Genomic DNA, 115,343 nt, shown 5'->3' with positions numbered 1-115,343 from the left:
GCCTTCGCCGGGACGGTCGCACCGGCCAGTTTAGCAGTCATGACGTGCTGACCGGCAGCTAGATGCGGTGGTCGCGATGTCGTCTTACGCGCGTCCCAGCTGAAGCGAATATCCTCGCGGTCTGTGACCCTAACCACGAGCCGGCCGACGTCCCGGTACCGCTGGGTTCCGGCGGCCGCCGGTTGGACCGTCGGCGTCATCGCCACCCTGTCACTGGTGGCGAGCGTGTCGCCGCTCGTCAGGTGGGTCATCAAGGTCCCGCGGGAGTTCATCAACGACTACGTCTTCAACTTTCCCGACACCAGCTTCGCGTGGTCGTTCATTCTGGCCTTGCTGGCCGGCGCGCTCACGGCGCGCAAGCGCATCGCCTGGTGGGTGTTGCTCGGCAACCTGATCATTGCCGCCGGGTTGAACGTCGCGGATCTGGCAGCGGGCGGAAACACGCCGCTGGAGACGTTCGGGGAAAGCTTCGGCTTCACGCTGCACGTTGCCGCGGTCGTCCTGCTTGTTTTGGCCTACCGAGAGTTCTGGGCCAAGGTTCGCCATGGCGCGCTCTACAAGTCGGCCGGCGTGCTGCTTGCCGGGTGGGCGGTCGGGATTCTGCTGTCTTGGGGACTGGTCGAACTGTTCCCCGGCTCGCTGGCGCGCCAGGATCGGTTGCCCTACGTGGTGAACCGAGTCGTCGGGTTCGCGCTGGCCGACCCCGATCTGTTCCAGGGCCGCCCGCACGTCATTCTCAACGACCTCTTCGGCCTGCTCGGCGCACTGGCGCTGATGGTCGCCGCGATCGTGCTGTTCCAATCTCAGCGCGCCGAGAACGCGCTGACCGGAGAGGACGAATCCGCCATCCGCGGTCTGCTCGAGTTGTACGGGAAAAACGACTCTCTCGGCTACTTCGCCACGCGCCGCGACAAGTCGGTGGTGTTCGCGCCTAACGGCCGCGCCGCCATCACCTACCGGGTCGAGGTCGGCGTGTGCCTTGCCAGCGGCGACCCGATCGGTGACCCCGCGGCTTGGCCGAAAGCCATCGACGTGTGGCTGCAGCTGTCCCAAACTTACGGTTGGACGCCCGGTGTCATGGGCGCTAGTTTGCAAGGCGCACAAGCGTTTCGTCGGGCAGGCTTGAACGCCCTGGAACTCGGCGACGAAGCCGTTTTGCACACCGCCGATTTCAAACTGTCCGGCCCGGACATGCGCGGGGTGCGCCAGGCGGTCACCCGGGCACGCCGCGCCGGGTTGACCGTGCGGATCCGCCGGCATCTGGAAATTGCCGCCGACGAGATGGCACACGTGATCGAACGTGCCGATGCCTGGCGGGACACCGAGACCGAGCGCGGGTTCTCCATGGCCCTCGGCCGGCTCGGTGACCCGGCCGACGGCGACTGCCTCCTGGTGGAGGCGCTGCGCCACGACCACGAGGTGGTGGCGATGCTCTCGCTGGTGCCGTGGGGGCACAACGGCGTGTCGCTGGACCTGATGCGCCGCTCCCCCCAATCCCCTAACGGCACCATCGAGCTCATGGTCAGTGAACTGGCCCTGCATGGCGAACGCCTTGGCATTGGCCGCATTTCGCTGAACTTCGCGATGTTCCGCTCTGCGTTCGCTCAGGGCGCGCAGCTCGGCGCCGGGCCGATCGCCCGGCTGTGGCGGGGACTGCTGGTGTTCTTCTCACGCTGGTGGCAGCTGGAGACGCTGTACCGCTCGAACGCGAAATATCAACCGGAATGGGTGCCGCGCTACGCCTGCTACGAGGACGCGCGGATGATTCCGCGGGTCGGCGTCGCTTCCGCCCTCGCCGAGGGCTTTCTGGTGTTCCCCTTCAGTCGCCGCACCAAGCAGCACACCGGTCACCATCCGTCGGTGCCGCCGACGCTGGTGGCGACCGGGCTCTTGCACCACGACGGAACCGCCCCCGATCTGAGTGATCTCCAGCGCGCCGAGCCTTCTGAGTGGGACGAGTCGCAGCGGCGGCTGCCCGAACAGGTACGGGTACGGCTGGCGAAGCTGAAGGCGTTGCAAGCCAACGGAGTTGACGCCTACCCGGTAGGTCACCCGCCCAGTCACAGCGTCGCCAGCGCTTTGGCGGCCGACGACCAGGCGAGCGTTTCGGTGTCCGGCCGCGTGCTGCGCATCCGCGACTTCGGCGGCGTGCTGTTCGCCCAGTTACGCGACTGGTCGGCGGAAATGCAGGTGCTGCTGGACAATTCGCAGCTCGAAGAGGGTTGCACCGCCGATTTCACCCACGCCATCGATCTGGGCGATCTGGTGGAAGTGACCGGGCACATGGGATTCAGCAAAAACGGGACGCGCTCGTTGCTGGTTCGCCGATGGCGGCTGATCGGCAAGTGCCTGCGTCCGCTTCCCAACAAGTGGAACGGGCTCACCGACGCCGAGGCTCGGGTGCGGACCCGCTACCTCGACCTGGCGGTCAACACTGAGTCGCGTGAACTGATCGCGGTGCGCAGCAAGGTGTTGCGTTCGCTGCGGGAGACGCTGTTCGCCAAGGGCTTCGTGGAAGTTGAGACGCCGGTCCTGCAGCAGATCCACGGCGGCGCCAGTGCTCGCCCGTTCATCACCCACATCAACAGCTACGACATGGACCTGTACCTGCGCATCGCGCCGGAGCTGTACCTGAAGCGGCTCTGCGTCGGCGGCGTGGAGCGGGTGTTCGAGCTGGGCCGGGCGTTTCGGAATGAAGGCGTCGACTCCAGTCATAACCCGGAGTTCACGCTGCTGGAGGCCTACCAGGCGCACGCCGACTATCGGACCTGGATGGACGGCTGTCGGGAGTTGATCCAGAACGCCGCCGAGGCGGCGCACGGCGAGCAGATCGTGCTGCGACCCTCAGATGAGCCGGCGGGCAAGGGCCTCAAACCGGTCGACATCTCCGGTGTTTGGCCGGTGAAGACGGTGCACGACGCGGTGTCCGAGGCACTCGGTGAATACGTCGACGCCGACACCGACGTGGCGACGCTGCGCAAGCTGGCCGACACCGCCAACGTCCCTTATCTGCGACGCTGGGATGCCGGCGCGGTGGTGCTCGAGCTCTATGAGCATCTGGTCGAGTCCCGCACCGAACAGCCGACGTTCTACATCGACTTTCCGACGTCGGTGTCGCCGCTGACCCGGCCGCATCGCAGTATATGCGGTGTGGCCGAACGCTGGGATCTGGTCGCTTGGGGCGTCGAGCTCGGCACTGCCTACACCGAACTCACCGACCCGGTCGAGCAGCGCCGCCGCCTGCAGGAGCAATCGTTGCTCGCCGCTGGCGGTGACCCCGAGGCCATGGAGCTCGACGAGGACTTCCTGCAGGCGATGGAATACGCGATGCCACCCACAGGCGGTCTCGGAATGGGTGTCGACCGCGTTGTCATGCTCATCACCGGCCGCGGCATCCGCGAGACCCTGCCCTTCCCGCTGGCCAAACCGCGGTAGCACACGAAATGCCCGCCAGCAACGTGACGGGTGGGTAGCAGTTCGTGAACCGCTCGTGAATGCGTTCACCGATGCATCACAATGGATGACAATGAATGACGTGGGGGCATCCTCTGTAACTGTCGCTGCGCCGCTGCTGGTCGGTCACCACACCTCGCTCATGCACGGGTGGGTGCCGATCACGGTCCAGGCGCTGACGGCGGTTGTGCTGGTGCTAGCGATTGGATGGCGATCACGCCGCTGGCGGGTGCTGGGGCTGCCGGTGGCGGCGGCCGTCGGCATCGTGGTCGCAGCCGGGACACGCTGGTTCATCGACACCGACGGGCTGGCCGACGAGCCGGCGCCGCTCACGCTGTGGCTGTGGATTGCGTTGACCGGCGCCGCCGCCGCGGTCCTGTTGCTGGGGTGGCGCAGCGCCCGCTGGTGGCGGCGTGCGACGTCGATCCTGGCTGTGCCCTTGTGCTTGGCTAGCGCAGGGCTGGCGCTCAACGGGTGGGTGGGCTATTTCCCCACGGTGCAGACGGCGTGGAACCAGGTGACCTCCGGCCCGTTGCCTGACCAGACCGACAAGACGACCGTGAACGCGATGGCCGGCAAGCGCGCGCTTCCCCCTCGCGGCAGCGTGGTGCCGGTCACGATTCCCGCCGACGCGTCACACTTCAAGCACCGTGGCGAGCTGGTGTACCTGCCGCCGGCATGGTTTGCCAGCACTCCGCCGCCACGGCTGCCTACCGTGATGATGATCGGCGGCGAGTTCAACACGCCCGCCGACTGGCTGCGCGCCGGCAATGCGGTGGCGACGATCGACGAGTTCGCTGCCGCGCACGGGGGCAACGCGCCGGTGTTCGTGTTCGCGGACTCGGGGGGCTCGTTCAACAACGACACCGAATGTGTGAACGGCGCCCGCGGCAATGCCGCCGACCACCTCACCAAGGACGTGCTGCCGTTCATGGTGTCGACCTTCGGGGTCAGCCCGGATCGGTCGAACTGGGGCATCGTGGGCTTTTCGATGGGCGGGACGTGCGCCGTCGATCTGACCGTCATGCACCCCGAGCTGTTCAGCGCTTTCGTTGACATCGCCGGTGATCTGGGCCCCAACACCGGGACCAAGGCGCAGACCATTGCCCGGCTGTTCGGCGGCAACGGCGCCGCATGGGCTGCATTCGACCCGACCACCGTCATCAAGCGACACGGGCCCTACACCGGAGTTGCCGGCTGGTTCGGGGTCAACTCCGACGGCGTGCCGGCGCAGCATCGCAGCGTGGCGGTCGCTGACGCCGGCACGGTCGCCGGCCGGTTGCTCACCGGTCACCCCAATGAGCAGGCGTTGGCCGCCCAGTCGCTGTGCACGCTGGGCCGGGCCAATGGCATCGACTGCGCGGTGATCACGCAGCAGGGCAAGCATGACTGGCCGTTCGCGGACCGGATGTTCACGGCAGCCTTGCCATGGCTGGCCGGCCAACTCGATACTCCCGGCGTGGCCCGGGTGCCACTGCCCACCCCGGCGAATCCACCCCCGCCGCCGGCCCCGGGCCCGGCGCCGCACGGCCACGCCGCGGCCAAGTAGCCCCTGACATCGGTCGCACGGGCTCACCGCGCGATATTCGCTCGTCACTGCAATCCGTGGAGTGCCTGGACACGCTGGGCCAGCACACCCGTGGTCCTGGTGCCGGTCTGGACGCGACGGTGGGATCAGGCGGCGTTGGTCGGCTTGTGGTTCACGGTCAATCCGGTCCTGTTCGGCAAGCCGGGCCACGAGCGGGGCTGGTCCACTCGGGCGATGCTGGGCGAAGAGCTGTGGATCACCCGCAGGCCCAAAGACGCCGCACTGGCCATCAGCGCCGCGACGTCCGTCGCGGCCGTCACTGCGATCGCCGCGGCGCGTCGGCGTCGACTCGGCATCGCGGCAGCGGCAACCGCGCAGATGGCGCTGACATTGGTGTACTGGCAACAGATGGTGCACTACCTCGATCCCCAGCGGCTCACTGAGGGCTAACTGCTTGATTTGCCGGCGGTTTCGCGCAGACCGGCGCGTTCCACGGTCAACAGGCTTTGTGCGCGGTGCTCGTTCCGGTAGGCGTCCGCGCCGCCGTTGAGGCCGAAGAGGTGTTTGCTCCATAGCAGCCACACCACCGCGACGACGTTGATCAGAAATGCGGTAATCCGCACAGCCGTGATTCTTTCGGTGAGCTCATAGACTTCCAGCGGCAGGAAGACGCTGGTTGCAACCACCGCGAAATATTCGCCCCACCGCTGTACCAGCCACAGCCCAACAGCCTCGATGAACTCGATCACCGCGTAGGCCGCGAACGCGAGGGCGATCCACAAAAACGTCGACGACGAAAGCGCGAACAGGTGCGCGATGTGACGGACGATTTTGGAGTTGTCGGGATTCCATCCGATCTGGTTGGCCAACGGCCGGATCAACGGAAGATCTTGCTCGAACGCCTGCTGCAACCGTTCCCGTGAGCCACGGACCTTGAGCACGCCGGCCGCCAGCAATAGAAAGACAACGCCCCGAATCGCGCGTTCAACCGCGAGCGCCCGCATCAACGTCCGGTCCCGCAACATCCGCCCCCGCGGGATCTCCGGTGCCGTGTCCGCCGGACCGCTCTGCCGGGGAGGGCCGACTACGAAGGTTTCGCACCGCAAGCAGCGCCACGCCTCGCCGGCCGGAGTGTCGACTTTCAGGCGTTCCCGTAGCGCCGGCTCGTCGGGGGCAAATGTCGCATGCCCGCGCAATCCACACGATCGCAGCGCGAAGTCCACCACCCTTAGCACGCTATGTCACTGTGGGCCGATCCGCAGCCAAGCGTCTGTTTCGCAACTAGCCGAGGTGACAGCAGGTCCCTGGGCGATAGCATGTCCAGATGCCTGACGCTGCGAAGCCTCCTCCTACTGAGCCTGGCGCCGGGTCCAACTCCGGAGCTGGGGACACCGAACCCGGCTACGACACCTCGGGCGTACCGACATTCGATTCGGTCCGTGAGAAGATCGAGACGCGATTCGAAACATCAATCGGCGCAGCCGAGTTGGACGCCGAAAGCCCAGAGGGACGCAGCATCGAGGAGCAGTACCAGGCCCGGCAAAAAGCGGCAGCAGAACGGCTGGCTGCCATCCGCGAATCGATGCGTGAGGACACCCGCTAAGCGGTGCGCCACCGAGTGCGCAACTTGTACGCGCGATTTCGCCGATTCGCCGAGCACAACCTACATACTCGGCGCGACAAGACCCGCTACGCGCTGACCCGTCGACGCCGGTTCGACCGTGGCGTCGCATTGACCGGCACACCGAGCGTCTCGGCCAGAAACTTGCCGGTGTAGCTTTCGGGTACCGCCGCGATGTCCTCTGGCGTGCCTTCCGCCACGATGGTTCCGCCTTCGGCGCCGCCCTCGGGTCCCATGTCGATGATCCAGTCCGATGTCTTGATCACGTCGAGGTTGTGCTCGATCACGATCACGGTATTGCCTTTGTCGACAAGGCCGTTCAGGACGTTGAGCAGCTTGCGGATGTCGTCGAAGTGCAGCCCGGTGGTGGGCTCGTCGAGGATGTAGACCGTACGCCCGGTGGAGCGCTTCTGCAGCTCGGAGGCCAGCTTCACCCGTTGTGCCTCACCGCCGGACAGTGTCGGCGCCGGCTGACCGAGCCGCACATAGCCGAGGCCGACGTCGACAAGCGTGCGCAGGTAGCGGTGGATGCCGGTGATCGGCGCGAAGAAGTCCTCGGCTTCCTCGATCGACATGTCGAGCACCTCGGAGATGGTCTTGCCCTTGTAGTGCACCTCGAGGGTTTCTCTGTTGTAGCGCGCCCCATGGCATACCTCGCAGGGCACATACACGTCCGGCAGGAAGTTCATCTCGATCTTGATGGTGCCGTCGCCCGAACATGCTTCGCAGCGGCCGCCTTTGACGTTGAACGAGAACCGGCCCGGTTGGTAGCCACGGACTTTCGCTTCGGTGGTGGCGGCGAACAGGGTGCGGATCTTGTCGAACACTCCGGTGTAGGTGGCGGGGTTGGACCGCGGGGTGCGTCCGATCGGCGACTGGTCGACCCGCACCAGCTTGTCGACGTGGTCCAGTCCGGTGACCCTGGTGTGCCGGCCCGGCACCTGGCGGGCGCCGTTGAGCTTGTTGGCGAGCACCGCGGCCAGGATGTCGTTGACCAGCGTCGACTTCCCGGAGCCGGACACCCCGGTGACCGAGGTGAGCACGCCGAGCGGAAACGACGCGTCGATCTCGCGCAAGTTGTGTTCTCGCGCCCCGACGACCGTGAGCCGGCGCCTTTTGTCGACGGGGCGCCGGATAGCCGGAACCTCAATGCTTTCCGCGCCTGATAGATAGGCGCCGGTGATCGAGTTCTTGTTCCGCAGCAGCTCGTCATACGTTCCGCTGTGCACGATTTGGCCGCCGTGCTCTCCGGCACCCGGTCCGATGTCGACGATCCAGTCCGCGTGCGCAATGGTGTCCAGATCGTGCTCGACGACGATCAGGGTGTTGCCCAAATCCCGTAGCCGAGTGAGGGTTTCGATGAGCCGACGGTTGTCACGCTGGTGCAGACCGATCGAGGGCTCGTCGAGCACGTAGAGCACGCCGACCAGGCCGGAGCCGATCTGGGTGGCCAGCCGGATGCGTTGCGCCTCTCCTCCGGACAGCGTTGCGGCGGCGCGCGACAGGCACAGGTAGTCCAGCCCGACGTCGAGCAGAAAGCCCAGCCGCGACTGGATTTCCTTGAGCACCTGCCCGGCGATGGCCTGTTCGCGCGGACCCAAAGTGAGCGCGTTGAGGAAATCTGAGCAGTCTGCTATCGACAGGTCGCATACCCCGGCGATGGACATCTTGCCCCGCTCCCCCGCGGCCAGCGTCACCGCCAAGATCTCGGGCTTGAGCCGCGTGCCCTGACACTCCGGGCATGGCACATCACGCATGAAGCCCTCGTAGCGCTCCTTCATCATGTCGGACTCGGTCTGAGCCATCTTGCGCTGCAGGAACGCCATCACGCCTTCGAAGTCGGCGTAATACGACCGGGTGCGGCCGTAGCGGTTGCGGTAGCGGACGTGCACCTGCTCGTCGCAGCCTTCCAGAATCGCCTTGCGCGCCTTGGCCGGAAGCTTGCGCCACGGGGTGTTCACGTCGAAGCCCATCGCCTCACCGAGGCCGGCCATCATCCGGGTGAAGTAGTCGGCGGTGTGGCCCATCGACCAGGGCGCCACCGCGCCCTGCGCCAGCGTCAGCTCCGGGTCGGGCACCACCAGGTCAGGATCGACCTCTTTGCGGATGCCCAGGCCGCTGCATTCCGGGCAGGCCCCGTAAGGCGAGTTGAACGAAAAGGACCGCGGCTCAAGGTCGTCCACGGCCAGCGAATGCCCGTTGGGGCACGCCAGCTTCTCGGAGAACCGCTGCTCACGGTTGTGGGCGTCGTGGGCGTGGTCGACAAACTCCAGTACGACTATCCCGTCGGCCAAACTCAGCGCGGTCTCCACCGACTCGGTGAGCCGCTGCTTGGCGCTGGGCTTAACAGTGAGGCGGTCAACAACCACCTCGATGTCGTGCTTCTCCTGCTTCTTCAGCTTCGGCGGATCGGTCAGCGGATGCACCACACCGTCGACCCGCACCCGGCTGTAGCCCTGGCTGTTGAGCTTCTCGAACAGGTCGACGAACTCGCCCTTGCGGGTGCGCACCACCGGAGCCAGCACTTGGAAGCGGGTGCCCTCAGGCATCGCCAAAACCTGGTCGACGATTTGCTGCGGTGTTTGCCGGGCGATCCGCTCGCCGCACACCGGGCAGTGCGGCGTGCCGGCGCGGGCGTACAGCAGCCGCAGATAGTCGTACACCTCGGTGATGGTCCCGACCGTCGACCGCGGGTTGCGGTTGGTCGACTTCTGGTCGATGGACACCGCCGGGGACAGGCCCTCGATGAAGTCGACGTCGGGCTTGTCCATCTGCCCCAGGAATTGGCGGGCGTACGCCGACAGCGATTCGACGTAGCGCCGCTGCCCCTCGGCGAAGATCGTGTCGAAGGCCAGCGAAGACTTTCCCGAGCCGGACAGCCCAGTGAAGACGATCAACGCGTCGCGCGGCAAATCAAGATCAACGCTGCGCAGGTTGTGCTCGCGCGCACCCTTGACGATCAGGCGCTCAGCCAACGGGTCCCTTTCCAGTCACCACGTTCCCCATGCTATGTGCCCGTACCGACATGCACGCCCGAGCAGTACCGTGACCGTATGCCTGTCCTGAACGACAACTACACCGGCCACGTCGACCCGGGGACCGCGGCACGCCGCACGCTGCCCGCCGTGACGATCGTGAAGGCGTCGGTAGGGCCTATGGACAACAATGCCTACCTGGTGACATGTTCCGAGACCGGCGAAACGCTTTTGATCGACGCCGCGAACGACGCCGAGGTGCTCATCGATCTGGTACGGCGCTACGCCCCGAAGCTGTCGCTGATCGTGACCAGTCACCAGCACTGGGATCACTGGCAGGCGCTGGAGGCCGTCGCTGAGGCCACCGGCGCGCCGACGGCAGCCAACGAAATCGACGCCGGCCCGCTCCCGGTCAAGCCGGATCGGCTGCTGGCCGACGGCGACACCGTGCAGATCGGCAAGCTGACCTTCGACGTCATCCACTTGCGCGGCCACACCCCCGGGTCGATCGCGCTCGCCCTCGACGGACCGGCCACCGGCGGCGTCACCCAGTTGTTCACCGGCGACTGCCTGTTCCCCGGCGGTGTCGGCAAGACGTGGAAGCCCGGTGATTTCACCCAGCTGCTCGACGACGTCATCACCCGGGTGTTCGACCGCTTCGACGACTCCACGGTGGTCTACCCCGGGCACGGCGACGACACCACGTTAGGTGCCGAGCGGCCCAAGCTCGGCGAGTGGCGCCAGCGCGGCTGGTAGGCCGCGGGAGCGACCTCCAAAAAAACCCAGCGGCGCGAGCGCGGCTGGTAAATGGCACGCGAAACGCCCTGCAGCGCCTAAGCTTTGCGGGGTGAGGGTCGGCATCGACTTCGGCACCACGCACACCGTCGTCGCCGCCGTCGACAGGGGCAACTACCCCGTCGCGTCGTTCGAAGGGATCGACGCCTGGCCGTCGGTGATCGCCGCGAATGACGCCGGCGAGCTGCGGTTCGGCTTGGACGCCGCCGCGCTGCGTCGCGAGCCGGGCTGGGCGGTGCTGCGGTCGTTCAAGCGGCTGCTCGGCGACGCCGGTCCGCGCACGACGGTCGAGCTGTCCGGGCGCTCTTACCGGTTGGCCGACCTTTTCGTGCGCTTCCTCGCCCAGCTCAAGAGCGACTTGCAGGAGCGGTCGAACGTCGACCTGTCGCTAGGCGAGCGGATCCAGGCCGCGATCAGCGTGCCAGCCAACGCGTCGAGCGCCCAACGGTTTTTGACGCTGGACGCCTTCACACAGGCCGGCTTCGACGTCGTCGCGCTGCTCAATGAGCCGTCGGCGGCGGGCTTCGAGTACGCCCACCGCTACCGCTCGACGATCACCGCGAAACGCGAATACGTGCTGATCTACGACCTCGGCGGCGGCACGTTCGACGCGTCGCTGCTCAAGATGACCGGGCGGCTCAACGAGGTGGTCACCAGCGAGGGCATCCAGCGCCTGGGCGGCGACGACTTCGACGAGGCGATCCTGCAGCTGGTCCGCAACCGCGCCAAGCTTCGCCGACTCGATGCCGCCGCCCGCGAACTGCTGCTCGAGGAGTGCGCCGCCCGCAAGGAAGCCGTGGGCCCCAACACGCGTCGCTTTCTGGTCGACCTCGACGCGGTCGGCAAACCACCGTTCTCCTGCCCGATCGACGACGTGTATGCCGTATGCGCGCCGCTCGTCGACAAGACGCTCGCGGTCCTCTCGCGCGTCCTGGCGGACGCAGCCGGCGACGAGGTGGACTGGTCGGAGGTCGCCGGCATCTACGTGGTGGGCGGGGCCGGAAGCTTTCCGCTGGTTGCCCGCAAGCTGCGCACCGTGCTCGACGAGAAGTTCGGCGAGAAGCGCGTCAAACGCTCACCGCATCCGTTTGCGGCGACGGCGATTGGGCTGGCCGTCTTCCTCGACAAGGAGGCCGGATTCGTGCTGTCCGACCGGCTTTCCCGGCATTTCGGGGTATTCCGCGAAGCGCACGCGGGAGAAGATGTCAGCTTCGACCCGATCGTGTCGAAGGGCATGCAGCTTCCTGCCGAAGGCCAGGCGCCGCTGGTCGTGACGCGCAGGTACCGGGCGGCGCACAACATCGGCCATTTCCGGTTCGTGGAGTGCAGCCGCCTGCGCGACGGCCACCCCGACGGCGACCTGACGCCCTATGAGCCGGTGTTCTTCCCGTTCGACCCCGACCTGCAGGATGCGGCGGATCTGGGGGGCCGACCGGTCGACCGCCGCGACGACGGGCCCGATGTCGAAGAGCGCTACGTCGTCACACCGGGCGGCGCGGTGGAGGTGACGCTGACGACGCGACCGGACCGCCTGACCCGCACCTTCCGGTTGACTCGCCACGACCTCGCGAGTGCGTGACCGCGCGGCGCCTGCCCGGTCGTGCGGCGGCGCTGATTGCCGGCGCGTTGCCCGCGTTGGCGTTTCCGGCGCCGTCTTGGTGGTGGCTGGCCTGGGTCGGCCTGGTCCCGCTGCTGCTGGTGGTGCGCGCAGCGTCGACGGCGTCCGATGCTGCGGTGCGGGCCTGGTGCGGTCTCGCCGGCTTCGTGCTGGCCACGCAGTACTGGCTGCTGCTCAGTGCCGGTCCCCTGCTGCTGGTCATGGCCGCGGTAATAGGCGCCCTATGGCTGCCGTGGGGGTGGTTCGCGCACCGACTGCTCTCGGGTGCGGTGACGACGCGTCGGCTGCTGGCGGCCGTCATCGTGTTGCCCAGTGCATGGGTCTCGGCTGAGGCGGTGCGGTCCTGGCCCGGTTTGGGTGGCCCGTGGGCCGCTGTGGGCGCCTCGCAGTGGAACCAGCCCGTCACACTTGCCTCGGCCGCGCTCGGCGGGGTCTGGCTGACCAGTTTCCTGATTGTCGCGGTGAACACGGCAATCGTCGGCGCGATGCTTTCCCGCGAGGCGGCCGCGCGGGTGAGCTGCGTGGTGATCGCTCTGGCCTGCGCAGGACTCGGACCCGCGTGGTTCGGCTGGGGGCCGGCGCCCGCAGCGGGATCGACCGTGCGGGTGGCGCTGGTCCAGCCAGGAGTCATCGACTACGCCGCGGCGCGCGAGGCCGCCGGGAAAGCGCTCACCGCCACATTGGCGGGACAACGGACAGACCTGGTCCTTTGGGGCGAGAGCAGCGTCGGGTTGGATCCGACCAGCCACCCCGACGACGTGCGGCAGTTGGCGAACCTTTCGAAAAAAGTCGGCGCGGACTTGCTGGTCAACGTCGATGCGCCCGCGGCGGACGGGGAGATCTACAAGTCGTCGGTGCTGATCGGACCCGATGGCCCCCGAGGCACATACCGCAAGACCCGGCTGGTGCCGTTCGGGGAATATGTGCCGCTGCGACCGCTGCTCGGCTGGCTGACCCGCCACACCAAGGCCGCCGGGCAGGACCGGGGCCGTGGGAGCGGACCAGCGGTGCTGCACGCCGGCTCGCTGGCCATTGGGCCGTTGATCAGTTTCGAGGCGGTTTTTCCCGATCTTCCCCGCCGGGCGGTGCAACGCGGCGCTCAGTTGCTGGCCTATCAGACGTCGACGTCGACTTTTCAGGGAAGTTGGGCCCAGCCGCAGCTGGCCGGCGCGATCGCCGTGCGCGCGGCCGAGGTCGGCCACCCGGCGGCGCATGCCGGATTATCGGGGGACAGCGCGGCATTCGATGCCCGCGGCCGCAAACTTGCCTGGTGTGCCTCGAATTACCGTGGCGTGCGCATCGTGGATGTCCCGTTGGGCGCGCAGGTCACGGTGTACCAGCGGCTGGGTGAATGGGTGCTCATGTTGGCGTTCTCGACTCTCGGTGCCGCTGCTATCTGGGTCGTGCGGTCGCGTCTGCGCTCGAATTACGGGGTGGTGTGAACGATCAATACGTCGGTCTTGGCTCGGCGTGAAACGTTGGCCGGCACTGAGCCCAGCAGGCGGCCGGCGATGGTGTTCAAGCCGACGTTGCCGACGACCAGGAGATCGGCGTCGACCTCCTCGGCGAGTCCGACCAGCGCGTCCACAGGTGCGCCGACGACCGCCCGTTCTTCGACGTTCTTCGCGCCGGCGGCCTTGGCGCGGTCCCGCGCTTCGCGCAAGATCGAGTAGATCGGGCCGGTTCCCGACACCTTGTAGCTCTCGTCCTTCAACGCGTCCGCGGCTCGAGGATCGTCTGGTTGGGGCAAGTACGCCGACGCGACGATCAACTTCGCGTTCGCCCCCGCGATGTGGCCTGCCCGGTCCACCGCGCGCAGCGACGAGTCCGAGCCGTCGGTTCCTACCACCACGGTCCGATAGGCGCTCATTTACCCTCCCAGGTGTCGGTTGCTACGCCAACCCAAGACAGTAACGCGTTGCCGGTTACGGGTGGGTCGGATTTGCGACACCGTCAGCACTGCCAGCCGCTCCGCTGATCCCCAACTCAGGGCGCCCGGCTCGCCGGCGCTGCCGTCGATCGATTCCGGCCATCACGGAAAGCGTTGTGCGGCAGGCTCTTAACGTCCTAACGGCAGGGGCAACCGGATCGTGCACTCGATATTGGACGATATGGGGTGATTGAGCCGCATCGGCGGTGGTAATCAGGTTCACCACATGAGCCCTACAGTGACAACCATCATGTCCGTGTCGACAGCCGAGCAGCCCGCACAGACAGCGGTCGCCGAGCCGCCCGTGCCTTCACGCCGTGGCGGCAGGCTGCTCGACCCCTTGCTGATCGCGGCACTGGCTGCTGTCATCAGCGCTGCGGGCGCAAGTCGGCCGTCGCTGTGGTTCGACGAGGGAGCCACCATCTCGGCGTCGGCGAGCCGTTCACTATCGGAACTGTGGCGGCTGCTGGGCCACATCGACGCCGTGCATGGCCTCTACTACCTGGTGATGCACGGCTGGTTCACCGTGTTTCCCCCGACCGAGTTCTGGTCGCGCGTACCCAGTTGCCTGGCCATCGGCGCCGCGGCGGCAGGTGTCGTCGTGTTTACCAAGCAGTTCTGTCCGCGCACGACTGCGGTGTGCGCAGGTGCGGTCTTCGCGATACTCCCCCGCGCGACTTGGGCCGGAATCGAGGCCCGCTCGTATGCGTTTTCCGCTGCCGCCGCGGTCTGGCTGACCGTGCTGCTGGTCGCTTGCGTGCGGCGGCACCGGCCGCGGCTGTGGCTCCTGTACGCGCTGGCGCTGGCACTGTCGGTGCTGCTCAACGTCTACCACGTACTTCTGGTGCTGGCTTACGCGGCGGTGATGCCGCTGATCGCCCGCAGGAGGTCTGCCGTCGTCTGGTGGGCGGTCTCGTCGGCCGTCGTGGTGGGTGCCTTGACACCGTTCATGCTGTTCGCCCACGGCCAGCGGTATCAGGTGTCCTGGATCTTTCCCATCAACTGGCACAACGTCATCGACGTCACCCAGCACCAATACTTCGACAACAGCGTCCCTTTCGCGGTGCTCTCGGCCGCGGTGATCGTCGCCGCGATCGCGCTTCGGGTGACCCAGAAGCGGCGCCCGGCCGGACAGACGCGGACGTTGTTGCTGTTGTGTGCGGCGTGGATGGCGATCCCCACCGCTGTCAGCCTGATCTATTCGGCGATCAGCGAACCGATGTATTACGCGCGCTATCTGTTCTTCACCGCGCCCGCGATGGCCGTCGTCTTGGCGGTGTGCGTTGTCACGATTACCACCAAGCCGTGGGCCGTCACCGGTGTGCTGATCGTGTTCGCGGCCACCGCTTTCCCGAATTACCTGCTGTCGCAACGGAGCCCGTATGCCAAAGAGGGCTGGGACTACAGCCAGGTGGCCGATGTCGTCAGCGCGCATGCAACCCCGGGCGACTGTCTGCTGGTCGACAACACGGTGTTTTGGGCACCCGGGCCGATCCGCGCACTGCTGGCCACCCGGCCGGCCGCGTTCAAACCGCTGATCGACGTGGAACGCGGCGCCCCCAAAGCCGACCGCGGCACGCTGTGGGACGGCCACGTCGCGGTGTGGCTCGTCACGGACAAGCTCAAGAAGTGCACCACGGTATGGACGATCACCAACCACGACACGACACTGCCCGACCATCAGATCGGGCGATCGCTGCCGCCGGGACCGGTTTTCGGGCGCGCGCCTGCGTATCAGTTTCCCCGCAAGCTCGGCTTCCGCATTGTCGAGCGCTGGCAACTCCACCGGACCCAGGTGCTCAAGTCGACGCACTGAGTTACCTTGCAGTGCCAACGTTTCTAGCGCTCAGCTGCATGCCGGATGGGTCAAGACCCTTGGGCCGCAACGGTCTCGCAGGGCTGCCCGCGGGTGGCCCGGTAGGACGCCGCGACCCCAACCGCGGCCAGCACCGTGAATACGGTGAACAGCCAACGAGCGGACATCACCGCACCGCCGTTGGCCTCGTTCACCAGAACACCGGCCAGCCCTGCGCCGACCGCGGCGGAGATCAGCTGCACGATGTTGATTCCGGCTGCTGCAGCACCGCTTTCAGCCGGGTCGTCGACGCAGCCCATCGCCCACGCCGACAGGTGCGGCCAGGCCACGCCGATCCCGGTTCCAGCGATCAGTAATCCCACTGCCCACACCGCGACGACACCGGCAGGTGCGTCATCGGACTGGGTGAGCGCACCCAGCGCCAAGCCGACCGCCATGATCCCCGGAGCCGCCGCCACCACCCGCGCGATAACGCGCGGATTGCTCAGCGACGCGCTGACCAGTTCGCTGACCGTCCAGCCGACGGCCAGCGCCGCTCCCAGGAAGCCGGCCACCACCGGTGACAAATGGGCCAGCCGCTGGCCGAACAGCGGCACATAGGTGTCGACCATCGCGGTAGCCAGCAGTAACGCCTGAGTCAGGTAGATCCATTTCAACGGCCCGGAACCAAAAGCGCTGGGCGGCAAGGCTGATGATGACAGCGGCCGGTCGACGAGCACAAAGACCACCACCAGGAGCACGCCGGCCGCCAGCAGCACTGCCGTTGCCGCGAGCTTATGCGGCAACTCAGCGACACTGACCGCCAACGCCGCAGTGCCCAACAGCAGCAACGGCAACACCGGAACCTTCGTCGCCGATACCCCGGTGTGGTCCACACGGCCCGCGGCCAGCACCACCGGTACCAGCACACCAATCGCGGCGGTCAGCAGCGCCACCGCGCCGAATGCCCATCGCCACAACCCGAATTGCGCGAACACACCGCCCATCGCGGGCCCGACCACCGTGGCGACCCCCCACATCACCGACACCAGCGCCGAGGCTCTGGTCCACAATGCTTGCGGCAACGAGGAATTGATGACCGCGTACCCAAGACCCGCGAGCAGGCCACCGGCCGCGCCCTGCAACGTGCGGCCTGCCAGCAGGACCTCCATGCTCGGTGCCGCCGCACACACCAGGCTGCCGAGACCGAAAACCGCCAGCCCGAGCAAGTACGACGACCGCGCCCCAATGCGAAGCAGCACCGCGTTGACCGTGGTGGCCGCAACCACTGAACCGACCAGATACAGCGTTGTCACCCAGGCGTACAGCCGCTCGCCGCCGATGTCGGCGACCGTGCTCGGTAGCAAGCTGATGGTCAGGAATTCGTTGATGGCATACAGCGCCACCCCGCCGGCCAGCAAGGTCGAGGTGCCCAGATAGCGGCGGCCCAGCAGCGCACGCCAACTGCCAGTGGTGGCGGTTGTGCTTGGTGAGCTCACTTGATGCCGGCGGCATCCATGGCGCGCAGTTCCTTCTTCAGGTCGGCGATCTCGTCGCGGAACCGCGCGGCCAGCTCGAACTGCAGATCCCGCGCCGCGGCCATCATCTGGTCGGTCAGATCCTTGATCAGGTCGGCCATTTCAGCCCGCGGCATATTGGCGGTGTCGCGGCCTTCGACGATGCCCGCGCTGACGGTCCGGCCCGGTTCGCCCTGCGCCCGCCGGCCGCGCGACACGCTGCGCCCGGATCCCAGCTCGACGGTCTCGCTGTCGTCGGCTTCGGTGTACACCCGGTCGAGGATGTCGGCGATCTTCTTGCGCAGCGGCTTGGGGTCGATGCCGTTGGCCTCGTTGTAGGCGATCTGCTTGGCGCGGCGCCGCTCGGTTTCGTCGATGGCTTCTTTCATCGAATCGGTGACCGTGTCGGCGTACAGGTGCACTTCACCGGACACGTTGCGGGCGGCGCGGCCGATGGTCTGGATCAGGCTGCGCGTCGAGCGCAGGAAGCCTTCCTTGTCGGCGTCGAGGATCGACACCAGCGACACCTCCGGCAGGTCAAGGCCTTCCCGCAGCAGGTTGATGCCGACCAGCACGTCGAACTCGCCGAGCCGCAGCTGGCGCAGCAGCTCCACCCGGCGCAGCGTGTCGACCTCAGAGTGCAGGTAGCGCACCCGGATGCCCATCTCGAGCAGGTAGTCGGTGAGGTCCTCGGCCATCTTCTTGGTCAGCGTGGTCACCAGTACCCGCTCGTCGGCGTCGGCGCGTTTGCGGATCTCTCCGATCAGGTCGTCGATTTGGCCCTTGGTCGGCTTGACGACCACCTTCGGGTCCACGAGCCCGGTGGGCCGGATCACCTGCTCGACGAACTCGCCGCCGGTCTGGCTGAGCTCATAGGGGCCCGGGGTCGCCGACAGGTACACCGTCTGCCCGATCCGCGAGGCGAACTCCTCCCAGGTCAACGGTCGGTTGTCGCACGCCGAGGGCAACCGGAACCCATACTCCACCAGGTTGCGCTTGCGGGACATGTCGCCCTCGTACATGCCGCCGATCTGCGGCACGGTGACATGCGACTCGTCGATGACGAGCAGGAAGTCCTCCGGAAAGTAGTCCAGCAGCGTGGCCGGCGGCGAGCCGGGGCCGCGACCGTCGATGTGCCGCGAGTAGTTCTCGATCCCGGAGCAGAACCCGACCTGGCGCATCATCTCGATGTCGTAGGTGGTGCGCATCCGCAGCCGCTGTGCCTCGAGCAGTTTGCCCTGGCTCTCGAGTTCGGCCAGCCGCTCGGCCAGCTCCTCCTCGATGGTCGCGATCGCGTGCGCCATCCGCTCCGGCCCGGCCACGTAATGGGTGGCGGGGAAGATCCGCAGCGAGTCGACCTTGCGAATCACCTCGCCCGTCAACGGGTGCAGGTAGTACAGCGCTTCGATCTCGTCACCGAAGTACTCGATGCGGACGGCCAACTCCTCGTATGAGGGGATGATCTCGACCGTGTCGCCGCGCACCCGGAACGAGCCGCGGGTGAACGACAGATCGTTGCGGGTGTACTGCACGTCCACCAGCAGCCGCAGCAGCGCATCCCGGGGCACTTCTTCGCCCACCTTCAACTCGACCGAACGGTCCAGATACGACTGCGGCGTGCCCAGGCCGTAGATGCACGACACCGAGGCCACCACCACGACGTCGCGCCGCGACAGCAGCGCCGAGGTCGCCGAGTGCCGCAGCCGCTCCACGTCGTCGTTGATCGAGCTGTCCTTTTCGATGTAGGTGTCGGTCTGGGCGATGTACGCCTCGGGCTGGTAATAGTCGTAGTACGACACGAAGTACTCAACAGCGTTGTGCGGCAACATCTCCCGCAGCTCGTTGGCCATCTGCGCGGCCAACGTCTTGTTCGGCTCCATCACCAGCGTGGGCCGCTGCAGACGTTCGATGAGCCAGGCGGTGGTGGCCGACTTGCCGGTGCCGGTGGCGCCCAGCAGCACCACATCCTTCTCCCCCGCCTTGATGCGGCGCTCCAGCTCGTCGATGGCGGCCGGCTGGTCACCGGCCGGCGCGTAGGGGCTGACCACCTCGAAGCGGCCGCCGGCGCGCACCAACCCTTCGACGGCCTCTCCGGCCGGGCGGTACTCCGAGTGCGCGACCACGGGGTGTTCGGTAGCGAAAGCCATGCTCACCAGGGTAGGCGGAGGCACCGACAAACCGTCGCGGGTGTTATCCGTGCTGGCGGCTCCACACCCGGGTAGTCGGGTCGCACTGGATCAGGTGACCGTCGTCGGACATCGACATCGCGAACACCGGTACGTCGGGCTCGTCGCAGGAGGTTCCGATGGGATGCACCCCCGTCGTCACTGGCGCCTTGTCCCATGTGTTGCCTTCACAGACAACTTGCTCGTTGGCGGCGGCGTCGTAGGCGATTTTGTCGACGTCGTTGCATGATCCGCCCAGCACGGGTGCCGGGGACGCCGCGGCCGACGGCACGGTGGTGGCGGTGACTTCGGCAGGGTCGGCCACGGGGACGTCGGGCGGCACATCGGCGATCCGGGTCGCGGTCACCGGAATCCGCAGGGTAGCCCCCTGTGCACCGCAGTCGGCGCTCTGCACGGTCTGGATCTGCACTCCGCGCAGTGTGCCGTCAGCCTGCGGTGTCAAAGACCAGACCACCGTCTCGTCCTGCCTGGATGTCAGCGTTTGGTGTGCTTGTCGGCACTGCACCTCAACTTGTCTGGGCTCGCCCTGCCAGTGTCCGTCGACGAAATGCAGAACCCCGGCATTGCCGGTTCCGGTGGTCTTGGCCACTTGGTGATTGCCGTTGTCCAGCTTGGTGCCGGTGGCGGCGCATCCACTCGCAGTGCATGACGACCGAAAGGCCCACCAGCTTGTTTGGGCTCCGTCGTTGGCGATCACGCCGCTGGACGTCTGCTTTGCCCGGTCGTAGTCCAGCCGATAGGTGCCGTCAAGCACCGGTTTGGCGATAGCCGCGCCTGCGGTTCCGGCCGAGTGGTTGGACGATGTCGCGTGCAACCGCGGCGGGGGCGCCGCGTTCGCTGACGGTTTGTCCTCCCAGAAGAGATACGAGGTGATCCAGGTGATCGCCAACGCGATAAGCGCCAGGAGAACGGCGGCTATGGCAATCTTGCCCTTCAGCGAAAATTCACCGGGGCGACGGCCACCGTTCGAGGTGCGCGCTACCTGTTCGCTGAATACGGCGGCGAAATCACGGCAGCTGTCGAAGCGCGACTCGGGATCCTTCGCCAGAGCCTTCACCAACACGTCGTCCAGGTGCGCCAAATCCGGACGGCGGTCGCTCAGCCGCGGCGGTGGGGCGTTGAGGTGCATGCTGATGGCCTCAACGGGGTTGGCATGCTGATACGGCGGCACACCGGTCAGCAGGTGAAATGCCGTGGCGGCCAACGCGTACTGGTCGGCCCGCCCATCCATTTTGCGACCCAGCAACTGTTCCGGCGCGGCATAGGCGACCGTCCCCACCGCCACATTGGTGGCGGTGATCCCACTGATGTCGGCGAGCTGACGGGCTACTCCGAAGTCCGCCAGCAGGATTCGTCGGTCCCCTGCTTCAGCGTGGGTGAGTAGGATGTTCGCCGGTTTGACATCGCGGTGCAGCAGCCCGCGCTGATGAGCGTAGTCGAGTGCGCCGGCGACAGCGGTGACGATTTCGCACACGTCCTGCTCTGACATGCCTTTGCGGTAGCGCTCTTTGATCAGCCGCGCAGCGTCGGTGCCCTCGACGTAGTCCATCGCGATCCACAGCTGGCCATCGAACTCCCCGCGGTCATGGACCGCCACAATATGCGGGTGCCAAAGCGTGGCCGCCAGGTCGGCTTCCCGGTTGAATCTCTCCCGAAATTCACTATCGGCCGTCATTTCCTTGGCGAGGACTTTGAGCGCGTCGCGACGCGGCAACCGGGGATGCTTGGCCAGGTAGACGTCGGCCATCCCACCAGAACCCAGTGGTCGTAGCACGGTGTAGCCGGCAAAAGCCGTAGGGCTCGAAACCATTGACCGGCGCGGCTTGCCCTTGCCGTGTGGCCCATCCGCGTCCCCGCTCGCGCCGGATCGGATCAGCGGCACGCGGTGGAGCAGCTGGGTGACCGCCATGTGCGGAAGCGACTGATAGCCGCGCCGCAGCGCCTCCCTGGCCTGCTGCGGGTCGGTGAGGAGTCGGCGGCTGACCTCCCAGCGCCGAGTAGCGCCCGTCGCCTCATCCATCTGCCGTTGCTCCCTTATTGCTCCGCAAGACCTGTGGTTGAGATGTGACGCAGATAACTGCCGCCAGGCGTCCGCAGCGGCGCGAGGCCGGTCGCTCCGTCGACGGCATGAAGGTGTGGTTCCTTTCGCGAGCAGTTATTCCGGCGGTGCATTCATACCGCGAGCCCCGCGGCGCATGCTTTTCGGGCATTTTCGGCCACCTCTTGGCATGATGCCTGCAGATGCCGCGGCCGTGGGCCGGTGGTGGTTATGAAACAGCTATGAATCACGGATCGGGGCAACCGACACGCCGGCTTCCGCGAAACATAGTGAAGACATAGGTAATTCACAGCTGCCTCGCTTGATTTCCTTGTGTGGCAACCGATACTGGACGTCGTGAGTCGACAAGTCCCGCCTGTGCTGACAATTCGCCACGACGGGACGCAACGGACTTTCGCACCCGGCCACGACGTCGTCATCGGACGAGACCTGCGTGCCGACATTCGCATCGCCGACCCGCGGATCTCCCGTGCACATCTGATCCTGCGCTTCGACCAGGACAGGTGGTTGGCCATCGACAACGGATCGGTGAACGGCACTTACGTCAACGGCTACCGGACCCCGGTGATCGACATCCGTGACGGCCAGAGCATCAACATCGGTAATGCCGGTGGCCCGCAGTTGACTTTTCAGCTCGAACACCAGCCGCAGCAGGTCGGCCGACCGCCGGGAACGGCGTCGCCGCGGGACAATCAGGCGCCCACCATCTCGTGGTCGACGCATCGAGAGCCCGCCCAGCCTGCCCAACCGCGGCGTCCGCCCGTGCAGGGCAGTTCCAGGCCCGGCCCGCCCCTACGACGGCATCCCCCGGCGTATCCGCGTAACGACTCACCGCCGCCGGCCCGGACACCCGGCTACCCGGGCAGCCTCCAGCGTCCATCGCCGGACTCCCCGCCACCCGACGAGCTGACCGTCGTCGACGCCGCCTGGGCGCCGTACCCCGACTCGCCGGCGCCCACGGAGATGACCGTCGTCGACGCCGGATCGGCCGACGTGACCAATCTCGCGACGAGGTTCGTCAAATTCCTGTCGCAGCGATCGGTCCCGGCCAAGCGGGCCGGCACGGTGACGATCGGCCGCGCCAACGACAACGACATCGTGATCCCCGACGTGCTGGCCTCACGGCATCACGCGACGCTGGTCCTCACACCGCTCGGCGCCGAGATCCAAGACCGCAGCGTCAACGGGACGTTCGTGAACGGCACCCGGGTCGGGTCGGCGATCTTGGCCGAAGACGACGTGGTCACCATCGGCAACGTCGACCTGGTGTTTCGCGGTGGCGTACTGGTGCGGCGCAGCGAAACCGAAGCCGCAACCAGCACCGGCGGTCTCGAGGTGCGCAACGTCAAGTTCACCGTCGACGGCGGCAAGCAACTGCTCGACGACATCTCGCTGATCGCGCGGCCCGGGACGCTCACCGCCATCATCGGCGGGTCGGGTGCGGGCAAGACCACCTTGGCCAGGCTGATCGCCGGCTACGCGCGGCCCAGCTCCGGCTCGGTCACCTTCGAGGGCCACGACATCCACGCCGAATACGCGTCGCTGCGCAGCAGGATCGGGATGGTGCCCCAAGACGACGTCGTGCACCGCCAGCTCACCGTGAACCAGGCGCTGGGCTACGCCGCCGAGCTGCGGTTGCCGCCCGACACCAGCAAAGCCGACCGGCAAAAGGTCGTCGCCCAGGTGCTCGAAGAACTCGATTTGACCAAGCACGCCGACACCCGCGTGGACAAGTTGTCCGGCGGCCAACGCAAACGCGCCTCGGTCGCGCTGGAACTGCTCACCGGACCGTCACTACTGCTGCTCGACGAGCCGACCTCCGGTCTTGACCCGGCGCTCGACTGCCAAGTGATGACGATGCTGCGCCAGCTCGCCGACGCGGGCCGCGTCGTCGTGGTGGTCACGCACATGCTGAGCTACCTGGATATCTGCGACCAGGTGCTGCTGGTGGCGCCCGGCGGCAAGACCGCATTCTGCGGTCCGCCCGCCCAGATCGGCGAGGCGATGGGAACCACCAACTGGGCCGAGATCTTCACCAAAGTGGGCGCCGATCCGGAGGCAGCCAACCGCCGCTTCCTCGAGCACCACCGCGAGCCACTACCTCCGCAGACCGACAAGCCGGCCGATCTCGGTGAACCGGTCCACACCAGCGTGTGGCGCCAGCTCTCCACGATCATGCGACGCCAGGTTCGCCTGGTCGTCGCCGATCGCGCCTACTTCATATTCCTGGCCCTGTTGCCGTTCATCCTCGGCGCGCTGTCATTGACCGTTCCCGGCTCGAACGGATTCCACGTCGCCGATCCGCGAAGCGACGCACCCGACGAGGCCGCGCAGATCTTGGTCCTGCTGAATATCGCTGCGGTATTCATGGGCACCGCGTTGACGATTCGTGACCTGATCGGTGAACGCGCCATCTTCCAGCGCGAGCAAGCGGTCGGTCTGTCGACCACTGCCTACTTGCTGGCAAAGACCGGGGTGTATTGCGCCTTCGCAATCGTGCAGTCGGTCATCGCCACCGCGATCGTCATCGCCGGCAAGGGCGCGCCCACCCGGGGTGCCGTGCTACTGGGCAATGCCACGCTCGAGCTGTTCGTGACCGTCGCGGCGACCTGTGTGGCCTCGGCCATCCTGGGCCTGGCACTCTCGGCGCTGGTGCGCTCCAGTGAGCAGATCATGCCGCTGCTGGTGGTATCGATCATGGCGCAGCTGGTGCTCTCCGGGGGGCTGGTGCCCGTCACCGGCCGGCTGCTGCTCGACCAGCTGTCCTTCGCGATGCCCTCGCGGTGGGGTTACGCCGCGGCGGCGTCGACCATCGACTTGCGGCATCTGGTCCCCGGTTCGCTCATCCCCAAGGACCGGTTCTGGCTGCACACCTCGAAGACATGGTTGTTCGATGTGGCCATGCTGGCAGGGCTGTCCGCCTTCTACGCCGGCTTTGTCCGCTGGAAGATCCGGTTGCACCGCTAGGTGCAGGTAAGCTGACGCCATCCATCACCCCAAGCACGAAACGTTCGATCTAGTCGCCCACACCAACACCGACCCCAAGGGCATCGTGCGGGCCGTCGATGAGTACACGCTGCGGCCCTGGGGACTCTACATGGCGCGCCCCACCCCGGGCCGAGCCCAATTCCATTACCTTGAGTCATGGCTCTTGCCATCGCTGGGCTTGCGCGCCAACATCTTTCACTTCAACCCCGGCCATGAACGCGACCACGACTACTACCTCGACATCGGTGAATACCTACCCGGCCCAACGGTGTGGCGTTCTGAAGACCATTACCTGGATCTCGAACTCTGCACGGGCCGCGACGTAAACCTGGCTGATGTCGGTGAGCTGCTGGACGCGGTTCGCTACGGACTGCTGACTCCGAAAACCGCCGAGCGGGCAGTGCACCGCGCCGTGGACACCGTCGACGGGCTGTCCCGGCACGGGTACGACCTGCAGCGCTGGCTGGCCGGCAAGGGGATCGAGCTCACTTGGCGCGGTACGTAGTACACGAAAAGACGGGTAACAGATGGTCATGGTGTCGAACATCGAGCTGCCCGGCCGGCTGCGCGCCGCTCTGCACGAGGAGCCCGTACCCGACTGGCGAGCTCCCATGCTGGCCACGCTGACCGAGCGGCGGTTTTCCGATCCGCGGTGGATATTCGAGCGCAAGTTCGACGGCGAGCGGTGTCTGGCGTATCGCACCGGTGAGCCGGTGCGCCTGTGGTCGCGCAACCGTCAGCCACTCGACGGAACCTACCCAGAGTTGGTCGACGCGCTTGCCGCACAGCCGGTTTCGCGGTTCGTCGTGGACGGCGAGGTGGTGGCGTTCGATGGGCGGCGCACCAGCTTCGCCCGTCTGCAAGGCCGGCTGGGCATCACCAACCCCAAACAGGCGAGAGCAACGGGCATCCCGGTCTTCTACTACGTCTTCGACCTGCTGCACCTGGACGGGCAATGCACCACCGGGCTGCCACTGCTCTGGCGCAAACGCCTGCTGCGCAGGTCGTTTCAATTCGGCGGTCCACTGCGCTACACGCCGCACCGGGTCGAGCAGGGCGAGGCGGCGTATCGCGCCGCCTGCGCCCGCGGTGACGAGGGCGTGATCGCCAAACTGGCCGACGCGCCGTACGAAGGCCGCCGATCGGGGAACTGGCTGAAGTTCAAATGCGTCCGCGACCAAGAGTTCGTCATCGGCGGCTACACCGCCCCGAAAGGTAGCCGGGTGGGCCTCGGTGCACTGCTGGTGGGCTACTACGACGGCCGCGACCTGGTCTACGCCGGCAAAGTGGGGACTGGGTTCGACGAGGCCACTCTGCGCGGCCTACACGCGCGACTATCGGGCATGGAACAAGATGCGTGCCCGTTTAGCCGCGGACGGGTCCGAGAGTCCGGAACTCGATGGGTGCGGCCGGAATTGGTCGCCCAGATCGGTTTCACGGAATGGACCCGCGACGGCAAACTGCGCCATCCGCGCTACACCGGGCTGCGGACCGACAAGAACCCCCGCGACGTCGTGCGTGAGACACGCTGATACCTCGAATCAAGGTGGCGGTCACCCATCCGGATCGGGTCGTGTTTCCCGGCCGCTCCTCGCGAAAAGGCATCACCAAGGGCGAGGTGGTGGATTACTACGCTGCGGTGGCCGACGCGATGTTGCCGCACCTCTACGGCCGGCCGCTGACCTTGCAGCGGTTCCCGCGCGGCATCGACGAGTCGGGGTTCATCCAGCAGGATTTCGGCGAAGCAATGCCTGACTGGATGGAGTCGGCCGAAGTCGCCAAGGAAGGCGGCACGGTCGTGCACCCGCTGGCCCAGCGCCCGGAGGCGCTGGTGTGGTTGGCCAACCAGAACTGCATCACGCTGCATGCCTGGCTGTCTCGGCGACGCCGGCTGAACACGCCAGATCGACTGGTGTTCGACCTCGACCCGTCCGGCGACGACTTCCCGGTGGTGCGGGCAACTGCGCACGCGGTCGCCGACGTGCTGGACGACATCGGCCTGGCACGCTACGTGAAGACGACGGGTTCGCGCGGGGTGCATGTGGTGGTGCCGTTGCGCGGCGACGCCGACTTCGACACGGTCCGCCAATTCGCGCGCGACGTCGCCGCCGTGGTGGTGGCCGACGACCCGGCACACCGTACGGCGGAAGCCCGCAAGGACAAGCGCGAGGGACGGGTGTATATCGATGTGATGCGAAACGCGTACGCGCAGACAGCGGTCGCGCCCTACTCGGTGAGGGCCCGCCCGGGCGCCCCGGTTGCCACCCCACTGGAATGGGACGAACTCGACAACCGAGGCATGCGCCCCGACCGGTTTACGCTGCGCGATATCCCGAAAAGACTTGCAGGCCAACCCGATCCATGGACTGATATGAACCGGCACGCCCGCTCACTGACCGGCCCGGCAGGGCGCCTGGCGAAACTGCATGCCGGAACTTCCTGACGTCGAGGGGTTCCGCCGGGCACTGGCCGACACGCTGCCCGGCCGTCGAGTGCGAGACGTCGACGTGCGCGACCCGGGCGTATTGCGTAACACCACCGCGCGAACATTGTCGCGCAACCTTATTGGCCATCGGTTCACCGCGCCGCGCCGGCACGGCAAGTGGCTGATCCTGCCGACCGACGGGCCGGTGCTTCTCGTGCACAGCGGCATGACCGGCCACCCGTACTACACGTGCCGTGGCGCAGAGACCCGGGGCTACGAACGGCTTGTGCTCACCCTCGACCGTGGCGAGTTGCGCTACGCCGACTTACGTAAGCTGCGCGGCGTATGGCTGGTCAGCGGCGACGACGAAATTGCCGCGATCACAGGACCACAGGGTCCCGACGCGCTGGATGTCGATCTGCCTAAATTTCGTGAGGTGCTGTCGGGCCGCCGTGGCGGGCTCAAGGCGACGCTGTTGGACCAGTCCGTAATCGCCGGCCTGGGCAACCTGCTCACCGACGAGATCTGCTGGCAGGCCGGCCTGCATCCATTCCGGCCGATCGCCGGCTTGGACGCCGACGAGGTGAAGCAGTTGCACACCACCATGAAGCGTGTGCTGCGCACCTCGGTGCGCCACGGCTGTGTACCCGGCCTGCCGCGGTGGCTCACCGGTGTGCGCGACGAGCCCGATCCGAGCTGTCCTCGCTGCGGCGCGCGGCTGTCCCGCGGTCGGGCCGGCGGCAGAACGTCGTTGTGGTGTCCGCGTTGCCAACCCGACCAACGGTAGCCCGCAATCGCCTGTTCTTCATCAGGCGCGGGGCGGTAATCTCAGAAGTCATGAACGCGACCACGCGAATGGGTTTGGTCACGACAGAAGTGGCGATGCTCATCGGTTGCGGCCAGTTAATTCCTGCCGCGGCGACGGCCGAACTGCACAACGTCACCTACATTGCGCGGATCGACGGGGTGGCCCCCGGCAGTCAGGCCACCTTCCTGATCAACGACACCCAGACCAACACCGCCCCACTGAGCTCGCTGCCCGGCAACGCATTACAAGTCAACACGGTGCTAGCCGATCCGGCCAAAGCCGGGATGAAAGTTGCGATCCGCTGGCCCTATTCGGCCAACGTGCACTGCGAGATCGACGTCGACGACAATGTCGCCGCGCAGGTCGACCAATTCGTCAGGCCGGCGCCGGGCAGCACTGACCCGATGAACGGCGTGCTGCCCTGCGGCGCACCGCTGCCCGCCAGCTAACGATTTACGGCCGCCAGCCCACAGTGTCGGCCCACTCCCAGGCACGCCGGTACGCTGCCCGAAACCAGGGCTCCTTCGCCTCGTTGTACTGCGCGAGGCCGCCATCGACGGGCACCGCGCTCGCGGCTTTCTGCTTGACACTCAAGTACTCCGCGCGCGCATCGGCGTCGGCCTTCATCCAGTCGACGAACAACAGCGCGAACTGTTGATTAGGACAGCCATCGACCCGCAGATGAACGTATGTCGGGCGACCCGGGTCGGCTGAGCCGTGAATCCGCTTGTGCCACAACGCCGGATCGGTGCTGTGGTCATGACGTTCGACAGTGCTTCGGGCGTCGGGTTTGGCGACGTCGGTGGTGATGTCGTCGATGCGGGGATATCCGGCGGACAGCAACGCGTCGGCGAGTTCGTCGGCCACCGCCAGCGACTCGACCGTGACCTGAATGTCGATGGCGTCCTTGGCATCCAACCCCTGAATCGCCGTGGACCCGATGTGGTCGACGCGCAGCGCCTTGCCCCCGCATGCAGTCGTGAGCCGGGCGACGATGCGGCGCGCCTGCTCCGGCCAGGTGGGATCTGCCGGCGTCAGCCGCACGGATTGCCGTACGGCCTGCCGGGCGGTCAGATTACGTGCGAACGGCGCGATCCGGTGATTCCACACGTCACAGGCCCGCTGCGCCAACGCCTCCAGGCTGCCGGAGTTGTCCAGCCAGATGTCGGCGACGGCGCGGCGCTGCTCGTCGCCGGCTTGCGCGGCGATCCGGGCGCGGGCGTCGTCTTCGGACATGCCGCGTTGTTCGACGAGCCGCCGCACCCGCAGTTCGGTGTCGGCGTGCACGACAACCACCAGCGGGAAAAGCGGCGCCATCCCGGATTCCACCAGCAACGGAATGTCTTCCACGATGACCGCGTCCTCGCGTACCGCCGCGATGATCTCGGCGCGACGCTTGCCCACCAGCGGATGAACGATCCCGTTCAGGGTCTTGCGCGCGTCATCGTTCTGGAAAGCCTTCGCCGCCAATGCAGGACGATCCAGCGCCCCGTCGGGCAGCAGGATGTCGTCACCGAACGCGTCGACTAGCGCCGCGAGCCCTTCGGTACCGGGCTCGACCACCTCGCGGGCGATCACGTCGGCATCGACGACCACCGCGCCGCATTGCTCGAACGTGGCGGTTACCGCCGACTTCCCGGCGCCGATGCCACCGGTCAGCCCGATACGAAGCATCGCCGGTTAGGCGCTGCCGGCGAGTTTCTCCCGGAGCGCGGCCAGTTGCGCGTCGCTGGCCAGCGAGCCGCCCTGCTGTTCTTCGGCCGGCGCACCCCCGTTGGCCTGCGGCTGCTCGGCACCCGCGGCAGCTTCGGCCGCGGCGAACTTCTCCATCTGCGCGGTGTGCATCTTGTGCCGGCGCTCGGCCTCGGCGTAGCGGGCCTCCCACTCGGCGCGCTGCTTCTCGTATCCCTCGAGCCACTCGTTGGTTTCGGCGTCGAAGCCCTCTGGGAAGATGTAGTTGCCCTGCTCGTCGTAGCTGTCGGCCATGCCGTACTTGGCGGGGTCGAACTCCTCGGTGTAGTCCTCGTTGGCCTGCTTGAGCGACAACGAAATTCGGCGGCGCTCCAGATCGATGTCGATGACCTTGACCATCACCTCGTCACCCACACCGACCACCTGGTCGGCCACCTCGATGTGACGCTCGGAGAGCTCGGAGATGTGCACCAAGCCCTCGATGCCCTCCTCGACGCGCACGAACGCACCGAACGGGACCAGCTTGGTGACCTTGCCGGGCACGATCTGCCCGATTGCGTGGGTGCGGGCGAAGTGGCGCCACGGGTCTTCCTGAGTCGCCTTGAGGGACAACGAAACCCGCTCGCGGTCCATGTCGACATCGAGCACCTCGACGGTGACCTCGTCGCCGACCTGCACCACCTCGGACGGATGGTCGATGTGCTTCCAGCTCAGCTCGGAGACGTGCACCAGACCGTCGACACCGCCGAGGTCGACGAACGCGCCGAAGTTGACGATCGACGACACCACGCCCTTGCGGATGGCGCCTTTCTGGAGCTGGTTGAGGAACTCGCTGCGCACCTCGGACTGGGTCTGCTCCAGCCAGGCCCGGCGGGAGAGCACCACGTTGTTGCGGTTCTTGTCCAGCTCGATGATCTTGGCTTCGAGCTCCTTGCCGATGTAGGGCTGCAGGTCACGCACCCGGCGCATCTCGACCAGCGACGCCGGCAGGAAGCCGCGCAGCCCGATGTCGAGGATCAGCCCGCCCTTGACGACCTCGATGACGGTGCCCTTGACCGCCTCGTCCTTCTCCTTGAGCGCTTCGATGGTGCCCCAGGCGCGCTCGTACTGCGCGCGCTTCTTCGACAGGATCAGCCGGCCTTCTTTGTCCTCCTTGGTGAGAACCAGGGCCTCGACCTTGTCGCCGACCTTGACGACCTCATGTGGGTCGACGTCGTGCTTGATGGACAGCTCGCGGGACGGAATGACGCCTTCGGTCTTGTAGCCGATATCGAGCAGGACCTCATCACGGTCAACCTTGACGATGGTCCCTTCCACGATGTCGCCATCGTTGAAGTATTTGATGGTCTTGTCGATGGCGGCGAGAAAGTCCTCGCTCGAGCCGATGTCGTTGACGGCTACTTGGGGCGAGGAGACGGTGGGACTCGGCATATTGTTGGGTTGCTCCGGACAGGTGTGGTCGTAGGGACAAATTGAGTTACCCGTCGAGGCTACTCGACTGTGCACATGCTGGCCAAACCGTGCCAATCTATGCCGAGCGTCCGCTCACGGCGAAAAAATAGCCCTTGGATTCACGCGGTCGCTGCAACAGATGCGGACGGGTCTGAGAGTAGCCGATCGAGTTCCTCGGCAGGGGTGCGCCAGTTGAAGCGTTTGCGGGGGCGGGCGTTGAGCTCGGCGGCGACGTTGTCGAGGATCCCGGGTCCGTGAAAGGACAGGTCGGTGCCTTTGGGGAAGTACTGGCGCAGCAAACCATTGGTGTTCTCATTGGTGCCGCGCTGCCAAGGGCTGTGCGGGTCGCAGAAGTAGATCGGCAACCCGGTGGCCTCGGTGATCTTGGTGTGCAAGGCCATCTCTTTGCCTTGGTCCCAGGTCAGCGAGCGACGCAAAACCTCGGGAATCTTCGGGATCGCCGCGCTCATCGCCTCAGCGACGGTGGCGGCGCTGCGGTCCTCGGATAGGTGCAGCAGCATCACGAACCCGGTGGTGCGTTCGACCAGGGTGCCGATTTGGGAGGCCTGGTTTTGGCCGATAATCAAGTCGCCCTCCCAATGCCCCGGGATCGCACGATCGTCGGCCTCAGCCGGGCGTTCACTGATGTTGATCATGTCCTTGATCCGGCCCCGAGTGTCGATTGTGCTGCGGCCCTGAGGTTTCCGTTGGGTCCGGCCGGTGCGCAGCGCGGCCTTGACCTGGCGGGCCAGTTCCCCCCGGGGCTGCACATACATGGCCTGATAGATCGTCTCGTGAGACACCCACATCTCCGGATCGTCGGGGAAATCTTCGCGCAGCCGGCCCGCGATCTGCTCGGGGCTGTGCCGCTGTTCCAAGCGTTGCACAACCTCGCCCAACAAGGCCGGGTTGGACTCCAGCTTGCGCGGCTTGGGCGAGCCGGGCCGCATCGACGACGTCTTGGCCGACCCGGGCCCGGTAGCCACAGCTGGTTGCTCCTCGAGCTTTTTCCCGGCTGATCGTCGAGGCGTCACGCTGTAACAGCCGCGCGATGTCGGCCTGGGGAAACCCGCCTCCAGCAACTCTTCGAGTCGGCACCGCTCGGTAAACGACAACAACCGCGACGCCGCGGCCGGCTCTAGATCAGCAACAACTGGTGTTCTGGGCACGTAGCCAGCCTGATCGACCCAGCGTCGCGCGGTGTGCTCCGACACGCAGGCACCCACCGCCGCCTGCGCCGGGGTCAACCCCGACCGCAGCGCCTCCCAAAATACGTCCCTGACCTGCTGCGAATACCGGATGCCGTGGTGCTTGCTATTGGTCTGATATCCCGCGGCCTTGGCCCATTTTCGGCCTGTGGTACCCGCCACCCCCGCCACCGTGGCGGCCGCCGTCGGCGACAACCCCGATCCAACAGCCCTCCAAAACTCCTCCCGCACCAAAGCCGCCGACTCGACGCTCAGATGAACACCATGACCCCGAAACCCCGTCTGATAACCCATTCGGCCCCAACACCTCCCGATAAGGTGTTGCAGCGATCACTTGAGCCTGACGCCAAAATTTCGCCATAGGTGCAGACTCGATGCGCTTGTGAGCTCAGTGCGCGGCGGCGTCCCAGCTGCGCCCGTAGCCCATCGACACCTCCAGCGGCACGTCGAGCGGGTAGGCGCCGCACATCTCGTCGCGCACCAGCGCCTCGAGTTGCTCCCGCTCACCGGGAGCGACTTCGAACAGCAGTTCGTCGTGAACCTGCAGCAGCATGCGGGACTTCAGGCCGGCCGCTTTGAGCGCCTTGTCGACCTCGATCATCGCGACCTTGATGATGTCGGCCGCGCTGCCCTGGATCGGGGCGTTGAGCGCGGCCCGCTCGGCGGCTTCGCGGACCTGGCGATTACTGCTATCCAGTTCGGGCAGGTAGCGCCGCCGGCCCAGCACGGTGGAGGTGTAGCCGTCCTTGCGGGCCTGTTCGACGACGGCATGCAGGTAGTCGCGCACTCCGCCGAAGCGAGCGAAGTAGGCGTCCATCTGCTCCTTGGCTTCCTCGGTGGAGATCTTCAGCTGCTGCGACAGGCCGTAGGCGCTCAGCCCGTAGGCCAGCCCGTACGACATGGCCTTGACCCGCCGCCGCAACTCGGATGTGACCTCGTCGATCGGCACCCCGAAGGCCCGGGAGGCCACGAACGAGTGCAGGTCCTCGCCGGTGTTGAACGCTTCGATCAGGCCGTCGTCCCGCGACAGGTGGGCCATGATCCGCATCTCGATCTGGCTGTAGTCGGCGGTCATCAGCTCGGCGTAACCCTTGCCCACCACGAACGCGTCGCGGATCTGGCGGCCCGCCTCGGTGCGGATCGGGATGTTCTGCAGGTTCGGCTCGGTCGACGACAACCGCCCGGTCGCGGCGATGGTCTGGTTGAACGTGGTGTGGATGCGCCCGTCGGCGGCCACCGAATTCAGCAGCCCGTCGACGGTGACTTTCAGCCGGGTGGCGTCCCGGTGGGCGAGCAGATGCTCCAGGAAGGGATGCCCGGTCTTGTCGAACAGCGACTGCAGCGCGTCGGCGTCGGTGGTGTATCCGGTTTTGGTGCGCTTGGTCTTCGGCATGCCGAGCTCGTCGAACAGCACGACCTGTAGCTGTTTGGGTGAGCCGAGGTTGATCTGCTTGCCGATCACCGCGTATGCGGCCTCCGCGGCGTCGCGGACCTGGTCGCCGAACTGGCTTTGCAGCGCGCCCAGCAGCTCGAGGTCGACGGCAATACCGGCGGCTTCCATGCCGGCCAGCACCCCTTGCACGGGCAATTCCATTTCGGCCAGCAACGACTGTGAGTCGATGCGGGCCAGCTCGGCGTCCAGCGCATCGGCGAGGTCGGCCACCGCGCGGGCCCGCAGGATGGTCGTCTGCACCGCCTGGTCGTCGACGCCGTCGGTATCATCCAGAAGCGAAAGTTGTTGCTGCTCAGGAGTTTCGGCGCGCAGCTCACGGCGCAGGTAACGCAGTGACAGGTCGTCGAGGGCGAAGCTGCGCTGCCCGGGCCGCACCAGGTAGGCGGCCAGCGCGGTGTCGGAGGTGACACCGCCCAGCGTCCATCCGCGCCCGGCCAGGTCGTGGATGGCCAGTTTGGCTTCGTGCAGCGCCTTGGGTTGGTCGGGGTCGGCGAGCCATGTCGCCAGCGCCGCGTCGTCGTCGGGGGTCAACGTGGCGGTGTCGATGTAGGCGCCGTCGCCGTCGGCTGCGGCGATGGCGAGCGCGGTGGCGTCGCCGTCGTAGGCCTGGTGTGTGCCGACCACCGCCAAGCCGGATCGCCGGCCGTCGCCGGCGTGTCCGGCCAGCCACTGCCCGACGGTGCCGGGCTCCAGCGCCCCGCCGCGGACGTCGAATCCCTCGTCGACCTCGGGTTCGACAGCTGCCAGCGTCTCGAACAGCCGGTCACGCAGCACCCGAAACTCCAACTGGTCGAAGAGCTGGTGAATCTGATCGCGGTCCCACGGCTGCAACCGCAAGGTGTCAGGGGTCTGGGCCAGCGGCACGTCACGGACAAGCTCGGTCAGTTCCCGGTTGCGCACCACGCCGGCCAGGTGGGCCCGCAGCGCGTCGCCGACCTTGCCTTTCACGGTGTCGACGTTGTCGACCAGCCCCTCCAGTGAGCCGTATTCGGCGACCCACTTGGCGGCGGTTTTCTCCCCCACGCCCGGGATACCGGGCAAGTTGTCGCTGGGGTCGCCGCGCAGCGCCGCGAAGTCCGGATACTGCTTGGAAGTCAGCCCGTATTTCTCGACGACTGCCTCCGGGGTGAAGCGGGTCAGATCGCTGACGCCTTTGCGGGGGTAGAGCACGGTCACGTCGTCGCTGACCAGCTGCAGGGCGTCGCGGTCGCCGGTGACCACCAGCACCCGGTAGCCCTCTTTTTCGGCCTGGGTGGCCAGCGTCGCGATGATGTCGTCGGCTTCGAAACCCGGTTCGGCGAGCACCGTGATGCCTAGTGCCGCAAGGACTTCCTTGGTGACGTCGATCTGACCGTGGAACTCGTCCGGGGCGGAGGTCCGGTTGGCCTTGTACTCAGGGTAGCGGTCGGAGCGAAACGTCTGACGGGACACGTCGAATGCCGCCGCGATGTGCGTCGGCTGTTCGTCGCGCAGCAGGTTGATCAGCATGGCGGTGAAGCCGTAGACCGCATTGGTGGTCAGACCGCCGGCGGTCTTGAAATTTTCCGCGGGCAGTGCGTAGAACGCACGGAACGCCAGCGAATTGCCGTCCAACAGCAGCAGAGTCGGCTTGTCGCCATCGGTGGTCGACGATCCCGCAGTCGCGGTGGCCGCGGCTTTGGCTGGGCTCACGGCCCTACTCTATGCACCCGGTCGGACAACAGAGTCAAACTGGAACACGTTTCAGTTTTGCCCCTGTTGTCGGTAGGCTGGCCGCGTGCCAGCAGCTACCCGCCAAGAGCCGGCGATCGAGGGATGGTTCGCCACCGACGAGGCCAGCGCCGCCCATCTGATCGGCAGCAAGTGTCCACGGTGCGGCACCTATGTGTTTCCGCCGCGGGCGAACAACTGCCCCAACCCCGCCTGCGACGGCGACCACCTCGAGTCGGTGCCGCTGTCGCGGCGCGGAACGCTGTGGAGCTACACCGAAAACCGCTACGCGCCGCCCCCGCCGTATCCGGCTACGGACCCGTTCGAGCCGTTCGCCGTCGCCGCGGTGCAATTGGCTGACGAAGGCTTGATCGTCCTGGGCAAGGTGGTCGACGGCACACTGGCCACCGACCTGAGGATCGGCATGGAGATGGAACTGACCACCATGCCGCTGTTCACCGACGACGGTGTGGAGCGAATCGTGTACGGCTGGAGAATCGCTTCATGAGTACCCCCGAACCTGTCTACATCCTTGGCGCGGGCATGCACCCGTGGGGCAAGTGGGGTCACGACTTCACCGAATACGGCGTGGTAGCCGCCCGAGCCGCGCTGGGCGAGGCAGGCCTGGACTGGCGTCAGATTCAGCTGGTGGCCGGCGCGGACACCATCCGCAACGGTTACCCCGGCTTCGTTGCCGGTGCGACGTTCGCGCAGAAGCTGGGCTGGAACGGCGTCCCAGTCAGCTCCAGCTATGCGGCATGCGCAAGCGGCTCACAGGCGCTGCAGAGCGCCCGCGCCCAGATCCTGGCCGGTTTCTGCGACGTGGCGCTGGTCATCGGCGCGGACACCACGCCCAAAGGCTTCTTCGCGCCAGTCGGCGGCGAGCGCAAAAACGATCCCGACTGGCAGCGCTTCCACCTCATCGGGGCGACGAACCCGGTGTACTTCGCGCTGCTGGCCCGTCGGCGGATGGACCTCTACGGCGCCACCGTCGAGGATTTCGCGCAGGTGAAGGTCAAGAACGCGCGCCATGGGCTGCAGAACCCGAACGCCCGTTACCGCAAAGAGGTAGCTCTTGAGGACATTCTGGCCAGCCCCGTGGTGGCCGACCCGTTGCGGCTGCTGGACATCTGCGCCACCTCCGACGGGGCGGCGGCGCTGGTGGTGGCCAGCGCGACGTTCGCCCGCGAGCACCTCGGCTCGCTTGACGGTGTGCCGTCGGTGCGCGCGGTCAGCACGGTGACCCCGCGTTATCCCCAACATCTGCCCGAATTACCTGATATCGCAACGGATTCCACTGCAGTAGTAGCGGCGCCGGAGCGGGTGTTCAAGGATCAAATCCTCGATGCCGCATACGAAGAAGCCGGTATCGGGCCCGAAGATCTGAGCCTGGCCGAGGTCTACGACCTGTCCACCGCTTTGGAACTCGATTGGTACGAGCATCTGGGCTTGTGCGCCAAGGGCGAAGCCGAGGCGCTGCTGCGCAGCGGCGCGACGACGATCGGCGGCAAGATCCCGGTCAACCCGTCGGGTGGGCTGGCGTGCTTCGGTGAGGCAATTCCGGCGCAGGCCATCGCGCAGGTCTGCGAGCTCAGCTGGCAGCTGCGCGGCCAGGCCACCGGACGGCAGGTCGAGGGCGCCACGGTCGGGATCACCGCCAACCAGGGCCTCTTCGGCCACGGCTCATCGGTAATCGTCGCCAAGTAAGGCCGAGCAGACGTAAAGGCCCCCGACACGCCGGTGTTTTGGTGGCTTTTACGTCTGCTCGCGCGGGGTGTCCAGCGTTTCCAGCACCACTTCGGCAACGTGTTTCATCGTGGTGCGCCGGTCCATGGCCGCACGCTGGATCCATTTGAACGCTTCCGGCTCGGTCATGCCCTGCTTGGTCTGCAGAAGACCTTTAGCCCGTTCGACCAGCTTGCGGGTCTCCAACCGGTCGGACAGCGTCGCCACTTCGCGCTCTAATGCGGTGATCTCGCTGAACCGGCTGACGGCCAGTTCGATCGCCGGAATGAGGTCGGTCACCGAAAACGGCTTCACCAGATACGCCATGGCACCGGCGTCGCGGGCTCGCTCGACCAGGTCGCGCTGGCTGAACGCGGTCAGCACGACGATCGGCGCGATCCGTTTGCTGGCAATCTCCGATGCGGCGTCGATGCCGTCGCGGCGCGGCATCTTCACGTCCATGATCACCAGGTCGGGTTTGAGCTGCTCGGCCAGCTCGACCGCTTCCTGCCCGTCACCGGCCTCACCGACGATGTCGTAGCCCTCTTCGCGGAGCATTTCGGCTAAGTCCATGCGGATGAGCGCCTCATCCTCGGCGATCAGAACGCGGCGGGCGCTGACAGCATCGACTTCGGTCGTAGAGCCGGTCATGACGACATTGTGTCGCGAACCGCAGTCCCCAGCGACCTCGGGGTTGTGACGCCGCAGCCTCGCACGCATCCTCTATGGTGGGAGGCCGTATACGGGTAAGCCCTCGTATCCCAACTGGCAGAGGAACTGGACTCAAAACCCAGACAGTGTGGGTTCGAATCCCACCGAGGGCACCAGAGGTTGCATGCCATCAGGCATTCCTGTGGTTCTTGGTTATCGCCTCAATGCCCGCCCGCCAGTGCTGCCGCGTTCCGCAATCGCCGAATACCAGCGCGATCGTGCCGAGTCCGCCGGCGGTGCGAAATTCGACAATTTCCCATATCCCCTTGTTTACGCCGGTCAATAATTAGCCATTCCTTCGCGGTCGTTACGCCAGACGGGCCGCGCTTAACCGGAGTCACATTAGGAACCACCCAAACCCCACCACTCAAAAGGAGTTCCGATGATCCGTCGACCTGTCGTGTGCGTGCTCGGTGCTTTAGCGGTGGCACTCATCGCCCCCACCCAGGCCCATGCCCAGCCGCCAACGCAATGTTTGAGCAACACTCCCGAAGGCAAGCAGGTCTACATTCCCTGCGACCTGATGAATGCCCGTGTCAACTACCCGCCAGGCCAGCGGTGTACTGGACCGCTCGACCAATACCCGCCCGATGTGCGCGACTGGTGCGGTTAAGAAAGCGCGAAATGCACTGCAGCGCAACGGTCGGAACCTGCATACTGACAGCGCGGCGATGACGGGATTAGTGCTGGCCTGATATATCCTGCAAGTCACCACGAATGGCTTGCAACTTACCTTGTATGGCTTGCAGAACATCAAAAGTATTTTGGAATGCCGGCGGCATCTCGCCGGGGCTTGTCGGTTCGTACTGGGGGCAGTACGAGACGATGGCGCCCGCAGCGAAGTCGGCGCTTTGATCGGCGTTCCATATCGACGTCCGCTGCACGAAGTTGACGGCATCTGCGAGGTTGGGTTGGTGTGCGAGGAAGTCGCAGACGGCGTGCCCCTGATTCGTCACGTAATCGTGGCTGGGAACTGGCAGGCCATCGTGTTTCAGCGCGTCGATGAAGGCGCTGTCGACGATGTCAAGCGGTGGCGGAGCCGGCGAACTTGGTGCAACCGGGTTTGATGGTGCCGCCGACGGCGGGATCACAGCCGGCGCAGGCGGCGGTGGCACTACTGTCGGCTGCGCCGCCGGAGGCGCGCTGTGGGACGCCGTGAACATCAGCATCACCAACGCGGCGAGGGCTATCAGGGATAGCGGCAAGACCATGAGGGGGCCTACGCGGCGCAGGATGCTTCGACGCTGCGAACGTGTGACGTCGTCGACGTCGTGTCGTTCCGACCGAGGTGCTGGCGAAAACCTGCGTCTCGCACGGTTGTCAGTCTCGGTTTCGGACGCCTCTGGCCGGTGCCCGAGGCGCTCATCAAGGAGTTCGTCGAGCTTACGACTCCACGGCTCGCCACCCTGCTCGCGAGCCGAACGGCGCAGCGCGGCGAGCCGCCGCAGCTCGGCGTCGATCGTCTCCCGATCGCGCGTCATGCCTGTGATCGTAGGTCCGCACCGCCGATGAGTCGGCGCTTCGCCCAAGCACAGTTCAGTAACGTATGGATGGGAATCCCACCGAGGGCACCAATGCTGTTCACCATCGGCCACGGCGCGAAAACCGCCGAGCAACTCACCACCGCGCTTCGCCAACATGACATCGACCTGCTGGTCGACGTCCGAAGCTTCCCCGGCTCGCGGCGCAACCCCGACGTGTCGAAACAAACCATGCCGAGGTGGCTAAAAGATGCCGGCATCGGCTACCGGCACGAACCCGGGCTCGGTGGACGGCGCAAGCCGCCAGCCCATCCCCTGCCAAGCGACCAATGGTGGGAGAACCAGGCGTTCGCCAACTACGCCGCTCACACCCGCACAACGGAATTTCGCACGGCGTACGAACGGTTGCTGCACGAAGCGGAATCCTGCAACGTCGCGATCATGTGCGGCGAACCGGTGTGGTGGCGTTGCCACCGGCGCATGATCGCCGACTTGGCTACCCGCGACGGACACACGGTGCAGCACATCATGCCCAATGGATCACTGTCAGAGCACCGCATATCCGAATGGCTCGCCGGCGAGCAGCCGGCCACTTCGTGATACCGCATTCCGGAAATGGCCAGCTCAACGGTAGGCTTTCGACGTGGCGGCTAAGAGGAAACGTGCCGCACAGCCTGGGACGGCCGACTCGTCGCGAACACCGTGCTGCGTCGAAGCAGTGCGGGAGCAGACACGCGCGCGCAACCAGCACTATGCCGACAGCGCCTCGCGGCGGCGCCGGGTGCTCAACATCAACGCCACGATGGCGGTACTGGTGTGCGCAAGCTATGCCGTTCTCGGCCTTGCAGTGGGGCACCCAGTTTGGCGGACCCAACTGGTCAACCTCCTCGCCGCTGCGGTTTTCGCCACGGTTCCGTTACTGCACCGCTTCGGGGAACTTGTTGCGCCGCTTACCTTTATCTGCACCGCATATGTTTCGATCTTCGTCATCTGCTGGAACGTCGGCACCGGCTCGGGACTGCAGTTCTTCTTCCTAGTCACGGCTTGCCTGGTGGTGTTGCAACTCGGCATCGAACACATCGCACTGGCGGCAACCCTGGCCACCGTCGCCGCTGGCTTGGTGATCGCGTTGGAGTTTCTCGTCCCACGCAACACCGGGCTACAGCCGGACTGGGCACAGTCGCTGGGCTTCGTGATCGCCGCTGTCTCGGCATGCCTGATGGTGGTGGTGACGATGTGGTACGCGCTGCGGGAAATCGCCCGCGCCGAAGCGGTCATGGAAGTCGAATACGACCGATCCGAAGCGCTTTTGGCCAACATCATGCCGGCCAGCGTCGCGGCTCGGCTCAAAGATCCGGAGCGCAACGTCATTGCCGACAAATACGACGAGGCCTCGGTTCTGTTTGCCGACATCGCCGGGTTCACCGAACGGGCCAGCGCCACCGCCCCAACCGAACTGATCGAGTTCTTGGACCGGCTCTACACCGAATTCGACGCGCTGGTCGACAAGCATGGGCTGGAGAAAATCAAAGTCAGCGGCGACTCGTACATGGTGGTCAGCGGAGTGCCCTGGCCCCGGCATGATCACGTGCACGCTTTGGCGGACCTCGCGCTGGGCATGGCCGACGCTGCAGCCGACCTCAAAGACCCGCACGGCCGTGCGCTACCGCTGCGCATCGGGTTGGCCACCGGGCCGGTCGTCGCGGGAGTGGTCGGGTCGCGCCGCTTCTTCTACGACGTGTGGGGTGACGCCGTCAATGTCGCGTCGCGGATGGAGTCAACCGATCCCGAGGGCCGAATTCAGGTGCCTCAAGACGTCTACGAACGCCTGAAAGACGACTTCGTGCTCGAGGAACGAGGTGACATCGAAGTCAAGGGCAAAGGAGTCATGCACACCTGGTATCTCGTCGGCCGCAAGCCGGGTGCACGCTCCAGTAGCCTGCGCAGCGACGTAACGCAGACCGCCAGCGTCTGACCGCCCGGCAAACCGCGCGCCGGCATTGCGGTCTGTGGGACACTTCGCTGATGGAACCGACTGTTGCCCCAAGCCTATTGCCGCATCTTTGGAAATCGACGCTGGTATCCGGGATCCTGGCGCTGGCCCTTGGCGTCCTGGTATTGGTCTGGCCCGGCAAAACCATCCTGGTCGCCGCCATTGTCTTTGGCGCCTATCTATTGATCACCGGCATCGCGCAGGTGATCTTCGCCTTCAGTCTGCATGTGTCCGCCGGGGGCCGAGTGCTGTTGTTCATCAGCGGTGCCGCGTCGCTGGTGCTGGCTGTTCTGGCCTTCCGACACTTCGGCAACGACCCCTTGGTCGCAATCCTGTTGTTGGCGATCTGGATTGGCGTCGGCTTTATCTTCCGCGGTGTGGCAACGGCGACCTCGGCCATCAGCGATCCCAGCCTTCCCGGCCGCGGCTGGGCGATCTTCCTCGGCGTCGTCAGCTTGCTGGCGGGCATCGTCGTTATTGCTTCGCCGTTCGAATCGATCTGGATACTGACGCTCGTCGTGGGCATCTGGCTCGTGGTCATCGGCGTGTTCGAGATCGCGTCGTCGTTCGGCATTCGCAGTGCATCCAAAGCGCTGGGCAAAGCCTGGTCGGGCAGAACGGGGACCAGCGAGCCGACGGCTGGTCCGTGATCTGCGCGACGTTTCCGTAGTGGCGGCGCGCCTATCTACTACACTGTGTCGTAGTCAATCGTAGGCAGGTCCGGGAGTTGGCAACATGGACGTCGTCGACATTTCCCGGTGGCAGTTCGGTATCACCACCGTCTACCACTTCATCTTCGTGCCACTCACCATTGGCCTGGCGCCGCTGGTGGCTGTCATGCAGACGGTGTGGGTGCTCACCGACAACGTCGCGTGGTATCGGCTCACGAAGTTCTTCGGCAAACTCTTCCTGATCAATTTCGCGCTCGGGGTGGCCACCGGGATCGTCCAGGAATTCCAGTTCGGCATGAACTGGAGCGAATATTCCCGGTTTGTCGGCGACGTGTTCGGCGCACCGCTGGCCATGGAGGGCTTGGCCGCGTTCTTCTTCGAGTCCACGTTTATCGGCTTGTGGATCTTCGGCTGGAGTCGGCTGCCGCGGCTGGTGCACCTGGCCTGCATCTGGGTTGTGGCGATAGCGGTCAACGTGTCGGCGTTCTTCATCATCGCCGCAAACTCGTTCATGCAGCACCCGGTCGGGGCACACTACAATCCCTCGACGCGCCGCGCGGAGTTGCACAGCATCTTCGCCTTGCTCACCAATAACACGGCGCAGCAGGCGTTTTCACATGTCGTCACCGGGTCCATTTTGACCGCGGGAACTTTCGTCGCCGCGGTGTGCGCGTGGTGGATGGTCCGGTCGCGCGCGGGTACTGCCGCGGGATCGGGCATGGATCCGCAGGAAGCAGAAACCGACGCGCGCACGATGTACCGGCCGGCCACCATGCTGGGCTGCTGGGTTGCGCTAGTTGCATCGGTGGTGCTGTTTTTCACCGGCGATGCACAGGGCAAGCTGATGTTTCATCAGCAGCCGATGAAAATGGCGTCGGCCGAATCTTTGTGCGATACCCAGACCGATCCTCACTTCTCCATCCTGACCGTCGGACGGCAGAACAACTGCGACAGCCTCACCCGGGTGATCGAAGTGCCATACGTCCTGCCGGTGTTGGCCGAAGGCCGGATCAGCGACGTGCGGCTGCAAGGAGTGCGCGACCTTCAGCGCGACTACCAACACCGGTTCGGCCCAGGCGATTACCGGCCCAATCTGTTCGTCACCTATTGGTCGTTTCGGGCCATGATCGGGTTGCTCGCGATTCCGGTGTTGTTCGCGCTGGTCGCCTTGTGGCTCACCCGCCGCGGGCGCATCCCCGGCCAGCGGTGGTTTTCCTGGCTCGCACTCTTGACCATTCCCGCACCGTTCCTGGCTAACAGCGCTGGCTGGATCTTCACCGAAATGGGCCGCCAGCCTTGGGTTGTCGTCCCCAACCCGACCGGCGACCAGCAGGTCCGGCTCACCGTCGCGCAGGGTGTGTCCGACCACGCCATCGCTATGGTTGTCACCTCGCTGGTCACCTTCACCGCGGTATACGCCGTACTGGCCGTCATCTGGTTCTGGTTGCTCAAGCGCTACGTCATCGAGGGTCCGCAGGAGCACGACGCCGAACCGGCTGCTCCCGCAGCGCCCGGTGGGGATGAGGTGGCACCACTGTCATTCGCGTACTGAGAAGGAGCTGATCGCCATGGCATTCAACCAATTGTGGTTCGGTGTCCTGGCCGCGCTGTTCCTAGGCTTTTTCCTCTTGGAAGGCTTCGACTTCGGCGTAGGCATGCTGATGGAGCCGCTTGCCCGTGTCGGCACGGGTGACCGCGAGACGCATCGCCGCGCCGCGCTCAACACCATCGGTCCGGTTTGGGACGGTAACGAGGTCTGGCTGATCACTGCCGGCGCGGCGATGTTCGCGTCGTTTCCTGCCTGGTACGCCACGGTGTTCTCCGCGTTGTACCTGCCGCTGCTGGCAATCCTGTTCGGGATGATCGTGCGGGCGGTCGCCATCGAGTGGCGGGGCAAGGTCGACGCCACCAAATGGCGGGGCTGGGCTGACTCCGGGATCGCCGCCGGCTCATGGCTTCCGGCGCTGCTGTGGGGGGTGGCGTTCGCCGCACTAGTCCGCGGGCTGCCGGTGACTGCCGATCACCGGGTTCACCTGTCGATCAGCGACGTGCTCAATACCTACACCGTGCTGGGCGGCCTGGCTACCTGCGGGCTGTTCTTGCTCTACGGCGCAATATTCCTCGCGCTCAAGACATCTGGGGCGATTCGCGACGATGCGCAGCGATTCGCCCGGTGGTTGTCGGCGCCGGTGACGGCCTTGGTCGCCGGCTTCGGGGGTTGGACGCAGCTGGCACACGGCAAGAACTGGACCTGGACGGTCCTTGCAGTCGCGGTGGTGGCGCAGTTGGCGGCAGTGGCGTTGGTGTGGCGTCGAAGCTCTGAGGGCTGGGCGTTCGCTTGTTCGGCCGTGGTGGTCGCGGCCGTGGTGGTGTTGTTGTTCGGTGCGCTGTACCCGAACCTGGTGCCCTCCACCCTGAACCCGGCGTGGAGCGTCACCATCGAGAACGGATCGTCCACGCCCTACACGCTGAAGGTCATGACGTGGGCAGCGGCGGTGTTCGCACCATTGGCGATGGTGTATCAGGGCTGGACGTATTGGGTGTTCCGGCAGCGTATCTCGGCCGACCGGATACCGCCGTCGACCGGATTGGCGAGGCGGGCATCCTGAACGCCAGCCGTGCGCCCCTGGATCCGCGACTGTGGCGGAGATCAGCACCCTTGCGCCGCTTCCTGGCGGGCACACTGGCCTGCGGCACGGTGATCTCCGGCTGCTCGATCGCATCCGCTACCGTGCTCGCCCATATGGCGGCCGGGGTCATCACGGATCCGTCCGCTCGTAGCCTGCCGCGCTGGGCGCCGGGGTTCTCCGTCCTGTTGGTGGTCTGGACGGTTCGGACACTCGCGCGCTGGCTTCAGGCCCGGCTGGGTCAACAGAGTGCGAGCTCGGTGATCGCCGACCTGTGCGGCCAGGTATTGGCCGCAGTGACGGCACGGACGCCCAGACAACTGGCGGCACAGCGCGACGCTGCCGCGACGGTCGTGACCCGCGCTTTGGACGGACTGCGGCCATACTTCACCGGATACCTGCCCGCATTGATGCTTGCCGCCATCCTGACGCCGGCCACCGTCGTGGTGATGGCTGCCTACGATCTCAAATCGGCTGTGGTCGCGCTGATCACCTTGCCGCTCATTCCGATTTTCATGGTGCTGATCGGCCTGGCGACGACGCAGCGATCTGCTGCGGCGCTGGCCGCTATGACGACGTTGCATGCCAAATTATTGGATCTGATCGCCGGGCTTCCCACGCTGCGGGCATTGGGCCGCGCCGCCGGGCCAGAGCAGCGCATCGCGGAACTTTCTGCCGCCCACCGTCGTTCGGCGATGGCGACACTGCGGATCGCGTTCCTGTCGGCTTTGGTGCTCGAGCTGCTGGCCACGCTAGGCGTCGCTTTGGTCGCTGTCAGTATCGGTCTGCGCCTGGTGTTCGGGCAAATGAGTCTGGCCGCAGGTCTGACCGCCTTGCTGCTGGCTCCCGACGTGTACTGGCCGCTGCGCCGCGTCGGCGCCGAATTCCATGCCGCCCAAGACGGCAAGGCCGCAGCCGACAAAGCTTTCGCGCTGCTCGACCACCCAGCCGCCGTCCCGCCTGGACGCCGGACCGTATCCGCGCGCGGTGCGGTGATCCGTCTCGAAAACCTCTGTGTCAGTGGCCGCGACGGCAATGCACCAGCGAATCTCAGCGCCGCGATCCAGCCGGGTCAAGTCACGGTGCTGACCGGGCCGAACGGCGCGGGCAAAAGCACCGCGCTGCAGGTCATCGCCGGTCTCATGGCGCCGGACGAGGGCCGGGTCACCGTGGCCGGAATCGACATCTGTGAACTCGAGGCCAACCGGTGGTGGCGACAGCTGTCGTGGCTGCCGCAACGCCCGGTGCTGATCCCGGGAACTGTTGCCGCCAACCTGAATCTGTTCGGTGAGCTGCTCGACATTGAATCAGCCTGCGGCGCCGCGGGATTCGACGCTGTCTTGACCGAGCTACCGGACGGGTTGCAGACCATGCTGGGACGTGACGGGGTCGGATTGTCACTGGGACAACGTCAGCGCCTCGGCCTGGCTCGTGCGCTGGGCTCATCGGCACCGCTGCTGCTGTTAGACGAGCCGACCGCCCACCTCGACAGCGACACCGAGACCATCGTGCTGCATTCGGTCCTCGAACGTGCGCGAGCGGGAGCCACCGTGGTGGTCGTCGCTCATCGCGAACCGGTTGTCGCGACCGGTGATCAGGTCATCCACGTGGGTGCGGAGCGCTATGCGTACGTCTGACCCGCTGCTATCCGCGTACAGGCTCCTTGGGCCTCGACTTCCCCGTCTGCTGTTGGCCGTCACTCTCGGCGCGCTGTCGCTGAGCAGCGCGCTGGCACTGGCCGCGGTCTCGGCCTGGCTGATCACCCGGGCCTGGCAGATGCCGCCGGTGCTGGACCTGTCGGTGGCGGTGGTCGCGGTTCGGGCGCTGGCGATTTCCCGCGGCGTGCTGCACTACTGCGAGCGGTTGGCCACCCACGACACCGCACTGCGGGCAGCCGGAAATGCGCGCGCCCGAATCTATCAACGCTTGGCCCGTGGACCGGTGCGCGTCGTGGCGCGGCTGCACAGCGGCCAGCTGGTGACCCGGGTCGGCGCAGACGTTGACGAGCTCGCCGATGTGCTGGTGCGGGCGGTGTTGCCGATCACCGTGGCCGCAGTACTGGGAGTGGCCGCTACGGCGGTCGTCGCCGTCATCTCGCCACCGGCGGCATTGGTGCTGGCCGTGTGCCTGCTGGCAGCAGGCGTTTTGGCGCCCTACCTTTCCGCTCGAGCCACAACGGCGCAGGAGAACGTTGCCTGCCAACATCTTTCCGACCGCAACGCCTCAGCCATGATCGCGTTGGAACATGCACCCGAGCTCCGCGTCGGTGGCATTTTGCCCGATGTCATCGCCGAATCTACGCGACAACACCGTCATTGGGCAGATGCGCTCGATGCCGCGGCGAAGCCGGCCGCCGTCGCCGAGGCCGTGCCCACAGCAGCGATCGGCCTCAGCGTGCTAGCAGCCGTGGTCGCCGGTATCGGGATGGCATCTTCCGTCGCGCCCACCACCCTGGCAATCCTGATGTTGCTTCCGCTGTCGGCGTTCGAGGCGACGACAGCGCTTCCGGGCGCCGCGATCCAGCTGACCCGCTCGCGGATCGCTGCCCGTCGGCTGCGCGAGCTGACTCAGCCCGGCGATGCCCAGGCCGTCACCCACGCTGCATCGCCCACGGCCAGAGAAACACCGCGGCTGTTGGCCGCCGATATTCGCACCGGGTACGCCGATGGGACCAATTCAGTTCAGGTGAGCGTGGACTTGTCACCCGGCGCCAGGCTGGCGCTCACCGGTCCCAGCGGATGTGGCAAGACCACGCTGTTGATGACGCTCGCCGGATTGCTGCCAACCTTGCACAGTCAAGTTAAGGTGAACGGGACCCCGATAGAGCTGCTGAGTGAAAGTGAATTACGCAGGACCGTCTGCTTTTTCGCAGAAGACGCTCATATCTTCGCCACCACAGTGCGGGACAACTTGCTAGTGGCCCGCGGAGACTGCGGCGACGACGAGCTGATCGAAGCTTTACACCGTGTGGGCCTCGGGCACTGGCTGGCCGGCCTGCCTGACGGTCTCGCGACCGTGTTGACCGGAGGCGCACAAGCAGTATCAGCGGGCCAACGCAGGCGGTTGCTGTTGGCCCGCGCGGTGATCTCACCAGCCCGTATCCTGCTGCTCGACGAGCCGACCGAACACCTCGACGCCGTTGACGCCGAAGACCTTTTGCGCGAGCTGCTCTCCCCGGCCGGTGGGCTAATGACCGCCGGGCGCACCGTCGTGGTGGCAACCCACCAGCTGCCCAACGACATTCGCTGTCCGCAACTACGCCTCGGTCACGACGAGTACGCTGACTGCCGGTTGTCCACGCCGGCCGATGTGGAGCGCTTGCCATGACAGATTTCTCGGACAGATCCTCCGACACGCCGTCGGATAGGCCCGAAACCCAGCCAGGCAGACCGGAACACGGGTCGCCGTGGCCGGGCGCGGGTCAGCACACCCCGCCGCCATACCCTTATCCGCCCGGTCCCTACCCCAGCGGCTATCCCCCGCCGCAGCCGTACCCGCCTTACGGGCCGCCGCGCGGCCCCCGGAACGGGTTGGGCACCGCAGCATTGGTGCTCGCCGTCATCGCTCTGCTGTGCGTGTGGTCGGTCTTCGGCGGTGTGATCCTCGGCGCAGTGGCCACGGTGCTGGGAATCGTCGGCTATCGGCGGGTCCGGCGCGGCGAAGCCAACAACGGCGGCGTCGCGATCGCCGGCATGGTGCTGGGCGGGATAGCGATTGTGGTGGGCCTGATTTTCATCGCGATATGGTCCGTGCTGTGGCAGGACGTCGGCGGTGGTGACTACGTCGACTGCTTGCAGCGGGCCGGCTCCGATCCGGCCCTGCGGCAGCAATGCGTGGAGCGATTCCGTGAGCACGTCGAGAACAAGTTCAGCGTCACGCTCACACCGCGGCCGTCGCCATAGGTTTCTACAGGCGGCGTCGGCGGGGCATGAACTCCAGCGACAACAGCACGTACAGCAGCGGCAACACTTGCCTCAACTGAACCAGCGCGTAGCGCCGTTCGCCGGCGGAGTGGAACTTACGCAGATACCGGTACAACGACTCCAGCGCGATCAACGGATCCAGCAGGTGGATCAGCCGGTAGAAGAGGCTTTGCATTCTGCCGCGGTGCTTTTCGTCGAAGATCTCCGGGAACGCCGCAAACGCTAGCGACAATCGTTGCGCGCCAGCCTCTTTCGCAGCCATAACCATGTCGACCGACAGCCGTTCGTCGAGTCCGTTGGGCGCTCCGCGGCGTCGCCACGGCACGTCCAGAGTGATGTCGCTGCCGCCTCCGGCGGTGGCATAGCGGTGAAAACCCTGTACCGTTCCCGAGGAATCGCGGGCGACGATCAGCTGTATTCCGGGATAGCGTCCCTCCAGCACGCCGTCGAGGTTCATGCAGAACCCGCGATCGGCGTGCGCACCGCTCGGTGAGGTCCGCACCACGTCGGTCAACTCGGCCAACCGCTCGTCGTCGAGTTCTTGCTCGGCGACGATTTCGGTGGTGACACCACAGTTGTGGGTGCGCTTGACGGCCTGACGCAGGTTGCGGAACTTGCGCCCCACCATTTCGAACTCGGCGACGTCGATGACCACGTCTCGACCAATCGGTATGGCCCGCAGCGACTGCCCGAGCACCGCCGGATCAGTCCACAACTGAAGGCATCGCTCGCCGCACGCCAGCACCACAATCCGCCATCCCCGGGTGTGACACATCGCCGCGAAGTCGGCCACCAACTGAGGAAACTGCGCCTCGTCGCCGATGGGATCACCGCTGACCACCGCGTACCCGATCTTGGTGCGATATGCCAGCGCTGCCGTGCCGTCCGCGCTGAAGTGGTAGCACTTGCCGGTCTGCATGGCAAACGGTGCCAGCGGGTCGCCGCTGGTCGCGTTGATCAGCGCCCATACCCGCGGCAGGTCGTCGGCTCTCGGCCGCACCGAGGTGGGCCACATCAGTGCCAGCCCCGACGCGGCAATCATCACGTCGCCGAGTAAATCGAAGGACAGCACGTGCGCGCCCAGGCCCGCAAACAGAACCAGGACAGCGATACTCGCGTGCAAGGCCGTGACCGGTCGGCCCAGGAAGATGCCGCGGGCGATCAGCGCCACGGCGGCGAGGATCGTCAGCGACCACGCCAGCCGGCCGGTGGCCTGCCAATCGGGGTGGCGGTGATCGTGCGCGATGACGGCAACCAGCCAGCATGCCGCGCTGAGCAGGGCTAACGCACCGATCCAGCGCGCGGCCAGCGAGTCGACGTGGACAACCACCCGCTCGCTTGGACGCACCTTCGGCGCGACGTCGACCGACGAACTACTCACCCATACCTCCGGTCGCTCTGCTGACACTCAAGCGGCGCACCGGGCTGGTTGTTCACTTGAGTGGCACATCGTCGGTTTCGGCCTACATTCTGCCTACCCAATATCCGGAAACGCTACGCCGGGATGCCTGCTGGCGTGGCGGCTTAGCTGGCGTCGGAACCGGATCGTTGTAGAGCGGTTACCACCGGCTTTAACGTCCAGGGAAATATTTGACGACGCCTTCCTGAACGACGGTCGCGAGCAGTTGACCGGTGGGATCGAAGAAATGCCCGGTGCCCAGGCCACGCGAGTCGGCGGCCACCGGAGACGACGTCGCGTACAACACCCAGTCGTTGAAGCTGACCTGCCGGTGAAACCACACCGAATGGTTGACGGTCGCAGCGAAGATGCGGTCGTAGCCCCAGGACAGCCCGTGGGTGGTGATGATGGAGTCCAGCACCGTCGTGTCCGACGAATAGACCAGTGCTGCGGTGTGCAGGACAGGGTCGTCAGGTATCACGCCGTCGGCTTTGACCCACACCCGGTTGTGCGGGAGCCGTTCGCCTTTGTCGCGCATGATCCAGGCCGGGTCGTTGGTGTAGCGCCATTCGATCGGTTGGAGCGCGTTGACGAAGTGCGGGACGGTCTTTTCGTAACCGCGCAACAGTTCACCGATTTTCGGCAGGGTGCGCGGTTCGGGTACCTGCGGCGGATCGATGCCGTGCTCGAGTCCGCGGCCGCCGGACAGATACGAGATCATCGCCGACGACAACAGGATGCCGTCCTGCATGGCATCGACCCGGCGGTTGGCGAAGCGTCGTTCGTCGCGCAGACGCACTACGCGGAACTCGATGTCCTTGGTGGGATCACCGCCGTTGATGAAGTGCACCGAAAGCGCGTTGGGCGGCAAGTCGTGGGTGCGGGAGCGGCTGGCCGCCACGAACGACTGCGCCATCAACTGACCGCCGAACGTGCGCATGGGATTTTTGCTCGGGTGGGAGCCGATGTAAATGTCGTCGCCGACGGGGTTCAGGTCCAGTACCGCAAGTAGTTCGTCGAAGTCTGACATTGGTTAAACGTCGTCTTCGCCGATCCGGTGCACGTGAATCAGGTTGGTCGTGCCAACTGTGCCCGGCGGTGCGCCGGCGACGATGACTACGAGGTCGCCCCGCTTGTAGCGGCCCAGCTCCAGCAGCGACTTGTCGACCTGGCGGATCATGCCGTCGGTGGATTGCATTGTGGGAACGATGAACGTCTCGGTGCCCCACGTCATGGCCAGTTGACTGCGCACCTCCGGCAGCGGCGTGAAAGCCAGCAGCGGCAGCGGGGTATGCAAGCGGGCCAGCCGACGCACCGTGTCGCCGGATTGGGTGAACGCGACCAAAGCCTTGGCGTCGAGCCGCTCGCCGATGTCGCGGGCGGCGTAGGAGATCACGCCGCGTTTGGTGCGAGGTATGTGGGTCAGCGGCGGGGCGGCCACCGAATTCTCTTCAACCGCGCAGATGATCCGCGACATCGTCTTGACCGCCGCCAGCGGGTACTTGCCGACCGCGGTCTCGCCGGAGAGCATCAGCGCATCCGCGCCGTCGAGCACGGCGTTGGCGACGTCGGAAGCCTCGGCCCGGGTCGGTCGCGGATTTTCGATCATCGAGTCCAGCATTTGCGTCGCCACGATGACCGGCTTGGCGTTTTCCCTGGCCATCTGGATGGCGCGCTTCTGCACCAGCGGGACCTCTTCCAGCGGCAGCTCGACACCCAGGTCGCCGCGGGCCACCATGATGGCGTCGAACGCCAATACCACGGCTTCCAGATTGTCGATCGCTTCGGGCTTTTCCAGTTTGGCGATCACGGGCACCCGGCGGCCCAGGCGATCCATCACGTCGTGCACCAGTTCGACATCCGACGGCGAACGCACGAACGACAGTGCCACCATGTCGACACCAAGGTCCAGCGCGAACTGTAAGTCTTCAATGTCTTTGTCGGACAAGGCCGGAGCGGTCACGTTCATGCCGGGCAGCGACATTCCCTTGTTGTTGCTGACCGGACCGCCTTCGGTGACGGTGCAGACCACGTCGTCGCCGTGGACTTCTTCGACCAGCAGGCCGACTTTGCCGTCATCGACGAGGACGCGATCACCGACCGCCGCGTCGTTGGCTAACTGCTTGTACGTGGTCGATACCCGGTCATGGGTGCCCTCGCAGTCGTCGACGGTGATTCGCACCGTCTCACCGGTGGCCCAATAGGTCGAACCACTGGAGAAGCGGCCCAGCCTTATCTTCGGGCCTTGTAAGTCCGCCAGCAGGCCGACCGCGCGGCCGGTGGCATCCGAGGCCGCGCGCACCCGCTCGTAGGCGGCTTTGTGATCGCTGTAGTCGCCGTGACTGAAGTTCATTCGGGCGACGTCCATTCCGGCCTCGACCAACGCTCTGACCATCTCGTCGGAGTTGGAGGCCGGGCCGAGGGTACAGACGATCTTCCCGCGTCTCGTCACGACGATTCAGCATAGTCCCGCAGCGTGGCCTCATCCTGCTGTGGCGCAAGCTCGGGTATGGGAAATATCCCATAGGGCAGCAGCGGTGCTTGACTCGACTTGGCGATTCTTGTTGTGCGCGAGTCGAATCCAACACCATACGGTTACCCGCCGGTAACCGTCGGTATCAGCGGGAAGCCGGGCAGGTTGCGAAGCACGGTCCAGGCGATCGCCGCGGCGGCAATGGTCGCGACAGCAGCTATCGGAAGCACGGCATTTTGGTGACGGCGGCGCAACAGGATCCATACCGTCAGCATCGGCAGGCCAACAATCAGGAAAATGTTGTCGCTGACAGCAGCTAACAGATCGCCGTGCAGAACGTCATGCACCATGCGAAGCCCGCCGCACGCCGGACAGTTCCAGCCAGTGAGCAATTTGAACGGACACAGCGGGAACAGCGAATGCGGGTTGTGCGGATCAGCCAGGCCCACGTAGGTGGTGAAGGCCGCGAGCAGTGCGCTGGAGCCAACCGCGCCGTACAGACGGCGCCGAGTGGTCGACGGCAGGTTACGTGCCATCTCGCGGCGCGCGGCCCTGTGGTTGGGGCACCTCACTTGGTTGCCAATAAGGATTTGAGGCGCCTTGGTGCGGCGAATCCGTCACGCCTCAAGCATGCCAGATCGGCCCGCGTGGCAGAGCTGCCTGATCAGCGCCCGTTTGCGCCGCCCCACCGCTGCCGTCTCAGGTTCCTTAGCCGAGAGCTCCATCGCGTGATGCGGGAGTCGGCGGTCACGGGTTGCGGGGTGCTGGTCGTGACTTCCGGCTTCGACTCCGGTTCGGCGGTCGGCTCGGATACCGGCTCGGCCTCGCGCTCGGGCTCCTCCGCTTCGGTTTCTTCTGACCCGGTTGTCTCCGCCGTTGCAGCCTCACGCTCCTCTGGCTCCTCTGGCTCCTCCACCCCAGGCTCGGCCTCCTCAGCCTCAGGCTCGACTTCCTCCACCTCAGCCGCAGCCTCTTCGGGCTCCGCCTCTTCGGCTTCGGGTTCCTCGGATGCGCCCTCCACGATTGCCGGCTCCTCCAGCGAGGCTTCCTCCGCTACCTCGTCCGCTGGAGCTGCAGCCACTGGTTCAGGCTGCGCATCGCCAGCTTCTTCAGGTTTGAGTTCCTCCTGAGGTTCGGGTTCCCTAGCTCCGGGCGCCTTGGCGACGTGTGTGTCGGCGTCAACCTCGGATTGCGCGGCCGTGGGTCTTCCCCGCCGCAGCCTCATCGTCCTCAGCCGGGAACTCCACCGCTTCCGAGCGGACTCAGCTATCTCGTCACTAGCGGCGGGCGCGGCTTGTTCGGCGACTTCCTCTTCCGGAGCAGCAGTCAGCTGTTCACCGGGCGCTTCGCCGGCTATCTCGGTATCTGGCTCCTCCGTCTCGGGCTCTTCCGCCTCGGCTGTCGGCTCGGGTTCCTCAACTTCCGCCGCCTCCGCTTCCGGGACTTCAGACGCGACAATTTCCGGCTCTACCTCTTCAGCCTCGTGGGCTTCGGTCAGGGCTTCTTCCGGTTCAGCTTCTTCGGCTGCCGCGGCCTCTGCGGCGTCCCCGCCCTCAGCGGTGTCGGCGGCCTCTTCGGTTTCCGCGGACTCGACGAGCCCGTCGCCGCCTTGGCCGCTGAGCGTTGCCGCGTCGCCCGCACCGGTCGCCGAAGCGACAGCGGCAAGTTCGGTGGCCGGCTCGGGCGCCGGTGCTTCTTCGGCGCGACCAGCGGTGCCCCCGAGCGTCGCGGGATCCTCACGACCCTTGGGCGCCACCATGACGTAGACCACTGCAGCGACGAATACGAAAGTCGATGTGAACAAGTTGACCCGGATCCCGGCGATATGGGTTGCCGGGTCGTCGCGCAACAGCTCGACGCAGAAACGGCCGATGCAATAGCCGGCGACATAGAGCGCAAACAGCCTGCCGTGACCGATCGTGAACCGCCGATCCAGATAGATCAGTGCAGCGAAGATGAGGATGTTCCAGAGCATTTCGTACAGGAACGTCGGCTGCACCACCATCGCCAGCTGGCCCGTCGACACGCCGTCGAGCGAATGCACGTCGACGAATCCGGCCGGATCGCGCCGGTAGAACACCTCCATGCCCCACGGCAATGTGGTCTCGCGACCGAAGAGTTCCTGGTTGAAGTAGTTCCCGAGCCGGCCGATCGCCTGCGCCAGCACGATGCCTGGAGCCACCGCGTCAGCGAAGGCCGGCAGCGGAATGCCGCGGCGGCGACACGCAATCCACGCGCCCACACCGCCGAGCGCCACCGCACCCCAGATTCCCAGGCCACCGTCCCAGATGCGCAGCGCCGCGGCCCATCCCGCTCCACCACCACCGAAGTACGTCCGCCAGTCGGTTATCAGGTGATAGAGCCGGCCGCCGACTAACCCGAAAGGCACGGCCCACAGCGCGATGTCATAGATAACGCCACGCTCGCCGCCTCGCTCCTCCCAGCGCCGGTCGCCGATCAGCAGCGCAACGACGATGCCGACGATGATGAACAATGCGTAAGCGCGGATCGGGATCGGGCCCAGGTGCCACACCCCGCGGGGAGGGCTGGGGAAATACGCGAGAATAGTGGTCATGATGCGGAATTCATTTGGCGCACACCGGCAACCAACTCCTCAGTCAGTGCGCGCAACGTTGACATGCCATCAGTTAACGCGGACACGAGCGCTGAACCGACGATGACGCCGTCGGCGTAGCTGGCTATCTCGGCCGCCTGTTGTCGCGACCGCACACCCAGGCCCACCCCGACCGGAATTTCAGACACCGCCCTCACTCTGCTCACCAGTTCGGGTGCGGCCCGCGACACCACATCACGTGCTCCGGTCACACCCATCGTCGACGCCGCGTAGACGAATCCGCGGGACGCCTCAATTGTGGCCGACAACCGCTGCGGCGTCGACGACGGCGCCACCAAAAAGATGCGATCCAATCCGTGCTCGTCCGATGCCGCCAGCCACTGCTCCGCCTCATCGGGAATGAGGTCCGGCGTGATCAGCCCGTGCCCACCGGCTGCGGCCAAGTCACGCGCGAACGCGTCAACCCCATAGCGCAGCACCGGGTTCCAGTAGGTCATCACTACTGCCCGGCCACCGGCTGCACTGATCGCCTCGACAGCGGCCAGCGTGTCGCGGACCCGCACCCCGCCGCGCAGTGCAGCCTCGGAAGCCGTCGCGATTGTCGGGCCGTCCATGCCCGGATCCGAATACGGCACCCCGACTTCGATGAGGTCACAACCACATTCGACGAGTGCTGTCATCGCCTCGATCGAGATGCGCACATCGGGATACCCGGTCGGCAGATAACCGATCAACGCTGCCCGATTGCTCTCCTGACATGTGTTGAAAAGCGGCGCCAACCGGCTTGTTTCGCTTTGTTTCACAGTCATGAATGGACGTCGCCTCGCGCATCGAGCAGACCGAACCACTTCGCAGCGGTCTCGACATCTTTGTCACCGCGACCCGACAGGTTCACCACAATGAGCGCGCCGCTGCCCATTTCAGCGCCGAGCTTGAGCGCACCGGCTACCGCGTGCGCGGATTCGATCGCCGGAATGATTCCCTCGGTGCGACACAGCAGCCCGAACGCGTCCATCGCCTCGGCATCAGTGATGGCGCGATACTCTGCGCGTCCAGTTTCTCGCAGCCACGCATGTTCTGGGCCCACGCCCGGATAGTCCAGACCGGCCGAGATCGAATGCGATTCGATGGTCTGGCCGTCGTCGTCCTGCAGCAGATACGAGTATGAGCCCTGAAAGGCTCCCGGTGAGCCGCCAGCGAAGGTGGCGGCGTGCCGGCCCGTATCGACGCCGTCACCGGCGGCCTCGAATCCGACCAACCGGACGCCCGGATCGTCGATGAACACGTGAAAAATCCCGATCGCGTTCGATCCGCCACCGACGCACGCCGTCACGGCGTCGGGCAGCCGACCCGCCTGCTCGCGGATCTGCACGCGTGTCTCCAGTCCGATGATCCGCTGAAAGTCGCGCACCATGGTCGGAAAGGGATGCGGGCCGGCGGCAGTGCCGAAGCAGTAGTACGTGTTGTCCGCGTTGGTGACCCAATCCCGAAACGCCTCGTTGATGGCATCTTTGAGGGTCTTGGAGCCCGACTCGACCGACACCACCTCGGCGCCCAGCAGCCGCATCCGCGCCACGTTGAGCGCCTGGCGCGCAGTGTCGACGGCGCCCATGTAGATGACGCAGTCCAGGCCGAGTAACGCACAAGCGGTGGCGGTAGCCACCCCGTGCTGCCCGGCGCCGGTCTCGGCGATCACTCTGGTCTTGCCCATCCGCTGCGCCAGCAACGCCTGGCCCAGCACATTGTTGATCTTGTGAGATCCGGTGTGGTTCAAGTCTTCTCGCTTGAGGAAGATGCGTGACCCATGAGCGTGCTCGCTGAGCCGGCGTGCCTCGTACAACGGCGACGGCCTGCCCGCGTAGTGCGCCTGCAACTTGTCCAGGGTGTCGAGGAAATCCTGGTCAGTACGCGACTTCTCGTAGGCGGCGGTGACTTCCTCGATGACCGCCATCAGTGCCTCGGCAACGTAGCGTCCACCGTACGCGCCGAAATGACCACGAGCATCGGGGTCGTGGCGGGTCGGTTCGGCGATGGCCGCACTGGAGCGAGGCAGCTCCGGGCCGGAGAAATCTGCCATCACCAAGGCTCAACGCGCAACTTGTTCATCGGGTTCAACGCTTCTGACCATGGCCCATGGACGGCTAGCGAGCCGGCTTCGGGCAGGACGGGTGAGTGCCTGCAGTAACCAGATCGGCGACCGCTGCCCGCGGGTCACCGCTGGTGACCAAACCTTCGCCGACCAGCACCGCGTCAGCGCCGGCACCCGCATACGCCAGCAGGTCAGCAGTCCCGCGCACTCCCGACTCCGCAATCCTGATCACGTCGGTGGGCAGACCGGGGGCGATACGCGCGAAGCAATCCCGGTCCACTTCCAGCGTTGTCAAATCGCGGGCGTTGACCCCGATGACCCGTGCCCCGGCCTTCAACGCTCGGTCGGCTTCTTCTTCGGTGTGCACTTCCACTAAAGCGGTCATGCCCAACGACTCGGTACGGTCCAGCATCGACACCAGCGCGGGCTGTTGGAGCGCCGCAACAATCAGCAGCAGCATGTCGGCGCCGTGTGCGCGGGCCTCGTGAATCTGATAGGGGCGGATCACAAAGTCCTTGCGCAACACCGGAACCGACACCGCCGTGCGCACCGCATCGAGGTCTGCCAGCGTGCCATGAAAGCGGCGTTCCTCGGTCACCACACTGATGATCCGCGCACCACCATCTTCGTAGGCGCGGGCAAGTTTCGCCGGATCGGAGATGGTCGCGAGTTGACCCGCTGATGGGCTGGCGCGTTTCACCTCGGCGATGACGGCGATCCCCGGCGCGCGCAATGCCGCCATGACATCAAGCGGCGGTGGTGCTGCTGCAGCGGCTTCTTTGATCTCCGACAGGCTAACGATGGCTTCACGAGCGGCAACATCGGCGCGGACTCCCTCGAGGATGGAGTCGAGCACGGTTGCCGAACTCATGGCTGTCGGTTCCTTTCGCCGAGGCCCGCCAGATTATTGACGACGTCCATCGAAGGGTAGCGAGCGATGGCGCGCCATCCGTCACCGACCCTCGGTGTCAGGTTCGTGTCGCGCATGTTCATCCGGCGAGGGGTCCTGCTCGTGGGGGCGATCAGTCGGGTCGTTGCCTTCGTCGAGGGCATCCCACATCGTGCGTTCCGACACCGCGGCGTCGTCGCGGTCGGCCATCGACCGGCGGGCCGCGGGTGTGGTGTATTTCGTCGTCCCCGCCGACGTCGCTGATCGCATCAACAGCGCCGCACCGGCCAACATGCATGCCGCGGCCGCCAGCGTGATCGCGGCGCCCCAGTAGCGCCGCTCACTGCCCACCAGCGTGAGCACCGGTACATGCGCGAGGTCGGCCCCCCGCACGGCCACGTCGGGAAGTGCCCACAGACCAATGGCGAGATATCCGCTGGCCAGGCTTGCGACCGCCACCATCAGCGCCAGCAGCCGCAACGGCCATCCCCGCACCGCCAGCGCGGCGACGGCGGTGGCCAGCAACAACAACGCCAATGGCACCAGCGCTGCTGACCACGTCGCGCCGGAAACGGTAGCGGTCTTCGGCGGTCCCAGTTCGTCGAACGAGCGCACGACGACCCACGGCAGTCGCGATGCCGCCCACAGACCCCCGGCCGCGAGCACCAGCAACAGCTGAGCGGTCAAAAGCATCGGCCGGCCGCGCCGCTCAGGCTTAGCCATTGCCGCCGGTGTCAGGTTCGGTGAGGGTCTGGGCGGCGGCGATGGCGTTGAGAACCGCCCGCGCCTTGTTAGTCGCTTCGGTGTGCTCGTAGGCACCGTTGGAGTCGGCCACCACGCCGCCTCCGGCCTGCACGTAAGCGGTGCCGTTGCGCATCAGAGCGGTGCGGATGGCGATCGCGAAATCGGCGTTGCCTGCGAAGTCCAGGTAGCCGACGACGCCGCCGTAGAGGCCGCGGCGGGTCTTTTCCACCTCTTCGATCAGCTCCATCGCTCGCACCTTCGGTGCGCCGGACAGCGTGCCGGCCGGAAAACAGGCGAGCACCGCGTCCAGCGCGGTACAGCCTTCTGCCAGCATGCCGGTCACCGTCGACACCAGGTGCATGACGTGGCTGTAGCGCTCGATGTGGCTGTAGTCCTCGACGCGGACCGTCCCCGGGACGCAGACGCGGCCGAGGTCGTTGCGTCCCAGGTCCACGAGCATCAAGTGTTCGGCGCGTTCTTTGTCGTCGGAGAGCAACTCCTTTTCCAGGAGCAGGTCCTCCTCCTCGGTCTGCCCGCGCCAACGGGTTCCGGCAATCGGATGTGTCGTCGCCCACTGATCGTGCACAGTAACCAGCGCTTCGGGGCTGGAGCCGACTATCGAAAAGTCCGTTCCCCCAACACCGTTCGGCACATGCAGCAGATACATGTAGGGGCTGGGGTTGGATGCCCGAAGTATCCGGTACACATCGATGGGCGCGACATCGGTGTCCATCTCGAAACGCTGCGACGGCACCACCTGGAACGCTTCGCCGGCTTCGATCTCGTGGACCAGTCGTTCGACGATCGCGCAGTATTCCTCGACGGTTCGCTGCGCGCGCTGCTTGGGCTCGGGCCTGCTGAAGGTGGCCACCGTCGACGGCAACGGCTGGCCCAGCGCGGCGGTCATCACGTCCAGTCGCGCGACGGCGTCGTCGTAGGCTTCATCGACCCGCTCGTCAGTGCCGTTCCAGTTCACCGCGTTGGCGATCAGCGTGATGGTGCCCTCGTGGTGGTCGACGGCCGCGATATCGGTGGCCAGCAGCAGCATCAAGTCGGGCAATTTGAGGTCGTCGACCGCCAGTTCGGGCAGCCGTTCCAGGCGGCGCACCAGGTCGTAGGCGAAGAAGCCGACCATGCCGCCCGACAGCGGCGGCAGCCCTGGCAGTGCCGCGGTAGCTAACAGATCCAGCGTGGCGCGCAACGCCTGCAGCGGGTCGCCACCAGTTGGCGCGTCCTGCGGCACCGCGCCCAGCCAGACCGCTTCGCCGTCACGCACGGTCAACGCCGACGGCGCCCCGGCACCGACGAACGACCACCGTGACCACGAGCGCCCGTATTCCGCGGACTCCAGCAAAAAGGTGCCGGGCCGGTTGGCGGCCAGCTTGCGGTAGGCCGATAGCGGGGTCTCCGTGTCGGCGAGGACCTTGCGCGTCACCGGAACTACCCGATGCTCGGCAGCCAGCGCCCGGAAAACCTCCCGGGAGGTGGTGGCGGCGGCGAGGTTGGCGTGCACGCAGCTATCTTCCCAGACATATCGGGTGGCGCCGGCGTAGCGTTGACCGCCATGAAAACCGGTGACACCGCACCAGACTTCGAGCTGCCCGATCAGGACGGCAAGCCCCGCTCGCTGAGCACCCTGCTCGCCGACGGGCCGGTGGTGCTGTTCTTCTACCCCGCCGCGGGAACACCGGGTTGCACGCGGGAGGCCTGCCACTTCCGCGACGTGGGCAGTGAGTTCGCCGCCGTCGGGGCGCTGCGGGTCGGAATCAGCACCGACCCGGTGGACAAACAAGCTAAATTCGCCGGCGACCACAGCTTCGACTACCCGCTGCTGTCCGACGCCGACGGAAAGGTGGCTTCCCAGTTCGGGGTCAAACGCGGACTGCTCGGGAAGCTGATGCCGGTCAAGCGCACCACCTTCGTCATCGACACCGACCGCACGGTGCTCGACGTGATCGGCAGCGAGTTCAATTTCAACTCGCATGCCGACAAGGCGTTGGCCACACTGCGCGGACGAACTCCAGGTTGACGTCGCTTTTAGTCCGTCAAAGCGGCGAGCGCACCGCCGTCACATGCCAGCCACACTGATCCCAACGATCGCTGCCATTGGGTTGGTCGCGGTGGCCGCGGTTGTCGGTGAACACTTCCTGCGCCCCTACGCAAACCAGCAGGCGTCGCCACCACGTCCACGTCAGCGGGGCAACACATCGAGCCGGCGGTGAGCCGTGCCGCATCGGCCCGTGCGGCGGTGGCTGCGGCCAACAGATTGGAGACTCCGACCCGTTAAGAGCGCTTCAGCGTTGCAAGGCGGGTGCTTCGCGGCACACAACCAAACGTTGTGACGCCACAACATGGCGACCTCTACTGACAGCCTCATGGGCAGTGAACTATCGGAGTCATGCCCGTCGACCCAAATCGAGCGCCGTCATCGACCGGCGCACCACTGGCTGACCAACAACTCGATTTCGTAAGGCTACCCAAAGCTTGGTGTATGTCCGCCGGGTCTGTGCCGCCGGGAGGCAATCGCCGGTGATGTGCGTCGTGCAGGTCGTCGATGTTGTTGAGGAGGACCACCCATGAGCACACCACGTCCGACCAAGACCCGCAGCGAAGGTCAATGGGCACTCGGTGAGCGCGAGCCGCTCAATGACACCGAGCGGCTCAAACGGGATGACGCGCCGCTCAACGTACGAGCGCGCATCGAAAACATCTATGCCAAGCATGGCTTCGACAGCATCGACAAAACGGATCTGCGTGGTCGCTTCCGCTGGATGGGTCTTTACACCCAGCGTGAGCAGGGTTACGACGGCACCTGGACCGGCGACGAGAACATCGACACCATCGAGGCCCGCTACTTCATGATGCGAGTGCGCTCCGACGGCAAGCCGATGTCGGCGGCCACCCTGCGCACGCTGGGTCAAATCTCTACGGAGTTCGCCCGCGACACCGCCGATATCGGTGATCGGGAGAACGTGCAATTCCACTGGATTCAAATCGAGGATGTCCCCGAGATCTGGCGGCGGCTCGCCGCCGTCGGCCTACAGACCACGGAAGCCTGCGGTGACTGCCCCCGCGGCATCCACGGCTCCCCGCTTGCCGGCGACTCGCCCGACGAGGTGCTCGACCCCTCACCGGCGATCGATGAGATTCTTCGGCGCTTTATCAACAATCCCGAATACGCGAACCTGCCCCGAAAGTACAAGACCGCGATATCGGGTCTTCAGGACGTCTCCCATGAGACCCACGACGTCGCGTTCATCGGCGTCAACCATCCCGACCACGGCCCAGGGATGGATCTGTGGGTCGGCGGTGGCCTGTCCACCAATCCGATGCTGGCCCAGCGGGTCGGTGTGTGGGTGCCGCTACAGGAGGTGCCGGATGTCTGGGAGGCGGTCACCCAGGTGTTCCGCGACTATGGCTACCGCCGGCTGCGCTCGAAGGCGAGGCTCAAGTTCCTCGTCAAGGACTGGGGTATTGAAAAATTTCGTCAGGTTCTGGAGGAGGAATATCTCGGCCGCAAGCTCATTGACGGCCCGGCTCCTGGGCCGGTCATGCACCCCATCGACCATGTCGGGGTGCAGCGATTGAAGAACGGGCTCAACGCTGTTGGCGTCGCCCCGATCGCCGGACGGGTGTCGGGCACCATCTTGTGCGCGGTGGCCGACCTGATGCAGCGGGCCGGATCGGACCGGGCGCGGTTCACTCCGTATCAGAAGCTGGTCGTTTTGGACGTACCCGACGACCGCCTGGACGAAATGGTGGCGGGTCTGGATGCCCTCGGCTTGCCGTCGCGGCCCTCGCACTGGCGAAAGAACCTGATGGCATGCACCGGTATCGAGTTCTGCAAGCTGTCCTTCGCCGAAACACGGGTGCGCGCCCAGACGCTGGTGCCCGAACTGGAGCGCCGCCTCGACGACATCAACGCCCAGCTTGATGTGCCGATCACAGTCCACATCAACGGCTGCCCCAATTCGTGCGCCCGGATCCAGGTGGCCGACATCGGGTTCAAAGGCCAGATGGTCGACGACGGCCACGGCGGATCGGAGGAGGCCTTCCAGGTACACCTGGGCGGCGGCCTGGGCTCAGACAGCGGATTCGGCCGAAAACTTCGTCAGCACAAAGTGTTTAGCAATGAGCTCGGTGATTACATCGACCGAGTGGTGCGCAATTTTGTCAAACACCGGAATCAGGGCGAACGGTTCGCGCAGTGGACGATGCGAGCCGATGAAGCAGAACTGCGATGAACCGGGGGGCGAAGGATTTGACTGAGACGGAGCTACGCGAGCTGGCTGCACGCGGCGCAGCCGAACTCGACGGCGCCAGCGCCACCGACCTATTGCGCTGGACCGATGAGCATTTCGGCGGTGTGGGGGGACCTCGCGGGTGGGCTACATGTAAGTGGGTCGTGGCCTCCAATATGCAGGACGCCGTGCTGGTGTCGTTGGCGTCGAAGGTGCGCCCGGGAGTACCGGTGATATTTCTGGACACCGGCTACCACTTCGCAGAAACCATCGGCACCCGCGACGCGGTCGAATCCGTCTATGACGTCCACATGCTGAATATCACTCCCGAGCACACGGTGGCCGAGCAGGACGCCCTCCTGGGAAGGGATCTTTTCGCCCGCAATCCGAACGAGTGCTGTCGGCTGCGCAAGGTCGTCCCGCTGGCCAAAGCGCTCCGTGGCTATTCCGCGTGGGTGACCGGGCTACGTCGAGCCGAGTCGCCCACCCGCGCCAACGCCCCGCTGATCAGCTTCGACGAGCACTTCCGCCTGGTGAAAGTCAACCCGCTGGCCACGTGGACCGACCAGGACGTGGACGACTACATTGCCGAGAACCATGTGTTGGTCAATCCGCTTGTTTACGAAGGCTATCCGTCGATCGGGTGCGCACCCTGCACAGCCAAACCAACAGAGGGCGCTGACCCACGCAGCGGGCGCTGGCAAGGGCACGCGAAGACCGAATGCGGATTGCATGCCCCATGAGGACGCTCGTGTTGACTGCGCACGGCAGCAAGGATCCCAGATCAGCGGCCAATGTACGGGCCGTGGCCACCCAGATTGCCCGCATGCGCCGAGACCTCGAAGTGAGGATCGCGTTCTTGGAACAGAATTCACCGAGCCTGGTCGACGTGCTCGCCGGGTTGGGCGATACCCGCCAGGCGGTGATATCTCCGTTGCTGCTGGCCAGGGCCTACCATGCTCGCATCGATATCCCGAAGCAGATCGCTCGTGCCGGTGAGCATGGTGTGCGACAGGCCGACGTGCTCGGTGAGGACGATCGACTGGTCGCTGTCTTGCGCCAGCGGCTCGGCGAGTTGGGCGTCTCCGCACACGACGGCACGCTGGGCGTGCTGGTGGTCGCGATCGGCTCCTCGGATATTGCGGTGAACGCGCGCACCGCAACGGTGGCAGCCAAGCTCGCAGCCGGGACACAGTGGGCTGCTGCCGCGACGGCATTCGCGACCGGACCTGAGCCGTCGGTGGCCGCGAGCGCCGACCAATTGCGTCGCCGCGGCGCCCGCCAGCTCGTTATCGCACCGTGGTTCTTGGCGCCGGGACGAGTGACCGACCGGGTGTGGACCTATGCGCGTCATGCCGGAATCGCGATGGCGCGGCCACTGGGCGCACACCGGCTGGTCGCCGAGACTGTGCTGGATCGCTTCGAGTACGCGACGGCTGACCAAGCCGCGGCCTGAGCCAGTACTACGATTGTGCATCACCAAAACGGGCGGGATCGCCAATCCGTGTCTGATGTCCGGCTTTGCGAGCCGTCGGCGTGCGGGTCCTAATGTGGCTGAGCAGCTCTCGTATTGCGCCGGCCGGCGGAGTGCGCCCACCGACCCAGATGGCTCGAAGCTGGCGCCGCAGGCTCAACTCAGGGACGGTGATGGCGCATAGCCGACCGACCGCCAGGTCGTCGGCCACTGCCAGCCGGCTCATAGCGGCCGGCCCGGCGCCGGCAAGCACCGCGGCGCGCATAGCGGCAGCGGACGTCAATTCGAGTACCGGGGGCGCTTGCCGCATGTCGTCGCCCAGCGCCCGGCGCAGGGCCACCGTCAGTGAATCGCGTATGCCTGAGCGGGGTTCGCGTGTAACCAGGGGAGTTTGCGCGAGTTCGGCGGCGCTCACCACTCGCGATCGTCGAGCCCATTTGTGACCCGGCGGCACGACGACCACCAGTTCGTCATGTGCCACCACACAGCTGCCTAATCCCCTTGGCGGGAAGGGGTTCTCGACGAACCCAAGATCGGCAGTGCCGTCCCGAACCAAGGCGATCGCATTTTCGCTGTTGGTGGCGGTCAGGATCACTTCAGGGGCGGTGCTGCCACCTCGCGTGGCGGCGGCCTGCAAAGAGACTAGCCAGTGCGGCATAATTTGTTCGGCGATCGTCTGGCTGGCCACCACCTTGATTCGTTGGCGGCTTTTGGCGCGCAACGAGCCTAAGCCGGCGTCGACTTCGCGGGCGACTTCAACCAAGCGAGCCGCCCACTCAGCGACGAGAACCCCGGCAGGGGTAAGTGTCGAGCCGCGTGTCGTCCGGACAGCCAACCCGACCCCGATCTGGGCCTCCATCGATGCCAGCCGTGCCGACACGGCCTGTTGGGTCAATCCCAACTCGCGGGCAGCACCACCGAGACTGCCTGTCTTCGCGATTGCCAACAAGATTTCGAATGAAGCAAGTTCGGGCATGCGGGAACTGAGCGCCATGCTGGATCACGTCACAAACAAGCCTTGTGTGTGTTTTCTGGACTCCTGTATACACCGCCCCACCCAGGGCCGGGTCGTTCTCACAGCCGACAGGCAGCATATTCCTATGGCTTCCGCAGCTACCGAGACACATCGGGAGATAACGGTCACAACAAGGTCTTGTGGCTCCACAACAACGAAACCTCTACTGGCGGCACCTTGTAACGAGAACCATTGCAGGCATGACACCTCCAACCAACCAGGCACCGGCAGCGAGGTGGCGGCCGGTACAGTCGCCGCGCATCCCGGCCAGAGCGGCAATGTGTCCACGGCCGCAGGAGGTCTTGAGTATGCGCCCGTACCGAGTAGCGATCGTCGGCTCAGGCCCGTCGGGGTTCTTTGCGGCGGCGTCGCTGCTGAAAGCCGCCGACACCTCCCCCGAATTCGACGTCGCTGTCGACATGCTCGAGATGCTGCCCACGCCATGGGGTCTGGTGCGCTCCGGCGTCGCGCCGGATCACCCCAAGATCAAATCGGTCAGCAGCCAATTCGAAAAGACCGCTGAAGACCCTCGCTTTCGCTTCTTCGGCAATATAGCCGTAGGCCAGCACATCCAGGCTGCCGAACTCGCCGAGCGCTACCACGCCGTTATCTATGCCGTCGGGGCACAATCGGACCGGCCGCTAAAGATACCCGGTGAAGACCTGCCGGGCAGCATCTCGGCGGTCGATTTCGTCGGCTGGTACAACGCGCACCCGTACTCTGCGCAGTTAGCCCCTGATCTGTCGAACGGGCGGGCCGTTGTTGTAGGCAACGGCAATGTCGCCCTCGATGTCGCCCGCATGCTGGTGACCGACCCTGATGCACTGGCACGCACCGACATCGCCGATCACGCGTTGCAGTCACTGCGGCCCTGCGGTGTCGAGGAAGTGGTGATCATCGGTCGGCGCGGACCACTGCAGACGGTGTTCACCACCTTGGAGTTGCGTGAGCTTGGTGACCTAGAAGGAGTCGATGTGGTGGTCGACCCGGCGCAGCTGGAGGGCATCAGCGACGACGACGCCGCAGCGGCGGGCAAGACCGCCAGACAGAACATCAAGGTGCTGCGCGAGTACGCCGCACGCGCTCTGCGGCCCGGACACCGCCGCATTGTGTTGCGTTTCCTGACGTCGCCGATCGAAATAAAAGGCGACGGGAAAGTCGAACACATCGTGCTCGGCCGTAACGAGTTGGTGAGCGACGACAACGGACAGATGGTGGCCAAAGACACCGGGGCCCGCGAGCAGCTGCCGGTTCAGCTGGTGGTGCGCTCGGTGGGCTATCGCGGCGTGCCGACCCCCGGGCTGCCGTTTGACGACCACAGCGGAACCATCCCCAACACCAATGGCCGGGTGGCGGGCAGCCGCAACGAGTACGTCGTCGGCTGGATCAAACGCGGGCCGACCGGGGTGATTGGAACCAACAAGAAAGACTCACAGGAGACGGTCGATATCCTGCTCGCCGATCTGGCTGAGGCTAACCTCGTCGATTTCGGCGCCGACTATGCCGACACGCTCGCCGACTGGCTGGCGTCGCGCCAGCCGAAACTCGTCAGCGCGGCGAACTGGCAGGCTATCGACCGCTTCGAACGCGAAGCGGGCGAGCCACAGGGACGCCCCCGCGTCAAACTCTCCAGCCTGACCGAGCTGCTGCGGATCGGACTTGGCTGATTGCTCGCGGTGATCTTTTGAACGGTATCGAGGAAGGAGACATTCGTGACTTACGTGATTGCCGAACCCTGTGTCGACATTAAAGACAAGGCATGCATCGAGGAATGCCCGGTCGATTGCATCTACGAGGGAACGCGGATGCTCTACATCCATCCAGACGAGTGCGTCGACTGCGGCGCCTGCGAGCCGGTGTGCCCGGTCGAGTCCATCTACTACGAAGACGACTTGCCCGAGCAGTGGCGCGGGTACAGCCAGATCAACGCCGACTTCTTCGCAGAACTGGGCTCCCCTGGTGGCTCGTCGAAAATCGGAGCCACCGACAACGACCCGGTTGCGGTCAAAACCTTGGAGAGCAAAGCAGGTCTGTGACCCAGAGGTCACTATGCTCCGCTACGCAGATCAAACAAATTCCGCGTCGACGCGCGACGATGCCGACACGGTCGGCGCAGGCACCTCGGGCGACCAGGCGGCGAAGGGCCGGCGCACATACATCGACCATGTGACCAGCGCGGCGGCGACGTATAACGCCAAGAAGACCCAGAACGCCGCTGTGTCAGCGCCGGTGCTCTGATAGGACTGCCGCAGCGCTAGGTTGACGCCGACGCCGCCGAACGCGCCAGCCGCGGCGGCGAATCCGATCAGCGCTCCCGACATGTTGCGTGACCAGTGTCGACGGTCAGGTTCGCTGAAATCCTGCGTGTAGCTGCGCGCTTCGATGACCGCCGGGATCAACTTGAACACTGCCCCTTTGCCGAGCCCGGCCAAGATGAACAAGGTGATGAGGCAGACGACATAGCCCACGATGGTGGCGGTAGTCGTGCAGCCGGGAGTGTGGTCGTCGTGGGTGCTGATGCACGCCAGCGCCCCGGTTGCCACGATCATGCCCGCAAACACGGCCAGGGTGACCCGGCCGCCACTGAAGCGGTCGGCGAGCCTGCCGCCGTAGATGCGGGCCAGCGAGCCCAGCAGCGGCCCGATAAAGGCGTACTCGGCGGCATGCAAGGACGCCTCAGCGGCACTTTGCCCGCTAGCGATGAAGTTGATTTGCAGCACCTGGCCGAACGCGAACGAGAATCCGATGAAAGTGCCGAAGGTGCCGACGTAGAGCAGAGCGAGCACCCAAGTGTCGGGCTCGAACATTACCGACCGCAGGGTGGCCACCTCGATGCCATGCTCCAGGTTATCCATGAACAATGCCGCCGCGATCGCGACGACCGCCAGCAGCACCAGATAGACCGCGCACACCCAGTACGGCTGCCGGTTGCCGACGACCGCGAGTGCCATCAGCCCCACTATCTGGACGACCGCCAACCCGAGGTTGCCCAGGCCGGCGCTCAGCCCCAGCGCCCAGCCCTTGAGCCGCTGCGGGTAGAAGGCGTTGACGTTGGCCAGTGACGCGGCGTAGTTGGCGCCGCCGCATCCCGTCAGTGCCGCGCACAGCACATAAGTCCACAACGGCAGGCCGGGGATGGCCAGCAGCGCGATAGTTCCGACGGTGGGGATCAGCAGCACCAGCGCCGCAAACGTCGTCCAGTTACGTCCACCGAATTTCGCAATACCCAACGTATAGGGGATGCGCAGACATGCCCCCGTCAGAGTGGCGGTGGCGCCGAGCAGCAATTTGTCCGCCGCGGAGAAGCCGTACACCGATTCGGGCATGAACAGCACCATCACCGACCAGAGGGCCCAGATCGAGAAGGCAACGTGGTCGGCCGCCACCATGCAGAGCAGGTTGCGCCGCGCGATTTTCTTGTTGCCGGTCTCCCAAGCGACAACATCCTCGGGGTTCCAGTCCGAGATTCGGCGCGCACGCCCCATACCGCCTCCCCAAGTGACAATCTCGCGCGACTACGGTAACCGGGAAATCTGCCATGGGGCTGGCACCGTTGGCTGTGAACTCGCAGTGAGTTGCTAGAGAGTTAGCAAGCAATTTCAGGGTGGATGGGGCCGTAGTGGCCAACCAGAACGCCTAGTCCTCTGACTCGAACAGGACGTCGGTCTCAAAGCAGCTGTGATTTCCGGTGTGGCAGGCGCCGCCGACTTGGTCAACGACCAGCAGCACTGCGTCGCCGTCGCAGTCGAGCCGCACGGAATGCACGTGCTGGGTGTGCCCGGACGTTTCGCCCTTCACCCACTGCTCGCCGCGCGAGCGCGAAAAGTACGTCGCCTCACGGGTTTCCAGGGTGCGGGCCAGTGCTGCGTCGTCCATCCAGGCGACCATCAGCACGTCGCCGCTGCCGCGCTCCTGCACCACGGCGGTGAACAGGCCGTCGGCGTTGCGCTTCAGACGCGCAGCGATATCGGGATCGAGTGTCATCGCACCGTGATCCCTTCGGCGGCCATCGCGGCTTTCACCTCACCGATGGTCAGCTGCCGGAAGTGAAACACGCTGGCCGCCAACACCGCATCGGCACCCGCGTGCACGGCGGGCGCGAAATGCTCCAGCGCGCCGGCACCGCCACTGGCGATCACCGGCACCGTGACTGCGGCGCGCACCGCCCGCAGCATGGCCAGGTCGAAACCGGCTCGGGTGCCATCGGCGTCCATGGAATTCAGCAGAATCTCCCCCACCCCTAGCTCGGCGCCGCGGGCTGCCCATTCGACGACGTCAATGCCCGTTCCACGCCGCCCTCCGTGCGTGGTGACTTCCCAGCCCGACGGTGTCGGGGGCGACCCGACCGGCACGGTGCGCGCGTCGACGGACAACACGATGCACTGCGACCCGAATTGCCGGGCCATCTCGGCCAGCAGGTCGGGCCGCGCGATCGCGGCGGTGTTGATCGACACCTTGTCGGCCCCGGCGCGCAGCAGCGCGTCGACGTCGGCCACCGTGCGCACGCCGCCGCCGACGGTGAGCGGAATGAACACCTGCTCGGCGGTGCGGCGCACCACCTCGAGCATGGTGGCCCGTCCAGCCGAGGACGCGGTGACGTCCAGGAAGGTCAGCTCGTCGGCGCCCTCGGCGTCGTATACCGCGGCGAGTTCGACGGGATCACCTGCGTCCCGGAGATTTTCGAAGTTGACTCCTTTGACCACCCGCCCGTCGTCGACGTCCAGGCAGGGGATCACCCGCACCGCAAGGCCGTTACCCGCAGACATCTCAGTAGGCTTCCGGCCCGCCGGTGCGGCGCAGTATCTCCAGCATTTCGGCGTGGACGCCTGGCGCAGCCGCCAGAGCCGACCGCGCCTCGGGGGTCCACGGGTCGCCGGCCAGGTTGGTGACGATGCCCCCGGCTGCACGCACCAGCGCCACCCCGGCCGCATGGTCCCACACATGGTCGCCGAAACTGATTGCGCCGCCGAGAATTCCGTCCGCAACGTAGGCGAGGTCGATCCCGGTGGCGCCGTGCATACGCAGCCGCGACGACACCCGGCTCAAGTTTTCCAGCACGGCGAGCCGATAGCGTCCCGGGAACCGTCCCCGCGAGTCGGCGTTGAAAGTTCCTATGCCGATGATCGAGTCCGCCAGCTTTGTGGTGGCCAGCGGTGGCTGCGGCACACCGTTTTTGACCAGCGGCCCGCCGACCACGGCGGTGTAGCGCTGACTCGTGAACGGCACCCAGGTGAGGCCGGCGACGGGATCACCATTGTGCAAAAGTCCCAACAGGATCGCCGACATCGGTGAGCCCGCGGCATAGTTGAACGTCCCGTCGACAGGGTCGAGCACCCACACCCAGCGCGAGTCGACGTCCGCGCCGCCGAACTCCTCACCGTGCACCTCGATTCCGGTGGCCTTGACCAGCGCGTCGACGACCTGGCGCTCGATGGCCAGGTCGACTTTGGTGGCGAAGTCGTTGCCCCGTTTGCTGACCGCCGAGTCGGCGCGGTGGCCGGCGACGAACTGCTCGGTGGCGGCCTCCAGGATCGCGGACGCTTCGGCCACGAGCGCGTCTAAGTCCTTGATCATTCCCGCACCGCCGCCAGCGCTTGCGGCAAACTGAATCGGCCGGCGTAGAGGGCCTTTCCGACGATGGCGCCCTCGACACCGCTGCTCGTCAGGGTGGCGATGGCGCGTAAGTCGTCCAAGCTGGACACCCCACCGGATGCGATCACCGGGGCGAAGGTGCGTTCGGCGACGGCTCGAAGCAGATCGAGATTGGGACCTGTGAGCGTGCCGTCCTTGCTGACATCGGTGACAACGAAGCGTGAACAGCCCTCGGCGACAAGGCGTTCCAATACTTCCCACAGATCGCCACCGTCGGTCTCCCAGCCGCGGCCGCGCAGCCGATGCCGGCCCTCGACGATCTGCACATCCAGGCCGACGGCCACCCGCTCGCCGTGCTCGGCGATCACCTCAGCGCACCAGCCCGGATTTTCCAGCGCAGCCGTGCCCAGGTTGACCCGAGCGCACCCGGTCGCCAGTGCTGCGGCCAGCGAGTCGTCGTCGCGGATGCCGCCGGACAGTTCGACGTGCACGTCGAGTTTGCCCACGACCTCGGCCAGCAGTTCGCGGTTGGACCCGCGGCCGAAAGCCGCGTCCAGGTCGACCAGATGGATCCACTCGGCGCCGTCGCGCTGCCAGCCCAGCGCCGCGTCGACCGCCGAGCCGTACTCAGTTTCGCTGCCGGCGCGGCCCTGCACCAACCGCACTGCCCGCCCGTCCACCACGTCGACGGCGGGCAAGAGAATCAACGACATCTCTACAGCCCCTCGACCCAGTTGCTCAGCAGAACCGCGCCGGCGTCACCGCTCTTTTCGGGGTGGAACTGGGTGGCGGCCAACGGACCGTCCTCGACGGCGGCCAGGAACGGTATGTGATAGGTGGCCCAGGTCAGCAACGCGTCGGCTGCGCCCTCCCAGCGCTGTGCGGCGTAGGAGTGCACGAAATAGAACCGCGCATCAGCGTCCAGCCCTTTGAACAGCGCGCTGCCCGGCGCGGCGGCTACGACGTTCCAGCCCATGTGCGGGATCACCGGGGCGTCGAGCCGGGTCACCGCACCCGGCCACTGCCCGCAGCCCTGCGATTCGACACCGAACTCGATACCGCGCGCGAACAAAATCTGCATACCGACACAGATTCCCAGCACCGGGCGCCCGGCGACAAGCCGCTCCCTGATCGCCTTGTCGCCGTTGACCTTCCGAAGCCCGTCCATGCAGGCCGCGAACGCGCCGACGCCGGGCACTACCAGACCGGCGGCGGACGCGGCAGCATCCAGGTCGGCTGTCACCTCGACTGAAGCGCCGACCCGCTGTAGCGCGCGCTGCGCCGACCGCAGGTTACCCGAGCCGTAGTCAAGGACCACGACGGATTTCGCTGTCACAAGGCGCCTTTGGTCGACGGCACGCCGGATACCCGCGGATCGGGTTCGACGGCCTGACGCAATGCACGAGCGATGGCCTTGTACTGCGCCTCGGTGATGTGGTGCGGGTCGCGTCCGGACAACACCCGCACATGCAGCGCGATGCGGGCGTTCATCGCCAGCGTCTCGAACACGTGCCGGTTGACGACCGTGTGATACGGCACCGTGTTCCCAGCAATCGTGAAGTGCCGCAGATGATCCGGCTCGCCGGTGTGCACGCAGTACGGCCGGCCGGAGACGTCGACTGCAGCGTGGGCCAGCGCCTCGTCCATCGGGATGAAGGCGTCACCGAACCGGCGGATGCCGATCTTGTCCCCGAGCGCCTGCCCGAGCGCCTGGCCGAGCACGATCGCGGTGTCCTCGATGGTGTGATGTGCCTCGATATCGACATCCCCTTTGGCGCGCACGCTCAGATCGAAGCTGGCGTGGCTGCCTAGCGCGGTCAGCATGTGGTCGTAGAACGGGATACCGGTGTCGACATCAACCTGTCCGGTGCCGTCGAGGTCCAGTTCGACGACGATGTCGCACTCTTTGGTGGTGCGTTCCACGCGCGCACGGCGATTGGTAGTCATGACGCTCCTAGTCATCGTGGTGGCGACCCGCTGCGCCCGGCTTTGCCGCGCTTGCGATCCCCACCAGCATTTCGGCCAGTTCGCTGGCGGCGATGCGCCCGCTGGCTTCCAGGAACGCATCGTTTTCCCCGGCCAGCCCAATGGTGGCGCGCAGAAATCCGGGAATGCCGACATCGCGGATCAGCACACCGGCATCCAGGTAGCGCTGCCAGGCGGTGGGCGCGTCGGCGAACTGCCCGAACAACACGAAATTCGCGTCGCTGCGGATGACCCGGAATCCCATGCGAGTCAACTCCGCTGTCACTCTCTCGCGCTCGGCGATCAACGCGGCCACACTAGCCAGGGTGTCGTCGGCGTGGCGCAGCGCAGCGCGGGCCGCGGCCTGGGTGAGCGAGGACAGGTGATACGGCAGCCGCACCAACAACATTGCCTCGATGACCGCTGGGGTGGCGATCAGGTATCCCAGCCGGCCGCCGGCGAACGCGAATGCCTTGCTCATGGTGCGAGTGACGACGAGCTTGGTCGGGTATTCCTGCACCAGCTGGACCGCGCTGGGTTGCGACGAGAATTCGCCGTATGCCTCGTCGAGGATCAAGATGCCCGGTGTCACCTCGAGCAGCCGCCGCAGATCGGGCAGCGAGACGCTTTGCCCCGACGGGTTATTGGGGCTCGCCACCATCACGATGTCGGGTTGGCGCTCGGTGATGGCGGCGACGGCGGTGTCGACGTCGATGCTGAAGTCTTCTGCGCGTACCGTCTCGAGCCATTCGGTGTGGGTGCCGTCGGAGATGATGGGGTGCATCGAGTACGACGGCACGAAGCCGATCGCGCTGCGGCCCGGCCCCCCGAATGCCTGCAATAGCTGTTGCAAAACCTCGTTGGAACCATTCGCAGCCCAGACATTTTCGGCTCCAAGCTGTGTACCGGTCTGCGCGGTGAGGTAAGCCGCCAGGTCGCGCCGCAGCGCGACCGCGTCACGGTCGGGGTACCGGTGCAATTCGGCGGCTGCTTCGTGCACCGAGCGCGCGACGTCCTCGACCAGCGCCTTGCTCGGCGGATGCGGGTTTTCATTCGTGTTCAGCCGCACCGGAACAGCCAATTGCGGGGCGCCGTAAGGCGTTTTGCCGCGCAGGTCGTCGCGCAGCGGCAGTTCGTCGAGCGTCGGGCGGTCGGTCATCGCTCGAACCTCCGCCGTATCGCCTCGCCGTGCGAGGGCAGGTCTTCGGCCTGCGCCAGCGTGATCACGTGTCCGGACACGTCTTTGAGCGCGGCCTCGGTGTAGTCGACGACCTGGATGCCGCGCAGGAACGTCTGCACCGACAGCCCGCTGGAGTGCCGTGCGCTGCCGGCGGTCGGCAACACGTGGTTGGAGCCGGCGCAGTAGTCGCCCAGGCTCACCGGCGAGTACCGGCCGACGAAAACCGCGCCAGCCGAACGGATCCGGGCAGCGACGCTGGCGGCGTCGACGGTCTGGATCTCCAGATGCTCGGCGGCGTAGGTGTTCACGACGCTGATACCGGCGTCGAGATCGTCGACCAGGATGATCGCCGACTGCTGACCGGACAGCGCAGCCGTCACCCTCTCCCGGTGCACCGTGGTCTGCAGCTGGCCGGCCAGCTCGGCATCGGTGGCGTCGGCCAGTTCGGCGCTGGGGGTGACCAGCACGCTGGCGGCCATCACGTCGTGCTCGGCCTGGCTGATCAGATCGGCGGCCACGTGTGCGGGATCAGCGGTGTGGTCGGCCAGGATGGCGATTTCGGTCGGCCCCGCTTCGGCGTCGATGCCCACCCGGGAACGGCAGAGCCGCTTGGCGGCAGTGACGTAGACGTTGCCCGGCCCGGTGATCATGTCGACCGGCGCCAGCTCTGTGCCGTCGGTGTCGGTGCCGCCGTAGGCCAGCAGCGCCACCGCCTGAGCGCCGCCGACCGCCCAGACTTCGTCGACGCCCAGCAGCCGGGCAGCGGCCAAGGTCGTCGGGTGTGGCAGGCCGTTATAGGCGGCTTGCGGTGGGCTGGCGATGACCAGCGAGCCGACCCCGGCCGCCTGCGCCGGCACCACGTTCATCACCACGCTGGAGGGGTAGACCGCGTTGCCGCCGGGCACATAGAGGCCCACCCGCTCGACGGGAACCCACCGCTGTGTGACCGTCGCGCCGGGACCGAGTGTGGTCATGACGTCGGCGCGACGCTGGTCGGCGTGGACCGCGCGGGTCCGCTCGATGGCCACTTGCAGCGCGTCACGCACGTCGCGATCCAGGCCGGCCAGCGCCGCGTCGAGCTCGGCGATCGGCACCCGCACGGCCGCTGGCCGCACCCCATCGAACGACTCAGCGTACTGCAGCGCCGCCTCAGCACCCCGCGACGCGACGGCCTCGACGATCGGGCGCACCGTGGCCAGCACCGCATCGACATCGCCGCCACCGCGCGGCAATACGGCGCGCAGCGCGGCCGCGGACAACTCCGCGCCGCGTAGGTCGATGCGCGCCATAACGTTCACGCTGACCATTGTCCCAGGCAGTTCAAATGGATATCGGACCGGTACAGTGACCGCATGTCCGTACAGGATCGTCCCAACAGTGCGCCGGGCGTCCCGATGATGTTTCCGCCATGGTTTGAGCGGTGGCAGGTCAAGTACATGAACCCGGCGATCAAACCGTTTGCGCGCTATCTGCCCGGTGCAGCGCTGATCAAACACCGCGGCCGCAAGTCCGGCAAACCCTACGAGACGATCGTGACCGCCTACCGCAAGGGAAACGTACTGGCGATTGCGCTCGGCCACGGCAAGACCGACTGGGTGAGAAACGTGCTGGCCGCCGGCGAGGCCGACGTGCAGTTCTTGCGGAAGAGCGTGCACATCACCAATCCGCGGATCTTGCCTGCCGGCACCGGTGGCCAGGAGCTGCCGTGGCTGGCGCGGCTGCAGGCGCGCCGACTTGGCGTCTTCGTCGCCGACATCGCCTGAGGGCCCTGTCTAGTCGGTTTCCAGGGTGCGCTTGATGGGAGCTGAACGAGCTGACGTCGGCTACTTGCTGGCCGAGCACTTGCTGGGTCTGGTTGGCGCCGCGCTGCGCCGCGTTGCCCAGCGCCGCATACCGGCCTCCGACCGGCCGGCGCCCAGTGATCAGCGACTCGTGGAGCGGGCCCGGGCAGCGATTCACGACAACCACCCGGCGGCGCGTGGGCTATTCCCGCTCGCCGAGCTGCTTGATACGTCGCCTTACCGGTTGAGCCGGGCATTCCCGCAGCAGCTGGGTGTGTCGCTGACCAGGTACCGCAACCGGGTGAGAGTGAGCCGTGCGCTCGACCAGGCGCAGCGCGATACCGCGACGCTGGCCGACATCGCCGCCTCGCTCGGCTTCGCGGACCAGGCCCACTTCACCCGGGTGGTGCGGCAGCACGTCGGCCATACACCGGCTGCACTGCGTCGCGAGCTGTGCACTCTCGCCGAGACTTAAGCGGTTGCGACTCGTCCCGGCGTGTCCGCGCAAACGTTTAAGTGTCGCGGCGTCGGCTCGCCCGCTTAAAGATCGAGGCCGATGTCCAGCACCCGGGACGAGTGGGTGAGCGCACCGACGGCGAGGTAATCCACCCCGGTGCCGGCGTAGGACGCAGCGTTGTCAAGGGTCAGTCCGCCCGATGATTCGAGTTTGGTTGCCGGAGCGCGGGAGTCGCGGCGCTGCACAGCGATTTGTGTCTGCCACACCGGGAGATTGTCAAGCAGCACCAATTCGGGCTCTTCGGCCAGCACCTCGTCGAGTTGTTCCAGCGAATCCACTTCCACTTCGCAGGGCAGATCCGGTGTAGCCGTGCGCACCGCCCGCAGCGCGGCGACCACCGATCCCGCCGCCGCGACGTGGTTGTCCTTGATCAGCGCGGCATCACCCAGGCCCATCCGATGGTTGACGCCCCCGCCGACGCGCACCGCGTACTTCTGCAGCGCCCGCAGGCCGGGCAGCGTCTTGCGGGTATCGCGGACCTGCGCCTTGGTGCCCTGCACCGCGTCGACCCACGCGGCCGTCGTGGTGGCGATGCCCGACAGGTGGCAGAGCAGGTTCAGCATGGTGCGCTCCGCGGTCAACAGGCCGCGAGTCGGCGCCTCGAGCACCAACAACGGCGCGCCCGGCGGCAGCCGGGCGCCGTCGTCGACGCGGTCGAGCACCCGGTACCGGCCGCCAAGCACTTCGTCGAGCACCAGCAGCGCGACGTCAACGCCGGCGATCACGCCGGTTTCGCGGGTCGCCAGTGACGCGGTCGTGACCGCCTCGGCTGGCACTGTCGCCATCGTCGTGACGTCGGGGCCGTGGCGCAGATCTTCGTCGAGGGCGCGGGTGATCGTGACCCGAGCCTCGGCCAGCTCACAGTCCGAGAGTGGCATCAGCACACCGCCGCGAGCGCCTCGACGTGAACCGTGGTTTGGTCGTCGGCCAGCCGAACCACACTGCTGCGGGCCTGTTCGGGAACGGCGTGCGGGTGGTCCGCGCGATTGTGGCAGCCCCGGCTCTCGTCGCGGGCCAGTGCGGCGGCGGCGACGGCGCGGGCGGTCAGAGTCAACCCCACGTCTTCGACGTCGGCGCGGTCCGCCGTTCGGCGAAGGGCCGCCGCGGACAGCGTGTCGACCAACCGGCGCAGCCCGACGGCATCGCGGACCACCGACGCATCGCTGGTCATCGCACGCTGCAGCTCGCCGCGTTCCAGCGCCCAACCAACAACTGCCTCAGGCAATGTCGCGTGTGGATGTCCGACGGCCGCCGCGTGCGTGGCCGCCGCTCGCCCGGCGCGCCCGCCGACAACCAGGCCCTCCAGCAGGCTGTTGGACGCCAACCTGTTGGCGCCATGCATCCCGGTTCTGGCCACCTCGCCGGCCGCGAACAGCCCGGGCAACTCCGTGCTTCCGTCGACATCGGTGACGACGCCGCCGCAGCTGTAGTGCGCGCCCGGAACCACCGGAATCGGTTCGCGCACAGGGTCGATGCCCAGGGCCTGACAGGCTGCGGTGACCGTCGGGAAGCGGGACTCGAAGCCTGCGATCCCTCGGGCGTCCAGATAGACACACGGATCACCGGTTGCTTTCAGTCGCGCGTCGATGGCGGCCGCCACCACGTCGCGGGGCGCCAGATCACCCATCGGATGCACGCCGGCAATCACCGAATCACCGTGGGCGTCAACCAATGTGGCGCCCTCACCGCGGATCGCCTCGGTGACCAGCGGACGCCGCCCTCCGGTATGCCCGTCGAACAGCATGGTCGGGTGGAACTGGATGAACTCGATATCGCTGACCGGGACACCGGCCCATAGCGCAAGCGCAATGCCGTCGCCGGTGGAGCCGTCGGGATTCGTGGTCGCGCTGTAGAGGTGCCCGAGCCCGCCGGTGGCCAAGATCACCGACGGCGCATGCACGACGCCGAGTCCGTCGGCGTTGAGCACCGATACCCCGGTCACCGCGGTGTCGTCGTGCAGCACCCGTACGGCGGTGTGGTCGGTGCGGATATCCAAAGCGGCAGCGGCATTGTCGAGCACGCGTTGAACCTCGGCCCCGGTGGCGTCACCGCCGGCGTGCACCACCCGGCGCCGCGAGTGCCCGCCTTCTCTGGTCACTGCCCAGCCGCCGGACAAAGATGCGTCGAATTGTGCTCCATACCTTGCCAATTCGGCCACGGCGCGATAGCCGTCGGCGACGATGGAACGCACCGCCTCCGGGTCACAAAGGCCCCCGCCCGCGGCGAGCGTGTCGGCGACGTGAGCGTCTACCGAGTCGGCGCTGTCGGGCAGTACCACCGCAATTCCGCCCTGGGCGTAGTGGGTGGCTGTCATTCCGCTCTTCTGGTGCGCCTTGCTGAGCACCATCACACGGCGGCCGGCGCGATGGGCAGCCAGCGCGGCAGCCAGTCCACCCACGCCGGTGCCGATGACGACGACGTCGGCCGACTGCTGCCAGGCCGGAGCCGTGCTCATTCGCCGCCGCCGGGCTGGCCGATCTCGATCATCCGCTGCACGCTGCGCCGCGCCCGCTGCGACGTCTCGGGGTCGACGTCGACCTCGTCGACGCCGTCGAGCAGGCAACGCAACAGCGCTGCGGGGGTGATCATCTTCATGTACTTGCACGACGCGCGGTCGTTGACCGCCTGGAAGTCGACACCGGGCGCGGCCCGCCGCAGCTGATACAGCATGCCGACCTCGGTGGCAACCAGCACCTGACGGGCGTGGGTGGCGCGGGCGGCGTCGAGCATTCCGCCGGTGGACAGGATCTTCACCCGCTCCTGCGGGAAGGCGCCTTCACCGGCGAGATACAAAGCCGAAGTCGCGCAACCGCATTCGGGGTGTACATACAGTTCGGCGTCGGGGTGGCTGCGGGCCTGGCCGGCCAGCTCGTCGCCGTTGATCCCGGCGTGCACGTGGCATTCGCCGGCCCACACGTGCAGGTTCTCCCGGCCGGTCATGCGGCGCGCGTGCGCCCCGAGGAATTGGTCGGGGCAGAACAACACCTCGCGGTCCGGGTCGATGGAGTTGACCACGTCGACGGCATTCGACGACGTGCAGCAGATGTCGGTGAGCGCCTTCACCGCGGCGCTGGTGTTGACGTAGGACACCACGACCGCACCCGGGTGCTCGTCCTTCCAGGCCTGCAGGTCCTCCGCGGTGATCGAGTCGGCCAGCGAACAGCCGGCCCGCTGATCGGGAATCAGCACGGTCTTCTGCGGGCTCAGGATTTTGGCGGTCTCGGCCATGAAGTGCACACCGCAGAACACGATGGTGTCTTCAGAAGCGTCGGCCGCTATCCGCGACAGTGCCAGCGAGTCACCCACGTGGTTGGCGACGTCCTGGATGGCCGGCAGCTGGTAGTTGTGCGCCAATATGGTGGCGTTGCGTAGCTGCGCCAGCCGGCGGACCTCCGCGGCCCACTGTTCGTCGCCGTCGATACCGGTGTAGCCGGCCGGTGAGTCGATGATGCGGGCAGCCAAGTCATCCGCCAGCGTGTCCGTGCGATTCAGGACCGTCATGGCCGTTTCCTTTCGCCCTGAGGAGGTTTTCGACTTACAATCGAAAACGTGCTTCATGGTAGCACTGGCCACGAGGTTCTCGCCGTCGTGTTCCAGGTTCGGGGTGCCGAAAGACCCTGTGGCAGCGAGAAACCGCAGCTCAATGTGCTGTTGTGGCAGCGCGCACGTGAGCCGCAGCTGGGGGCGTGGGCACTGCCCGGCGGGCGGCTACGCCACGACGAGGACTTGACGACCTCGGTTCGTCGGCAATTGGCCGAGAAGGTGGATCTGCGTGAGATTGCACACCTTGAGCAGCTGGCGGTGTTCTCCGATCCTCGCCGGGTGCCCGGTGATCGAGTGATCGCATCGACGTTTCTGGGACTGGTGCCCTCCCCCGCCACGCCGGAGCTGCCGCCCGACACCCGCTGGCATCCGGTGACTGCACTGCCGCCGATGGCGTTCGACCACGGCCCGATGGTGGCCCACGCCCGGACCCGACTGGTCGCCAAGATGTCCTACACCAACATCGGATTTGCCTTGGCCCCAAAGGAATTCGCGCTGTCTACGCTGCGAGACATCTACGGCGCCGCGCTGGGCTACCAGGTTGACGCGACGAACCTGCAGCGGGTGCTGGCCCGCCGTGGCGTCATCACGCAGACCGGCACCATCGCTCAGTCGGGCCGCAGTGGGGGCCGTCCACCCGCGTTGTACCGGTTCACCGATTCGCAGCTGAGGGTCACCGACGAGTTCGCGGCGCTGCGCCCGCCCAGCTGAGATGTGACCCAACCGTGATCGTCGGTGGGCGGGCCGACTGGATTCTTAATACCCTCTTAAGTAACAATGCCGGGATGGACCCAGCCACCCTCGCAAGCGCCACCGGCGCCGAATGGATCGCCCGCCCCCCGCACGAAGAGCTGCGCCGCAAGCAGCGCCCGCTGCTGCCGTCGGACGACCCGTTCTACGAGCCGCCACCCGGCTATGAGCACGCACTGCCAGGCACCGTGTTGCGCTCCCGCGAGGTCGAGCTGGCGTTTTTGGGCCTGGTACCGCAACGGACCGTTGCCACGCAGCTGCTGTACCGCACGACCGACATGAACGGTAAGCCGGAGGCCACCGTCACCACGGTGATCGTTCCCCGGGAGGTCGCACCGGGGCAGCCCTGCCCGCTGCTGTCGTATCAGTGCGCGATCGACGCGGTGGCGTCCCGCTGTTTCCCGTCCTACGCGCTGCGGCGCTACGCCAAGGCGATCGGCGCGTTGGCGCCGCTGGAGTTCTTGCTGATCAACGCCGCCCTGGCCGAGGGGTGGGCGGTGTCGGTGCCGGACCACGAAGGCCGCCACGGGATGTGGGGCGCCCCTTACGAGCCGGGCTACAGCATTCTGGACGGGGTGCGCGCCGCCCTCGGCTCGGAGCGCCTGGGGTTGTCGACGTCGGCGCCGGTGGCGTTGTGGGGCTACTCGGGTGGCGGGCTGGCCACCGCGTGGGCTGCCGAGCTGTGCGCCGACTACGCGCCCGAGCTCGACATCGTCGGTGCGGTGCTGGGATCGCCCGTCGGCGATCTTGGCCATACGTTCCGGCGGCTCAACGGCGGCTTCCTGGCCGGTTTGCCCGCACTGGTGATTGCGGCGCTGGCCCACGTCTACCCCGACCTTGACCGGGTGATCAAGGAGCACACCAGCGAAGAGGGACGCACCTTGCTGTGCGAACTCGAGGACATGACGACGGTCGGCGCGGTCATCCGGATGGCCGGCAAGAACGTCGGCAAATACCTCGACCGTCCGCTCGAGGAGATCCTCGAGATGCCGGAAGTCCAATACGTGTTCGACAACATCAAGTTGGGCAAAACGGTGCCGACGCCTCCGGTGCTGATCGTTCAGGCGGTGCATGACTACCTCATTGCCGTCGACGACATCGACGCCCTGGCCGATGCCTATTCCGGTGGCGGCGCCGATGTCACCTACCACCGCGATGCCTTCAACGAACACCTCCTGCTGCATCCGATGTCGGCGCCGATGACGCTGCGCTGGTTGCAGGACCGGTTCGCTCGGCGGCCGCTGACCGACCACGTGATCCGCACAACGTGGCCGACCATCCTCAACCCGGCCACCTACATCGGCATGGCCAGGCTGGGCAAGATCGCGGCGAAGGTCATCACCGGCAGGCCAGTGCGCCGACGCCCGCTGTAGCTATGACGCGCGAAGGCGACGGCGAGTAAGCGCAGCTTACGAGCAAGAAGCCGAGCCATCGTGCCCCGTGGCACCCGGCGACATCGCGACCGTCGCCGGCGCTTCCGGTGACTCCACGGCCGGATAGCCCCCGAGGTCGTCACGGGTTGCCGATGCGACGAGCAGGGCATACACGAGTGCTGCCGTGGCAGCCGGCAACAGCAGCGTGCAGGCGATCTGCAGCGGCCCATGACCGAAGAACACCGGCGGCGCCTCGGTGAAGTAGTGCACGCGGTGCTGGGGCGTCACCGGGGCCCGCTCGATGTCCACGACGCCGTAGCGGGCGTGCACCAGCAGCCCAGCCAGCGCTGTCGCGACCGCGGCGGCGCCGACCATGCCGATCGACAGCCCGGCCACCATTGCCGGTCCGCGGTGTGCCCGCCACTGCCACACCAGCACCGCAGCCACCACCGCGACCAATGTCAACAGGCCCAGCATCAGAAACGCGGCAACAAAGAAGTGGTCGGCTTCGTTGCCGAGGTAATCGAGCACCCGATCGCCCTCGTGGGTCAGTGCCACGACGCCGTGAATGCTCGGCGCGATCCACGCCCACAGCCCACCAACCACCACGCCGCTCGCCACAAGGCTCGACACCACTACGGCGATCGCTCGCCGCCGCGACGTACGAGGAGCGTCGGAAGGCTGCGGCTCGCTCATCGCTGTGCGTCCAGGTCGGCGGAGTCCACCAGACCGTGGCGGGAGCACTTCGCCCACCAACCGTCGGGCCGGACTTGCACCACCATGCGACGGCCGCATTCCGCGCAGAATCGAGGCGGCTCGAGTCCCAGCTGCGCTGCCGTCGGCGACACCGAGGTGCCCGCCGGATCCCCGGTGTAGACGTTGTAGACGCCCGCGCCGACCGGAGCGGGCAGATCGCGAACCATTGACCTCTAGTATCTACAGGCTTGCGTTGAGCGCCTTGATCGGCATCTGCAGATCGTCGAGCAGTTGCAGGTCGGCTTCGGCCGGACGGCCCAGCGTGGTCAGGTAGTTGCCGACGATTACGGCGTTGATGCCGCCCAGCATGCCCCGCTTGGCACCCAGGTCGCCGAGCGTGATCTCGCGGCCGCCGGCGAACCGCAGCATCGTGCGAGGCAGCGCCAGCCGGAACGCGGCCACCGCCTTGAGAGCCTCACTGGCCGGCAGCACCTCCAAGTCGCCGAACGGTGTGCCCGGCCGCGGGTTGAGGAAGTTCAGCGGCACCTCGTCCGGACCGAGTTCGCCGAGTTCGGCGGCGAATTCGGCGCGCTGCTCCAGCGTCTCCCCCATGCCCAGGATGCCGCCGCAGCACACCTCCATCCCGGCCTCGCGCACCATCGACAAGGTGTCCCACCGCTCTTCCCAGGTGTGGGTGGTCACGACGTTGGGGAAGAACGAGCGGGCGGTTTCAAGGTTGTGGTTGTAGCGATGCACCCCCATCGCCGCCAGCTGCTCGACCTGCTCGGCGCTGAGCATTCCCAACGAGCACGCGATGTGGATGTCGACTTCGTTGCGGATCGCTTCCATCCCGGCGGCGACCTGTGCCATCAGCCGGTCGTCGGGTCCGCGCACCGCGGCCACGATGCAGAATTCTGTGGCTCCCGTCTTCGCCGTCTGCTTGGCCGCTTCTACCAAGCTCGGAACGTCGAGCCAGGCACTGCGAACCGGCGAGGCGAAAAGCCCCGACTGTGAGCAGAAGTGGCAATCTTCCGGGCAGCCACCGGTTTTCAGGCTGATGATGCCTTCCACTTCGACGTCGGGCCCACACCAGGCCATTCGGACCTCATGGGCCAGGGCAAGCAGTTCCTCGAGCCGGTCGTCGGGCAGCTGCAATACCTGCAGCACCTGGTCACGGCTGAGTCCCTCGCCGCGCTGCAACACCTGCTCGCGAGCGACCGCCAGAATGTCGGTGGTGGGCCGAGTCGCCGCCTGAGTCACCCGGTACTCCCTCGTGTTCGCACACAAAACTTCGCCAGGCTCGCCGTGGCCGGCGTAAACCGTGTTCACGTTAGGGTACGGGCGCGCCGCCACACAAACGCGCGACGCGTGATGCATGACATGGTCGCGGGCGGGGTACGTTCACCTGTATCAATCGATCAATGGACGCCATGAGCCAGTTGCGGGTGGAATATCTCGCTCATCACTGGATCCTGCTGGCAGGGCCCGCGTTTTTGCCGGCAGTGATCGTGGTGGGTGTGGTGTTGTACGTCGCGATCCGCGACAGGCGCAGCGCAGATCAGGCCGACAAGACCGAGGTCGGCGACAAGTCGACGTGACGATGCCTGGTTCGACGATTTTTGTGTTTGAGGTCACGGCGGATCGGTAACCTACCGTGGAGTAAGTCGCCGCTCGGCGGTCAGGCTCTCGGGCGGCCCAGCGCGGTTGGGAGGCGATGACGGTGGGCTCAGCGGTTATTGCGGAAGCACCGGCGCGTGGCGCCGGGCTCAATCAGGTGATAGGGCTGAGTATCGCTGCGGCGGTGATAGCCGCATTGATGCTGTGGATCGGATATGCGCACCGCACGCACCGGATCAACTGGTTGGCCCGGGCCGGCGAGCGGATGGGGAACAGATTCGACCGCCCTGCGTGGGTAGCACTGCCTGTTCTGGTGTTCACCACCTCGATCATCTGCGCTCTGTTCGGCTTCATCTGGGACGTCAGCTGGCACATCGGCAATGGCCGCGATCCCGGCCCGCTGGCCAACCCGGCCCACTACTTCATCGTCATCGGGCTGTTCGGCATCTTCCTCGCCGGCATGATCGCGGTGGTGATGCCGTTCGACAGGCCTGGGCCGGCGGCTGTTCGCATCACCCGCGACTGGTATGCCCCGGTCGGGGGTGTGCTGATGGCCGGTTGCGGGCTCTACGCGCTGATCGGCTTCCCGCTCGACGACATCTGGCATCGCATCTTCGGCCAGGATGTCACACTCTGGGGCCCAACCCATTTGATGATGATCGGCGGTGCAGGGTTCTCCCTCTACGCGGCACTGATGCTGGAGTACGAAGGCGGGAGAGAGCTGCCGGACACGCCCGCCGAGGGCGCGTACGCAAGACCCGAGCGCCCGTTCATCAAATTCCTGCGTTACCTGTCGTTCGGCGGTCTGTTCATCGGGATGTCCGTCTGGCAGATCGAGTTCGACTTCGGCGTCCCGCAGTTCCGGCTCGTGTTCCAGCCGATGCTGATCGCGGCGGCGGCGGCGGTCGCGTCCGTCGCAGCGCGCATCACGATGGGCCGCGGAGCGGCGATTATCGCGGCCCTGTTCGCGATAGCCCTGCGCGGCGCCGTCGCCCTGCTGGTCGGGCCGATCCTGGGAGCTCCGATCAACTGGTTTCCGCTGTATCTCGGTCCAGCGGTGGTGGTCGAGTTGCTCGGTCTTACACCGGTGTTGCGGCGCCCGCTGCTGTTCGGCGCCGTTTCCGGCTTGGCGGTGGGCACGATCGGGCTGTGGCTGGAGTCGCTTTGGATCGGCGCCGTGTACCACTACCCATGGCCGGTAAGCCTGTGGCCCGAAGCCTTGGCGATGGCCGTGCCCGCGGCGGTGATGACCGGGCTGTGCGGCGCGATGCTGGGCATGGTGCTGACCAGCCAACGGCTGCCAAGCCGGGCGATCGGCATCGGCATCGTGGCGCTCACGGTGCTGGTGATCGGCGCCGGGGTGGCAAACGGACTGCATATCCGGGTGCCGAAACACGACACTGCCACGGTCAAGCTGACCGACCTGCCGAGCCCGCCCGGGCGGCGCATGGTGTCGGCCGACGTGCAGATCAATCCGCCCGACCTGGTCAGCAAGCACCCGGACTGGCTGACGATCCTGTCGTGGCAGGGGCGGATGAGCGATCACCGCGGTCTGGTGATCGACTGGCTCAGGCCGGTCGGACCCGGGCACTACCAGTCCACCCAGCCGGTTCCGGTATGGGGAACGTGGAAGACGTTGCTGCGCGTGCAAGACGGCAGGACGATGACGGCGGTGCCGATCTGGGCGCCCGCTGACGACGCCATTCCGGCGCCCGAGATCCCCGCGCTGGCCACCAGCTCCCGTCCGTTCGTGCTCGAGGTCACGATCCTGCAGCGTGAACGCGACCCGAACGTGCCGGCCTGGCTGTTCACCGCGGGCGGGATCGTGGTACTGATCTTCACGCTCATGGTCATCTCGGCGCTGACGTGGGGCGCCGGCCGGATCAACGGCCACGACGTCGCTCCGAAGCAGCCGGAGGAGATGAAAGCGGCGGATCGCTCCCCTCCACGGGCAGCGTGATGCTGGCGAAAGCGATTCGCGGGGCGCTCATTACGGCCGCAGCCGCGACGCTGATCTGGGGCCTGGTCGGGTGCGCCGGTTCGTCCAACAAGGGTGGGCCGCCGAGTGCCCTCGTGGTCAACGTCACCATCAGCAAGGGTCAAGTGACGCCGACCAATGCCACGTTCGAGGCCAAGGTCGGCGCGCCGATCACCTTCGACGTCACCAGTGACGCCTCCGACGAGCTGCACGTGCATTCGTCGCCCGATCACAAGTTCCAGATCGCGGCAGCGCCCAACCAGAAGTTCGAATTCAAGGTCGACGTCCCCGGCAACGTGGAAGTCGAGCTACACCACCTGGACCGCACGATCGCGACAATCCAAGTGCGCCCGTGAGGGCGGCCGGCGCCACTGACCTACTGGCGCATGGTCTGGGCGGGTCGAGCGATCTGCCGGTGCCCTACGCCTACGCGGTGGTGGGTGCGGCGTGGGCGCTGACGTTCACGTTCGCTTTGGTGGCGTTCGCGTGGCGAAAGCCGCGATTCGACCCGGATAAGCCGGGCCGCCCGCTGCCGGAGGTGATCACCGCCCTGGTCGACGCCCGCGTCACCCGCGCGGTGGCGGCCGCGGTGGCGCTGGTGTTCGCGGTGTGGGTGGTGCTGGCCGGGGTGCTCGGTCCGCAAACCCCGAACAATGCCATGCTCGGGGCGTTCTACGTGCTGCTGTGGGTGGGCCTGGTAGCGCTGTCGCTGCTGTTCGGACCCGTGTGGCGGGTGCTCTCCCCCGTCCGCACGGTGTATCTGCTGCTGCAGTGCATCACGCCGCAGCGCTTGCGTCGGCCGCGACTGTCGTATCCGGAAAGCTGGGGATATCGCCCGGCTGCCGTGGGGCTGTTTGCGTTCGTGTGGATGGAGCTGGCCAGCCCTAACTCGGCATCACTGCCCGCGGTCAAGGCGTGGCTGCTGGTGTACACGGTGGTGCTGCTGGCCGGGGCGTGGCTGTGCGGGCAGCGGTGGCTGGCCCGGGTCGACCCGTTCGGGGTGTACAGCATGGCGGTGTCACGGCTGTCGCCGTTTCGCCGTAACGCGGTCTCCGGGCAGATCGTCATCGGCAACCCGTTCGACCACCTGCCGTCGCTGCCGGTTCGGCCCGGGGTCGTCGCGATGCTGGCTGTGCTGCTGGGGTCGACCGCATTCGACAGCTACTCGGCCTCACCGACGTGGCGCAACTTCGCCGACGGACTGGAGCGCGCCGCCCATGCGGTGCCACCGACGGTGTCGTCGTCGGTGTTGCGCAGCATCGGGTTGTTGGTGTTCATTTCCGTTGTGGCGCTGACCTTTTCGCTTGCCGCGCGTGCCACCGGCGGCGTCGACCGCGAGCAGCGCCGAGCGCTGCCTGGCCAGATGGCGCACTCGCTGATCCCTATCGTGGTGGGCTACATCTTCGCCCACTATCTGTCGTATTTGGTCGAGCGGGGCCAGCGGGCCGTCTTCGCGCTCGCCGACCCGTTCGGCCGGGGCTGGAACGTGCTGGGGCTGGCGCATCTGCACGTCGCCTATGTGCTGTCCATGCACCCGTCGGTATTGGCGGGCATCAAGGTGACATGCGTGGTCGTCGGTCACATCGTCGCGGTCATCGCGGCCCACGACCGAGCCCTTCGGCTGCTGCCGGCGGGTCACCAACTCACCGGCCAGCTCACGATGATGCTGGTCATGGTCAGCTACACGTTCACCGGTTTGTATCTGCTGTTCGGCGGATAGTCGGCGTCAGCCGATTAGATACTCGGCCTTCTTGTTTCCGTCCCAGCGGCGCAAACCGGTAATGCTGCCAGCGATTTCGGATGGCCGGCCGACGATGCGCAACGCCCGTCCCAGCTGGGCGCCACCCACCCGGCGGGCCATCGTGATATGGGCGGTCCAGTTGCCGGGCGTGCTGTTGGCCATGGGGCTGGGCGCCATATGCGGCAGGCACAGCCGGTGCACCTCCGCGTGCACCGACAGCAGCTGCGTCGTGGGCACGACCAGCCGGGCGAGCACCACCTTGGCCCGCCCGAACACCACTGGCGCACCGATGGTGCAGTCTCGCGGCAGCTGGTGAACTACCGGCGCCAGCAGTGCGTCGACCTCGGGCTCGATGCGCTCGGCCACTGCCATGGTCGCGTGCGGGCGGCTGGCCGGCGCCTGGCTGGGGATGCCCGCGGCGGCAAGGTCGTTCCAGATGCGGCGGATCGCCGCCTCGGTGCCGTCGTCGAAGACCAGCTCGATCGAGTGAACCATCAGCCGACCAGCGCGCTCACCCAGTCCGGGTCGAATGCTCGCGCGCTCATCGCGGCGAAATCCGCGGCGCCCATCGCCCCGGCCCCGGCAGGCAGCACGGCCCGCACTACTGCCAGCTTCGCCAGCGCGCACCGATTGAAGGTGTGCACAGCCTCGGGGCGAGCCGGCCAGCTGCCAATCACCAGTCCGTCACACGAAAGGCCTTGTGCAGCAAGGGCTTCCAGAGTCAGCGCAGTGTGGTTGAGGGTGCCCAGCTCGGCGCGGGCGACGACCAGCACCGCAGCGGCCAGCTCGACGGCGAGGTCGCGCAAGGTGATGCCGTGTCGCGCCAGCTCGACCAGCAGCCCGCCGGCGCCTTCGACCAGGGTCAACCGTGCCGGGCGATCGATGCCGCGGACCAGCGCGACGATCTCGTCACCAGTCGGCAGGCTCATGCCGGCGTTATGGGCGGCGGCCACGGGGGCCAACGGCTGCGGATAGCGGGCTAGTCCGGCCAGCTCGGTGACCCCGGACAACCGGGCCACGTCGGCGAGGTCGTCGTCGCCGGTATCGGTTCCGGTCTGCACCGGTTTGCACACCGCCACGTCGACGCCGGCTTGCCGCGCGTGGCAGGCCAGCGCCGCACACGCGACCGTCTTGCCAACTCCGGTGTCGGTGCCGGTTACGACCAGGATCGTCACCGCCGTGCCACGGACAGCACGCCGGTCAGCACCTTCTCGGCCAGTGCGAGCTCGTCGCGATCCAACGACGCCCGCGCGGTGAGCCGCAGCCGCGACGTCCCGGCCGGCACGGTCGGCGGCCGGAAGCAGCCCACCCGCACCCCGGCGTCCAGGCAGGCGGTCGCCGCCGCCACCGCCACCTCCGGGTCGCCGAGGATCACCGACACGACCGCCGACTCCGGCACCTGCGGCACGTCGCAGATCTCGGCCAAGAAGCGGGCATGCCGCAGCACCGCCTCCGGCCGCCACGGTTCAGCCGCCAGCACACGCAGCGCCGCCAGTGCCGCGCCCACTGCGGCGGGCGCCAGGCCGGTGTCGAAGATGAACGACCGGGCGGCGTCGATCAGGTGATCCCGCACCGCGGCCGATCCCAGCACCACCCCACCTTGGCTGCCGAGCGCCTTGGACAGCGTCGTCGTCATCACGACGTCGGACATCCCGGCCAACCCGCACTCGTGCAGCAGGCCTCGCCCGCCGGCACCGCGCACACCCAGACCGTGGGCTTCGTCGACGATGAGCAGGGCGCGGTGTCGCCGACACACCTCGTGCAACTGCTGCAGCGGCGCCAGCGCGCCGTCGGCGGAAAACACCGAGTCGGTGACGACGACCGCGCGCTCCTCGTCCCGCGAGGCCAACGCCGCCTCCGCGGCGTCGACGTCGCGGTGTGGCGTCACCACCACCCGGGCCCGCGACAGTCGGCAGGCATCGACCAGCGAGGCGTGCGAATAGGCATCCGACACCAGCAGCGAGTCCGGACCCGACAACCCCACCACCGCGCCGAGATTGGCGGTGTATCCCGATGAGAACACCAAACCCGTTGCGGCGCCGACGAATTCGGCCAGCGTCGCCTCGAGTTCCTGGTGCAGCTCGGTGTCGCCGGTGACCAGCCGTGAACCGGTGGAACCGGCGCCCCAGGTGCGCAGCGCCTGCACCCCGCCGTCGATGACGTCGGGATGCTGGGACAAACCGAGGTAGTCGTTAGAGGCCAGGTCCAGCTCGGTAGCCACCGCCGGGCGTGGCCGCAGCGAGCGCCGCAGCCCGGCTTCTCGGCGCTGCTCTTCCACCGCATCGAGCCAGGCCAGCGGTGACGTGTCGGTCTCAGCCTGAGTCATATCGGCGTTCAGCCTAATGGGGCGACGACGAGCGCCGGAACGGCGCGAGGAGCGAGCCTCGCCATCAAACCCCGTGGCGATCGCGAGGGCGGCTGAAAGCCGGGCACAGCGGGTCGCCACTGCTAGCCAACGAGGCGGGCGACCTGGACCATCGCCGAGGTGATCTGGGCGATCTCGTCGGCCCCGCAGATGAACGGCGGCATCGCATAGACCAGGTTGCGAAACGGCCGTAGCCATACGCCGTGGTCCAGGGCGGCCGGAGTGGCGACGGCCAGATCGACCGGCCGGGCGCATTCGATGACGCCGATCGCGCCGCACACCCGCACGTCGCTCACGCCGGTCAGGGCCCGCGCGGGCTCCAGGCCCGCGGACAGCCCGGCGCTGATCGCGGCGACCGCAGAACGCCAGTCCTGCTGCAACAGCAGCTCGACGCTGGCGACCGAGACCGCGCAGGCCAACGGGTTGGCCATGAAGGTGGGTCCGTGCATCAGGGCGCCGGCCGCACCGGAGCTGATCGTGTGGGCGATCTCGGTGGTGCACAGCGTGGCGGCCAGGCTCAGATAGCCGCCGGTGAGCGCCTTGCCCACACACATGATGTCGGGGCTGACCTGGGCGTGGTCGGCCGCGAACAGCGCTCCGGTGCGCCCGAAACCGGTGGCGATCTCGTCGAAGATCAGCAAGACGCCATGCCGCCGGCACATGTCTCGCAGGTCGACCAGGTAGCGGGTGTCGTGGAAGCGCATACCACCCGCGCCCTGCACGACCGGTTCGACCACCACGGCTGCCAGTTCGTCGGCATGCTCGGCGAGCTGGGTCTCGAACACCGCGCTGTAGTGCGCGTCGTAGTGGCGGGGCACCTGCGGAGCGAACACCTGGGAAGCCAGCACGTCGGTCCACAGCGAATGCATCCCGCCGTCGGGGTCACAGATGCTCATCGGGGTGAAGGTGTCGCCGTGGTAGCCCCCGCGCCAGGTCATCAGCCGCTTCTTGCCGTACCGGCCGCGGCTGCGCCAATACTGCAGCGCCATCTTCACCGCGACCTCCACCGACACCGAGCCGGAGTCGCAGAAGAAGACCGTCTCCAGCCCGGGCGGGGTGATGTCGACGAGCAGCTGTGCGAGCCGGGCCGCCGGCTCATGGGTCAGGCCGCCGAACATGACGTGGTTCATCGTGTCCAGCTGCGCGGTCAGCGCGGCGTCGAGAACCGGATGCCCGTGGCCGTGGATCGCGGTCCACCACGAGCTCATCGCGTCGAGCACCCTGATCGGCTTGCCGTCGCGGATCAGCGTCAGCCAAGCGCCGTGCGCGCCGACCGCCACCACCGGCGGCACGGTCTCGGCGCCGATCGTGCTGTAGGGATGCCAGAGGTGGGCGGCGTCGATCGCGCTGATCTGCTCGGGGGTCAACCTCGAAGCAGACGCAGCCATGAAGACCGAGCGTAATCCAGCGAGTCCGGGGCCATCGGTCGCAGAACCACAGCCCATCGGGAAGCATTGACCAGCGTGACCCAGCCCCGCGATCGTGACTCGGAACGTCCACGGCTGCGACTTGAGCTGTGGGACGTGATCTGCACGGTGGCGATTTGGGCGGTGGCCGTTGCCGTGGCCACCACGACGACGTGGCCGGCGCGGTTGTACGGGTTCACCGACGACATATGTGCGGCGGATAGTTGCCCGCCGGCGCCTTTCGGAATCAATTACTGGATCTACCCGGTGGTGTGGGGCGGTCTCGGCGCGGCGTGTGCCGCGGCGGTCATCGGCCCGTTCGTGTCGCTGGTGAAGGGCTGGTACATGTTCTTCTGGCCGCTGCTGGCGATCGGCATCGTCGCCGTCAGCTCGGTCGCCGGCTCGGTGCTGACCGCATTCAGCGAACACTATTCGGGCTGACCTCGCCAAAAAGATACGAGACCGAAATCACAACCGCGCGCGAGTAATTCGGCGATGGTCTGCCAGCGGTCACTCTTCGGTCACGGTCCGGCAAAAAATCCTGTGTGGAGCCACCCAGCTATGGCACCCTCGCGCTTTCGTTGTCAAAGTGTCTGTAGTGACTGTTGTTACTGCAGTGACGGCGGGCAGCGCGACATTCGAACGCGCTGACGCCGAGAGAGAGGTGGAGTCGAATGAAGCGCAGCTACGCCGCCGCGATCGGTGCGGCCGTGTTGGCCGCTCCGTTCGTGGTCACGCCGGGTCTGGCGGCCGCTGACACGAACGTCGTGTCAGCCAGCCAGCAGCAGGCCATCAACTACGTGATCCAGCGGGCACTTTCCCAGCGCGGGGTGCCCTACCTCTATGGCGGAGGCAACGTCGCAGGGCCCACGCGCGGCACCGGGATCCATGCCAACACCGTCGGGTTCGACGCCTCCGGCCTGGTCCAGTACGCCTTCGCCGGTGCAGGCATCAAGATGCCGCGGACCTCTGGCGAGCAGTGCAACGTCGGCCGCAAGGTGCCGCCCGCGCAGGCACGCCCCGGCGACTTGATCTGCTACGGCCCGGGCGGCACCCAGAGTGTCGCGATCTACTTGGGCAACGGGCAGATGGTCGAGGCCACCGAGCCGGCGGTGACGGTTTCCCCGGCGCGTACCAGCAACATGACGCCCTATCTGACGCGGATCATCGACGGCTGATCGCCTGGCCGAGCGGACGCAAATTCACCCGGTAGGGCCAACATTGGGGTACGTCAGCGTCTGCTCGGCCATGGACCGGGTTAGGTAGATTGTCTGTCGATCATGGTGACCCTAGCCCCGACCCGCCCGACTACCGTTTCGGAGCCTGCCCCGGTCGCGATGGGTGATCGCAAGTCAGGGTTCTACCGCCACGACCTCGACGGGCTGCGCGGCATCGCCATCGCCCTGGTCGCGATGTTCCACGTCTGGTTCGGCCGCGTCTCCGGTGGCGTCGATGTGTTTTTGGCGCTGTCGGGGTTCTTCTTCGGTGGCAAGGTGCTGCGCGCCGCGCTCAATCCGACGTCATCACTATCGCCGGTGCCGGAGGTGGTCCGGCTGGTGCGACGGCTGCTGCCGGCTTTGGTGGTGGTGCTGGCCGCGTGCGCAGTGCTGACCATCCTGATCCAGCCACAGACGCGCTGGGAAACCTTTGCCGACCAGAGCCTGGCCAGCTTGGGCTACTACCAGAACTGGGAACTGGCCAACACCGCGTCCGACTATCTGCGCGCCGGTGAAGCGGTCAGCCCGCTGCAGCACATTTGGTCGATGTCCGTGCAAGGGCAGTTCTATATCGCGTTTTTGGCGCTGGTGTTCGGCTGCGCCTACTTGCTGCGGCGTTCCCTTGGTGCCCGGCTGCGGCCGCTGTTCGTGATATTGCTCACCGCGTTGACGGTGGCGTCGTTCGTCTACGCGATCAATGCGCACCACGCCAACCAGGCGATCGCCTACTACGACAGTTTCGCGCGCGCCTGGGAGCTGCTTTTGGGCGCGCTCGTCGGCGCGCTGGTCCCCTATGTCCGCTGGCCGATGTGGCTGCGCAGCCTGATCGCCGCGGTGGCGCTGGCAGCGATCCTGTCCTGCGGCGCGCTGATCGACGGGGTCAAGGAATTCCCGGGCCCATGGGCATGCGTGCCCGTCCTTGCAACCGTGCTGTTCATCCTCGCCGGAGCCAACCGATACGCGCACCCCAGCACCTACGGGCAGATGCCGCTGCCCAACCGACTGATGGCCGCCGGCCCGCTGGTGACGCTCGGCGGCATGGCGTATTCGCTGTACCTGTGGCACTGGCCGCTGCTGATCTTCTGGCTCGTCTATACCGGTCATCGGCGCGCCAACTTCGTGGAGGGCACTGCGGTGCTGCTGATCTCCGGCGTGCTGGCCTACCTGACCATGCGCCACGTCGAGGACCCGCTGCGGTATCGGGCAGCGGCCACCACGAAGGCGCCGGCCGTGCCGTGGCGCACGCGGCTGCGCCGACCGACGATGGCGCTGGGCTCGGTGGTGGCCCTGCTCGGCGTGACCTTGACCGCGACGTCGTTCACCTGGCGCGAGCATGTCACTGTGCAGCGCGCCGACGGCAAAGAGCTCAGCGGGCTCAGCGCGCGTGACTATCCGGGGGCGCGAGCGCTGGTCAAGCAGGTGCGGGTGCCCAAGCTGCGGATGCGGCCCACCGTGCTGGAAGCCAAGAACGACCTGCCGCTGTCGACGAAAGACGGCTGCATCAGCGACTGGACCAACCCCGCGCTGATCAATTGCCTGTACGGCGACGCCGGGGCCACCCGCACCATCGCGCTGGCCGGCGGCTCGCACGCCGAACACTGGATCACCGCGCTGGACCTGCTGGGCCGCATGCACCACTTCAAAGTGGTCACCTACCTCAAGATGGGCTGCCCACTGTCCACCGAGGAAGTCCCGCTGATCATGGGCAACAACGCCGCGTACCCGCAGTGCCACGAGTGGGTGCAAAAGACGATGGCCAAACTCATCGCCGACCGACCCGATTACGTGTTCACGACGTCGACCCGGCCGTGGAACATCAAACCCGGCGACGTGATGCCGGCCACCTATATCGGGATCTGGCAGACGTTCGCCGACAACAACATTCCGGTGCTGGCCATGCGCGACACGCCGTGGCTGGTCAAGGACGGCCAGCCGTTCGAACCGGCGGACTGCCTGGCCAAAGGCGGCAACGCGACATCATGCGGAATCAAACGTTCCGACGTGCTGGCGGATCGCAACCCGACGCTGGACTTCGTCGAGCAATTCCCGATGCTCAAACCGCTGGACATGAGCGACGCGATCTGCCGGCCGGACATCTGCCGCGCCGTCGAGGGAAATGTCTTGATCTACCACGACGCTCACCACCTGTCGGCCACCTACATGCGCACGATGGCCGGTGAACTCGGACGGCAGATCGCCGCGGCGACCGGCTGGTGGTGACAGTTCGAGCAGCCCGTGCGCGACGCGGATAAAGTCGAGTGATGCCACCGAGACAACCGAACACGGACATGACCGAAACCACGCCGACGCTGCCCACCGTATGGCCCGGCAACAACTACCCGCTCGGTGCCACCTATGACGGCGCCGGCACCAACTTCGCGCTGTTCTCCGAGATCGCCGACAAAGTCGAGCTGTGCCTGATCGACAACGACGACACCGAAACCCGCATCAACCTCGACGAGGTCGACGGATATGTCTGGCATGCATATCTGCCCGGCGTCGGACCCGGCCAGCGCTACGGGTTTCGGGTGCACGGACCGTTCGAACCGGCCGCCGGTCATCGGTGCGACCCCAGCAAGCTGCTGCTCGACCCCTACGGCAAGGCTTTTCACGGCGACTTCGACTTCTGCCAGGCGCTGTTCTCCTACGACATGGATTTCGTCAACCGCGAAGGCGCCGAGCCCGGTGAGACCGGCACCCCGCCGATGGTCGACTCGCTGGGTCACACCATGACCAGCGTGGTCATCAACCCGTTCTTCGACTGGGCATTCGACAGGGCGCCGCGCACTCCGTATCACGAAACGGTCATCTACGAGGCGCACGTCAAGGGTCTGACTCAGACGCATCCCGCCATCCCCGAAGAGCTGCGTGGCACGTATGCCGGCCTGGCCCACCCGGCGATCATCGAGCACCTGAAGTCGCTGAACGTCACGGCGATCGAACTGATGCCGGTGCACCAGTTTATGCACGACAGCCGCCTTTTGGAGATGGGCCTGCGAAACTACTGGGGCTACAACACATTTGGCTTCTTCGCTCCGCAGCACCAATACGCGTCGTCACGTGAGCCCGGCGGTGCGGTGGGCGAATTCAAGGCGATGGTGCGTACCTTCCACGAGGAAGGCATCGAGGTCATCCTCGACGTGGTGTACAACCACACCGCCGAAGGCAACCACATGGGGCCGACCATCAACTTCCGCGGCATCGACAACGCCGCCTACTACCGCCTCGACGACGAGGACCCGCGCTTCTACAAGGACTTCACCGGCACTGGCAACAGCCTGAACGCCCGCCACCCGCATACATTGCAGCTCATCATGGACTCGCTGCGCTATTGGGTGACCGAGATGCACGTCGACGGCTTTCGTTTCGACCTTGCTTCGACGCTGGCCCGCGAGTTCTACGACGTCGACCGACTGAGCGCGTTTTTCGATCTGGTGCAGCAAGACCCGGTGGTCAGCCAAGTCAAGTTGATCGCCGAACCCTGGGATGTCGGCGAAGGCGGCTACCAAGTCGGCAACTTTCCGGGTTTGTGGACCGAGTGGAACGGGAAATACCGCGACACCGTGCGCGATTACTGGCGGGGCGAGCCCGCAACCCTAGGCGAGTTCGCCTCCCGGCTGACCGGGTCGTCGGACCTTTATGAGGCGACGGGCCGTCGGCCCAGCGCCAGCATCAACTTCGTTGTCGCCCACGACGGCTTCACCCTGCATGACTTGGTGTCCTACAACGAGAAACACAACGAGGCCAACGGCGAGAACAACCAGGACGGCGAAAGCTACAACCGGTCGTGGAACTGCGGCGTCGAAGGCCCCACCGACGACCCCGACGTGCTGGCCTTGCGTGCGCGCCAGATGCGCAACATCCTGGCCACGCTGATGGTCAGCCAGGGCACCCCGATGATCGCGCACGGCGACGAGTTCGGCCGCACCCAGCAGGGCAACAACAACGTCTACTGCCAGGACTCCGAATTGTCCTGGATGGACTGGTCGCTGGCCGAGAAAAACGCCGACCTACTGGCGTTCACTCGCAAGGCAACTCAGCTGCGCAAGGACCATCCGGTGTTTCGCCGCCGCCGCTTTTTCGAAGGCCGGCCCATGCGGCGCGGCGACGAACTCGGCGACATCGCCTGGTTGACCCCGACCGGTCGCGAAATGACACAAGAGGACTGGGACCGCGGTTTCGACAAGTGCGTCGCGGTGTTCTTGAACGGCAACGCGATCCGCGAACCGAACGCCCGTGGTGAGCGCGTCGTCGACGACTCGTTCCTGTTGTGTTTCAATGCCCACGAAGAGGCGGTGGACTTCGTCATTCCCGACGGCGACTACGGCCAGGAATGGACCGCCGAACTGGACACCACCGAACCGACTGGAACACCCGAGCGGGTCATGCAAGCCGGCGAGAAGATCCCGCTTTCGGGACGGTCATTGCTGATACTCCGAAAGACCCTGTAAAGCATGGGTTTTCCGGTACTGTCGACCTACCGGTTACAGCTGCGCGGGCCCGACAGCGGGTTCGGCTTCACCTTTGCCGACGCCGAGGAGCTGCTGGACTATCTCGACGAGCTCGGGATATCGCATGTCTACCTCTCCCCCGTCATGACCGCGGTCCACGGCTCGGCGCACGGCTACGACGTCACCGATCCGACGAGGGTCTCAGCCGAACTCGGTGGCGCCGAAGGTTTGGCGCGGCTGTCGGCCGCGGCGCGAGCGCGCGGGATGGGGCTGGTGGTCGACATCGTGCCCAACCACGTCGGGATCGACAAGCCCGAGCAGAACCCGTGGTGGTGGGACGTATTGACGCACGGCCGGTCGTCGCGCTACGCGAGGTTCTTCGATATCGACTGGGATCTCGGTGATGGCCGGGTCATCTTGCCGCTGTTGGGTTCCGACGACGACATCGCGGACCTGCAAGTCGACGGCGACCGGTTGCGACTCGGTGACCTGGCGTTGCCCATCGCACCCGGCACCGGTGAGGGCACCGGAGCGGAAGTCCACGAACGCCAGCACTACCGGCTGGTCGGGTGGCGAAACGGCATCTGCGGTTACCGGCGGTTTTTCTCGATCACGTCGCTGGCCGGGTTACGTCAGGAAGATCGGGCGGTGTTCGATGCGTGGCATGCCGAGGTCGCCCGCTGGTTCGCCGACAATCTCGTCGACGGTGTGCGCATCGATCACCCCGACGGGTTGACCGATCCCGTCGAGTATTTGGCGTGGTTGCGTGAATTGGTCGGGCCGGACGCCTGGATTGTGATCGAGAAGATCCTAGCCGTCGACGAGGCGTTGGAGCCCACCCTGCCGGTGGCCGGCACCACTGGCTACGACGTACTGCGGGAAGTCGGCGGGGTTTTCCTCGATCCGACCGGCGCCGCCGAGATGACGGCACTGTTCGACTCCGCCGGTGGCGACTATCAGCAGATCCCGGCGCGGTTGCGCGACGTCAAGGCCACCGTCGCCACCGACACCCTGGCGAGCGAGCTGGCCAGACTGCGCCGCTGCATCGTGGCGACCACCGGAGCCGATCATCCGCGACTACCCGAGGCGGTCGCCGCGCTGCTGGGCTACATCGACGTCTACCGCTGCGACTATCCGGGGCTCTCCGCGACACTACCCAGGTCGCTGGCCGAAACCGAGGCCGCGACAGCGGACTTGGGCCCGCCGCTGCAGATCCTCGCCGCAGCTGTGTCCCAAGGCGGCGAAGCGGCGGCCCGGCTGCAACAACTGTGCGGCGCGGTGACGGCCAAGGCCGTCGAGGACTGCATGTTCTACCGCGATGCCCGGCTGGTGTCGCTGAACGAGGTCGGCGGCGAGCCGCAGCGGTTCGGCGTGGGCGCAGCAGAGTTCCACCAAAGCGCGGCCACGCGGGCCCGCCACTGGCCGCACACCATGACCACTCTCACCACCCACGACACCAAGCGCGGCGAGGACGTCCGCGCCCGCATCGGCGTGCTCTCCCAGGTACCCTCGCTGTGGCGGGAGTTCGTCACCCGCTGGGAGCGCCTTGCGCCCTCTCCTGATGTCGCGACTGGACTGTTTCTGTGGCAGAACATCTTCGGCGTGTGGCCGGTCAACGGGAGGGTCACGGCTGAGCTGCGCGAGCGGCTGCACGGCTACACCGAGAAAGCGATCCGGGAAGCGGGATCACAGACGTCGTGGCACGACCCGAATGCCGAGTTCGAGAAGGCGGTGCATTCCTGGCTCGACACCGTGCTGGACGGGGCGGTGGCGCGCGAGCTGACCCAGCTGGTCGGCCAACTCAACATGCACGCCGAAAACGACGCGCTGGGGCAGAAGCTGCTCGCGCTGACGGTACCCGGCACACCGGACATCTATCAGGGCACCGAATTGTGGGACGACAGCCTTGTCGATCCGGACAACCGGCGGCCGGTGGACTACGCGGTGCGCCGTGATGCGTTAAAATCCTTGCAGCACCGCAAAATTCGGGTGGTCGCCGCGGCGCTGCGACTACGTCGCGCACGTCCCGATACGTTCCTGCGCGGCGGTTACCATCCGCTACTGGCCACGGGCACGGCCGCCGACCACGTCGTGGCGTTTCGCCGCGGTGAAGATGTCGTGGTGGCCGTCACCCGCTGGACTTTTCAGCTCGACGAAGCGGGTTGGGGTGATACCGCCGTGCCGCTACCCGATGGGCTGTGGACCGACACGCTGAGCGGCGCGACATTCAGCGGCGCGATACCGGCCCCTGAGCTGTTCGCCGAGCTGCCCGTGGTGCTGTTAGAGCGCGCCGATGCCTGAATTCGCCGTCTGGGCACCCAATCCCGAGCGGGTGCGTCTCGATGTCGACGGAGCGGTGTACCCGATGGCGCGCGGCGACGACGGCTGGTGGCGCGCCACGGTCGAGGCGGCACCGAATGCGCGCTACGGGTTTCTGCTCGACGACGATCCCACGGTGCTGCCCGACCCGCGGTCCCCTCGCCAGCCCGACGGCGTGCATGCACGTTCTGCGCTGTGGGAGCCGACCGCGGCGGCGTGGAGCGACGGCGACTGGGCCGGGCGCTCGGTGGAAGGTGCGGTGATCTACGAGCTGCACATCGGAACATTCACGCCCGAGGGCACTTTCGACGCCGCGATCGGAAAGCTCGACTACTTGGCGGATCTCGGTGTCGATTTTGTCGAAGTGATGCCGGTGAACTCGTACTCCGGCACGCATGGCTGGGGATACGACGGCGTGCTGTGGTATTCCGTGCACGAACCCTACGGTGGTCCCGACGGGCTGGTGCGCTTCGTCGATGCCTGCCATGCCCGCGGTTTGGGCGTATTGATCGATGCGGTGTTCAACCATCTCGGCCCGTCGGGCAACTACCTGCCGCAGTTCGGCCCGTACCTGTCGTCCGCGAGCAATCCCTGGGGCGAAGGCATCAACATCGCCGACGCGGACTCCGATGAGGTGCGCCGCTACATCATCGACTGTGCGCTGCGCTGGATGCGCGACTTTCACGCCGACGGCCTGCGACTGGACGCGGTGCACGCACTGGTCGACACCACCGCCATCCACATCCTCGAAGAGCTGTCGACCGAAACAGACCAACTGTCGGCCCGATTGGGCCGCCCGCTGTCGCTGGTCGCCGAAAGCGATCTCAACGATCCGCGGCTGATTACTCCTCGAGAAGATGGCGGCTACGGGCTCACTGCACAGTGGGACGACGACATCCATCACGCCATTCACGCCGCGGTCTCCGGCGAACGCCAGGGCTACTACGCCGATTTCGGGTCGCTGGCCACGCTGGCCCACACGTTGCGCAACGGCTTCTTCCACGCGGCCAGCTACTCATCCTTTCGGGGCCGGCGCCATGGCCGACCGCTGGACACATCGAAGATTCCGGCTACCCGGTTGTTGGCCTACACCTGCACCCACGACCAGGTCGGCAATCGTGCGCTCGGAGACCGGCCGTCACAGAACCTGACCTTCGGCCAGCTCGCGATCAAAGCTGCGCTGGTGCTCGGATCTCCGTACACTGCAATGCTTTTCATGGGCGAGGAATGGGGCTCGTCGCACCCGTTCCAGTTCTTCAGCTCCCACCCGGAGCCCGAGCTTGCCCGGGCCACCGCTGAGGGCCGCAAGAAGGAGTTCGCCGAGCACGGCTGGAACGCCGACGAGATTCCCGACCCGCAGGACCCACACACCTTCGAGCGTTCCAAGCTGGACTGGGACGAGCCTGGCGTCGGCGAGCACGCCCGGCTGCTCGGCACCTATCGGGAGTTGATCGCCTTGCGGCGCAACGAAACCGATCTCGCTGACCCATGGCTGGAGCATCTGCAGATCGACTTTGACGAGGAGAACCGCTGGATCACCATGCGTCGGGGGCGTTTCGTGGTGGCATGCAACCTGGGTACCGAGGCGGTGACGGTGCCGGTGCGCGGCGAGGTGGTGCTGGCCTGGGATGAGCCCAAAGTCGGTGACGACATCACCGAGCTACCGGGGCAGTCGGTCGCTGTGCTCAGGGCTGTGGATAACTGACTGGCGGCGCCACCGGCAACCGCTGATGATTCGGCCATGTCCCATCGGGAACTGTTGCCGCTACCGCCCATCGAGACCGCCACCGACCCGGTGCATTCAGCCGCTGACCTGCGCGAACGCTGGCGTGCATTGATGGGGCCGTTGGGTTTTGGTGAAAAGCTGCTGTGGTTCGGCTTCATCGGTCCGGATCGTCGCCTGCTCAAAATGCTCAGCCAGGTACCGATCGGTCCACGTCCGCAGGGCCGGCTCGTGAGAAGACTGATGTCGGGTCTGCGCACGCTGCTCGACGACACGGCGTCGGGCACCACCGTGGCCCTGCTATTGACCGGACCTGGGCGGCGACCGATCTCGTCGGCGGACCGCACGTGGGCCAAGGCGTTATCCGAAGCGGCCCAACGGTTCGACGTGCCCCTCGAGCCGATCTTCCGCGCCAACGACGAGTCGCTCCTGCAGATCGATATCTGAGACCTCTACCGCGAGCGGGCGTGCCTGTACTCCGACACGCCGCATATGCCGTGCAACTGCGCACGCTCGGGGGGAATCAGCGGAACCAGATGTCGCTACAACAAATACCGGTACGCCGGTGACCCCGGCTCGAGAGCTTCGATGTGCAGTTCGGTGGCCCGCATCCGGGCCAGCAGCCCGTCGAGGTCGGCGGCCGATCCCAGTTCGATGCCGACCAGCGCCTCACCGGTTTCGCGGTTGTTGCGTTTGATGTACTCGAACAACGTGATGTCGTCGTTGGGTCCGAGTACCTGGTCGAGGAACCGGCGCAGCGCGCCCGGTTCTTGCGGAAAGTCGACCAGGAAGTAGTGCTTGAGACCGAGGTGGATCAGCGAGCGCTCCACGATTTCCCCGTAGCGCGACACGTCGTTGTTGCCGCCCGAGATCAGGCACACCACCGTGGATCCGGGCTCGATGTCGGCTTCCAGCAGTCCGGCAACCGACAGCGCGCCCGCCGGCTCCGCGATGATCCCCTCGTGCTGGTAGAGGCCGAGCATCGCGGTGCACACCGCGCCTTCGTCGACCGCGGTGATCGACACCATGTCACCGGCGGCGGCCACCGCTGCGTAGGTCAGGGTCCCGGCCCGGTTCACCGCCGCGCCGTCGATGAACTGGTCCACGTGGTCCAGCGTGACCGGCTCCCCGGCGGCCAGCGCGGCCATCATCGCGGCGGCGCCTCCGGGTTCGACACCGAGTACCGAAGTGTTCGCTGTCCGCTCGGCCAGGTAGGTGGTGATGCCCGCGACGCATCCGCCGCCACCCACCGGAACCACGACCAAGTCGGGCTCGCTGTCGAGCTGGTCGAGTAGTTCTACCGCGATGGTGCCCTGGCCGGCGATGGTGCGTACGTCGTCGTACGGCGGAACCAGTGTGGCGCCCGTGCGTGCGACGTCATTGAGTGCCGCCTCCGCCGCCATGTCGTAGGTCGACCCGCTGACGATCAAATCGATGAACTCCCCGCCGTGATAGCGGATGCGGTCCTTTTTCTGCTTAGGCGTCTTGGCCGGTACGTACACGCGGCCATGGATTCCGAGCGCACGGCATGCGTAGGCGAACCCCTGGGCGTGATTGCCCGCCGAGGAGCACACCACACCGGCGGCGATCTCCTCCCCCGACAGCTGCACAAGCAGGTTGTAGGCGCCACGCAGCTTGTATGAGCGCACCGACTGAAGGTCTTCGCGTTTGAGGTAGACCGTGGCTCCGGTGACCTCCGACAACCGGTCGCACAACTGCAGCGGGGTGGGCGTGACCACCTGCGCGATGCGCTTGGCTGCAGCATCGATGTCCGCCGCGGACAGCGGCGGTGTGCTGGAGACCTGGCTCAGTTCGGCGGACACCGGTCAATGGTGCCATTCAATAGCAGTTCAGCGGACGGGGGTCAGCACGAACACCGGAATCTGTCGGTCGGTCTTCTTCTGATATTCGGCGTAGTCCGGCCAGACCTGCACGGCTCGTTCCCACCAGACGGCTTTCTCCTCGCCGAACACCTCGCGGGCGTTGTACTCACCGGTGACCGGGCCGTCCTGCAGCTCCACCCGCGGGTTCTTCTTGACGTTGTAGTACCAGACCGGGTGCTTGGGGGCGCCACCCAGTGAGGCGACAATGGCGTACTCGCCGTCATGTTCGACCCGCATCAGCGGAGTTTTTCGGAGTTTGCCGGTCTTGGCCCCGACGGTCGTGAGCAGGATGACGGGCTTGCCCTGCAGTTCGGTGCCCTCTGCTCCGCCGGACGCCATGTACTTCTCTGCTTGTTCACGGGACCAGTCGAGCGGCGAAGGTGCGTATTCTCCTGAAAGCGGCATACCGACACTTTAAAGGGCGGCTCAAGGTGGTGACTTTCACCCTCCGGATCGGGTGTTTCGGCTACCCGAAAACAAAAGTAAGAGCTAGCCTTAACTTGTGACGACTCCGCAGCAGCTACGATCCTTGGTCTCCGCCGAGGAGGTGCTGGTGGCGGGTGTGCCATGGCCCCGGTACAAGCTGGTGGCGCTGATCGCCGGGTTCGCCGCGTTGCTGCTTGTCGGGCTGGTGACCACCAGTGCGACGCCGTCGGTGCTGGCCGGCACCGGGGTGGCCGTGAGTGTCGGGCTGGTGCTCAGGGCGCTGCAGCAGCGGCCGCAGTAACGGTCAGTTCACGCCGGTTGCGCCGCCGTTGCCGGGGCGGGTTCGTGGACGTCCGCCCCGGGCTGGTCCGCGTAGAGCTCCTCGATCTCGGCGGCGTATTTCTCGGCGATCGGCCGGCGCTTGAGCTTCATCGTCAGCGTTATCTCCTCACCGCCCGGCTCCCAGAGCGTGGGCAAGACGCGGAACCGTTTGATTTGCTCGACCCGTGACAATTTGGCGTTGCCTTCGGCCACCCCGGCGGCAATCCGGGCGATCACGTCCGGGTGGGCTGCCAGGGCCGCCGGCGAGGCGTCCGACAGTCCGTGCTGGGCTGCGAGGGGCCCGACCGAGTCGGCGTCGAAGACCAGCAGCGCGGTGTTGTAGGGCCGCCCGTCGCCGATGGTGACCATCGCGCCGATCATCGGGCATGCGGCCAGGATGGCCTTCTCGATGTTGGCCGGCGACATGTTCTTGCCGGCCGCGTTGATGAGCAGCTCCTTCTTGCGGTCGACCACCCGCAGGTAGCCGTCGGAGTCCATGTCGAGGATGTCGCCGGTGTGCAACCAGCCGTCGGCGTCGATTGCCTCGGCCGTCTTCGCCGGATCTTTGCGGTAGCACTTCATCACCAGCGGGCCGCGCACCAGAAACTCGCCGTCCTCGGCGACCTTGCCCTCCAGCCCGGGCAACAACTTGCCCACCGTGCCGAGCTTGGCGTCACGCGGATGGCTGACACTGGCCACGCAACTCAGCTCTGACATCCCCCACACCTCGCAGATCGGGATGCCAATGCCGGCGAAGAAGCCGAGGGTCTCCTTCGGGATCGGCGCGGCACCCGAGACCGCCCAGCGCAGCTCACCGAAGCCGAGCCGCTCCCGGAGCTTCGACAGCACCAGCTCGTCGGCCGTGGCCCATTCGGCAGCAAGCTCGTCGGACATCGGCTCCCCAGCCAGCATCGCCGCGGCGCGCTTCGCCGCCACCGACAAAGCCCACTGCAACGCTTGCCGCCTGGCCTCGTCTTGCTCATGCAGGGCAGCGAATTCTATTGCAGCTTTGAGCTTTTCCCATACCCGCGGCACCGCACCCCAGATCGTGGGTCGCGCGTCGGGCAGCGCCGCCGCAATCGCTTTGGCGTCGGACACCACGGTGACCTGGGTGCCGAACACCTCCTGGTTGTACAACGCCATCATCCTGTCGGCGATGTGCGCCGAGGGCAGGAACGACGTGATCCGGTCGCCGAAGTGCACGTCGAGCACAGCGTCGATCGCCGACGCCTCGAACATCAGGTTGGCGTGCGTCATCTCGACACCCTTGGGGTTACCCGTCGTGCCGGAGGTGTAGATCAGGGTGATGATGTCATCGGGTTCCACTGCGCGCCAAGTGGATTCGAAGTCGAAATCAACGGCCCCGGCGGCGTACAGATCGTCCAGGGACAAGGTGCCCTCCGGCGACCCGTCAATGCAGACAATGTGCTCGAGCTGCGCGCCGCTGGCGCGGATCCGGTCGACGTATTGCTGCTCGCACATCACCAGCTTGGTGCCGGCGTTGTCGAACAGATAGGTGAGTTGTTCGGCGGGCAGCGTGTTGTACACCGAGAACGACGTCGCCCCGACGTGCTGCGCCCCCACGTCAAGGGGGTAGAAGTCGATGCGGTTCGCCATCATCAGCGACACTGTGTCGCCACGCCTGACCCGCAGCCCGGCCAGGCCGGCCGCGACGCGACGCACCTGCGCCGCGTAGTCCCGCCAGGTCAGCGTCTGGGTGTCGCCGGGTGTGCGCAGTGCGACCGCGTCCGGATCGATCGCCGCGGTGCGCTGAAAGGCCTCACACATGGTGGTTGGGCGCTCGGATGTGGTCATCTGCGTTCTCCTTTGTCGCTACCCCGATCAGAGCACAGACCCGGCCAGCGTAAGAGTAGGTTCGCCGACATGACAGCCACGCTGATCACCGGTGCTGATGTCTGGGACGGGCTCGCCGAGGTGCCGGCGCCGCGGCAGGTGCTGGTGGTCGACGGCCGGATCCAACGGATCGGCGACGCGCTCGAGGCGCCGGCCGACGCGCAGGTGGTCAACCTGCCTGGGCACACGCTGACGCCCGGCTTCATCGACTGCCATGTGCACGTGACGTTGGCGCCGCCGATCGGCCCTGCGGTGGCCATGGCCTCCAGCGTCGCCAAAGCGTTGAGGTCGCTGCCGGTGCTGCGGACGTTGCTGATGAACGGGTTCACCACGGTGCGCGACTTGGCGTGCGTGGACGTCGACTATCCGACCATCGATCTGCGCGACGCCGTCGCGGCGGGCATCGTGGTGGGCCCGCGGATGGTGGTGGCTCCGCACATGATTTCCGCGCGCGGCGGCCACGGCGACTTCAGCGGCACGGTCGCCGAGGAATATCAATTCCCTTCGCGGCCAATGGAATTGGCGGCGGCCGACGGGTGCGACGAAATCCGGACCAGGGTCAGGCAGGAGATTCGCGCGGGCGCCGACTGGATCAAGTTCGCCGCCACCGGGGGCTTCGCCTCGCCGTCCGACGATCCGGGCCAGGCGACGTACAGCCAGGAGGAGATGGACGTCTTGGTCGCGACGGCCACCGATCTGGGTGTGCCGGTGACTCCGCACAGCTACGGCGACGAAGGCATTCAGCGCGCGGTCCGCGCCGGGGTGCGCAGCATCGAACACGGCAACCTGGCCTCGGCCCAGACGCTGCGGATGATGGAAGACGCCGGGGTGTTTCTGGTGCCGACGCAGTACGCGATCCTGTCCGGTGCACAGCGGGGCGAGGAAGACCCGATGTGGGCGGTCATGCCCGAGTACGCCAAGCGCAAAGCCCGCAAATACCGGAGCGCGTTGTTGGATGCTGCCGAACGGGTCGCCGCGAGCAATGTGCGCATCGCGTTCGGAACCGACGCCGGCATGTTCCCGCACCACGAAAATTGGCGCGAGTTCCCGACAATGGTGTCGACCGGCATCACCCCGCTGCGCGCCCTGCAGGCCGCCACCAGCGCGGCGGCCGAACTGCTTGCCTTCGACGACCTGGGGGTGATCGCCGAAGGAAAGATCGCCGATCTGGTTGCCATGCCGGGTAATCCGTTCACCGATATCGAAGTCACCGGCCAAGTCGACTTCGTCATGAAGGAAGGCGTGATCTACAAGCATCGTGCGCCGAGTGGCCAGTTGTGACACGGCTTTTGCCGAAATTCGTGCGTTAAGTGGCCACTCGGCGCTGGCCTAACCGCCCAAACAGCCTGGGCCCAGCAGCGCCTTGAGGTCGCCCATCAAGGCCGGCGACGGCGTCACCCGCAGCGAGGCATCCAGCTCCAAGGTGGTGACCCGCTCTCCGCTGACCAGGCGTAGATGCACCTGCGAGGTGCCGGGGTGGCGGACCAGCACCTGCTTGAGCGCAGTCACCTTGTCAATGGTGCACTGGCGGGTGGGCAAGCTGACCGCCAGCGGCCGGTCCGGCTGCACACTCGAAAAGTCCGGGACCACAAGTTCATTGGCGATCAAACAGATACGATCATCGGAAATCTTTACCCGCGCGTTGACCAGCACCACGGCGTCGTCGACGATCTCGGCGCCGTAGGTAGAGTAGGTGTGCGGGAAGAACATCACCTCGATGCCGCCGGTGAGGTCTTCCAATTGTGCTGAGGCCCAAGGCATCCCGTTCTTGTTCACTCGCCGGCTCACCGACGCGAGAATGCCGCCCACCTTCACTGGGGCGTCGTTGGGGATGTCGCCGTCGAGAATCGCCGGGATGGCGGTGTCAACCTGGGTGGCCAGCAGATGCGCCACACCGTTGAGCGGGTGCCCCGAGACATACAGCCCCAGCATTTCGCGCTCCAACGCCAGCTTGTGCTTGTCGTCCCACTCTTCGTCGGGAATCTTGACCGAGAACACCGCATCGGTGGCGGTGTCTGTGCCGCCGAACAGGTCGAACTGGCCCATCGCCTCGGCCTTTTTGGTGCCGAGCACCGAGTCGACGGCGTCGGTGTGCACCAGGAACAGGCCCTTGCGGGGGTGGCCCAGCGAGTCGAACGCGCCAGCTTTGATCAGCGACTCGGTGACCTTCTTGTTGCAGGCCGCGATGTCGATCTTGTTCAGGTAGTCGGAGAAGTCGGTGAACTTGCCTTTTTCGGTGCGGGTCTTGAGCAGCGACGCAACGACATTCGCGCCAACGTTGCGAACCGCGCCGAGCCCGTAGCGGATGTCGGTGCCGACCGAGGCGAAGTTCAGCCCGGATTCGTTGACGTCGGGCGGTAGCACGGTGATCCCGAGTTTGCGGCAGTCGGCCAGATACACCGCGGCCTTGTCCTTGTCGTCGCCGACCGAGGTGAGCAGCCCGGCCATGTATTCGGCGGGGTAGTTGGCCTTCAGATACGCGGTCCAGTAGGACACCATCGCATACCCGGCCGCGTGCGACTTGTTGAACGCGTAGTCGGCGAACGGCAAGATGGTGTCCCACAGTGCCTTGACGGCTCCGTCGGAGAATCCGTTGGACTTCATTCCGGCCGAGAAGCCCTCGTACTCCTTGGCGAGGACTTCTCGTTTCTTCTTACCCATGGCTTTTCGCAGAATGTCGGCTCGGGCCAGCGAGTAGCCGGCAACCTTCTGCGCAATCCGCATGATCTGCTCTTGATAGACGATCAAGCCGTAGGTCTCGGCCAGGATCGCCTGCAGCGGCTCGGCGAGTTCGGGGTGGATCGGCTTGATAGGCTGGCGGCCGTTCTTGCGGTCGGCGTACTCGTTGTGGGCGTTCATGCCCATCGGCCCGGGTCGGTACAGCGCGATCACCGCGACGACGTCTTCGAATTCGGTGGGCTGCATGCGCCGCAGGAGGTCGCGCATGGGACCGCCGTCGAGCTGGAACACGCCGAGAGTGTCACCGCGGCCCAGCAATTCGTAGGTGGCGGGGTCGTCGAGCGGCACGGACTCCAGGTCGACGTCGATTCCCCTGTTGGCCTTGATGTTCTCGATCGCATCGCCGATAATCGTCAGGTTGCGCAGTCCGAGGAAGTCCATCTTCAGCAGACCGATTTCCTCGCACGCCGGGTAGTCCCAGCCGGTGATGATGGCGCCGTCTTGCGGCCGCTTCCACAGCGGGATCGCGTCGGTGAGCGGTTCGCTGCTCATGATCACCGCGCAGGCGTGCACGCCGGCGTTGCGAATCAGCCCTTCCAGGCCGCGGGCGGTCTCGTAGATGGTGCGCACGTCCGGATCGGTGTCGATCAGGCCGCGCACCTCGGCGGCCTCCTTGTACCGCTCATGGTTGGGGTCGGTGATCCCGGACAGCGGGATGTCTTTGGCCATGATCGGCGGCGGCAGCGCCTTGGTGATCCGGTCCGCGATCGCAAAGCCGGGCTGGCCGTAATGGATGCGCGCCGAATCCTTAAGCGCCGCTTTCGTTTTGATGGTGCCGAAGGTGATGACCTGCGCGACCCGGTCCTGGCCCCACTTGTCGGCGGCGTAGCGCACCATCTCGCCGCGGCGGCGGTCGTCGAAGTCGATGTCGATGTCGGGCATCGACGTGCGTTCGGGGTTGAGGAACCGCTCAAACAGCAGCCCGTGCGGGATCGGGTCGATGTCGGTGATGCCCAACGCGTACGCGACCAGCGACCCGGCCGCCGATCCCCGTCCAGGGCCGACCCGGATGTTCACCGACCGCGCATAGTTGACCAGGTCCGCCACGATCAAGAAGTACGACGGAAAACCCTTGGCACAGATGACCTCGATCTCGTAGGCGGCACGCTCGCCATACCCCGTCGGTATCCCGTCTGGGAACCGCCGGGCCAGCCCGGCCTCGACCTCGTGCCGCAACCACGACGCTTGATCGTGCCCGTCGGGCACCGGGAACACCGGCATCCGGTTGCGCGGTGTCCACACCTCGGCGTAGGAGCCCACCCGTTCGGCGATCAGCAGCGTGATGTCACAGGCGCCGGGTACTTCGGCGTCCCAGATCGCGCGCATCTCGGCGGCCGACTTCAGGTAGTAGCCGTCGCCTTCGAACTTGAACCGGGTCGGGTCCGACAGGGTCTTGCCCGTCTGCACGCAGAGCAGCGCCTCGTGGTTGTGGGCGGCGTCGCGAGTGACGTAGTGGCAGTCGTTGGTGGCCAGCGGCGCGATACCGAGCTTGCGGCCGATCTCCAGCAGCCCGTCGCGGACCCGGCGCTCGATGGATAGGCCGTGGTCCATCAGCTCCAGGAAGTAGTTGTCGGCGCCGAAGATCTCCCGCCACCTGGCGGCCGACTCGAGCGCCTCACGATCCTGGCCGAGCCGAAGCCGGGTCTGCACTTCGCCGGAGGGGCAGCCGGTGGTCGCGATGATCCCGCTCGCGTGCTCCGCGATCAGCTCGGCGTCCATCCGCGACCACTTGCCCAATTGGCCCTCGAAGGACGCCAGCGAGGTCAGCTTGAACAGGTTGCGCAACCCGGTGGCATTCTCGGCGACCATGGTCAGGTGGGTGTAGGAGCCGCTACCCGACACGTCGTCGCTCTTCTGCGCCGGATCGCCCCACAAAATACGGCGGGAGTCGAACCGGGAGCCGGGGGCGACGTAGGCCTCGACCCCGATGATCGGCTTGATCCCGGCGCCGGTGCAGGCGTTGTAGAATTCGCTGGCGCCGAACATGTTTCCGTGGTCGGTCATCCCGATGGCCGACATCTCCAGGCGCTGCGCCTCGGCCAGCATCGGGCTGATCTTCGCAGCACCGTCCAGCATCGAGTACTCGGTGTGGTTATGCAGGTGCACGAAGGAGCCAGTCATCAGGTCGCCAGTCTATGGCCGCCCACCGACACGGGTTCGGCGTGTCGCCGTGTGTGTCTCGAAGGCGTATGGGCGTTCAGCTGTAGTGGTATCGGCCCTGCAGGATGACCACGTCGTCACCGTCGACCAAGTAGACCAATCGATGTTCTTCGCTTATGCGTCTCGACCAGGCACCAGCCAACGCGTGACGCAGCGGCTCTGGCTTGCCAATTCCGGTAAACGGATCGCGCATTATGTCGTCGATCAGGCGGTTGACGCGCTTCAGCGTCGCCCGATCGGTTGTCGTCCAGTACTGATAGTCAGCCCACCCATGCGGTGTAAAAACGAGCCTCACCGCGACAGCGGGTGCTCTTCTCGCTCGCCATGCAGCGCCTGCGCCAGACTCTCTAGCAACCGACGCGCGTTAGCGGGTGCCCGCAAGAGGTGCGCAGTCTCTTCCAGCGCTTCGTAATCGGCGCGGGACATCAACACGGCATCACCGCGGCGCGAGGTGATCTCGACCGGAGTTCGGTCGTTGTTGACCTGTTCGATAAGCGGGAAGAGATTCTTGCGAGCCTCGGATGCCGTTACCGCCACGTCGCCACCTCCGAAGTAGTACAAGAAATCGTACCACTTGTGCGCCCCGGCTCATCCGTGCAAACCGCTACCCCCGCAGGCCGGTGCCGATCCGCAGGGCAGGAAGCAGCACGCTGCGCGGCGCGAATCGCCCGCCCACGCCGACGACCTTGGGCACGAGCCCGGGAATGACGCTGCGCTTGCCGTCGAGCATCCCTGCGATGGCGGCTTCGGCCACCTCGTGGGGAGACACCTGCGCGACGCTGATGCTCCACTGTTGGGCATCGGCGATGTCGGCCCACTCGGTCGGCACCGGGCCCGGGCACAGGACCGTGCACGACACTCCGGTTCCGTGCAACTCCTCGTGCACGGCTTCGGAGAACGTTTGCACGAACGCCTTGGTGGCCGAGTAGACCGCCATGCCCGGGATCGGCTGAAAGCCCGCGAGCGAGGCGATGTTGAGCACCGCGCCGGCGCCGCGGTCGACCATGCCCGGCAGAGCGGCGTGGGTGAGTTCCATCAAAGTCAGCGCGTTGAGCGTGACTTCCTCGCTTTCCCGCTCGAGCGGCAGCGTGTGGAACGGGCCGCTGGTGCCGAAGCCCGCGCTGTTGCACAAGCCCGCGATCGTCTCGCTGCGGATACGGTCGGCCAACTCTTCCCGGGCTTTCCGTTTGGCCAGGTCAAGCGGCATCACGTCGATTTCAACCAAGTTCCTGTCGGTCAAGTGGGCGGCGAGCTCGTCGAGGCGTTCGCGGCGGCGCGCGACCAGCACCAGCGGATAGCCGCGGCCGGCCAGCCCGCGGGCCAGCTCGGTGCCGATGCCCGAGGAGGCGCCGGTGACGACGACGGAGGTCTGCTTGGTCGATTTCGGAAGGCTCATGATCGTCTCACCAGTGGATTCCGCGGGTGGCCCGCACGAAGGCTTCGCTTCGTTTGTCGAATTTCGACGTGTCCTCGGCGGACTCTTTCCCTTGTGCCGCCGATGAGTCGTCGAACATGTTGAACGCGCGGTTGCGCACGAAGTCCATCACCATCGGGTTGACGGCGTCGGCCACGGAGGCGAATTGGCCGAACGGTGAGCTGACCCGGCGCGGCCGGTGCACTATCGCATCGGCCAGCACACCGGCCGCCTGTTCCGGCGTCAGCGTCGGGAATCGCTCATACATGGTGGTGGGCTTGATCATCGGCGTTCGCACCAGTGCCATGTGGACGGTGGTGAAACGCACGTTGTCGCTGACTGTTTCGGCCTGCAGCGAGTCGCACAGGGTGTCGAGTGCGGCCTTGCTGGCGATGTAGGCGCCGAATCGCGGCGCACGGGTCTGTACGCCCGCCGACGACAGGTTGATGATGTGTCCGAAGTGCCGTTCCCGCATACCTGGAATGAACTTGAGGATAAGTTGGACTGCCCCAAGGTAATTCAGCTGCATTGTCCGCTGGTAGTCGTGAATCCGGTCGTAGGACAGCGCTAGCGAGCGCCGAATCGACTTGCCCGCGTTATTGATCAGGATGTCGACGCGGCCGAGGTCGGCGAGCACTTGGTCGGCCATTTCAGCGATCGCGTCCATGTCGACCAGATCGCACGGATACACGTGAGCGGTGCCGCCCTTGCTGCGGATGTCGTCGGCGACTTTCTCCAAGTTCTCCCGGGTGCGCGCCACCAGCACCACTTCGCCGCCGGCGTCGGCGATTTTTTTCGCGGTCGCCTCGCCGATACCCGAGGAGCCGCCGGTGATCAAAGTGATTTTGCCGTCGACGGCGTCTTCGAGGGTGCGGCCCTGGACCGCTTCTAGCAGGTTGCGCAGATAAAACGGTCGATACCGGCCAGCCGAATTGGGGGTGTTGACGATGTTCGACACCGCCGCGATCGGCTTTTCGACGAGGCTGGTGAGATCACCGAGATTCATGTTGGTCGCTCCTGACGATGGTCGGCCGCACAGACGTGCACTGTCTGTGATCGGGGTTACCCAGACGCCGGCCCGGTGAGTCACCGGCAATCGGCTTGTTACGTCGAGTAATCCCGCCGTGACGGCGTCCTAACTGGTGTGCAACGCCCCAATGATCCCCTGAAGACATGGGAATGCTGTCACGATTCCGCAAGCACGAGACACTACCTATCTATGACCGGATCGGCGGCCATGAGGCGATCGAGATCGTGGTCGAAGACTTCTATGCACGGGTGCTGGCCGACGAACAACTGACTGGCTTCTTCGCCGGAACGAACATGAACCGGCTGAAAGGCAAGCAGGCCGAGTTCATCGCCGCCGCGTTGGGCGGGCCGGAACCCTACACCGGCGCGCCGATGAAGCAGGTGCATCAGGGCCGTGGGATCACCATGCATCACTTCAACCTGGTGGCCGGTCACTTGAGCGCTGCGCTCTTGGCGGCCGGGGTTCCCGGCGAGACGGTGGCGGAAATACTCGCGGTGGTGGCGCCGCTGGCAGGCGAGATCGCATCGGACGCCGAGGCCGCCCGCGTCTGAGTAAGCACCGCACGCGGTGGTGAGTACGCCGAACCGTACGTCGCAGCGATTTCCGCGTTAAAAACGCGCTCTCACGTCGATTTCGGTGCAGATGAGGCCACAATGCCTGCATGTCCCGAAGCTTTGACGATCTGGTGGCTGAGGCCGCGGCGGCACCCGTCGATGGCTGGGATTTCTCCTGGCTGGACGGCCGCGCAACCGAGGAACGCCCATCGTGGGGTTATCAACGGCTGATGAGTCAGCGCTTGGCGAACGCGTCCGCCGCTTGCGACATCGATACCGGTGGCGGGGAGGTCCTCGCCGAGGCTGCGAAGTTCCCGCTCACGATGGCCGCGACGGAATCGTGGCCGCCCAACGCCGCGCTGGCCACCAAGCTGCTGCACCCGCGCGGCGTGGTGGTCGTGGCGACTCGCGATGAGCCGTGGCTGCCGTTCGCCGATGAGGCGTTCGATCTGGTGACCAGCCGTCATCCCATCTCTGTGCGGTGGAGCGAGATCGCTCGGGTACTGCGCCCCGGCGGCACCTACTTCTCCCAGCAGATCGGTCCCGCAACGATGTCCGAGCTGGTCGAGTATTTCAGCGGGCCGCAGCCGCAGAAATGGGCCGAGTTTCACCCGGATGCCCAGAGGGAGCAGGCACAGGCCGCCGGGCTGCAGGTCGTGGATATCCGCATGGAACGGCTACGCGCCGAATTCTTCGACGTCGGCGCCGTTATCTACTTCCTGCGCAAGGTGATCTGGACGGTGCCAGGCTTCACGGTCGATGATTACCGGGAACGGCTGCGGGACTTGCATGACCGCATTCAGACCGATGGGCCTTTCATCGCCCATGCAACACGGGTACTCGTCGAAGCCTGCAAACCCGAATGATCAGCCCTCGGCCCGCAACACGTCCAGGGCATGTTGCAGGTCCGGCGGATAGGGGCTGACGATCTCCATCGGTCGCCCGTCGGCCGGGTGTGCGAACGACAGCGACCTCGCGTGCAGCCATTGACGTTCCAGCCCAAGCTTTTTGGCCAGCTTGGGGTCGGCGCCGTAGGTCAGGTCGCCGCAGCAGGGGTGGTGCAGCGCGGCGAAGTGCACCCGGATCTGATGCGTGCGCCCGGTTTCCAGGTGCACATCGAGCAGGCTGGCCGCGACAAAGGCTTCGATGGTGTCGTAGTGGGTGAGGCTGTGCCGGCCATGCTTGGTGACCGCGAACTTCCAGTCATGGCTGCGGTGCCGGCCGATCGGCGCATCGATGGTGCCGCTGGACGGATCAGGGTGCCCTTGCACCAGCGCGTGGTAGCGCTTGTCGACGGTGCGCTGCTTGAACGCGCGCTTGAGCACCGTGTAGGCGCGGTCAGACAGCGCCACCACCATCACTCCCGAGGTGCCGACGTCGAGGCGATGCACTATGCCCTGCCGCTCATGGATTCCGGATGTGGTGATCCGGAAGCCGGCGGCCGCCAGCCCGCCGAGAACGCTCGGCCCGGTCCAGCCCACCGTGGCATGCGCCGCCACCCCGGGCGGCTTGTCGACCGCGACGAT

The 115,343-nt window shown here is 66.2% G+C and carries 99 protein-coding genes, 1 tRNA gene and 3 pseudogenes (1 of these 103 running past the window's edge); 51 read left to right on the top strand and 52 right to left on the bottom strand.

The window, feature by feature from the left end; translation table 11 throughout:
• The first annotated feature begins 123 nt into the window (after positions 1–123).
• The 3 genes from lysX to G6N15_RS19400 all read left to right on the top strand — a co-directional run bounded on the left by lysX (position 124) and on the right by G6N15_RS19400 (position 5,431).
• On the top strand, positions 124–3,435 hold the full coding sequence (gene lysX / locus G6N15_RS19410) for a bifunctional lysylphosphatidylglycerol synthetase/lysine--tRNA ligase LysX (RefSeq protein WP_083089405.1): 3,312 nt from the start codon (positions 124–126) through the stop codon (positions 3,433–3,435).
• A gap of 85 nt (positions 3,436–3,520) precedes the next feature.
• Positions 3,521–5,002: an alpha/beta hydrolase-fold protein gene (locus G6N15_RS19405; RefSeq protein ID WP_163748154.1), complete on the top strand. Its 1,482-nt coding sequence runs from the start codon at positions 3,521–3,523 to the stop codon at positions 5,000–5,002.
• A gap of 3 nt (positions 5,003–5,005) precedes the next feature.
• Positions 5,006–5,431: a DUF6653 family protein gene (locus tag G6N15_RS19400; protein ID WP_083089700.1), complete on the top strand. Its 426-nt coding sequence runs from the start codon at positions 5,006–5,008 to the stop codon at positions 5,429–5,431.
• Here G6N15_RS19400 and G6N15_RS19395 read toward each other — a convergent pair.
• Entirely contained in the window at positions 5,428–6,207 is a 780-nt protein-coding gene (locus tag G6N15_RS19395; RefSeq protein WP_083089699.1) for a DUF2127 domain-containing protein, read from the bottom strand. The two genes, G6N15_RS19400 and G6N15_RS19395, sit on opposite strands and share 4 nt — an antisense overlap.
• 98 nt (positions 6,208–6,305) lie before the next feature.
• Here G6N15_RS19395 and G6N15_RS19390 point away from each other — a divergent pair, with 98 nt between their 5' ends.
• Positions 6,306–6,584 carry a hypothetical protein gene (locus G6N15_RS19390; RefSeq protein WP_083089698.1) on the top strand — a complete coding sequence of 93 codons (279 nt, stop codon included), beginning with the start codon at positions 6,306–6,308 and terminating at the stop codon, positions 6,582–6,584.
• An 86-nt stretch (positions 6,585–6,670) separates the two neighbouring features.
• On the opposite strand, the gene uvrA is transcribed toward G6N15_RS19390, so the two are convergent.
• Positions 6,671–9,577 carry an excinuclease ABC subunit UvrA gene (gene uvrA / locus G6N15_RS19385; protein WP_083089697.1) on the bottom strand — a complete coding sequence of 969 codons (2,907 nt, stop codon included), beginning with the start codon at positions 9,575–9,577 and terminating at the stop codon, positions 6,671–6,673.
• 78 nt (positions 9,578–9,655) lie between these two features.
• Here uvrA and G6N15_RS19380 point away from each other — a divergent pair, with 78 nt between their 5' ends.
• From G6N15_RS19380 to lnt, 3 genes are all read left to right on the top strand, one after another.
• Positions 9,656–10,333, top strand: a complete 678-nt coding sequence (locus G6N15_RS19380; protein ID WP_083089696.1) for an MBL fold metallo-hydrolase — start codon at positions 9,656–9,658, stop codon at positions 10,331–10,333.
• Between the two features lie 91 nt (positions 10,334–10,424).
• Complete coding sequence (locus tag G6N15_RS19375) at positions 10,425–11,951, top strand: Hsp70 family protein (RefSeq protein ID WP_083089695.1); 1,527 nt, start codon at positions 10,425–10,427, stop codon at positions 11,949–11,951.
• Positions 11,948–13,432 carry an apolipoprotein N-acyltransferase gene (gene lnt / locus G6N15_RS19370; protein WP_083089694.1) on the top strand — a complete coding sequence of 495 codons (1,485 nt, stop codon included), beginning with the start codon at positions 11,948–11,950 and terminating at the stop codon, positions 13,430–13,432. Before G6N15_RS19375 ends, lnt begins: the two co-directional genes overlap by 4 nt.
• On the opposite strand, the gene G6N15_RS19365 is transcribed toward lnt, so the two are convergent.
• A complete protein-coding gene (locus tag G6N15_RS19365; RefSeq protein ID WP_083089693.1) occupies positions 13,417–13,860 on the bottom strand; it encodes a universal stress protein in 444 nt (147 codons plus the stop codon). The two genes, lnt and G6N15_RS19365, sit on opposite strands and share 16 nt — an antisense overlap.
• A 310-nt stretch (positions 13,861–14,170) precedes the next feature.
• Here G6N15_RS19365 and G6N15_RS19360 point away from each other — a divergent pair, with 310 nt between their 5' ends.
• Entirely contained in the window at positions 14,171–15,736 is a 1,566-nt protein-coding gene (locus G6N15_RS19360) for a mannosyltransferase (protein ID WP_083089703.1), read from the top strand.
• Positions 15,737–15,786: 50 nt separating this feature from the next.
• Here the strand turns inward: G6N15_RS19360 and G6N15_RS19355 are convergent, their stop codons facing one another.
• From G6N15_RS19355 to G6N15_RS19345, 3 genes are read right to left on the bottom strand one after another with little or no spacing between them, the layout of a single operon-like run.
• Complete coding sequence (locus tag G6N15_RS19355; protein WP_083089692.1) at positions 15,787–17,214, bottom strand: MFS transporter; 1,428 nt, start codon at positions 17,212–17,214, stop codon at positions 15,787–15,789.
• Entirely contained in the window at positions 17,211–19,379 is a 2,169-nt protein-coding gene (uvrB, locus tag G6N15_RS19350) for an excinuclease ABC subunit UvrB (protein WP_083089691.1), read from the bottom strand. The genes G6N15_RS19355 and uvrB overlap by 4 nt, the downstream gene beginning before the upstream one ends.
• Positions 19,380–19,422: 43 nt before the next feature.
• Positions 19,423–21,438 (bottom strand): serine/threonine-protein kinase, encoded by a 2,016-nt coding sequence (locus tag G6N15_RS19345; protein ID WP_083089690.1) that lies wholly within the window; start codon positions 21,436–21,438, stop codon positions 19,423–19,425.
• A 375-nt stretch (positions 21,439–21,813) separates the two neighbouring features.
• On the opposite strand from G6N15_RS19345, the gene G6N15_RS19340 reads away from it, so the two are divergent.
• The 6 genes from G6N15_RS19340 (at position 21,814) to G6N15_RS19315 (ending at position 28,147) form a co-directional block, all read left to right on the top strand.
• The gene (locus G6N15_RS19340; protein WP_083089702.1) at positions 21,814–24,444 is read left to right on the top strand and encodes an ATP-binding cassette domain-containing protein; all 2,631 of its coding nucleotides are present in this window, start codon (positions 21,814–21,816) and stop codon (positions 24,442–24,444) included.
• Between the two features lie 85 nt (positions 24,445–24,529).
• Positions 24,530–24,970, top strand: a complete 441-nt coding sequence (locus G6N15_RS19335; RefSeq protein ID WP_083089689.1) for a DUF402 domain-containing protein — start codon at positions 24,530–24,532, stop codon at positions 24,968–24,970.
• 28 nt (positions 24,971–24,998) lie between these two features.
• Complete coding sequence (ligD, locus tag G6N15_RS19330) at positions 24,999–25,997, top strand: non-homologous end-joining DNA ligase (protein ID WP_083089701.1); 999 nt, start codon at positions 24,999–25,001, stop codon at positions 25,995–25,997.
• Positions 25,997–26,908, top strand: a complete 912-nt coding sequence (ligD, locus tag G6N15_RS19325) for a non-homologous end-joining DNA ligase (protein ID WP_083089688.1) — start codon at positions 25,997–25,999, stop codon at positions 26,906–26,908. Before ligD (G6N15_RS19330) ends, ligD (G6N15_RS19325) begins: the two co-directional genes overlap by 1 nt.
• A complete protein-coding gene (locus tag G6N15_RS19320) occupies positions 26,892–27,677 on the top strand; it encodes an Fpg/Nei family DNA glycosylase (protein ID WP_083089687.1) in 786 nt (261 codons plus the stop codon). Before ligD (G6N15_RS19325) ends, G6N15_RS19320 begins: the two co-directional genes overlap by 17 nt.
• 68 nt (positions 27,678–27,745) lie before the next feature.
• On the top strand, positions 27,746–28,147 hold the full coding sequence (locus G6N15_RS19315; protein ID WP_232070490.1) for a hypothetical protein: 402 nt from the start codon (positions 27,746–27,748) through the stop codon (positions 28,145–28,147).
• A gap of 4 nt (positions 28,148–28,151) precedes the next feature.
• On the opposite strand, the gene coaE is transcribed toward G6N15_RS19315, so the two are convergent.
• The 4 genes and pseudogenes from coaE to polA form a co-directional block, all read right to left on the bottom strand.
• Complete coding sequence (gene coaE, locus G6N15_RS19310; RefSeq protein WP_083089685.1) at positions 28,152–29,372, bottom strand: dephospho-CoA kinase; 1,221 nt, start codon at positions 29,370–29,372, stop codon at positions 28,152–28,154.
• A 6-nt stretch (positions 29,373–29,378) separates the two neighbouring features.
• Complete coding sequence (gene rpsA, locus G6N15_RS19305; RefSeq protein ID WP_083089684.1) at positions 29,379–30,821, bottom strand: 30S ribosomal protein S1; 1,443 nt, start codon at positions 30,819–30,821, stop codon at positions 29,379–29,381.
• A gap of 140 nt (positions 30,822–30,961) precedes the next feature.
• A pseudogene (locus tag G6N15_RS23345) lies at positions 30,962–32,344 on the bottom strand (IS30 family transposase).
• Between the two features lie 94 nt (positions 32,345–32,438).
• Positions 32,439–35,174, bottom strand: coding sequence for a DNA polymerase I (gene polA, locus G6N15_RS19295; protein WP_083087514.1), 2,736 nt, complete (start codon positions 35,172–35,174; stop codon positions 32,439–32,441).
• Between the two features lie 85 nt (positions 35,175–35,259).
• Here polA and G6N15_RS19290 point away from each other — a divergent pair, with 85 nt between their 5' ends.
• Together G6N15_RS19290 and G6N15_RS19285 are read left to right on the top strand one after the other, a co-directional pair.
• A complete protein-coding gene (locus tag G6N15_RS19290) occupies positions 35,260–35,700 on the top strand; it encodes a Zn-ribbon domain-containing OB-fold protein (protein WP_083087515.1) in 441 nt (146 codons plus the stop codon).
• On the top strand, positions 35,697–36,899 hold the full coding sequence (locus G6N15_RS19285; RefSeq protein WP_083087516.1) for a lipid-transfer protein: 1,203 nt from the start codon (positions 35,697–35,699) through the stop codon (positions 36,897–36,899). Before G6N15_RS19290 ends, G6N15_RS19285 begins: the two co-directional genes overlap by 4 nt.
• A 48-nt stretch (positions 36,900–36,947) precedes the next feature.
• Here G6N15_RS19285 and G6N15_RS19280 read toward each other — a convergent pair whose 3' ends face one another.
• Positions 36,948–37,568 carry an ANTAR domain-containing response regulator gene (locus tag G6N15_RS19280; protein ID WP_083087517.1) on the bottom strand — a complete coding sequence of 207 codons (621 nt, stop codon included), beginning with the start codon at positions 37,566–37,568 and terminating at the stop codon, positions 36,948–36,950.
• A 99-nt stretch (positions 37,569–37,667) separates the two neighbouring features.
• Here G6N15_RS19280 and G6N15_RS19275 point away from each other — a divergent pair.
• Positions 37,668–37,744, top strand: a tRNA-Leu gene (locus G6N15_RS19275).
• A gap of 14 nt (positions 37,745–37,758) precedes the next feature.
• Here the strand turns inward: G6N15_RS19275 and G6N15_RS23340 are convergent.
• A complete protein-coding gene (locus G6N15_RS23340; RefSeq protein ID WP_169922506.1) occupies positions 37,759–37,911 on the bottom strand; it encodes a hypothetical protein in 153 nt (50 codons plus the stop codon).
• A gap of 99 nt (positions 37,912–38,010) precedes the next feature.
• Between G6N15_RS23340 and G6N15_RS19270 the strand changes: the two genes are divergently transcribed.
• Entirely contained in the window at positions 38,011–38,241 is a 231-nt protein-coding gene (locus tag G6N15_RS19270; protein ID WP_139797820.1) for a hypothetical protein, read from the top strand.
• A gap of 67 nt (positions 38,242–38,308) precedes the next feature.
• Here G6N15_RS19270 and G6N15_RS23335 read toward each other — a convergent pair whose 3' ends face one another.
• Positions 38,309–38,797, bottom strand: coding sequence for a DUF732 domain-containing protein (locus G6N15_RS23335; RefSeq protein ID WP_232070489.1), 489 nt, complete (start codon positions 38,795–38,797; stop codon positions 38,309–38,311).
• A gap of 405 nt (positions 38,798–39,202) precedes the next feature.
• On the opposite strand from G6N15_RS23335, the gene G6N15_RS19260 reads away from it, so the two are divergent.
• The 8 genes from G6N15_RS19260 to G6N15_RS19225 all read left to right on the top strand — a co-directional run bounded on the left by G6N15_RS19260 (position 39,203) and on the right by G6N15_RS19225 (position 48,302).
• Positions 39,203–39,709, top strand: coding sequence for a DUF488 domain-containing protein (locus G6N15_RS19260; protein ID WP_083087519.1), 507 nt, complete (start codon positions 39,203–39,205; stop codon positions 39,707–39,709).
• A 43-nt stretch (positions 39,710–39,752) separates the two neighbouring features.
• Positions 39,753–41,084, top strand: coding sequence for an adenylate/guanylate cyclase domain-containing protein (locus tag G6N15_RS19255; RefSeq protein ID WP_083087520.1), 1,332 nt, complete (start codon positions 39,753–39,755; stop codon positions 41,082–41,084).
• A gap of 50 nt (positions 41,085–41,134) precedes the next feature.
• Positions 41,135–41,752, top strand: coding sequence for an HdeD family acid-resistance protein (locus G6N15_RS19250; protein WP_083087521.1), 618 nt, complete (start codon positions 41,135–41,137; stop codon positions 41,750–41,752).
• A gap of 85 nt (positions 41,753–41,837) precedes the next feature.
• Positions 41,838–43,325 carry a cytochrome ubiquinol oxidase subunit I gene (locus G6N15_RS19245; RefSeq protein WP_083087522.1) on the top strand — a complete coding sequence of 496 codons (1,488 nt, stop codon included), beginning with the start codon at positions 41,838–41,840 and terminating at the stop codon, positions 43,323–43,325.
• Between the two features lie 16 nt (positions 43,326–43,341).
• The gene (cydB, locus tag G6N15_RS19240) at positions 43,342–44,382 is read left to right on the top strand and encodes a cytochrome d ubiquinol oxidase subunit II (protein ID WP_083087523.1); all 1,041 of its coding nucleotides are present in this window, start codon (positions 43,342–43,344) and stop codon (positions 44,380–44,382) included.
• Positions 44,383–44,456: 74 nt separating this feature from the next.
• Positions 44,457–46,037 carry a thiol reductant ABC exporter subunit CydD gene (gene cydD, locus G6N15_RS19235; protein ID WP_232070488.1) on the top strand — a complete coding sequence of 527 codons (1,581 nt, stop codon included), beginning with the start codon at positions 44,457–44,459 and terminating at the stop codon, positions 46,035–46,037.
• Positions 46,024–47,727 (top strand): thiol reductant ABC exporter subunit CydC, encoded by a 1,704-nt coding sequence (gene cydC / locus G6N15_RS19230; RefSeq protein ID WP_083087524.1) that lies wholly within the window; start codon positions 46,024–46,026, stop codon positions 47,725–47,727. The genes cydD and cydC overlap by 14 nt, the downstream gene beginning before the upstream one ends.
• Positions 47,724–48,302 (top strand): DUF4190 domain-containing protein, encoded by a 579-nt coding sequence (locus G6N15_RS19225; RefSeq protein WP_083087525.1) that lies wholly within the window; start codon positions 47,724–47,726, stop codon positions 48,300–48,302. The genes cydC and G6N15_RS19225 overlap by 4 nt, the downstream gene beginning before the upstream one ends.
• A gap of 4 nt (positions 48,303–48,306) precedes the next feature.
• On the opposite strand, the gene G6N15_RS19220 is transcribed toward G6N15_RS19225, so the two are convergent.
• The 10 genes from G6N15_RS19220 to G6N15_RS19175 all read right to left on the bottom strand — a co-directional run bounded on the left by G6N15_RS19220 (position 48,307) and on the right by G6N15_RS19175 (position 60,005).
• On the bottom strand, positions 48,307–49,704 hold the full coding sequence (locus G6N15_RS19220; RefSeq protein ID WP_083087526.1) for a bifunctional lysylphosphatidylglycerol flippase/synthetase MprF: 1,398 nt from the start codon (positions 49,702–49,704) through the stop codon (positions 48,307–48,309).
• 190 nt (positions 49,705–49,894) lie between these two features.
• On the bottom strand, positions 49,895–50,752 hold the full coding sequence (locus G6N15_RS19215) for an acyl-CoA thioesterase II (RefSeq protein ID WP_083087527.1): 858 nt from the start codon (positions 50,750–50,752) through the stop codon (positions 49,895–49,897).
• A gap of 3 nt (positions 50,753–50,755) precedes the next feature.
• Entirely contained in the window at positions 50,756–52,174 is a 1,419-nt protein-coding gene (gene pyk / locus G6N15_RS19210; protein ID WP_083087528.1) for a pyruvate kinase, read from the bottom strand.
• Positions 52,175–52,317: 143 nt separating this feature from the next.
• A complete protein-coding gene (locus tag G6N15_RS19205; RefSeq protein WP_232070487.1) occupies positions 52,318–52,719 on the bottom strand; it encodes a DUF2752 domain-containing protein in 402 nt (133 codons plus the stop codon).
• 140 nt (positions 52,720–52,859) lie between these two features.
• A complete protein-coding gene (gene lgt, locus G6N15_RS19200) occupies positions 52,860–54,770 on the bottom strand; it encodes a prolipoprotein diacylglyceryl transferase (protein ID WP_083087530.1) in 1,911 nt (636 codons plus the stop codon).
• Positions 54,767–55,579, bottom strand: a complete 813-nt coding sequence (trpA, locus tag G6N15_RS19195) for a tryptophan synthase subunit alpha (protein ID WP_083087531.1) — start codon at positions 55,577–55,579, stop codon at positions 54,767–54,769. Before trpA ends, lgt begins: the two co-directional genes overlap by 4 nt.
• Complete coding sequence (gene trpB / locus G6N15_RS19190) at positions 55,576–56,847, bottom strand: tryptophan synthase subunit beta (RefSeq protein ID WP_083087532.1); 1,272 nt, start codon at positions 56,845–56,847, stop codon at positions 55,576–55,578. Before trpB ends, trpA begins: the two co-directional genes overlap by 4 nt.
• Positions 56,848–56,911: 64 nt before the next feature.
• Positions 56,912–57,730 carry an indole-3-glycerol phosphate synthase TrpC gene (trpC, locus tag G6N15_RS19185; protein ID WP_083087533.1) on the bottom strand — a complete coding sequence of 273 codons (819 nt, stop codon included), beginning with the start codon at positions 57,728–57,730 and terminating at the stop codon, positions 56,912–56,914.
• 81 nt (positions 57,731–57,811) lie between these two features.
• A complete protein-coding gene (locus G6N15_RS19180) occupies positions 57,812–58,441 on the bottom strand; it encodes a TIGR02234 family membrane protein (RefSeq protein ID WP_083087534.1) in 630 nt (209 codons plus the stop codon).
• Between the two features lie 22 nt (positions 58,442–58,463).
• Complete coding sequence (locus tag G6N15_RS19175) at positions 58,464–60,005, bottom strand: anthranilate synthase component I (RefSeq protein ID WP_083087535.1); 1,542 nt, start codon at positions 60,003–60,005, stop codon at positions 58,464–58,466.
• Between the two features lie 51 nt (positions 60,006–60,056).
• Between G6N15_RS19175 and G6N15_RS19170 the strand changes: the two genes are divergently transcribed.
• The 4 genes from G6N15_RS19170 to G6N15_RS19155 all read left to right on the top strand — a co-directional run bounded on the left by G6N15_RS19170 (position 60,057) and on the right by G6N15_RS19155 (position 64,189).
• Positions 60,057–60,521, top strand: coding sequence for a peroxiredoxin (locus G6N15_RS19170; protein ID WP_083087536.1), 465 nt, complete (start codon positions 60,057–60,059; stop codon positions 60,519–60,521).
• 547 nt (positions 60,522–61,068) lie between these two features.
• Entirely contained in the window at positions 61,069–62,736 is a 1,668-nt protein-coding gene (locus G6N15_RS19165; RefSeq protein WP_083087537.1) for a nitrite/sulfite reductase, read from the top strand.
• Positions 62,733–63,476, top strand: coding sequence for a phosphoadenylyl-sulfate reductase (locus tag G6N15_RS19160; RefSeq protein ID WP_083087538.1), 744 nt, complete (start codon positions 62,733–62,735; stop codon positions 63,474–63,476). The genes G6N15_RS19165 and G6N15_RS19160 overlap by 4 nt, the downstream gene beginning before the upstream one ends.
• Positions 63,473–64,189: a sirohydrochlorin chelatase gene (locus G6N15_RS19155; protein WP_083087539.1), complete on the top strand. Its 717-nt coding sequence runs from the start codon at positions 63,473–63,475 to the stop codon at positions 64,187–64,189. The genes G6N15_RS19160 and G6N15_RS19155 overlap by 4 nt, the downstream gene beginning before the upstream one ends.
• Positions 64,190–64,268: 79 nt before the next feature.
• On the opposite strand, the pseudogene G6N15_RS19150 reads toward G6N15_RS19155, so the two are convergent.
• Positions 64,269–65,201, bottom strand: a pseudogene (locus G6N15_RS19150) (LysR family transcriptional regulator); the annotation flags it as partial.
• Between the two features lie 329 nt (positions 65,202–65,530).
• Between G6N15_RS19150 and G6N15_RS19145 the strand changes: the two are divergent.
• Both G6N15_RS19145 and fdxA read left to right on the top strand, forming a co-directional pair.
• Positions 65,531–66,889, top strand: coding sequence for an FAD-dependent oxidoreductase (locus G6N15_RS19145; protein ID WP_083087541.1), 1,359 nt, complete (start codon positions 65,531–65,533; stop codon positions 66,887–66,889).
• A 45-nt stretch (positions 66,890–66,934) separates the two neighbouring features.
• On the top strand, positions 66,935–67,258 hold the full coding sequence (gene fdxA, locus G6N15_RS19140) for a ferredoxin (protein WP_083087542.1): 324 nt from the start codon (positions 66,935–66,937) through the stop codon (positions 67,256–67,258).
• Between the two features lie 30 nt (positions 67,259–67,288).
• Here the strand turns inward: fdxA and G6N15_RS19135 are convergent, their stop codons facing one another.
• From G6N15_RS19135 to hisD, 9 genes are all read right to left on the bottom strand, one after another.
• Positions 67,289–68,707 carry an MFS transporter gene (locus tag G6N15_RS19135; protein ID WP_083087543.1) on the bottom strand — a complete coding sequence of 473 codons (1,419 nt, stop codon included), beginning with the start codon at positions 68,705–68,707 and terminating at the stop codon, positions 67,289–67,291.
• A 151-nt stretch (positions 68,708–68,858) separates the two neighbouring features.
• Positions 68,859–69,206 carry a phosphoribosyl-AMP cyclohydrolase gene (hisI, locus tag G6N15_RS19130; protein WP_083087544.1) on the bottom strand — a complete coding sequence of 116 codons (348 nt, stop codon included), beginning with the start codon at positions 69,204–69,206 and terminating at the stop codon, positions 68,859–68,861.
• Positions 69,203–69,988: an imidazole glycerol phosphate synthase subunit HisF gene (gene hisF / locus G6N15_RS19125; RefSeq protein ID WP_083087545.1), complete on the bottom strand. Its 786-nt coding sequence runs from the start codon at positions 69,986–69,988 to the stop codon at positions 69,203–69,205. Before hisF ends, hisI begins: the two co-directional genes overlap by 4 nt.
• A gap of 1 nt (position 69,989) precedes the next feature.
• The gene (locus G6N15_RS19120; protein WP_083087546.1) at positions 69,990–70,796 is read right to left on the bottom strand and encodes an inositol monophosphatase family protein; all 807 of its coding nucleotides are present in this window, start codon (positions 70,794–70,796) and stop codon (positions 69,990–69,992) included.
• A complete protein-coding gene (gene priA, locus G6N15_RS19115; protein ID WP_083087547.1) occupies positions 70,793–71,527 on the bottom strand; it encodes a bifunctional 1-(5-phosphoribosyl)-5-((5-phosphoribosylamino)methylideneamino)imidazole-4-carboxamide isomerase/phosphoribosylanthranilate isomerase PriA in 735 nt (244 codons plus the stop codon). Before priA ends, G6N15_RS19120 begins: the two co-directional genes overlap by 4 nt.
• A 2-nt stretch (positions 71,528–71,529) precedes the next feature.
• Positions 71,530–72,150: an imidazole glycerol phosphate synthase subunit HisH gene (gene hisH, locus G6N15_RS19110; RefSeq protein ID WP_083087548.1), complete on the bottom strand. Its 621-nt coding sequence runs from the start codon at positions 72,148–72,150 to the stop codon at positions 71,530–71,532.
• Positions 72,147–72,776 carry an imidazoleglycerol-phosphate dehydratase HisB gene (hisB, locus tag G6N15_RS19105; RefSeq protein WP_083087549.1) on the bottom strand — a complete coding sequence of 210 codons (630 nt, stop codon included), beginning with the start codon at positions 72,774–72,776 and terminating at the stop codon, positions 72,147–72,149. Before hisB ends, hisH begins: the two co-directional genes overlap by 4 nt.
• Complete coding sequence (locus G6N15_RS19100; RefSeq protein ID WP_083087550.1) at positions 72,769–73,938, bottom strand: histidinol-phosphate transaminase; 1,170 nt, start codon at positions 73,936–73,938, stop codon at positions 72,769–72,771. Before G6N15_RS19100 ends, hisB begins: the two co-directional genes overlap by 8 nt.
• Complete coding sequence (gene hisD / locus G6N15_RS19095; protein ID WP_083087551.1) at positions 73,935–75,266, bottom strand: histidinol dehydrogenase; 1,332 nt, start codon at positions 75,264–75,266, stop codon at positions 73,935–73,937. The genes G6N15_RS19100 and hisD overlap by 4 nt, the downstream gene beginning before the upstream one ends.
• A gap of 45 nt (positions 75,267–75,311) precedes the next feature.
• Here hisD and G6N15_RS19090 point away from each other — a divergent pair, with 45 nt between their 5' ends.
• On the top strand, positions 75,312–75,722 hold the full coding sequence (locus tag G6N15_RS19090; RefSeq protein WP_083087552.1) for a nitroreductase family deazaflavin-dependent oxidoreductase: 411 nt from the start codon (positions 75,312–75,314) through the stop codon (positions 75,720–75,722).
• Positions 75,723–75,756: 34 nt separating this feature from the next.
• On the top strand, positions 75,757–76,215 hold the full coding sequence (locus G6N15_RS19085) for a helix-turn-helix transcriptional regulator (RefSeq protein WP_083087587.1): 459 nt from the start codon (positions 75,757–75,759) through the stop codon (positions 76,213–76,215).
• 65 nt (positions 76,216–76,280) lie between these two features.
• Here the strand turns inward: G6N15_RS19085 and nadC are convergent, their stop codons facing one another.
• The 3 genes from nadC to nadA are packed head-to-tail and all read right to left on the bottom strand — an operon-like array spanning position 76,281 to position 79,758.
• The gene (gene nadC / locus G6N15_RS19080) at positions 76,281–77,135 is read right to left on the bottom strand and encodes a carboxylating nicotinate-nucleotide diphosphorylase (RefSeq protein WP_083087588.1); all 855 of its coding nucleotides are present in this window, start codon (positions 77,133–77,135) and stop codon (positions 76,281–76,283) included.
• Complete coding sequence (locus G6N15_RS19075; RefSeq protein WP_083087553.1) at positions 77,135–78,712, bottom strand: L-aspartate oxidase; 1,578 nt, start codon at positions 78,710–78,712, stop codon at positions 77,135–77,137. Before G6N15_RS19075 ends, nadC begins: the two co-directional genes overlap by 1 nt.
• Positions 78,709–79,758: a quinolinate synthase NadA gene (gene nadA, locus G6N15_RS19070; protein ID WP_083087554.1), complete on the bottom strand. Its 1,050-nt coding sequence runs from the start codon at positions 79,756–79,758 to the stop codon at positions 78,709–78,711. The genes G6N15_RS19075 and nadA overlap by 4 nt, the downstream gene beginning before the upstream one ends.
• 48 nt (positions 79,759–79,806) lie before the next feature.
• On the opposite strand from nadA, the gene G6N15_RS19065 reads away from it, so the two are divergent.
• Entirely contained in the window at positions 79,807–80,511 is a 705-nt protein-coding gene (locus G6N15_RS19065; protein ID WP_083087555.1) for an NUDIX hydrolase, read from the top strand.
• A gap of 74 nt (positions 80,512–80,585) precedes the next feature.
• Positions 80,586–81,923, top strand: a complete 1,338-nt coding sequence (locus tag G6N15_RS19060) for a lipase family protein (protein ID WP_083087556.1) — start codon at positions 80,586–80,588, stop codon at positions 81,921–81,923.
• 36 nt (positions 81,924–81,959) lie between these two features.
• Here the strand turns inward: G6N15_RS19060 and G6N15_RS19055 are convergent, their stop codons facing one another.
• From G6N15_RS19055 to bioB, 3 genes are read right to left on the bottom strand one after another with little or no spacing between them, the layout of a single operon-like run.
• On the bottom strand, positions 81,960–82,619 hold the full coding sequence (locus G6N15_RS19055; RefSeq protein ID WP_083087557.1) for a DUF2567 domain-containing protein: 660 nt from the start codon (positions 82,617–82,619) through the stop codon (positions 81,960–81,962).
• Positions 82,616–82,846, bottom strand: coding sequence for a biotin synthase auxiliary protein BsaP (gene bsaP / locus G6N15_RS19050; RefSeq protein ID WP_083087558.1), 231 nt, complete (start codon positions 82,844–82,846; stop codon positions 82,616–82,618). The genes G6N15_RS19055 and bsaP overlap by 4 nt, the downstream gene beginning before the upstream one ends.
• A 13-nt stretch (positions 82,847–82,859) precedes the next feature.
• Complete coding sequence (gene bioB / locus G6N15_RS19045) at positions 82,860–83,879, bottom strand: biotin synthase BioB (RefSeq protein ID WP_083087589.1); 1,020 nt, start codon at positions 83,877–83,879, stop codon at positions 82,860–82,862.
• 161 nt (positions 83,880–84,040) lie between these two features.
• On the opposite strand from bioB, the gene G6N15_RS19040 reads away from it, so the two are divergent.
• The 4 genes from G6N15_RS19040 (at position 84,041) to G6N15_RS19025 (ending at position 87,934) form a co-directional block, all read left to right on the top strand.
• Positions 84,041–84,217 carry a hypothetical protein gene (locus G6N15_RS19040; RefSeq protein ID WP_163747864.1) on the top strand — a complete coding sequence of 59 codons (177 nt, stop codon included), beginning with the start codon at positions 84,041–84,043 and terminating at the stop codon, positions 84,215–84,217.
• 116 nt (positions 84,218–84,333) lie between these two features.
• Positions 84,334–86,196, top strand: a complete 1,863-nt coding sequence (locus tag G6N15_RS19035) for a hypothetical protein (RefSeq protein ID WP_083087559.1) — start codon at positions 84,334–84,336, stop codon at positions 86,194–86,196.
• Positions 86,196–86,570, top strand: coding sequence for a hypothetical protein (locus G6N15_RS19030; RefSeq protein ID WP_083087560.1), 375 nt, complete (start codon positions 86,196–86,198; stop codon positions 86,568–86,570). Before G6N15_RS19035 ends, G6N15_RS19030 begins: the two co-directional genes overlap by 1 nt.
• Positions 86,567–87,934, top strand: a complete 1,368-nt coding sequence (locus tag G6N15_RS19025; RefSeq protein WP_083087561.1) for a hypothetical protein — start codon at positions 86,567–86,569, stop codon at positions 87,932–87,934. The genes G6N15_RS19030 and G6N15_RS19025 overlap by 4 nt, the downstream gene beginning before the upstream one ends.
• Positions 87,935–87,940: 6 nt before the next feature.
• On the opposite strand, the gene G6N15_RS19020 is transcribed toward G6N15_RS19025, so the two are convergent.
• The 4 genes from G6N15_RS19020 to G6N15_RS19005 all read right to left on the bottom strand — a co-directional run bounded on the left by G6N15_RS19020 (position 87,941) and on the right by G6N15_RS19005 (position 91,708).
• On the bottom strand, positions 87,941–88,450 hold the full coding sequence (locus G6N15_RS19020) for a 2'-5' RNA ligase family protein (RefSeq protein WP_083087562.1): 510 nt from the start codon (positions 88,448–88,450) through the stop codon (positions 87,941–87,943).
• Positions 88,450–89,130, bottom strand: a complete 681-nt coding sequence (gene bioD / locus G6N15_RS19015) for a dethiobiotin synthase (RefSeq protein ID WP_083087563.1) — start codon at positions 89,128–89,130, stop codon at positions 88,450–88,452. Before bioD ends, G6N15_RS19020 begins: the two co-directional genes overlap by 1 nt.
• Positions 89,127–90,281 carry an 8-amino-7-oxononanoate synthase gene (locus G6N15_RS19010; RefSeq protein ID WP_083087564.1) on the bottom strand — a complete coding sequence of 385 codons (1,155 nt, stop codon included), beginning with the start codon at positions 90,279–90,281 and terminating at the stop codon, positions 89,127–89,129. Before G6N15_RS19010 ends, bioD begins: the two co-directional genes overlap by 4 nt.
• A gap of 122 nt (positions 90,282–90,403) precedes the next feature.
• Entirely contained in the window at positions 90,404–91,708 is a 1,305-nt protein-coding gene (locus G6N15_RS19005) for an adenosylmethionine--8-amino-7-oxononanoate transaminase (protein ID WP_083087565.1), read from the bottom strand.
• Positions 91,709–91,783: 75 nt separating this feature from the next.
• Between G6N15_RS19005 and G6N15_RS19000 the strand changes: the two genes are divergently transcribed.
• From G6N15_RS19000 to G6N15_RS18970, 7 genes and pseudogenes are all read left to right on the top strand, one after another.
• Positions 91,784–92,167: a hypothetical protein gene (locus tag G6N15_RS19000; RefSeq protein WP_232070278.1), complete on the top strand. Its 384-nt coding sequence runs from the start codon at positions 91,784–91,786 to the stop codon at positions 92,165–92,167.
• Between the two features lie 233 nt (positions 92,168–92,400).
• A pseudogene (gene ripD, locus G6N15_RS18995) lies at positions 92,401–92,895 on the top strand (NlpC/P60 family peptidoglycan-binding protein RipD); the annotation flags it as partial.
• A 111-nt stretch (positions 92,896–93,006) separates the two neighbouring features.
• Entirely contained in the window at positions 93,007–95,163 is a 2,157-nt protein-coding gene (locus tag G6N15_RS18990) for an acyltransferase family protein (RefSeq protein ID WP_083087568.1), read from the top strand.
• A gap of 68 nt (positions 95,164–95,231) precedes the next feature.
• A complete protein-coding gene (glgX, locus tag G6N15_RS18985; RefSeq protein ID WP_083087569.1) occupies positions 95,232–97,394 on the top strand; it encodes a glycogen debranching protein GlgX in 2,163 nt (720 codons plus the stop codon).
• A gap of 3 nt (positions 97,395–97,397) precedes the next feature.
• Positions 97,398–99,695: a malto-oligosyltrehalose synthase gene (gene treY, locus G6N15_RS18980; RefSeq protein ID WP_083087570.1), complete on the top strand. Its 2,298-nt coding sequence runs from the start codon at positions 97,398–97,400 to the stop codon at positions 99,693–99,695.
• Entirely contained in the window at positions 99,688–101,418 is a 1,731-nt protein-coding gene (gene treZ / locus G6N15_RS18975; RefSeq protein WP_083087571.1) for a malto-oligosyltrehalose trehalohydrolase, read from the top strand. The genes treY and treZ overlap by 8 nt, the downstream gene beginning before the upstream one ends.
• A 36-nt stretch (positions 101,419–101,454) precedes the next feature.
• Complete coding sequence (locus G6N15_RS18970; RefSeq protein WP_083087572.1) at positions 101,455–101,883, top strand: hypothetical protein; 429 nt, start codon at positions 101,455–101,457, stop codon at positions 101,881–101,883.
• Between the two features lie 95 nt (positions 101,884–101,978).
• Here the strand turns inward: G6N15_RS18970 and ilvA are convergent, their stop codons facing one another.
• Together ilvA and G6N15_RS18960 are read right to left on the bottom strand one after the other, a co-directional pair.
• A complete protein-coding gene (gene ilvA / locus G6N15_RS18965; RefSeq protein WP_083087573.1) occupies positions 101,979–103,259 on the bottom strand; it encodes a threonine ammonia-lyase in 1,281 nt (426 codons plus the stop codon).
• Positions 103,260–103,286: 27 nt separating this feature from the next.
• Positions 103,287–103,724: a nitroreductase family deazaflavin-dependent oxidoreductase gene (locus tag G6N15_RS18960; RefSeq protein WP_083087574.1), complete on the bottom strand. Its 438-nt coding sequence runs from the start codon at positions 103,722–103,724 to the stop codon at positions 103,287–103,289.
• Between the two features lie 97 nt (positions 103,725–103,821).
• On the opposite strand from G6N15_RS18960, the gene G6N15_RS18955 reads away from it, so the two are divergent.
• Positions 103,822–104,046: a hypothetical protein gene (locus G6N15_RS18955; protein ID WP_083087575.1), complete on the top strand. Its 225-nt coding sequence runs from the start codon at positions 103,822–103,824 to the stop codon at positions 104,044–104,046.
• Positions 104,047–104,054: 8 nt separating this feature from the next.
• Here the strand turns inward: G6N15_RS18955 and fadD11 are convergent, their stop codons facing one another.
• A complete protein-coding gene (fadD11, locus tag G6N15_RS18950) occupies positions 104,055–105,881 on the bottom strand; it encodes a fatty acid--CoA ligase FadD11 (protein WP_083087576.1) in 1,827 nt (608 codons plus the stop codon).
• A 69-nt stretch (positions 105,882–105,950) separates the two neighbouring features.
• On the opposite strand from fadD11, the gene G6N15_RS18945 reads away from it, so the two are divergent.
• Complete coding sequence (locus tag G6N15_RS18945) at positions 105,951–107,201, top strand: metal-dependent hydrolase family protein (protein WP_083087577.1); 1,251 nt, start codon at positions 105,951–105,953, stop codon at positions 107,199–107,201.
• Between the two features lie 48 nt (positions 107,202–107,249).
• On the opposite strand, the gene dnaE is transcribed toward G6N15_RS18945, so the two are convergent.
• From dnaE to G6N15_RS18920, 5 genes are all read right to left on the bottom strand, one after another.
• Positions 107,250–110,780, bottom strand: coding sequence for a DNA polymerase III subunit alpha (gene dnaE, locus G6N15_RS18940; RefSeq protein ID WP_083087578.1), 3,531 nt, complete (start codon positions 110,778–110,780; stop codon positions 107,250–107,252).
• A 76-nt stretch (positions 110,781–110,856) separates the two neighbouring features.
• A complete protein-coding gene (locus G6N15_RS18935; protein WP_083087579.1) occupies positions 110,857–111,114 on the bottom strand; it encodes a Txe/YoeB family addiction module toxin in 258 nt (85 codons plus the stop codon).
• On the bottom strand, positions 111,111–111,356 hold the full coding sequence (locus G6N15_RS18930) for a type II toxin-antitoxin system Phd/YefM family antitoxin (RefSeq protein WP_083087590.1): 246 nt from the start codon (positions 111,354–111,356) through the stop codon (positions 111,111–111,113). The genes G6N15_RS18935 and G6N15_RS18930 overlap by 4 nt, the downstream gene beginning before the upstream one ends.
• Before the next feature lie 67 nt (positions 111,357–111,423).
• Positions 111,424–112,215, bottom strand: coding sequence for an SDR family NAD(P)-dependent oxidoreductase (locus tag G6N15_RS18925; protein ID WP_083087580.1), 792 nt, complete (start codon positions 112,213–112,215; stop codon positions 111,424–111,426).
• 7 nt (positions 112,216–112,222) lie between these two features.
• Positions 112,223–113,239: an SDR family NAD(P)-dependent oxidoreductase gene (locus G6N15_RS18920; RefSeq protein ID WP_083087581.1), complete on the bottom strand. Its 1,017-nt coding sequence runs from the start codon at positions 113,237–113,239 to the stop codon at positions 112,223–112,225.
• A gap of 167 nt (positions 113,240–113,406) precedes the next feature.
• Here G6N15_RS18920 and G6N15_RS18915 point away from each other — a divergent pair, with 167 nt between their 5' ends.
• Positions 113,407–113,814, top strand: coding sequence for a group I truncated hemoglobin (locus G6N15_RS18915; RefSeq protein ID WP_083087582.1), 408 nt, complete (start codon positions 113,407–113,409; stop codon positions 113,812–113,814).
• 110 nt (positions 113,815–113,924) lie between these two features.
• The gene (locus G6N15_RS18910) at positions 113,925–114,683 is read left to right on the top strand and encodes a class I SAM-dependent methyltransferase (RefSeq protein WP_083087583.1); all 759 of its coding nucleotides are present in this window, start codon (positions 113,925–113,927) and stop codon (positions 114,681–114,683) included.
• Here G6N15_RS18910 and G6N15_RS18905 read toward each other — a convergent pair whose 3' ends face one another.
• Positions 114,684–115,343, bottom strand: partial view of an RluA family pseudouridine synthase gene (locus tag G6N15_RS18905; RefSeq protein WP_083087584.1) — the 3' portion only. Its footprint extends 252 nt past the window's final position; only the last 660 of its 912 coding nucleotides appear in the window; its start codon lies off the right edge, out of view; its stop codon occupies positions 114,684–114,686.

The organism is Mycobacterium noviomagense (assembly GCF_010731635.1).
Lineage (GTDB): Bacteria > Actinomycetota > Actinomycetes > Mycobacteriales > Mycobacteriaceae > Mycobacterium > Mycobacterium noviomagense.
This window is presented reverse-complemented; position numbering and strand designations above follow the sequence as displayed.

What these genes read in the sequence shown, in the direction of transcription:
- G6N15_RS19380 (WP_083089696.1), top strand. Translation starts at nt 9,656, where the DNA reads ATGCCTGTCCTGAACGACAACTACACCGGCCACGTCGACCCGGGGACC.
- G6N15_RS19020 (WP_083087562.1), bottom strand. Translation starts at nt 88,450, where the DNA reads ATGGTTCACTCGATCGAGCTGGTCTTCGACGACGGCACCGAGGCGGCG.
- G6N15_RS19390 (WP_083089698.1), top strand. Translation starts at nt 6,306, where the DNA reads ATGCCTGACGCTGCGAAGCCTCCTCCTACTGAGCCTGGCGCCGGGTCC.
- G6N15_RS19345 (WP_083089690.1), bottom strand. Translation starts at nt 21,438, where the DNA reads ATGGATGAGGCGACGGGCGCTACTCGGCGCTGGGAGGTCAGCCGCCGA.
- G6N15_RS19120 (WP_083087546.1), bottom strand. Translation starts at nt 70,796, where the DNA reads ATGATCAAGGACTTAGACGCGCTCGTGGCCGAAGCGTCCGCGATCCTG.
- G6N15_RS18925 (WP_083087580.1), bottom strand. Translation starts at nt 112,215, where the DNA reads ATGAGCCTTCCGAAATCGACCAAGCAGACCTCCGTCGTCGTCACCGGC.
- G6N15_RS19040 (WP_163747864.1), top strand. Translation starts at nt 84,041, where the DNA reads ATGGACGCCATGAGCCAGTTGCGGGTGGAATATCTCGCTCATCACTGG.
- cydC (WP_083087524.1), top strand. Translation starts at nt 46,024, where the DNA reads ATGCGTACGTCTGACCCGCTGCTATCCGCGTACAGGCTCCTTGGGCCT.
- G6N15_RS23335 (WP_232070489.1), bottom strand. Translation starts at nt 38,797, where the DNA reads ATGCTGATGTTCACGGCGTCCCACAGCGCGCCTCCGGCGGCGCAGCCG.
- G6N15_RS19145 (WP_083087541.1), top strand. Translation starts at nt 65,531, where the DNA reads ATGCGCCCGTACCGAGTAGCGATCGTCGGCTCAGGCCCGTCGGGGTTC.
- trpA (WP_083087531.1), bottom strand. Translation starts at nt 55,579, where the DNA reads ATGACTGTGAAACAAAGCGAAACAAGCCGGTTGGCGCCGCTTTTCAAC.
- G6N15_RS18920 (WP_083087581.1), bottom strand. Translation starts at nt 113,239, where the DNA reads ATGAATCTCGGTGATCTCACCAGCCTCGTCGAAAAGCCGATCGCGGCG.
- G6N15_RS19085 (WP_083087587.1), top strand. Translation starts at nt 75,757, where the DNA reads ATGGGAGCTGAACGAGCTGACGTCGGCTACTTGCTGGCCGAGCACTTG.
- trpB (WP_083087532.1), bottom strand. Translation starts at nt 56,847, where the DNA reads ATGGCAGATTTCTCCGGCCCGGAGCTGCCTCGCTCCAGTGCGGCCATC.
- fadD11 (WP_083087576.1), bottom strand. Translation starts at nt 105,881, where the DNA reads ATGACCACATCCGAGCGCCCAACCACCATGTGTGAGGCCTTTCAGCGC.
- G6N15_RS18970 (WP_083087572.1), top strand. Translation starts at nt 101,455, where the DNA reads ATGTCCCATCGGGAACTGTTGCCGCTACCGCCCATCGAGACCGCCACC.
- G6N15_RS19360 (WP_083089703.1), top strand. Translation starts at nt 14,171, where the DNA reads ATGTCCGTGTCGACAGCCGAGCAGCCCGCACAGACAGCGGTCGCCGAG.
- G6N15_RS19250 (WP_083087521.1), top strand. Translation starts at nt 41,135, where the DNA reads ATGGAACCGACTGTTGCCCCAAGCCTATTGCCGCATCTTTGGAAATCG.
- bsaP (WP_083087558.1), bottom strand. Translation starts at nt 82,846, where the DNA reads ATGGTTCGCGATCTGCCCGCTCCGGTCGGCGCGGGCGTCTACAACGTC.
- G6N15_RS19245 (WP_083087522.1), top strand. Translation starts at nt 41,838, where the DNA reads ATGGACGTCGTCGACATTTCCCGGTGGCAGTTCGGTATCACCACCGTC.
- rpsA (WP_083089684.1), bottom strand. Translation starts at nt 30,821, where the DNA reads ATGCCGAGTCCCACCGTCTCCTCGCCCCAAGTAGCCGTCAACGACATC.
- G6N15_RS19365 (WP_083089693.1), bottom strand. Translation starts at nt 13,860, where the DNA reads ATGAGCGCCTATCGGACCGTGGTGGTAGGAACCGACGGCTCGGACTCG.
- G6N15_RS19155 (WP_083087539.1), top strand. Translation starts at nt 63,473, where the DNA reads ATGAGGACGCTCGTGTTGACTGCGCACGGCAGCAAGGATCCCAGATCA.
- G6N15_RS19010 (WP_083087564.1), bottom strand. Translation starts at nt 90,281, where the DNA reads ATGACTCAGGCTGAGACCGACACGTCACCGCTGGCCTGGCTCGATGCG.
- G6N15_RS19160 (WP_083087538.1), top strand. Translation starts at nt 62,733, where the DNA reads ATGAACCGGGGGGCGAAGGATTTGACTGAGACGGAGCTACGCGAGCTG.
- G6N15_RS19035 (WP_083087559.1), top strand. Translation starts at nt 84,334, where the DNA reads ATGACGGTGGGCTCAGCGGTTATTGCGGAAGCACCGGCGCGTGGCGCC.
- G6N15_RS19320 (WP_083089687.1), top strand. Translation starts at nt 26,892, where the DNA reads ATGCCGGAACTTCCTGACGTCGAGGGGTTCCGCCGGGCACTGGCCGAC.
- lgt (WP_083087530.1), bottom strand. Translation starts at nt 54,770, where the DNA reads ATGACCACTATTCTCGCGTATTTCCCCAGCCCTCCCCGCGGGGTGTGG.
- G6N15_RS18960 (WP_083087574.1), bottom strand. Translation starts at nt 103,724, where the DNA reads ATGCCGCTTTCAGGAGAATACGCACCTTCGCCGCTCGACTGGTCCCGT.
- coaE (WP_083089685.1), bottom strand. Translation starts at nt 29,372, where the DNA reads ATGCTTCGTATCGGGCTGACCGGTGGCATCGGCGCCGGGAAGTCGGCG.
- dnaE (WP_083087578.1), bottom strand. Translation starts at nt 110,780, where the DNA reads ATGACTGGCTCCTTCGTGCACCTGCATAACCACACCGAGTACTCGATG.
- G6N15_RS19215 (WP_083087527.1), bottom strand. Translation starts at nt 50,752, where the DNA reads ATGTCAGACTTCGACGAACTACTTGCGGTACTGGACCTGAACCCCGTC.
- G6N15_RS19075 (WP_083087553.1), bottom strand. Translation starts at nt 78,712, where the DNA reads ATGAGCACGGCTCCGGCCTGGCAGCAGTCGGCCGACGTCGTCGTCATC.
- G6N15_RS18990 (WP_083087568.1), top strand. Translation starts at nt 93,007, where the DNA reads ATGGTGACCCTAGCCCCGACCCGCCCGACTACCGTTTCGGAGCCTGCC.
- G6N15_RS19165 (WP_083087537.1), top strand. Translation starts at nt 61,069, where the DNA reads ATGAGCACACCACGTCCGACCAAGACCCGCAGCGAAGGTCAATGGGCA.
- G6N15_RS19135 (WP_083087543.1), bottom strand. Translation starts at nt 68,707, where the DNA reads ATGGGGCGTGCGCGCCGAATCTCGGACTGGAACCCCGAGGATGTTGTC.
- G6N15_RS19260 (WP_083087519.1), top strand. Translation starts at nt 39,203, where the DNA reads ATGCTGTTCACCATCGGCCACGGCGCGAAAACCGCCGAGCAACTCACC.
- G6N15_RS19005 (WP_083087565.1), bottom strand. Translation starts at nt 91,708, where the DNA reads ATGGCTGCGTCTGCTTCGAGGTTGACCCCCGAGCAGATCAGCGCGATC.
- G6N15_RS19060 (WP_083087556.1), top strand. Translation starts at nt 80,586, where the DNA reads ATGGACCCAGCCACCCTCGCAAGCGCCACCGGCGCCGAATGGATCGCC.
- G6N15_RS19180 (WP_083087534.1), bottom strand. Translation starts at nt 58,441, where the DNA reads ATGCTTTTGACCGCTCAGCTGTTGCTGGTGCTCGCGGCCGGGGGTCTG.
- nadA (WP_083087554.1), bottom strand. Translation starts at nt 79,758, where the DNA reads ATGACGGTCCTGAATCGCACGGACACGCTGGCGGATGACTTGGCTGCC.
- G6N15_RS18915 (WP_083087582.1), top strand. Translation starts at nt 113,407, where the DNA reads ATGGGAATGCTGTCACGATTCCGCAAGCACGAGACACTACCTATCTAT.
- nadC (WP_083087588.1), bottom strand. Translation starts at nt 77,135, where the DNA reads ATGCCACTCTCGGACTGTGAGCTGGCCGAGGCTCGGGTCACGATCACC.
- hisI (WP_083087544.1), bottom strand. Translation starts at nt 69,206, where the DNA reads ATGACACTCGATCCCGATATCGCTGCGCGTCTGAAGCGCAACGCCGAC.
- hisD (WP_083087551.1), bottom strand. Translation starts at nt 75,266, where the DNA reads ATGGTCAGCGTGAACGTTATGGCGCGCATCGACCTACGCGGCGCGGAG.
- G6N15_RS19090 (WP_083087552.1), top strand. Translation starts at nt 75,312, where the DNA reads ATGTCCGTACAGGATCGTCCCAACAGTGCGCCGGGCGTCCCGATGATG.
- trpC (WP_083087533.1), bottom strand. Translation starts at nt 57,730, where the DNA reads ATGAGTTCGGCAACCGTGCTCGACTCCATCCTCGAGGGAGTCCGCGCC.
- G6N15_RS18945 (WP_083087577.1), top strand. Translation starts at nt 105,951, where the DNA reads ATGACAGCCACGCTGATCACCGGTGCTGATGTCTGGGACGGGCTCGCC.
- treY (WP_083087570.1), top strand. Translation starts at nt 97,398, where the DNA reads ATGGGTTTTCCGGTACTGTCGACCTACCGGTTACAGCTGCGCGGGCCC.
- G6N15_RS19030 (WP_083087560.1), top strand. Translation starts at nt 86,196, where the DNA reads ATGCTGGCGAAAGCGATTCGCGGGGCGCTCATTACGGCCGCAGCCGCG.
- G6N15_RS19225 (WP_083087525.1), top strand. Translation starts at nt 47,724, where the DNA reads ATGACAGATTTCTCGGACAGATCCTCCGACACGCCGTCGGATAGGCCC.
- G6N15_RS19285 (WP_083087516.1), top strand. Translation starts at nt 35,697, where the DNA reads ATGAGTACCCCCGAACCTGTCTACATCCTTGGCGCGGGCATGCACCCG.
- treZ (WP_083087571.1), top strand. Translation starts at nt 99,688, where the DNA reads ATGCCTGAATTCGCCGTCTGGGCACCCAATCCCGAGCGGGTGCGTCTC.
- G6N15_RS19055 (WP_083087557.1), bottom strand. Translation starts at nt 82,619, where the DNA reads ATGAGCGAGCCGCAGCCTTCCGACGCTCCTCGTACGTCGCGGCGGCGA.
- glgX (WP_083087569.1), top strand. Translation starts at nt 95,232, where the DNA reads ATGACCGAAACCACGCCGACGCTGCCCACCGTATGGCCCGGCAACAAC.
- hisB (WP_083087549.1), bottom strand. Translation starts at nt 72,776, where the DNA reads ATGACTAGGAGCGTCATGACTACCAATCGCCGTGCGCGCGTGGAACGC.
- G6N15_RS19170 (WP_083087536.1), top strand. Translation starts at nt 60,057, where the DNA reads ATGAAAACCGGTGACACCGCACCAGACTTCGAGCTGCCCGATCAGGAC.
- G6N15_RS19315 (WP_232070490.1), top strand. Translation starts at nt 27,746, where the DNA reads ATGGGTTTGGTCACGACAGAAGTGGCGATGCTCATCGGTTGCGGCCAG.
- G6N15_RS18910 (WP_083087583.1), top strand. Translation starts at nt 113,925, where the DNA reads ATGTCCCGAAGCTTTGACGATCTGGTGGCTGAGGCCGCGGCGGCACCC.
- uvrB (WP_083089691.1), bottom strand. Translation starts at nt 19,379, where the DNA reads ATGGCTTTCGCTACCGAACACCCCGTGGTCGCGCACTCGGAGTACCGC.
- priA (WP_083087547.1), bottom strand. Translation starts at nt 71,527, where the DNA reads ATGTCGTTGATTCTCTTGCCCGCCGTCGACGTGGTGGACGGGCGGGCA.
- G6N15_RS19280 (WP_083087517.1), bottom strand. Translation starts at nt 37,568, where the DNA reads ATGACCGGCTCTACGACCGAAGTCGATGCTGTCAGCGCCCGCCGCGTT.
- G6N15_RS19270 (WP_139797820.1), top strand. Translation starts at nt 38,011, where the DNA reads ATGATCCGTCGACCTGTCGTGTGCGTGCTCGGTGCTTTAGCGGTGGCA.
- G6N15_RS19405 (WP_163748154.1), top strand. Translation starts at nt 3,521, where the DNA reads ATGACAATGAATGACGTGGGGGCATCCTCTGTAACTGTCGCTGCGCCG.
- ligD (WP_083089701.1), top strand. Translation starts at nt 24,999, where the DNA reads ATGGTGTCGAACATCGAGCTGCCCGGCCGGCTGCGCGCCGCTCTGCAC.
- G6N15_RS19100 (WP_083087550.1), bottom strand. Translation starts at nt 73,938, where the DNA reads ATGACCGACCGCCCGACGCTCGACGAACTGCCGCTGCGCGACGACCTG.
- hisF (WP_083087545.1), bottom strand. Translation starts at nt 69,988, where the DNA reads ATGTCTGCGGGTAACGGCCTTGCGGTGCGGGTGATCCCCTGCCTGGAC.
- cydB (WP_083087523.1), top strand. Translation starts at nt 43,342, where the DNA reads ATGGCATTCAACCAATTGTGGTTCGGTGTCCTGGCCGCGCTGTTCCTA.